This window comes from Vibrio ulleungensis, from assembly GCF_016900875.1.
GTDB classification, from domain to species: domain Bacteria; phylum Pseudomonadota; class Gammaproteobacteria; order Enterobacterales; family Vibrionaceae; genus Vibrio; species Vibrio ulleungensis.
On the sequence record NZ_JAFEUM010000010.1, the window covers coordinates 1 to 115,343 of the forward strand.

The 115,343-nt window shown below is 44.9% G+C and carries 95 protein-coding genes, 4 tRNA genes, 1 rRNA gene and 2 pseudogenes (1 of these 102 running past the window's edge); 83 read left to right on the forward strand and 19 right to left on the reverse strand.

Going from position 1 to position 115,343, the window contains the following annotated elements:
* Window positions 1-189 precede the first annotated feature (189 nt).
* The 5 genes from rrf (at window position 190) to JQC93_RS18175 (ending at window position 3,106) form a co-directional block, all read left to right on the forward strand.
* A 5S ribosomal RNA gene (rrf, locus tag JQC93_RS18155) occupies window positions 190-305 on the forward strand.
* Between the two features lie 40 nt (window positions 306-345).
* Window positions 346-422 (forward strand) — tRNA-Asp (locus JQC93_RS18160).
* Window positions 423-527: 105 nt separating this feature from the next.
* Window positions 528-604: transfer RNA gene (locus JQC93_RS18165), tRNA-Trp, on the forward strand.
* An 862-nt stretch (window positions 605-1,466) separates the two neighbouring features.
* On the forward strand, window positions 1,467-2,849 hold the full coding sequence (gene trhP / locus JQC93_RS18170) for a prephenate-dependent tRNA uridine(34) hydroxylase TrhP (protein WP_205159775.1): 1,383 nt from the start codon (window positions 1,467-1,469) through the stop codon (window positions 2,847-2,849).
* A 2-nt stretch (window positions 2,850-2,851) separates the two neighbouring features.
* Window positions 2,852-3,106: a YfhL family 4Fe-4S dicluster ferredoxin gene (locus JQC93_RS18175; protein ID WP_084886694.1), complete on the forward strand. Its 255-nt coding sequence runs from the start codon at window positions 2,852-2,854 to the stop codon at window positions 3,104-3,106.
* Between the two features lie 75 nt (window positions 3,107-3,181).
* Here JQC93_RS18175 and rdgC read toward each other — a convergent pair whose 3' ends face one another.
* Window positions 3,182-4,078 (reverse strand): recombination-associated protein RdgC, encoded by an 897-nt coding sequence (rdgC, locus tag JQC93_RS18180; protein ID WP_205159776.1) that lies wholly within the window; start codon window positions 4,076-4,078, stop codon window positions 3,182-3,184.
* 181 nt (window positions 4,079-4,259) lie between these two features.
* Between rdgC and phoB the strand changes: the two genes are divergently transcribed.
* The 7 genes and pseudogenes from phoB (at window position 4,260) to phoU (ending at window position 12,550) form a co-directional block, all read left to right on the forward strand.
* Window positions 4,260-4,949: a phosphate regulon transcriptional regulator PhoB gene (phoB, locus tag JQC93_RS18185; RefSeq protein WP_084886696.1), complete on the forward strand. Its 690-nt coding sequence runs from the start codon at window positions 4,260-4,262 to the stop codon at window positions 4,947-4,949.
* 18 nt (window positions 4,950-4,967) lie between these two features.
* The gene (gene phoR / locus JQC93_RS18190) at window positions 4,968-6,257 is read left to right on the forward strand and encodes a phosphate regulon sensor histidine kinase PhoR (protein ID WP_205159777.1); all 1,290 of its coding nucleotides are present in this window, start codon (window positions 4,968-4,970) and stop codon (window positions 6,255-6,257) included.
* 44 nt (window positions 6,258-6,301) lie between these two features.
* A complete protein-coding gene (locus tag JQC93_RS18195) occupies window positions 6,302-7,273 on the forward strand; it encodes a PstS family phosphate ABC transporter substrate-binding protein (protein ID WP_205159778.1) in 972 nt (323 codons plus the stop codon).
* A gap of 1,085 nt (window positions 7,274-8,358) precedes the next feature.
* Window positions 8,359-9,393 (forward strand): annotated as a pseudogene (locus tag JQC93_RS20530) (ABC transporter permease subunit); the annotation flags it as partial.
* 21 nt (window positions 9,394-9,414) lie between these two features.
* A complete protein-coding gene (pstA, locus tag JQC93_RS18205; protein ID WP_205159779.1) occupies window positions 9,415-11,001 on the forward strand; it encodes a phosphate ABC transporter permease PstA in 1,587 nt (528 codons plus the stop codon).
* Window position 11,002: 1 nt separating this feature from the next.
* The gene (gene pstB, locus JQC93_RS18210) at window positions 11,003-11,818 is read left to right on the forward strand and encodes a phosphate ABC transporter ATP-binding protein PstB (protein ID WP_205159780.1); all 816 of its coding nucleotides are present in this window, start codon (window positions 11,003-11,005) and stop codon (window positions 11,816-11,818) included.
* 30 nt (window positions 11,819-11,848) lie between these two features.
* Window positions 11,849-12,550 carry a phosphate signaling complex protein PhoU gene (phoU, locus tag JQC93_RS18215; protein WP_205159781.1) on the forward strand — a complete coding sequence of 234 codons (702 nt, stop codon included), beginning with the start codon at window positions 11,849-11,851 and terminating at the stop codon, window positions 12,548-12,550.
* A 25-nt stretch (window positions 12,551-12,575) separates the two neighbouring features.
* Here phoU and JQC93_RS18220 read toward each other — a convergent pair whose 3' ends face one another.
* Window positions 12,576-13,313: a copper homeostasis protein CutC gene (locus tag JQC93_RS18220; protein ID WP_205159782.1), complete on the reverse strand. Its 738-nt coding sequence runs from the start codon at window positions 13,311-13,313 to the stop codon at window positions 12,576-12,578.
* A 146-nt stretch (window positions 13,314-13,459) separates the two neighbouring features.
* Entirely contained in the window at window positions 13,460-14,068 is a 609-nt protein-coding gene (locus JQC93_RS18225) for a peroxiredoxin C (RefSeq protein ID WP_205159783.1), read from the reverse strand.
* 178 nt (window positions 14,069-14,246) lie between these two features.
* On the opposite strand from JQC93_RS18225, the gene JQC93_RS18230 reads away from it, so the two are divergent.
* The 4 genes from JQC93_RS18230 (at window position 14,247) to JQC93_RS18245 (ending at window position 18,935) form a co-directional block, all read left to right on the forward strand.
* Window positions 14,247-15,152, forward strand: coding sequence for a hydrogen peroxide-inducible genes activator (locus JQC93_RS18230; RefSeq protein ID WP_205159784.1), 906 nt, complete (start codon window positions 14,247-14,249; stop codon window positions 15,150-15,152).
* Window positions 15,153-16,209: 1,057 nt separating this feature from the next.
* Window positions 16,210-17,538, forward strand: coding sequence for a sigma-54-dependent transcriptional regulator (locus JQC93_RS18235; protein ID WP_205159785.1), 1,329 nt, complete (start codon window positions 16,210-16,212; stop codon window positions 17,536-17,538).
* Between the two features lie 494 nt (window positions 17,539-18,032).
* The gene (locus JQC93_RS18240; RefSeq protein ID WP_205159786.1) at window positions 18,033-18,284 is read left to right on the forward strand and encodes a DUF1127 domain-containing protein; all 252 of its coding nucleotides are present in this window, start codon (window positions 18,033-18,035) and stop codon (window positions 18,282-18,284) included.
* 339 nt (window positions 18,285-18,623) lie between these two features.
* Window positions 18,624-18,935: a DUF6482 family protein gene (locus JQC93_RS18245; RefSeq protein ID WP_084886721.1), complete on the forward strand. Its 312-nt coding sequence runs from the start codon at window positions 18,624-18,626 to the stop codon at window positions 18,933-18,935.
* Window positions 18,936-18,963: 28 nt separating this feature from the next.
* Here the strand turns inward: JQC93_RS18245 and mutH are convergent, their stop codons facing one another.
* Window positions 18,964-19,644: a DNA mismatch repair endonuclease MutH gene (gene mutH, locus JQC93_RS18250; protein ID WP_205159787.1), complete on the reverse strand. Its 681-nt coding sequence runs from the start codon at window positions 19,642-19,644 to the stop codon at window positions 18,964-18,966.
* 600 nt (window positions 19,645-20,244) lie between these two features.
* Here mutH and rppH point away from each other — a divergent pair.
* The 5 genes from rppH (at window position 20,245) to JQC93_RS18275 (ending at window position 25,866) form a co-directional block, all read left to right on the forward strand.
* Complete coding sequence (rppH, locus tag JQC93_RS18255) at window positions 20,245-20,763, forward strand: RNA pyrophosphohydrolase (protein ID WP_084886725.1); 519 nt, start codon at window positions 20,245-20,247, stop codon at window positions 20,761-20,763.
* Between the two features lie 2 nt (window positions 20,764-20,765).
* Window positions 20,766-23,015, forward strand: coding sequence for a phosphoenolpyruvate--protein phosphotransferase (ptsP, locus tag JQC93_RS18260; RefSeq protein WP_205159788.1), 2,250 nt, complete (start codon window positions 20,766-20,768; stop codon window positions 23,013-23,015).
* A 156-nt stretch (window positions 23,016-23,171) separates the two neighbouring features.
* Window positions 23,172-23,978, forward strand: a complete 807-nt coding sequence (lgt, locus tag JQC93_RS18265; protein WP_205159789.1) for a prolipoprotein diacylglyceryl transferase — start codon at window positions 23,172-23,174, stop codon at window positions 23,976-23,978.
* An 11-nt stretch (window positions 23,979-23,989) separates the two neighbouring features.
* On the forward strand, window positions 23,990-24,841 hold the full coding sequence (locus tag JQC93_RS18270; RefSeq protein ID WP_205159790.1) for a thymidylate synthase: 852 nt from the start codon (window positions 23,990-23,992) through the stop codon (window positions 24,839-24,841).
* 29 nt (window positions 24,842-24,870) lie between these two features.
* Window positions 24,871-25,866, forward strand: a complete 996-nt coding sequence (locus tag JQC93_RS18275) for a Solitary outer membrane autotransporter beta-barrel domain (protein WP_205159791.1) — start codon at window positions 24,871-24,873, stop codon at window positions 25,864-25,866.
* 53 nt (window positions 25,867-25,919) lie between these two features.
* Here the strand turns inward: JQC93_RS18275 and JQC93_RS18280 are convergent, their stop codons facing one another.
* Window positions 25,920-27,074 carry a Na/Pi symporter gene (locus tag JQC93_RS18280; RefSeq protein ID WP_205159792.1) on the reverse strand — a complete coding sequence of 385 codons (1,155 nt, stop codon included), beginning with the start codon at window positions 27,072-27,074 and terminating at the stop codon, window positions 25,920-25,922.
* Between the two features lie 314 nt (window positions 27,075-27,388).
* Between JQC93_RS18280 and nhaR the strand changes: the two genes are divergently transcribed.
* Both nhaR and JQC93_RS18290 read left to right on the forward strand, forming a co-directional pair.
* Window positions 27,389-28,282, forward strand: a complete 894-nt coding sequence (nhaR, locus tag JQC93_RS18285; protein ID WP_205159793.1) for a transcriptional activator NhaR — start codon at window positions 27,389-27,391, stop codon at window positions 28,280-28,282.
* A gap of 110 nt (window positions 28,283-28,392) precedes the next feature.
* The gene (locus JQC93_RS18290; RefSeq protein WP_205159794.1) at window positions 28,393-28,683 is read left to right on the forward strand and encodes an ArsR/SmtB family transcription factor; all 291 of its coding nucleotides are present in this window, start codon (window positions 28,393-28,395) and stop codon (window positions 28,681-28,683) included.
* Window positions 28,684-28,784: 101 nt separating this feature from the next.
* Here JQC93_RS18290 and rpsT read toward each other — a convergent pair whose 3' ends face one another.
* A complete protein-coding gene (gene rpsT / locus JQC93_RS18295; protein WP_084886740.1) occupies window positions 28,785-29,045 on the reverse strand; it encodes a 30S ribosomal protein S20 in 261 nt (86 codons plus the stop codon).
* Between the two features lie 255 nt (window positions 29,046-29,300).
* Here rpsT and murJ point away from each other — a divergent pair, with 255 nt between their 5' ends.
* From murJ to JQC93_RS18380, 17 genes and pseudogenes are all read left to right on the forward strand, one after another.
* Entirely contained in the window at window positions 29,301-30,860 is a 1,560-nt protein-coding gene (gene murJ, locus JQC93_RS18300; protein ID WP_205159795.1) for a murein biosynthesis integral membrane protein MurJ, read from the forward strand.
* Window positions 30,861-30,946: 86 nt separating this feature from the next.
* Window positions 30,947-31,885 carry a bifunctional riboflavin kinase/FAD synthetase gene (gene ribF / locus JQC93_RS18305; RefSeq protein WP_205159796.1) on the forward strand — a complete coding sequence of 313 codons (939 nt, stop codon included), beginning with the start codon at window positions 30,947-30,949 and terminating at the stop codon, window positions 31,883-31,885.
* A 68-nt stretch (window positions 31,886-31,953) separates the two neighbouring features.
* A complete protein-coding gene (gene ileS / locus JQC93_RS18310) occupies window positions 31,954-34,800 on the forward strand; it encodes an isoleucine--tRNA ligase (RefSeq protein WP_205159797.1) in 2,847 nt (948 codons plus the stop codon).
* An 86-nt stretch (window positions 34,801-34,886) separates the two neighbouring features.
* A complete protein-coding gene (gene lspA, locus JQC93_RS18315; protein WP_205159798.1) occupies window positions 34,887-35,414 on the forward strand; it encodes a signal peptidase II in 528 nt (175 codons plus the stop codon).
* Between the two features lie 217 nt (window positions 35,415-35,631).
* Window positions 35,632-35,967, forward strand: a complete 336-nt coding sequence (secG, locus tag JQC93_RS18320) for a preprotein translocase subunit SecG (protein ID WP_205159799.1) — start codon at window positions 35,632-35,634, stop codon at window positions 35,965-35,967.
* A 10-nt stretch (window positions 35,968-35,977) separates the two neighbouring features.
* Window positions 35,978-36,061 (forward strand) — tRNA-Leu (locus JQC93_RS18325).
* Window positions 36,062-36,112: 51 nt separating this feature from the next.
* A tRNA-Met gene (locus tag JQC93_RS18330) sits at window positions 36,113-36,189 on the forward strand.
* A gap of 257 nt (window positions 36,190-36,446) precedes the next feature.
* On the forward strand, window positions 36,447-36,902 hold the full coding sequence (gene rimP, locus JQC93_RS18335) for a ribosome maturation factor RimP (protein ID WP_084886752.1): 456 nt from the start codon (window positions 36,447-36,449) through the stop codon (window positions 36,900-36,902).
* A 32-nt stretch (window positions 36,903-36,934) separates the two neighbouring features.
* Window positions 36,935-38,422, forward strand: a complete 1,488-nt coding sequence (nusA, locus tag JQC93_RS18340) for a transcription termination factor NusA (protein WP_205159800.1) — start codon at window positions 36,935-36,937, stop codon at window positions 38,420-38,422.
* A 21-nt stretch (window positions 38,423-38,443) separates the two neighbouring features.
* Entirely contained in the window at window positions 38,444-41,101 is a 2,658-nt protein-coding gene (gene infB / locus JQC93_RS18345; protein WP_205159801.1) for a translation initiation factor IF-2, read from the forward strand.
* Between the two features lie 269 nt (window positions 41,102-41,370).
* Window positions 41,371-41,781 (forward strand): 30S ribosome-binding factor RbfA, encoded by a 411-nt coding sequence (rbfA, locus tag JQC93_RS18350; RefSeq protein ID WP_084886758.1) that lies wholly within the window; start codon window positions 41,371-41,373, stop codon window positions 41,779-41,781.
* Window positions 41,781-42,716 (forward strand): tRNA pseudouridine(55) synthase TruB, encoded by a 936-nt coding sequence (gene truB, locus JQC93_RS18355; RefSeq protein WP_205159802.1) that lies wholly within the window; start codon window positions 41,781-41,783, stop codon window positions 42,714-42,716. Before rbfA ends, truB begins: the two co-directional genes overlap by 1 nt.
* Window positions 42,717-43,010: 294 nt before the next feature.
* Window positions 43,011-43,280, forward strand: a complete 270-nt coding sequence (rpsO, locus tag JQC93_RS18360; RefSeq protein ID WP_084886761.1) for a 30S ribosomal protein S15 — start codon at window positions 43,011-43,013, stop codon at window positions 43,278-43,280.
* A gap of 299 nt (window positions 43,281-43,579) precedes the next feature.
* Window positions 43,580-45,705 (forward strand): annotated as a pseudogene (pnp, locus tag JQC93_RS18365) (polyribonucleotide nucleotidyltransferase).
* Between the two features lie 156 nt (window positions 45,706-45,861).
* Complete coding sequence (nlpI, locus tag JQC93_RS18370) at window positions 45,862-46,737, forward strand: lipoprotein NlpI (RefSeq protein ID WP_328838217.1); 876 nt, start codon at window positions 45,862-45,864, stop codon at window positions 46,735-46,737.
* A 377-nt stretch (window positions 46,738-47,114) separates the two neighbouring features.
* Window positions 47,115-47,528 (forward strand): MarR family winged helix-turn-helix transcriptional regulator, encoded by a 414-nt coding sequence (locus tag JQC93_RS18375; RefSeq protein WP_205159803.1) that lies wholly within the window; start codon window positions 47,115-47,117, stop codon window positions 47,526-47,528.
* 39 nt (window positions 47,529-47,567) lie between these two features.
* Entirely contained in the window at window positions 47,568-48,908 is a 1,341-nt protein-coding gene (locus JQC93_RS18380) for an MATE family efflux transporter (RefSeq protein WP_205159804.1), read from the forward strand.
* A gap of 42 nt (window positions 48,909-48,950) precedes the next feature.
* On the opposite strand, the gene JQC93_RS18385 is transcribed toward JQC93_RS18380, so the two are convergent.
* The 3 genes from JQC93_RS18385 to JQC93_RS18395 form a co-directional block, all read right to left on the reverse strand.
* Window positions 48,951-49,829, reverse strand: coding sequence for a U32 family peptidase (locus JQC93_RS18385; RefSeq protein WP_205159805.1), 879 nt, complete (start codon window positions 49,827-49,829; stop codon window positions 48,951-48,953).
* A 12-nt stretch (window positions 49,830-49,841) separates the two neighbouring features.
* The gene (gene ubiU, locus JQC93_RS18390; RefSeq protein WP_205159806.1) at window positions 49,842-50,855 is read right to left on the reverse strand and encodes a ubiquinone anaerobic biosynthesis protein UbiU; all 1,014 of its coding nucleotides are present in this window, start codon (window positions 50,853-50,855) and stop codon (window positions 49,842-49,844) included.
* A 103-nt stretch (window positions 50,856-50,958) separates the two neighbouring features.
* Window positions 50,959-52,998, reverse strand: a complete 2,040-nt coding sequence (locus JQC93_RS18395) for a sensor domain-containing protein (protein ID WP_205159807.1) — start codon at window positions 52,996-52,998, stop codon at window positions 50,959-50,961.
* A 203-nt stretch (window positions 52,999-53,201) separates the two neighbouring features.
* On the opposite strand from JQC93_RS18395, the gene ubiT reads away from it, so the two are divergent.
* The 5 genes from ubiT (at window position 53,202) to prfC (ending at window position 56,980) form a co-directional block, all read left to right on the forward strand.
* Window positions 53,202-53,726: a ubiquinone anaerobic biosynthesis accessory factor UbiT gene (ubiT, locus tag JQC93_RS18400; RefSeq protein WP_205159808.1), complete on the forward strand. Its 525-nt coding sequence runs from the start codon at window positions 53,202-53,204 to the stop codon at window positions 53,724-53,726.
* Window positions 53,710-54,213 carry a GNAT family N-acetyltransferase gene (locus tag JQC93_RS18405; protein WP_205159809.1) on the forward strand — a complete coding sequence of 168 codons (504 nt, stop codon included), beginning with the start codon at window positions 53,710-53,712 and terminating at the stop codon, window positions 54,211-54,213. The genes ubiT and JQC93_RS18405 overlap by 17 nt, the downstream gene beginning before the upstream one ends.
* Before the next feature lie 11 nt (window positions 54,214-54,224).
* Complete coding sequence (locus JQC93_RS18410) at window positions 54,225-54,644, forward strand: DNA polymerase III subunit psi (protein ID WP_205159810.1); 420 nt, start codon at window positions 54,225-54,227, stop codon at window positions 54,642-54,644.
* Window positions 54,641-55,132, forward strand: coding sequence for a ribosomal protein S18-alanine N-acetyltransferase (gene rimI / locus JQC93_RS18415; RefSeq protein ID WP_205159811.1), 492 nt, complete (start codon window positions 54,641-54,643; stop codon window positions 55,130-55,132). Before JQC93_RS18410 ends, rimI begins: the two co-directional genes overlap by 4 nt.
* Before the next feature lie 267 nt (window positions 55,133-55,399).
* Window positions 55,400-56,980, forward strand: coding sequence for a peptide chain release factor 3 (gene prfC / locus JQC93_RS18420; RefSeq protein WP_205159812.1), 1,581 nt, complete (start codon window positions 55,400-55,402; stop codon window positions 56,978-56,980).
* A gap of 229 nt (window positions 56,981-57,209) precedes the next feature.
* On the opposite strand, the gene JQC93_RS18425 is transcribed toward prfC, so the two are convergent.
* From JQC93_RS18425 to JQC93_RS18440, 4 genes are all read right to left on the reverse strand, one after another.
* A complete protein-coding gene (locus JQC93_RS18425) occupies window positions 57,210-58,175 on the reverse strand; it encodes an ABC transporter permease (protein WP_084886781.1) in 966 nt (321 codons plus the stop codon).
* Between the two features lie 2 nt (window positions 58,176-58,177).
* Window positions 58,178-59,317: an ABC transporter permease gene (locus JQC93_RS18430; RefSeq protein ID WP_205159813.1), complete on the reverse strand. Its 1,140-nt coding sequence runs from the start codon at window positions 59,315-59,317 to the stop codon at window positions 58,178-58,180.
* On the reverse strand, window positions 59,314-60,888 hold the full coding sequence (locus tag JQC93_RS18435; protein ID WP_205159814.1) for an ABC transporter ATP-binding protein: 1,575 nt from the start codon (window positions 60,886-60,888) through the stop codon (window positions 59,314-59,316). Before JQC93_RS18435 ends, JQC93_RS18430 begins: the two co-directional genes overlap by 4 nt.
* A 210-nt stretch (window positions 60,889-61,098) precedes the next feature.
* Window positions 61,099-62,097: a BMP family lipoprotein gene (locus tag JQC93_RS18440; RefSeq protein ID WP_205159815.1), complete on the reverse strand. Its 999-nt coding sequence runs from the start codon at window positions 62,095-62,097 to the stop codon at window positions 61,099-61,101.
* A 419-nt stretch (window positions 62,098-62,516) separates the two neighbouring features.
* On the opposite strand from JQC93_RS18440, the gene JQC93_RS18445 reads away from it, so the two are divergent.
* The 7 genes from JQC93_RS18445 to deoD all read left to right on the forward strand — a co-directional run bounded on the left by JQC93_RS18445 (window position 62,517) and on the right by deoD (window position 69,375).
* Complete coding sequence (locus tag JQC93_RS18445; RefSeq protein ID WP_205159816.1) at window positions 62,517-63,284, forward strand: TatD family hydrolase; 768 nt, start codon at window positions 62,517-62,519, stop codon at window positions 63,282-63,284.
* 249 nt (window positions 63,285-63,533) lie between these two features.
* On the forward strand, window positions 63,534-64,778 hold the full coding sequence (locus JQC93_RS18450; RefSeq protein WP_205159817.1) for a NupC/NupG family nucleoside CNT transporter: 1,245 nt from the start codon (window positions 63,534-63,536) through the stop codon (window positions 64,776-64,778).
* Window positions 64,779-64,954: 176 nt separating this feature from the next.
* The gene (locus JQC93_RS18455) at window positions 64,955-65,125 is read left to right on the forward strand and encodes a XapX domain-containing protein (protein ID WP_205159818.1); all 171 of its coding nucleotides are present in this window, start codon (window positions 64,955-64,957) and stop codon (window positions 65,123-65,125) included.
* 60 nt (window positions 65,126-65,185) lie between these two features.
* Window positions 65,186-65,962, forward strand: coding sequence for a deoxyribose-phosphate aldolase (gene deoC, locus JQC93_RS18460; protein ID WP_205159819.1), 777 nt, complete (start codon window positions 65,186-65,188; stop codon window positions 65,960-65,962).
* A gap of 59 nt (window positions 65,963-66,021) precedes the next feature.
* A complete protein-coding gene (gene deoA, locus JQC93_RS18465; protein WP_205159820.1) occupies window positions 66,022-67,350 on the forward strand; it encodes a thymidine phosphorylase in 1,329 nt (442 codons plus the stop codon).
* An 18-nt stretch (window positions 67,351-67,368) separates the two neighbouring features.
* The gene (gene deoB, locus JQC93_RS18470; RefSeq protein ID WP_205159821.1) at window positions 67,369-68,589 is read left to right on the forward strand and encodes a phosphopentomutase; all 1,221 of its coding nucleotides are present in this window, start codon (window positions 67,369-67,371) and stop codon (window positions 68,587-68,589) included.
* 72 nt (window positions 68,590-68,661) lie between these two features.
* Window positions 68,662-69,375, forward strand: a complete 714-nt coding sequence (gene deoD / locus JQC93_RS18475; RefSeq protein ID WP_084886799.1) for a purine-nucleoside phosphorylase — start codon at window positions 68,662-68,664, stop codon at window positions 69,373-69,375.
* 85 nt (window positions 69,376-69,460) lie between these two features.
* On the opposite strand, the gene JQC93_RS18480 is transcribed toward deoD, so the two are convergent.
* A complete protein-coding gene (locus tag JQC93_RS18480) occupies window positions 69,461-70,057 on the reverse strand; it encodes a YtjB family periplasmic protein (protein ID WP_205159822.1) in 597 nt (198 codons plus the stop codon).
* A 100-nt stretch (window positions 70,058-70,157) separates the two neighbouring features.
* Between JQC93_RS18480 and serB the strand changes: the two genes are divergently transcribed.
* The gene (serB, locus tag JQC93_RS18485) at window positions 70,158-71,123 is read left to right on the forward strand and encodes a phosphoserine phosphatase (protein ID WP_205159823.1); all 966 of its coding nucleotides are present in this window, start codon (window positions 70,158-70,160) and stop codon (window positions 71,121-71,123) included.
* A 34-nt stretch (window positions 71,124-71,157) separates the two neighbouring features.
* On the opposite strand, the gene JQC93_RS18490 is transcribed toward serB, so the two are convergent.
* The gene (locus JQC93_RS18490; RefSeq protein ID WP_205159824.1) at window positions 71,158-73,497 is read right to left on the reverse strand and encodes a PilZ domain-containing protein; all 2,340 of its coding nucleotides are present in this window, start codon (window positions 73,495-73,497) and stop codon (window positions 71,158-71,160) included.
* A gap of 179 nt (window positions 73,498-73,676) precedes the next feature.
* On the opposite strand from JQC93_RS18490, the gene radA reads away from it, so the two are divergent.
* The 5 genes from radA to JQC93_RS18515 all read left to right on the forward strand — a co-directional run bounded on the left by radA (window position 73,677) and on the right by JQC93_RS18515 (window position 82,143).
* A complete protein-coding gene (gene radA / locus JQC93_RS18495) occupies window positions 73,677-75,053 on the forward strand; it encodes a DNA repair protein RadA (RefSeq protein ID WP_205159825.1) in 1,377 nt (458 codons plus the stop codon).
* Between the two features lie 143 nt (window positions 75,054-75,196).
* Window positions 75,197-76,897 carry a GGDEF domain-containing protein gene (locus JQC93_RS18500; RefSeq protein ID WP_205159826.1) on the forward strand — a complete coding sequence of 567 codons (1,701 nt, stop codon included), beginning with the start codon at window positions 75,197-75,199 and terminating at the stop codon, window positions 76,895-76,897.
* Between the two features lie 275 nt (window positions 76,898-77,172).
* Complete coding sequence (gene fusA / locus JQC93_RS18505; protein WP_205159827.1) at window positions 77,173-79,254, forward strand: elongation factor G; 2,082 nt, start codon at window positions 77,173-77,175, stop codon at window positions 79,252-79,254.
* Between the two features lie 158 nt (window positions 79,255-79,412).
* Window positions 79,413-81,569 carry a vWA domain-containing protein gene (locus JQC93_RS18510; protein WP_205159828.1) on the forward strand — a complete coding sequence of 719 codons (2,157 nt, stop codon included), beginning with the start codon at window positions 79,413-79,415 and terminating at the stop codon, window positions 81,567-81,569.
* A gap of 31 nt (window positions 81,570-81,600) precedes the next feature.
* The gene (locus tag JQC93_RS18515; RefSeq protein WP_205159829.1) at window positions 81,601-82,143 is read left to right on the forward strand and encodes a porin family protein; all 543 of its coding nucleotides are present in this window, start codon (window positions 81,601-81,603) and stop codon (window positions 82,141-82,143) included.
* Window positions 82,144-82,233: 90 nt separating this feature from the next.
* On the opposite strand, the gene JQC93_RS18520 is transcribed toward JQC93_RS18515, so the two are convergent.
* On the reverse strand, window positions 82,234-83,931 hold the full coding sequence (locus JQC93_RS18520; protein ID WP_205159830.1) for an AMP-binding protein: 1,698 nt from the start codon (window positions 83,929-83,931) through the stop codon (window positions 82,234-82,236).
* A gap of 475 nt (window positions 83,932-84,406) precedes the next feature.
* On the opposite strand from JQC93_RS18520, the gene JQC93_RS18525 reads away from it, so the two are divergent.
* The 20 genes from JQC93_RS18525 (at window position 84,407) to JQC93_RS18620 (ending at window position 105,954) form a co-directional block, all read left to right on the forward strand.
* A complete protein-coding gene (locus JQC93_RS18525) occupies window positions 84,407-84,622 on the forward strand; it encodes a Flp family type IVb pilin (protein WP_205159831.1) in 216 nt (71 codons plus the stop codon).
* Window positions 84,623-84,633: 11 nt separating this feature from the next.
* A complete protein-coding gene (locus tag JQC93_RS18530) occupies window positions 84,634-85,065 on the forward strand; it encodes a prepilin peptidase (protein WP_205159832.1) in 432 nt (143 codons plus the stop codon).
* Between the two features lie 10 nt (window positions 85,066-85,075).
* Window positions 85,076-85,861: a Flp pilus assembly protein CpaB gene (cpaB, locus tag JQC93_RS18535; RefSeq protein ID WP_205159833.1), complete on the forward strand. Its 786-nt coding sequence runs from the start codon at window positions 85,076-85,078 to the stop codon at window positions 85,859-85,861.
* Between the two features lie 25 nt (window positions 85,862-85,886).
* Window positions 85,887-87,173, forward strand: a complete 1,287-nt coding sequence (locus JQC93_RS18540; RefSeq protein ID WP_408068618.1) for a type II and III secretion system protein family protein — start codon at window positions 85,887-85,889, stop codon at window positions 87,171-87,173.
* Window positions 87,170-87,649, forward strand: coding sequence for a hypothetical protein (locus JQC93_RS18545; RefSeq protein WP_205159835.1), 480 nt, complete (start codon window positions 87,170-87,172; stop codon window positions 87,647-87,649). The genes JQC93_RS18540 and JQC93_RS18545 overlap by 4 nt, the downstream gene beginning before the upstream one ends.
* Before the next feature lie 12 nt (window positions 87,650-87,661).
* On the forward strand, window positions 87,662-88,882 hold the full coding sequence (locus JQC93_RS18550; RefSeq protein ID WP_205159836.1) for an AAA family ATPase: 1,221 nt from the start codon (window positions 87,662-87,664) through the stop codon (window positions 88,880-88,882).
* A gap of 11 nt (window positions 88,883-88,893) precedes the next feature.
* Window positions 88,894-90,165, forward strand: a complete 1,272-nt coding sequence (locus tag JQC93_RS18555; protein ID WP_205159837.1) for a CpaF family protein — start codon at window positions 88,894-88,896, stop codon at window positions 90,163-90,165.
* Window positions 90,166-90,167: 2 nt separating this feature from the next.
* Window positions 90,168-91,094: a type II secretion system F family protein gene (locus tag JQC93_RS18560; RefSeq protein WP_205159838.1), complete on the forward strand. Its 927-nt coding sequence runs from the start codon at window positions 90,168-90,170 to the stop codon at window positions 91,092-91,094.
* Window positions 91,067-92,026 (forward strand): type II secretion system F family protein, encoded by a 960-nt coding sequence (locus JQC93_RS18565; RefSeq protein ID WP_236009665.1) that lies wholly within the window; start codon window positions 91,067-91,069, stop codon window positions 92,024-92,026. Before JQC93_RS18560 ends, JQC93_RS18565 begins: the two co-directional genes overlap by 28 nt.
* A complete protein-coding gene (locus JQC93_RS18570; RefSeq protein ID WP_205159839.1) occupies window positions 92,013-92,831 on the forward strand; it encodes a tetratricopeptide repeat protein in 819 nt (272 codons plus the stop codon). The genes JQC93_RS18565 and JQC93_RS18570 overlap by 14 nt, the downstream gene beginning before the upstream one ends.
* Window positions 92,831-93,343 (forward strand): TadE/TadG family type IV pilus assembly protein, encoded by a 513-nt coding sequence (locus JQC93_RS18575; protein ID WP_205159840.1) that lies wholly within the window; start codon window positions 92,831-92,833, stop codon window positions 93,341-93,343. The genes JQC93_RS18570 and JQC93_RS18575 overlap by 1 nt, the downstream gene beginning before the upstream one ends.
* Window positions 93,324-93,869 (forward strand): tight adherence pilus pseudopilin TadF, encoded by a 546-nt coding sequence (tadF, locus tag JQC93_RS18580; RefSeq protein ID WP_205159841.1) that lies wholly within the window; start codon window positions 93,324-93,326, stop codon window positions 93,867-93,869. Before JQC93_RS18575 ends, tadF begins: the two co-directional genes overlap by 20 nt.
* Window positions 93,870-93,899: 30 nt before the next feature.
* Window positions 93,900-95,351, forward strand: coding sequence for a TadE/TadG family type IV pilus assembly protein (locus JQC93_RS18585; protein WP_205159842.1), 1,452 nt, complete (start codon window positions 93,900-93,902; stop codon window positions 95,349-95,351).
* Between the two features lie 11 nt (window positions 95,352-95,362).
* Complete coding sequence (locus JQC93_RS18590) at window positions 95,363-95,998, forward strand: OmpA family protein (RefSeq protein ID WP_205159843.1); 636 nt, start codon at window positions 95,363-95,365, stop codon at window positions 95,996-95,998.
* Window positions 95,999-96,313: 315 nt separating this feature from the next.
* Window positions 96,314-97,573: an ABC transporter substrate-binding protein gene (locus tag JQC93_RS18595; protein WP_205159844.1), complete on the forward strand. Its 1,260-nt coding sequence runs from the start codon at window positions 96,314-96,316 to the stop codon at window positions 97,571-97,573.
* 107 nt (window positions 97,574-97,680) lie between these two features.
* Complete coding sequence (locus JQC93_RS18600; RefSeq protein WP_236009666.1) at window positions 97,681-98,577, forward strand: carbohydrate ABC transporter permease; 897 nt, start codon at window positions 97,681-97,683, stop codon at window positions 98,575-98,577.
* A 14-nt stretch (window positions 98,578-98,591) separates the two neighbouring features.
* On the forward strand, window positions 98,592-99,404 hold the full coding sequence (locus tag JQC93_RS18605) for a carbohydrate ABC transporter permease (RefSeq protein WP_205159846.1): 813 nt from the start codon (window positions 98,592-98,594) through the stop codon (window positions 99,402-99,404).
* An 8-nt stretch (window positions 99,405-99,412) separates the two neighbouring features.
* On the forward strand, window positions 99,413-102,511 hold the full coding sequence (locus JQC93_RS18610; RefSeq protein WP_205159847.1) for a beta-galactosidase: 3,099 nt from the start codon (window positions 99,413-99,415) through the stop codon (window positions 102,509-102,511).
* Window positions 102,512-102,610: 99 nt separating this feature from the next.
* Window positions 102,611-103,696 carry an ABC transporter ATP-binding protein gene (locus tag JQC93_RS18615; protein ID WP_205159848.1) on the forward strand — a complete coding sequence of 362 codons (1,086 nt, stop codon included), beginning with the start codon at window positions 102,611-102,613 and terminating at the stop codon, window positions 103,694-103,696.
* Between the two features lie 119 nt (window positions 103,697-103,815).
* Window positions 103,816-105,954 carry an alpha-galactosidase gene (locus JQC93_RS18620; protein ID WP_205159849.1) on the forward strand — a complete coding sequence of 713 codons (2,139 nt, stop codon included), beginning with the start codon at window positions 103,816-103,818 and terminating at the stop codon, window positions 105,952-105,954.
* Window positions 105,955-106,027: 73 nt separating this feature from the next.
* On the opposite strand, the gene JQC93_RS18625 is transcribed toward JQC93_RS18620, so the two are convergent.
* Window positions 106,028-107,083 carry a GGDEF domain-containing protein gene (locus tag JQC93_RS18625; RefSeq protein ID WP_205159850.1) on the reverse strand — a complete coding sequence of 352 codons (1,056 nt, stop codon included), beginning with the start codon at window positions 107,081-107,083 and terminating at the stop codon, window positions 106,028-106,030.
* Window positions 107,084-107,147: 64 nt separating this feature from the next.
* Entirely contained in the window at window positions 107,148-108,479 is a 1,332-nt protein-coding gene (locus JQC93_RS18630; protein WP_236009667.1) for an MATE family efflux transporter, read from the reverse strand.
* A 214-nt stretch (window positions 108,480-108,693) separates the two neighbouring features.
* Between JQC93_RS18630 and galE the strand changes: the two genes are divergently transcribed.
* Genes galE through galM form a run of 4 tightly spaced genes read left to right on the forward strand, consistent with a single transcriptional unit; the run spans window position 108,694 to window position 113,025 of the window.
* Entirely contained in the window at window positions 108,694-109,710 is a 1,017-nt protein-coding gene (gene galE / locus JQC93_RS18635) for a UDP-glucose 4-epimerase GalE (protein ID WP_205159851.1), read from the forward strand.
* A gap of 21 nt (window positions 109,711-109,731) precedes the next feature.
* Entirely contained in the window at window positions 109,732-110,787 is a 1,056-nt protein-coding gene (locus tag JQC93_RS18640; protein ID WP_205159852.1) for a UDP-glucose--hexose-1-phosphate uridylyltransferase, read from the forward strand.
* A gap of 16 nt (window positions 110,788-110,803) precedes the next feature.
* Window positions 110,804-111,964: a galactokinase gene (galK, locus tag JQC93_RS18645; protein WP_205159853.1), complete on the forward strand. Its 1,161-nt coding sequence runs from the start codon at window positions 110,804-110,806 to the stop codon at window positions 111,962-111,964.
* Window positions 111,965-111,966: 2 nt separating this feature from the next.
* On the forward strand, window positions 111,967-113,025 hold the full coding sequence (gene galM / locus JQC93_RS18650) for a galactose-1-epimerase (RefSeq protein ID WP_205159854.1): 1,059 nt from the start codon (window positions 111,967-111,969) through the stop codon (window positions 113,023-113,025).
* Between the two features lie 87 nt (window positions 113,026-113,112).
* Here the strand turns inward: galM and JQC93_RS18655 are convergent, their stop codons facing one another.
* Window positions 113,113-114,117, reverse strand: coding sequence for a substrate-binding domain-containing protein (locus JQC93_RS18655; protein WP_205159855.1), 1,005 nt, complete (start codon window positions 114,115-114,117; stop codon window positions 113,113-113,115).
* A gap of 286 nt (window positions 114,118-114,403) precedes the next feature.
* Between JQC93_RS18655 and JQC93_RS18660 the strand changes: the two genes are divergently transcribed.
* On the forward strand, window positions 114,404-115,343 hold the 5' portion of the coding sequence (locus tag JQC93_RS18660; RefSeq protein WP_205159856.1) for a dicarboxylate/amino acid:cation symporter. The gene runs 365 nt beyond the window's last position; only the first 940 of its 1,305 coding nucleotides appear in the window; its start codon is at window positions 114,404-114,406; its stop codon lies off the right edge, out of view.

Below are 115,343 nucleotides of genomic sequence, written 5' to 3' on the forward strand. Positions count from 1 at the left end.
TGATAGGCAGGGTGTGTAAGTGCTGTGAGGCATTGAGCTAACCTGTACTAATTGCCCGTGAGGCTTAACCATACAACACCCAAAGGGTTTTGATGGACTCAAATAAGAATATTGAATGTGTGATGTAACTTTTAAAACAGCTTTCTAGATTATTAAACTGGCCTTGATGGCGAGTTTAAACAAAATTTGCTTGGCGACCATAGCGCTTTGGAACCACCTGAACCCATGCCGAACTCAGAAGTGAAACGAAGTAGCGCCGATGGTAGTGTGGGGTTTCCCCATGTGAGAGTAGGACATTGCCAAGCTTCAAATTATGGACACTTGCGAAAGCGAGTACGCCACTGCGGAGTGGTAGTTCAGTTGGTTAGAATACCGGCCTGTCACGCCGGGGGTCGCGGGTTCGAGTCCCGTCCACTCCGCCACTTATTTGAAGGTTTCGACCTTCGGTCGAATGAGTCCCGCTGGAGCGCCAGCCCGGCCATTCCGCCACTTTTTCAAAGACAATGTTAAGTCTCTAAAATAACTGCAGGGGTGTAGCTCCAATTGGCAGAGCAGCGGATTCCAAATCCGCGTGTTGGGAGTTCGAATCTCTCCACCCCTGCCATTTTCGAAGGCTCTGACTTAGGTCAGAGCCTTTTTCGTTTTTGCTTCTTCCAAAGCGATATGTTGCGAGTAGTAGCGTCAGCCCGGTCGAATCTCCGGTTGGCTTTCCTGGTACTCCGAGCAATATTTAAGGCCTCACTCTTTATTAATAGAAAGTGAGGCCTTATTTTAGTGGTTAAGTTTATCGCCTTGTTTATTCTGGTTTTTTACACTTTGCTGGCATAAAAGTAAATTAAGTAAAAAGTCGCCTACAGCATTTAGTGTATATTTCCCCTCCCTAGATATTAAATGTCGATACTCAAGTCACTACTATGAGCTTGTACATGTTGTCATGGTGGCCCCAATTAGCATGGCCGTTACAATATATTTGCTTGTTAGGATTCCTAATCCTAGAGCGTTGATGGCTTTATTCATGATTCTCTCCTTAAACTATCGCGAAATACTTTTGTTCACTATAGCGGTTATGTTTAAGGTTTATGGGAGGCAAGCTGAGTTTTGAATAATTGTTAACATATTGTTTTTAAATATGTAATAGGGAGCTCAGGGTTACAATTGCATACAAAGTGTTTCTATTTGACGTATCTATGGACGATTGAGAGTTAAAGTGCTGTCAAGGGCAAAGTCGCCTCGAACATGATTGATTTAAGCGAGAGCGCAGTAAATGTGAGTGGAACAATTTTTGTAGAAATCCTTGCGATGTTTCACTTTAACCTCCCTGAACTTAGGCGTTGCTGAATTGCTGAGTGAGGCAATAAAACGCTAAAAGTACTGTGCAAATCACACAAAATCGCTTAAGATTTGCGCCCCTCAATGCCACTAGGTGGTGTTGTCCTGACTTGATATCAGATTAGAGTATTTAAAATATGTTTACACCAGAATTACTATCGCCAGCCGGTAGCCTTAAAAATATGCGTTACGCTTTTGCCTATGGAGCAGATGCGGTATATGCGGGTCAACCGCGCTACAGCCTTCGCGTTCGAAATAACGAGTTTAATCATGAGAACCTAAAAATAGGTATCGATGAAGCTCACGAGCTAGGTAAGCGTTTCTATGTAGTATGTAATATTCAACCGCATAACTCGAAACTAAAAACGTTTATTCGCGATCTAAAACCTGTGGTTGAAATGGGCCCAGACGCACTAATTATGTCGGATCCTGGATTGATCATGATGGTTCGTGAAGCTTTCCCTGATATGGCCATTCATCTCTCAGTTCAAGCGAATGCGGTTAACTGGGCTACAGTGAAATTCTGGAGTACACAAGGTGTAGAGCGTGTGATTGTGTCACGTGAACTCTCTCTTGAAGAGATTGCAGAGATCCGCGAACATTGCCCGGAGACTGAGTTAGAAGTCTTCGTACACGGTGCGTTGTGCATGGCTTATTCTGGTCGTTGTCTTCTTTCTGGCTACATGAATAAGCGCGATCCAAACCAAGGTACTTGTACTAATGCTTGTCGCTGGGAATACAATGTAGAGCAAGGCAAAGAAGACGAGTCGGGCCAAATTGTCGAAAAATTTGATCCTACGGCACAGGCTATTGAGGTTCAGGACGAAAGACCTGAAACAACGATTGGTGCAGGAAAACCGACTGACGAAGTTGTCCTACTGTCAGAAAGCCATAAGCCAGATGAGAAAATGGCTGCATTTGAAGATGAGCATGGTACATACATCATGAACTCTAAGGATCTTCGTGCGATTCAACACGTGGAACGCTTAACTAAAATGGGTGTGCATTCGTTGAAGATTGAAGGACGTACTAAGTCTTTCTACTACTGTGCACGTACCGCTCAGGTTTACCGCAAAGCCATTGACGACGCTGTAGCGGGTAAGCCGTTTGACGAATCCTTAATGACTACCCTCGAAAGCTTAGCTCACCGTGGATACACCGAAGGGTTCTTACGTCGCCATACACATGATGCGTATCAGAACTATGACTATGGCTACTCTATTTCTGATTCACAACAGTTTGTCGGTGAGTTTACCGGTAAACGAGATGGTGACTATGTTGAAGTCGAAGTTAAGAATAAATTCTTAGTGGGTGACAGCCTTGAACTGATGACGCCAAAGGGCAATGTTGTGTTTAACCTTGAAGCGATGAAAAACCGTAAAGGCGAAGTCATTGACGACGCTAAAGGTAACGGCCACTTCGTGTTTATACCTGTGCCAAAGGATTTGGACCTCAACTTTGCATTGCTTATGCGTAACTTGAGTGAGGGGCAGGATACCCGTAATCCAACAGGTAAATAGTTATGGCGCTCAAAATTAAGTCTAACTGCATTAATTGCGATATGTGTGAGCCAGAGTGCCCCAATAACGCAATTAGCATGGGAGACGAAATTTACGAAATAGATCCCGATCTTTGCACTGAGTGTAAAGGTCATTATGACGCACCAACCTGCCAGTCAGTATGTCCCATTACTAAGTGCATCATTACCGATCCACAGCGAGTGGAGACTGAAGAGCAGCTTCTTGATAAGTTTGTCATTATTCAGGGATTAGCTTAGCCTGTTTTGTCAATCACAGACAATAATGCCCAGTATCTACTGGGCATTTTATTTTGTGTACAGCTAGTACAATACTTATTCTGAATCAAACCCACCTAAGGCATCATATAAGTTTGGCAAGAAGACCTCGAACTCTCCGCAAATGAGTGCCATATCGGCATCAAAGCGGGCGTCTTTATCCTCACGTGGAATGTCATCATTCTCGTCTTTTAGCTCATCCGAAAACTTGAGGCGTTTAATACTGCCATCGTCGGCGAGGACAAACTCAATTTTATCTTCCCACTGTAACGCCAATTTGGTTACAAGTTTATCCAGCTCTAAGTGCTGCTTGATTTCGTCACTGAACAAGTTTTGATTTTTACAGCGAATGACGCTGTCGTCGGTAACTGATTTAAGCTCTGCTTCCATCAACACTTCGTAGTTTGCTGGGGCGCTATCTTGCTTAATCCATTGCGTTAGCGTCACTTCGATTGCGTCGTTTGGAATCGCTGGAACCACAGGTAGACTGCCGATTGATTTACGCAACAATGCGAGAGCTTCTTCTGCTTTAGTGTGACTGCTGCTATCGACAACGACCAGGCCTTGCTTCTTCAAAATGACAATGGGAATAAAAGTACTTTTGGTAAAAGCTTTAGGGAGCAGGTCAATCAACACTTCATCTTTAAGAGTGTCTTTTTCTTTTTTCGTCAATGCACGAGACTCGTCAGCTTGGGCGAGCGCAACTTTTGACTCTACCTGATCTTTAACGACTGAAGCCGGCAAGATTTTCTCTTCTTTGCGAGCTTTAAGAAGCAAGTTATTGCCGACCGCATGGATAAGTGTATCGCCCATCACTGAACTCCAGCCAAATTTTTGTTTGTCTTGGCTACCACATGGCGTAAAAGCAAATTCAGCCAACTGGCTTTCGAAGGTTTCTAGGTTCTCTTCCAGTTCTTTGTTTAGTCGGTAAACCAGCGCGTTCTTAAACCACATATTTTTGTCCATCATGTCTCAAAGTAGGTCAATCATAGGGATTTTTAGATAAATTTCTATGATTATTAGCGCGGTATGACTAAATGAACGTTGTGTGATATTTTGATTGCACAATTCACATTAATGTCATACAAAACATTGATAATCCGTCGCAACGTTATGGAATAAGGGTTTATTGACTATGGCTATTCGCGTTCTCATTGTTGAGGATGAAGCTCCAATTCGCGATATGTTGACTTTGGTGCTTGAACAACAAGGCTATCAAGTGACAGCTGCTGAAGATTATGATGCTGCGTTGCGTTTAATTTGTGAGCCTTATCCTGATCTAATCTTGTTGGATTGGATGCTACCTGGTGGTTCGGGCATTAATCTTATTAAGCACCTCAAACGACAAGAAATGACACGCAGTATTCCCGTTGTGATGCTTACGGCTCGTGGCGAAGAAGAAGATAAAGTGAAAGGGCTTGAAGTGGGTGCAGACGACTACATCACTAAGCCATTTTCTCCTAAAGAGATGCTAGCGCGCCTTAAAGCGGTTATTCGTCGTGTTTCTCCGGCTGCTCTAGAAGATGCTATTGAAGTGCGTGGACTAAAGCTAGATCCTGTATCGCATCGCGTATCAGCGGACGAGAGTCCAATCGATATGGGTCCTACAGAATTCAAAATGTTGCATTTCTTCATGACTCACCAAGAGCGAGTGTACAATCGCGAGCAGCTTCTTAACTACATTTGGGGGACCAATGTTTATGTGGAAGATCGTACGGTTGACGTGCACATAAGACGATTGCGCAAAGCACTAGAGCCAACAGAGCATGACAAGTTGGTGCAGACGGTACGTGGTGCCGGTTATCGTTTCTCAACCAAAGTATAAGGTTGATAATAAACTGAAATGATTGAGAAACTGACCTGGAAAACGCTGCTTTGGCAGCTCACCTTGTTTTATCTTCCGTGGTTCTTTATTGGATGGCTTACAGGCAGCTACGCCAATTTCCTGCTATTGGGGTCGGTGATCCTAATAGCGTGGCAGACAGTCAATCAGAAGCGCTTATCGGACTGGTTATTTAGCGATAGGCGCCTTAGTCCCCCTAAAAGTAGTGGCAGTTGGGAGCCTTTACTCAACGGTTTATATCGTTGGCAAGGACAGCATCGACGTAAGCGTCGTGATTTGTCTAATCTGATTCGTCGCTTTAAAAACGGTGCAGAATCCCTACCCGATGCCGTTGTCGTATTTCGCAGCGAAGGACAAATTGTCTGGTGCAATAGACTCGCGCAGCAGTTGCTTGGTTTTCGGTGGCCCGATGACAGTGAACAATCTATCTCTAACCTCATTCGTTCCCCTGATTTTATTAAATACTTACGTCGCAATGAGTTTGACGAACCTCTGCAAATGCGGTCGCCGCGTAATGTAGAGAATATTCTTGAATTTCGAATTGTTCCTTACACTGAAGGGGAACATTTGATGGTGGTCAGGGATATTACTCAATTACGACAACTTGAAGGAATGCGAAGAAACTTCTTTGCTAACGTTTCTCACGAGTTGAGAACGCCGATGACGGTACTCAAGGGCTATCTCGAAATGATGGAAGATCCCGCTATGGTGCCGGGACTTTGGCCCAAAGCACACGGTGTGATGACTGAGCAACTTAATCGAATGAATGGGCTCGTAGAACAGTTACTGACGCTGTCTAAGATCGAAGCCGCTCCTCATAATGCCCTCGATAATGTCGTAGAAGTGCCCAAGATGCTGTCAGTCTTAGAGGACGAAGCCGTTGCACTCAGCGGCGGTCGTCACAAGATTGTGTTTGATGTCGATACTGAGTTACGCGTGTTTGGCGATGAAGATCAACTTCGCAGTGCGATGTCCAACTTAGTGTATAATGCGGTTAAATATTGTGGTGAAAACGCGACCATTAACGTCACCTGGAAACGTAAGGGGACGGGTGTTCTATTTTCGGTGAAAGATAATGGTGTGGGCATTGAAGCGAAGCACTTACATCGATTGACCGAGCGATTCTACAGGGTAGACAAAGCGCGATCTCGAGAGAGCGGTGGTAGTGGACTAGGTCTCGCCATTGTTAAACACGCTCTGAATCACCATGAATCGATGCTGCAAGTTGAGAGTGAAGTAGGGAAAGGGAGTCATTTCTATTTTGAATTTCTACACAACTGGGTGGCTTAGCAGAAGACACGTAGATGAACGCAATAAGAGAGTAAAGGCCGTCAATGGGTAATCACTTTCACCCTGCGAAGGTACTATGTTTTATCGTTTTACTATTTAGCGTTCCGCTACAAGCGAAGTTAATCGATTATCAAAAACAGCCCTCACTTCGCGGCCAAATAAATTCAGTCGGCTCAGACACTTTATCCACGTTAATGGATGAATGGGTGTCTGAGTTCACGCGTCTATACCCAAGGGTAAATATCCAGGTGCAAGCCAGTGGTTCATCGACGGCAGTGCCTGCACTTACCGAAGGCACTGCACGCTTTGGACCAATGAGTCGTCCAATGCGCGACAGTGAAATTGATGCATTCAAACAAGCCCATGGTTACCCCCCAGTACAGCTTAAAGTGGCCATCGATGCTGTTGCTGTTTATGTCAATAGTCGTAACCCGATTGACGCGCTAACCATTGGTGAAATTGACGCTATTTTTTCTGCTACTAGACGCTGTGGACTGCCGCAATCCATTCGCAAATGGCAGCAGTTAGGTGTGTCTGAAGATTGGTCTCAACGTACAATTCAAAGTCTCGGACGAAACTCGGTATCTGGAACCTATGCGCAATTCAAAGATTTGGCATTGTGCCAAGGAGACTTCCATCGACAGGTCAATGAAATGCCAGGCTCAGCATCTGTGGTGGAATCGGTTGGTCGAGACATTAGCGCTATTGGCTATTCGGGGGCGGGTTATGAAACATCGAGTACCAAGATTATTGGCGTTATTGGATTTGATAACCAAGTGACCTACCCAATTTATCAAGATATCGTCGGCGATAGATACCCGCTTTCTCGCTACTTATATCTCTACATCAATAAAGCCCCTAATATTCCGATGCAAGCGGCCGAGCGCGAGTTTCTAAAGTATATTTTTTCCTCCGAAGGGCAAGCCATCGTAGAGAAGGTTGGTTATATTGCGGTTTCTCCTGAAGTAGCAGAAAGTGAATTGAGTAAGATCTCGTCAGCGAGTCTGGGAGAGTAGCGGTGGGATTTAACTTACAGGAAAACAATAGCAAACGATTAAGGCTAGATCGCATAGGTCGTTGGACTGTCAGCATTGGTGGTGTAAGCATATTGGCAATGCTTCTGCTCATCTTTGTTTTTTTAACGATGGAACTCATTCCCATCTTTAACCAAAACAACCGACTCGCTGAAGGTACAGACAGTTTAGTGCTGCCAGAGAACGCTCAAGCCATTTACGCCAGTCAAGTCAGTGACACTGTCTATGCTGTGGACGACAAAAATGATTGGTTCCAACTGTCGACTGCCACACCTGTTGCAAAACGAGAGATATATATTCACCCCGGCTTTACACCAATCAATCGCGGTCGCGAACTGTGGCGTATGGAGACGTCGGGCAGAAATCAAGTTGATGTCTATTCATTAGATGACACGGTTGCCACTTCACACAGCATAGAATTGCCTGTCGATCTCAATGAGGTGCAATCCTTATCGTATGTTGCTAAAAGCCAAAGTCTGACCTTAGTTGGCACGACAGATAGTGAATTGTTTACAGCTTATTTGAGTTCAAAAGGCAAGCGTCAGGTAACGGTGCTCAATAGGCAGCGTCTCGCCATTGAGGGTGTTGCATTATCCAGTGCCGGTGACGGACTTCTGTTGTGGGGGAAGGATAACATTTTGATCAGTCGTCTGAATGGCGCCGATATCCACACGCTAGCGACGATTGAAGGCATTGACGAAGACATCGTAGAGGCGCATTTGATACCAGGGAGTTTTGGCTTTGTCGCGCAAACGGCAAGTGGAGAGCTACAGTATTGGTCGATGTTATCACTTCAGCAAGGTTTTCAGATCCAAAAATTAGCGCACCTTGATATGGGTGATCCGCAAGCTGAATGGGACTTAATGCATCGACACCGAACCGTACTTATTTTTGAACCGAGCAAAGGGGTAACAGCTTGGCAACTGACCAACAATACAACTTCTGAACTCCTTTCTTTTGATACAGCAGTGTCAGCGGCGGTTAATTTTACTTATTTACCTAACATCGATAAAGCGGTGTGGTGGAGTGGGGATCAGCTACATCGTCTTCCAATGCGGGGCTATCGACCAGAATTGTCGCTTAAAAATGTGTTTGGAAAAGTGTGGTTTGATGGCTATGAAGAGCCTGAGTTTGTATGGCAAACAACAGCACTGGCTGACAATTATGAGGCGAAGGTCAGTTTAGTCCCACTAGTATTTGGCACCATCAAAGCTGCTTTCTATGCGATGTTGTTTGCAGTGCCAATCGCTATTGGTGGCGCGATTTATACTGCGTATTTCATGTCATCGGCCCTACGAGCGTGGGTGAAGCCAACCATTGAGTTAATGGAAGCGTTGCCTACCGTTATCATCGGTTTTCTAGCCGGTTTATGGCTTGCACCCATGATCGACGAAAATCTGGTAAGCAGTGTGCTATTTTTATTTCTGTTTCCACTGCTTATTGTACTGGTATCGTTTATTTGGTCATGGGTACCTAAAAAGGTCACCAGCAATATCCCAAGCGGGCTGCACCTAATCACCGTTGTACCGATGATCATTTTCTCTTTGTTGCTAGCGCAATGGGCTGCGCCAATCATTGAAAATGGCTATTTTTTTGGCGACGTTCAAACCTACTTAGCCGATCGTGGTATCGCTTATGATCAACGCAATAGTTTTATCGTAGGGATTGCGATGGGCTTTGCGGTCATTCCAACTATTTTTACGTTAGCCGAAGAGGCGATTTTCTCTGTCCCTAAACATCTTTCCCAAGCGGCGTTTGCATTAGGTGCATCCAAATGGCAGGCTCTGAGCAGCGTAGTGTTACAAACCGCAAGCTCTGGAATAGTGTCGGCGATTATGGTTGGGCTGGGCAAAGCCGTTGGTGAAACCATGATAGTTTTGATGGCGACGGGTAATACGCCAGTCCAGGAGTGGAATATTTTTGAAGGTATGCGTTCACTCGCCTCGACAATTGCGATAGAGATGCCGGAGTCGGAGGTTGCGAGCAGTCACTATCAAATTCTCATTCTGTCTGCATTTTTGTTATTTGTATTTACTTTTTTACTCAATTCATTGGCTGAGATGATTCGCCAACGTTTGAGAGAGAAGTATCGATCTTTGTAATCGGTCTGGAGTTTGATCAACATGAAATGGTTACGAGATGGAACAGGATGGGTTTGGTTAACAGCAGGAATGCTGGGTATTGCGCTGTTTTCTGTATTTAGCGTTTTGTTGATTGTTGGCTGGCAAGGGTTATTTTATTTTTGGCCTCAATCACTGATTGAGTGGAATTCCAATGACACTCAATCAAGGATCATTGGTCAGATCTATCAGAAAAACAGCAGCAATTGGCAACCCGTAGATGAAGAGCTTTGGACGATTAAAGTTGCGAATCGCGGCTACAATGATCTGGACTTTATCACCGTTGCTCGCAGTCAATTACAAGACCCATTAACACCTAAAGATGTAGCGGTTGTTGGGCGTTTAAAGGGCGGTGATTTTTTTGGGCGAGTTGTAGGCCTGAAAACAGAGCACGACGATATTATCGACCTCTCGGTAGAGCGCATTGAACAAGTTGTCGATGCGGCGCAAAGCAGTCGCGATACCATTGAATCTCTAACTGATGACGATATCAAAGCAAAAGCCTATCAAATTGAACAACTAAAGCAGAAACTGGCTCAACCGCTCAATAGCAGTGATTCACGTGTTCTTGCACTAGAGATAGCGCAGTTAGAGGAACAGGTAGAAGCTTCTGAATTTCGAGTGACAGAGCTTCGAGAAAATCTTATTGCTGAGCAATTGATTGTCGAAGAAATGGGTGGCGAAAAGGTTGCTATCCCTATGTTACTGGTTGAACAAGTCTATTTTCCCAATGCGATGAATACCTTTGAAAAAACCACTCATTGGTTGGTAGAGATCGGGCGATTTATTTCAGACAACCCACGCGAGGCTAACTCCGAAGGGGGTGTGTTCCCCGCGATATTTGGCACTGTGTTTTTGGTGATCCTTATGTCAATTGTTGTTATGCCTTTAGGCGTGATTGGTGCCATATATTTGCACGAGTATGCGGGCAACAACTGGTTCACTAAAATGATCCGAGTCGCGGTGATCAATCTCGCGGGTGTGCCTTCTATTGTGTATGGCGTATTTGGGCTCGGTTTCTTTGTCTATTCGTTTGGTGGCAGTATCGATGCTTTGTTTTATTCCGAGAAATTGCCGACACCGACGTTTGGCACTCCAGGGTTGCTCTGGGCTGCGTTGACACTTGCATTGTTAACGCTGCCTGTTGTGATCGTCGCAACAGAGGAAGGGCTATCCCGAATTCCACCGGGGTTAAAAGATGGCGCTTATGCATTGGGAGCCACCAAGTTTGAAACCATATGGACATTGGTATTGCCCATTGCGAGACCTGCATTGCTTACCGCCTTAGTGTTAGCGATTGCTCGGGCAGCAGGAGAGGTTGCGCCATTGATGTTGGTGGGTGTGGTTAAATTAGCCCCAAATTTACCTGTGGATGGCCAGTACCCCTTTATTCACCTAGAGCGTAAATTCATGCACTTAGGTTTTCATATCTATGATGTTGGCTTCCAAACCAGTAATTTGGAATCCGCGCGACCTTTAGTTTATGCTACGTCAATGCTGCTATTGACTGTGGTGGTGGGGCTTAACCTCACCGCAATTCGTATTCGTAATAACCTTCGTAAGAAGTATCAAGCAATGGGAATGGAGTAATATGTCGTCGAGTTCCGCTTTTACATTTAATGCGCCGACGCGTATTCAAGACCTACCCAGCGAAAAAATCGCCATTGATATTGACGATTTTAGCCTGAGCTACAACGACACGCCTACGCTACACAATATCAGTATGCGTATACCAAAACGCCAAGTTACAGCATTCATTGGGCCCTCAGGTTGTGGTAAGTCGACGTTGCTTAGAAGCATTAACCGACTTAATGATTTGATTGAAGGCTGTCAACTGAGCGGCGATATCAAAGTTCATGACAAAAACGTCTATGACGCCGATGTGGATGTCTCTAAACTTCGACGCCGCGTTGGCATGGTTTTCCAAAAGCCGAACCCTTTTCCCAACTCTATATACGACAATGTCTGTTATGGTCTTCGTTTACAGGGAATCAAAGAGCGCCGCACCTTAGACGATGCCGTTGAAAAGGCGTTGCGAGATGCCGCGCTGTGGAAGGAAGTGAAAGATAAACTCCATAGCAACGCATTTGAGCTTTCTAGTGGACAGCAGCAACGCTTAGTTATGGCTAGAGCGATTGCTATCGAGCCAGAAGTGCTGTTATTGGATGAACCAACCTCGTCCCTAGACCCAATATCTACATTGACCATTGAAGAGCTTATAAACGAGCTTAAAACGCGCTACACCGTTGTGATTGTCACACACAATATGCAGCAAGCTGCCAGAGTAAGTGACTACACGGCATTCATGCATATGGGGAAATTGGTCGAATATAGAGATACAGATTCACTCTTTACCTCACCAAGACAAAAGCAGACAGAAGACTACATCACGGGCCGTTACGGCTAATAGTACGCAGGGATTACACAGGGTAATACAATGCAATTTGGACGACACATATCCGAGCGCTTTAATGTCGAACTCGAAGCCATACGCAGTAATGTATTGGCTATGGGCGGCATGGTTGAGCAGCAGTTTGCTTTTGCCATGCAAGCGTTACACAAGCAAGATTTTGAGCTTGCTCGCCAAGTGGTAAAAGATGACCGCAAGGTGAATGCGATGGAAGTCAGCATTGATCAAGCTTGCACACGTATTATCGCTCGGCGCCAGCCTACCGCGAAAGACTTGCGTTTGGTGATGGCAATCATTAAGACCATTACCGATCTAGAGCGAATTGGGGATGTTGCCAGTCGTATCGCTAAAGCGGCCATTGAGACGCCTAACACCGAGCCTTATCAAAAGTATCGCTCTGCGTTAGAAGCGCTAAGCCAAAAAGCACTCAATATGCTGCATCAAGTGCTCGATGCGTTTGCTCGAATGGATGTTGAAGCCGCAGGAGAGATCCATAAGTTAGATGATGACTTGGATAAGGAGTACAAACAGGTAGTTAAACACCTAATGGAATTTATGCAAGATGATCCAGACACCATTCCCGATATTCTTCAAGTAATGTGGTCTGCGCGCGCCATAGAGCGAGTCGGAGACCGGTGTCAGAACATCTGCGAGTACATCATTTATTTTGTAAAAGGAAAAGATGTGCGACACCTCGATGAGGATGAAATCGCCGATCTTCTCCGTTGAGAAAGTAGAAAGTGTTGAGGTAAAACTATTTTAATAGCTGAGTGACTGCGTGGATTTTATCAAAATCGGTTACAGGGATAGAAAAATCATCAACATCCAAGCTTCCCATGGTCGCATCCACGTTTCGATATTGCATGTTACTGTCGCGTAGAGTTTTACCAGATAAATGAACTTCACGAACCCCAGTTTTAGCCACAATTTTAGCCACATTATCCTGATTAATACCGGCACCCGCCATAATAGATAAGCGGCCATTAGCCTGTTTAACCATGCTAGATAGAGTTTCAATTCCTAATTCAGCGTTCGCTTTACCACCAGAGGTGAGTACACGCTCTATACCTAGACTTATTAAGGATTCAAGAGCGTCGATATGATTGTTGCAGTGATCGATGGCACGGTGAAAAGTTACTCCTAATGGGCCCGCTAGTGCAATAGCTGCACGGCAAAACTCATGGTCGATATTGCCATCCGTATGCAACGCACCTATTACGATACCATCAAGATTAGCTTGTTTGGCTTGATGTATGTCGAACAACATTTGCTCTTTGTCATGATCGCTAAACAAGAAGTCTCCCTGCCGAGCCCTAATCATTGCGTATACCGGAATGTTGCAATGACGCCTAGCCAAACTCATCAGCCCAGCGCTTGGGGTTAAGCCACCTACTTCTAGTGAGGAGCATAACTCTATTCGCCCAGCGCCAGCCTTGACGGCAATCAGCAGTGACTCAATATGATCAACACACACTTCAGTAGAAACAGACATCAAAACACCTTAGTAAATTTAGCGGCTGTAACAATAACAAAAAAGCCAGCACACAGTGCTGGCTTTCATCAATATTTAGGCTTGTTAGCTAATTACTTAACCTATACCTTGGCTGCTAATTGCTTAGCGATAACCTTAATTGCTAATTACTTAGCAAGGTCACCTTCGTGCTCAGATAGGAATGCCGCAACACCTGTTGGAGATGCGTCCATACCCGCTTTACCTTCTTCCCACTGTGCAGGACAAACTTCGCCGTTTTGCTGGTGGAAGTTAAGTGCATCAACCATGCGAAGCATTTCGTCAATGTTACGACCTAGAGGAAGATCGTTAACCACTTGGTGGCGAACTAGACCATCTTCGTCGATTAGGAATGAACCACGGAAAGCGACGCCATCTACTGGGTGCTCAACGTCGTACGCTTTACAGATTTCGTGTTTAACGTCTGCGATAAGTGGGTATTTTACTGGACCGATACCGCCATCTGCGATGTCGGTGTTACGCCACGCGTTGTGAGAGAACTGTGAATCGATTGATACACCGATTACTTCAACGCCTTTGGCTTTAAAGTCTTCGAAACGTTTATCAAACGCGATCAGCTCTGAAGGGCAAACAAAAGTGAAATCTAGAGGGTAGAAAAAAACTACCGCTTTTTTGCCTTTAGTGAACTCTGCAAAGTTGAAAGAATCAACGATTTCGCCATTACCAAGAACAGCTGCAGCAGTAAAATCTGGTGCTTGACGGCCTACTAGTACCATGTGAACGCTCCTAAAATTTAATGTTTTGCCCGCATGGGCTCCTTTAATCTCGAGACATACTATAGTACATTTTTTATGATTGAAAAAAGCGAAATAAACGAATCGAAACAATCGAAAAAAACGATTGATCGTGGTATATAAAGGATAGCTTCAGATAACACAAACTAAAGAGCGTGATATGCAAAAATGGCCGAGTCTTAAACAGCTTAATTACTTAGTAACTTTGTATGAAACTAGGCACTTTGGAGAAGCTGCGCGGCGTTGTTTTGTTAGTCAGTCAACGTTAAGCAAAGGCATTCAAACTCTCGAAGAGACGGTGTGCTGCACACTGTACGAAAAGAAAGACAGCAAAAGTCCTTTGGTGTTTACCGCAATGGGCGAAAAAATTGTGGCCAGCAGTCGAGAGTTACTTGCTAAAGCTCAAGATCTTGTGGAATTAGGTGCATGCGGTGAAGGGCGAGAAATGGAGGGTGAGCTCCGTGTTGGGTGTATTCCAACGATAGCACCGTTCTTATTGAGTGATCTAGTGCAAGAGGTTAATCGTCGATTTCCCAACTTAACGATGCTGTTGCGGGAAGATACCACCAGTAACCTACTTGAGGCGTTGCAAAACGGCCAATTGGACGTGTTGATACTAGCGCTACCGGTTGATATTGGAAATATGGCCAGCAGAGTAGTAGGGCAAGATCCTTTTCGTATGGTGATCAGTCGCGATCAAGTAAACGCCATCAAAATTCCAATTCGATATAAAGATCTACCTGATGAGTCTGTTTTTTTGTTGGAGAACGAGCACTGTCTCACCGAACATGCTGTGTCGGCTTGTCGCCTTACCGAAAAAGAAAAAATAAATCCTTTTACTGCAACGAGCCTGCATACATTGGTTCAAATGGTGGCTAATGGTCTAGGGACCACCTTTATACCTCAAATGGCGATTGACCATGGATTGCTCGACAACCAGAGTTTGGTAGTGATTGAGCCTCCAGGTCAGTCAGCGTACCGAGATATAGGCTTAGTATGGCGTCCTAGTTCGTCACGTATCTCTACATTTGAGCAGTTGTCCGAGTTGGTGAGCGATTTGCTATAGAAGTAGTAGATAAATGCTCGATGATTGCACTAGTTTCTAATACAAAATATTGAATGCAGGCAAGTTAAAATAACGCAAATGCCGTTTAGAATGGTGTTTATTTTCTATCAATTGGTGTCTTTTAAGTGGTAAAACCACTGAATGGCGAAGCGTTAGTGTACCCAGATGAGTATTCAGCATTGCTAAGAACGGCGCGAGAATCTTGCAAATGGCATTAAACAAATCCCTAGTGGTGTAGTACGTCTACGAGTCTGCGCGGCTCGCAATAAACTTATACAGAACAGTGCTACCTGTATGTCGATATTTTGCCTAATACCGTGAGAAAGATTGATTCAATAGGTAAATAAAACGCCACGAATAAAGAGCTAACCTCTCATTCACTTTCATGTTTGAAATGAACTTTAATTACGTAATTTTTTGCAATAATTAAACAAACTAGTGGAAAAGTAGAATAGTTTGAAATGTACATTTTGTTGTTTCTAGGTCTTTTACTCTAGGCTCAGTTAGTGTAATTTTTGGTCTACATACTGGGGAGTATAGCTATATTAACCCTAATAGATACAATGATTTATATTCCTAGTTCTTTAGTTAATATTGGGAGAAGTTTTGAGATTGAAAGAAAAAAGTGTTTTCAACGTGATGTCTCAATATGCATCTTGGATAACAGATAAGCGCTTGCACATGACAATGCCGTCCCGATTATATTGACAGAGTTCATGGGAGACCCTCTTCAATTACTGCGTTAACAGGCTCAGTTGAAGATCTTCAGTTAACACTGGTGTTGTGAGCAAATACTTAAGTGACTAACTGTTCCCTAAACTTGTGGCTTTTCCACACCACCGCTAACCTTTGGTTAGCGGTTTTTTTATGCAACTAACGTGATCAAAAGCTCAATTTGACCATCCATCGTACGGTTTTGTTACAAATAGTAATGGATGTGTTGAAAAGTGTCGTATAATTGTGTTCTCAATCTTGAGACGGATATTTACTCTTAGGTTGTATAAATTTAAAGCGTACAAATTATAAAATAAACTAAAAAACTAGAAGGATAGTTGAGATGGGAACGCAATTCCGAACGGATTCGGTACCTGGTTCACTAGTCGTCGTCGGTGGTGCAAGGGAACCTTGGTTGCCAGTGTTAGAACAAGTGGGCTGGCAGTGTCATAACTGCGCAGATTTACGAAAAGCGGACACGCTTTTTGCTCAGCTTGGACCAAGCATTGGTATAGTCGATCTAAGTCGTGACGAGTTCAGTCTTCACGGGTTAGCTAATTTAGTCAGCAGTCACAAACAAGTTCGTTGGATCGCTTTCATCCGCGAAAACCAGCTTAAATCCGATACAATCTGCCAATTTATCGTTAACTTCTGTATCGATTTCTTTACCGCGCCAATTCCAGACGCTCAGTTACATAGTACGATTGGTCACCAATTGGGCATGCTGAAGCTCGAGAAAAAAGTGTGGCCAGAACTAGGCTCGAGTAACGATCTTGGGATCGTCGGGCAGTCCATACAGGTCAAACGCCTACGCGACCAAATCAAGCGAATCGGAGCGACAGACGTCAGCATACTGGTGTTTGGAGAGGCTGGCAGTAACAAAGACCATGTCGCAAGAGCCGTTCATACTAGTTCATCGCGCTCTAAAGGCCCGTTTGTGCCCGTCAACTGCGGTGCAATTTCAGAAGCGCGAATGGACAAAGAGCTATTTGGTAATTGTGAGCAAGGGGATAGTTGCATTCTCGAGCAAGCCAATGGCGGGACGTTGCTGCTGACTGAAATTATGGGAATGGCTTACAGTCAGCAAGTGAAGCTATTGCGCTTTATGCAAGAAGGGTCAATTGAAACACCTAACGGCGTAAAGGAGTTAGATGTTCGCATTCTCGCAACAACCAGTGCCGATATTGAGCGCAGTTTGACCGATGGAGACTTTAATGAAGAACTCTACCATCACCTTAATGTATTGAGAGTCAATGTTCCTAATTTAAGAGATAGGAATGGTGACATAGAGATCCTAGCTAAGCATTTCTTAGAACAGTATTCACGTGAATATAACTCACAGGTGCGCAGTTTCTCTGAGGATGCGATAGAGGCATTATCGCAGTATCACTGGCCGGGTAACGTACGTGAGCTAGATAACCATATTAAGCGTTTAGTGCTTATGGCCGATTCGGTGGTTCTCACAGAGCAAGATCTGGATCTACCAAAACGTTCTGATGGTAAACTGAGTCTTAAAACGATTCGTGAGCGCTCAGAGCGAGACGCTTTACAAATGGTGTTAGAGCTTCACGGGGGTCACGTATCGCCTGCGGCTAAAGAGCTTGGTATATCTCGAGCGACTATGTATAGGTTGTTGAATAAACATAACTTGATCTCAGAAGGTCGTTTATAACGATCGCTAAGAATCATGTGAATAAGAAGGAGCCAAATTGGCTCCTTTTTTTGTGCCTATAATATGTAGACTCGGTGTCGTCACTAACAACAGAGGAATTCTCCGAAATTTATGTGCAACACGCCTCATAGTTAGAGGATCCACAGGGTTGAGTGAAAATGTTTCGATTTTTGTTCTTTTTTTGTTCTGAGTGGTTGATTCATTCTATTTAGAATGTATCCTATAAATGTATATCAAATACAGCGATTAATTAATTTTCAAGGAGGTCATTATGTTTAATTTAAATCATTCAATAATGATCTCTGCTGTCAGTAAATCATTCATTGCACCTACTATGGCGCCTTGTTTTTCTGTTCAAACCCTGAACAGTACTGATACCAATTAATTAATCCGCCTCTCTATTTAGGGCTGCGGAAAATAGCAGCCTAACCAAAATGTTTCTATTTTCTGCACCTTGAATCAATAGCATTGACTCAATATATAAGGAAATAGTTATGCGTCATTCTCTCTACATTCAACTCGCTGGATTTCTTCTACTCGCTGACGTAAAAGCAGAGCAAAGAAAGTGGCAAAAAAACGCTCGTCGTGCGCAATTTATGCTTCCATACGAAAGTAAGCACTTGCTTAAAGACGTTGGTTTGGACCGCGATGGTTTCGCAAACAAACATTATGGAGTAACTGTCCAAGCGGTTGAGCGCCGTGTAAGACTTATGCGATATGTTTTGCGTTCTAGACTGGTTACGTAATGCTAGGGAGGGGCGGGAGACCCCCCTCCCTAATTTACCACGCCTATAGCATGACTCAACGAAATCTATTTATTTTCATGCTCCGTTAACGTCATAAATAGTGACGTTAATTATTATTTGATGATGCGGGTTGTCACATAACGCTCTACTTAAAATACGGTTATTTAGCTAATGCAAATTTACTAATTAGCTTAACTTCCTTTACCTCTAAGGGTTGATTTGTACTTATTCATCTTTGCGACGATGAAGTATGTTTGAGAAATGAATGTTTTTTGTTAATAGGATGTTGCTTTTTGGGGCGTTCAGCACGTAAACTGAATGAAACCGCAGGAGGCGTCTATGCGTAAGCAACAGTTAGAGCATTGGGTGCATGCCGATAAACAGGCAGATCACGCAATTCCGAAAATCTTTGTGATCAGTTGTGCTGATTCAACCAGTTATCAACTCGCGGTCGAGTTTAAGCATAAACTCGAGCCGATTGTTATTGAAGGGCAACCCATTAAGTATGCATCCATCGATCAGGTGAAAGATGAGCTTGCTCGGTTGGGAGTCGATTCGGCGTATTTGAGATTACATAATGCGTATGATGAATGTGGCCCTGATCCGGTTCAAATGTATCATGACATAGAGTTATCCATAATAAAGCACTGATCTAGCATCGTGGTGTGAGTCTGACTCTCTAGCGTTGGTTCGACGAATTTAGTCCGTCGATTAAGATCTGCTTAGTAAATCCTTTCCTTAGGTAAAACCCTCTAGGTCTTGTTTTAATGCGATTCCCAGACTCACCGTAAGCGTCTGTTAGAGCTTGTCCGTTTGCCGCTTTTGGTCGCAGTTGCATCGCTTCACCAATTCGCGCTGAGATACTTTGTACCTTTCCCAATACCACAAGATCCATGATTTCTTCCCAGTCTTGCTGGAGTTGCGCATCTTGATCTGGCGTTGGCGTCCACAATATAGGAAAGCCGACAACACGATCGCCGACGGGCACTTCACGCTCTCCAAGGACAGGCACCCATAGAACTTTCGACAATTTGTTCTTAACGTGGCTTTTTTCCCACGTTAATCCTTGCACGCCAATCAATGGTGCGACACACACGAAAGTTGTTTCTAGCGGGTTTCCAGAATAATCCACCGGTATGGTTTTCAATTCGATGCCTAAGGCTGGAAAGTCTTGTTCAGGTCTGCTACCAGCGGCTGCGCCTAAATGGTGCTCGATAAGTTGGCCTACCCAACCTTTTTCTCGCCGGAGATCAACAGGGACCGACATGTTCAGTTCCTGAGCGAGTTCAGTGAAGGTTTTTCCATAAAGTTGATTGGCTCGCAAGATCAATTCTTGCTCATTACAAGGTGTCGATAGCATTTATTAAGGCAGTATTCTTCGTAGTCAGGCGATCTTCCTCTATTTTAAGACGTTTTTCCACAGCTTATTTGTGTTTATCTACAAGTTGTTTCGAAAGCGGAGTAACTTCTTCAATATCTGGTTAAATTAACAGGGGTTTTTAACGAAATTGAACAGCGATTGAGTCTTGATTTTTTTGAAGTAGGTCTACTTTGTGTGGATAAGTTCAAAGGTGGTTTTTTTTTGCTCGATCGTTAAGGATCAAAATTTGCACAATAAAGTTTAGTCGGAATTTTGCGTGGATTGCTTGGTAAGTTTATGAATATAAAAAGTAAATGTTAATCTTGCTGATTGCGGGTAAAAAGAGCGCCGTACGGTTCTTAGTCGACTGTTGACAGATTCCTGACGCTTGCACACATGGTTATTCACAGAATAGGTGAATAATTGTGAATAGGCTTTGCATTGGGTGAATTTGCATTGAGAATCGCTCAAATCGCACAGTTAATCGGGATATTCACTGGGGTTGGGTCATAGTTCAACAAGTTGGACAGTGAGTTTGATTGCGCCCACTGGGGATATGTGGAAGAATCTCTACAAATACAAAAATATTGAGGTTAGCCAGTGATCGATGGCGATGGTTACCGCTTAAACGTGGGAATCGTAATTTGCAATAACCACGGTCAAGTATTCTGGGCTAAACGATATGGACAACATTCATGGCAATTTCCACAAGGTGGAATTGACGAGGGCGAATCGGCGGAACAAGCCATGTACCGCGAGCTCTATGAAGAGGTAGGTCTCACTAAACAAGACGTCACAATTGTTGGCACCAGTCGCCATTGGCTGCGATATCGGTTGCCCAAACGTCTTGTTCGTTGGGACTCTAAACCTGTCTGTATTGGTCAGAAACAAAGATGGTTTTTGCTAAAACTCACAAGTGATGAGTCAAAAATAGACATGAACAAAGGTAAATCACCTGAGTTCGATGGATGGCGTTGGGTAAGTTACTGGTACCCAGTAAGACAAGTGGTTTCGTTCAAGCGTGATGTATATCGTCGAGCAATGAAGGAGTTTGCTCCATTAGCGATGCCTTTCAAAGAGCGTAAACCACACAAAAAGAAAAAATTTAAACGAGGATAGTCATGCTGAATCAACTAAGGGACATAGTTGAACATGTATCTAGAGTTGAAGATGTCTATCAAGCGTTAGAAGTCTTTGTAAACGAGACACAAAAAGCAGTGCACACGGAGTGTTGCACTGTTTATCTTGCCAACGATTCGTTTCAACGGCTCGAACTTATGGCAACCAAAGGCCTTACCTACGACGGTGAGACCATCCATATCCCTTATAGTGAAGGTCTAGTAGGGCTTGTTAAACGCTCCGCTGAACCCATCAATATTGCAAAAGCTCAAAGTCATTCTGCGTTTAAGTACTTCCCCCAACTTGGAGAGGAAGTGTACGAGGCGTTTTTGGGCACCCCTATTATCTACCGCAAGCAAGTGCTTGGCGTTGTGGTGCTACAGCAGCGTGATTCTCGCCAATTTAGTGAAACCGAAGAAGCTTTCCTAGTTACTTTGGCCGCTCAGCTCGCGGTAATTATTGCGCATGCCCGTGAACAGGGGCATTGGCTGATTGACGATAAAGGGCTCAACTCGCTCAACGGTATTGCTGCCTCTCCAGGCGTCGCAATTGGTCCAATCTGGCGAGAAGAAGTCAGTATGCGCCTGCATGACGTTTTACCAGCTTCGACCATTAACGTGGAACGTGAGTTGGAGTGGATGGCTGTTACTATAGAAAATGCGCTGATCGACTTTAGACGAATGCGTAAGAAGCTTGATGGTGATATCAATAAAGATGCGTTAGCGATTTTTGACCTGTACACGCACTTGCTTAACGATCCTATGCTGCGTGGCGATCTTAAAAAACAGATCCAAAAAGGCGACAGTGCAGATTGGGCGCTGCGGCAAATTATTGAAGCGTACTCAAACCGATTTCTAAAAATGTCTGACGCTTACCTGAGAGAACGAGCGCAAGATATTCGTGAGTTAGGGGAGCGACTGCTCTTTTTCCTCCATAACTCGCAGCGACCGCAATTTGACATTGATAAACCCGTCATCGTGGTCGTAAGAGAACTGACGGCAACATTGCTCGCAGCAATTCCTAAAAAGTATCTATTGGCCGTCGTCTCTCAAGAAGGGGCTACTAACTCACATGCAGCCATATTGTCGCGTGCTCTTGGTGTACCTGCCGTCATGGGTGTCGGTATTTCAGATACTGTCGCCGCGGATACAACGGCCATTATAGACGGCTACTCGGGTGAGGTTTTCATTGATCCACCTAAAGCAATAATTGATGAGTATGATGCTCTTTATGATGAGGAAAAAGAGCTTTCTTCGTTGGTGGACCAGGACATTGCGCTTCCTTCACAAACAATAGATGGCCGTGCGATCACCTTATTATTGAATGCAGGGTTAAGTGCCGATTCAAGTATTGCAATTAACGCAGGGGTTACTGGGGTAGGGCTGTACCGTACCGAGATATCTTTCATACTTAAGCAGCGTTTTCCGTCGGAAGAAGAGCAGGTTAATCTTTATGGGAATGTCTTAGAGGCTTACTCAGGGCAAAGTGTTGTGATGAGAACCTTAGATGTAGGGGGAGACAAATCGTTACCCTATTTACCGATTCAAGAAGAAAACCCGTTTTTAGGGTGGCGCGGCATCCGGTTTACTCTCGACCACCCCGATATTTTTCTTATTCAAATTAGAGCGATGTTGGTAGCGAGTATTCAGCGCAATAACCTTTCCATATTGCTCCCTATGATCTCAAATATTCAAGAGCTTGACGATTCGTTAGAGCTTATAGAGCAAGCATTCACCGAAGTTAAAGAGCATTACCCCAATGTACGCCGGCCACGAATTGGCGTGATGATTGAGGTGCCATCCATGTTGTTTCTGGTCCCTCAACTGGCTCAAAGTGTCGACTTTGTATCGGTAGGTACCAATGACTTGACCCAATATCTGCTTGCGGTTGATCGAAACAACACCAAGGTGGCGAACGTTTACGAATCTGTGCATCCGTCTGTACTACGAGCGCTTAAATTATTGTTAGACAGTTGCCAGCAGCACAAATTACCTATCTCTATATGTGGTGAACTTGCGGGGGATCCTGTAGGGGCAATCTTGTTGGTGGGAATGGGCTATCAAAGCTTGAGTATGAACAGCGCCAATGTGGGACGGATAAAATATGTATTGCGTCACGTAGAACACAGCAAACTTGAGCGGTTAAATGAGCAAGTAATGAGTATGAATCATTCCAGCGAAATCCATCAGCATTGCAAACAGTTTTTAGAACAACAAGGCTTGGCCGGATTTGTTCGTGCTGGTAAGTCTTAGTACGATCCCGTCCGTACGGTGAACACCATTTGTCATAGATATTAACCACTTTTCGATAGCATGGTGTGGTAAAAATCCTTGTCCACATTTGAACGACATGCATAATGATTTTAAATGAGCGGCGTTATCCGCTGACTACCCTAGGAAAAAATTGTAATGAGCACCGAATTTGTGACCTTTCCTCAAATCGATCCAGTATTGATAGAGATAGGTCCTTTAGCCGTACGTTGGTATGGATTGATGTACCTGTTTGGCTTTATGTTTGCGATATGGTTAGCCAATCGTCGCGCCGATAAGGCAAATAGTGGTTGGACGCGTGAACAAGTTTCTGATCTTCTATTTAGCGGATTTCTTGGTGTGGTCATTGGTGGCCGCGTTGGCTATGTCCTCTTTTACAACTTTAGCGAGTTCCTCAGTAACCCACTTTATCTGTTCCAAGTTTGGACTGGTGGGATGTCATTCCACGGTGGCCTCTTAGGCGTTATCACCGCGATGTTTATTTACGCTAAGCGCAATCAGCGTACCTTTTTTAATGTCGCGGATATGGTTGCACCTTTGGTTCCATTTGGTTTAGGTTTAGGTCGAGTCGGGAACTTCATGAATGACGAGCTATGGGGACGCGTTACTGATGTACCATGGGCGGTAATGTTTCCAAGTGGCGGATACCTACCAAGACACCCTTCACAATTGTATGAGGCGTTTCTAGAAGGCATTGTACTGTTCGCTATCCTCAACCTATATATACGCCACCCTCGTCCGGCAGGGGCTGTATCTGGACTGTTTTTAGCTGGCTATGGCACATTCCGATTCATCGTCGAGTACTTTAGAGAACCAGATGCCCATTTAGGGTTGTTTGGTGACTGGATCTCGATGGGACAAATTCTATCTACACCTATGATTCTTATTGGCATTGCAATGATGGTGTGGGCATACAAAAATAATTCGACACATTCAACTAAATAGAGATTGCGTTCATGAAACAGTATTTAGACCTCTGTCATTCAATTATCGAACAAGGGAAATGGGTAGAGAATGAGCGCACCGGAAAACGTTGTTTGACGCTCATTAACGCGGATCTCGAGTACGATGTAGCAAATGGGGCATTCCCACTGGTAACGACCCGAAAAAGCTTCTGGAAAGCGGCCGTTGCTGAGCTGTTAGGGTACATTCGTGGCTACGATAACGCTGAAGACTTTCGAAAGTTAGGCACCAAAACTTGGGATGCAAACGCCAATGACAATCAGGTGTGGTTGAACAGTCCGTTTAGAAAAGGCCAAGACGATATGGGTCGAGTCTACGGGGTTCAAGGTCGCCATTGGGCAAAGCCCGACGGTGGTGAGATTGATCAATTGAGAAAGATTGTTGATGATTTAACTCGTGGTCATGATGATCGCGGTGAGATCCTTAACTTTTATAACCCTGGCGAGTTTCATATGGGCTGTTTGCGACCGTGTATGTACAGCCATCACTTCTCGTTATTGGATGGTGAGCTGTACTTAAATAGCACACAGCGTTCTTGTGATGTCCCGCTAGGCCTAAATTTTAATATGGTCCAAGTCTACGTCTTTTTGGCCATTATGGCGCAAATTACCGGTCATAAACCTGGAAAGGCCTATCATAAAATAGTGAACGCACATATCTATGAAGATCAGCTAGAGTTAATGAGAGACGTGCAATTAAAACGTGAGCCTTTGGCTGGCCCAAGGTTTCATATTAATCCAGAAATTAAGACCTTAGAGGACCTTGAAACTTGGGTGACCCTAGATGACTTTAGTGTCGAAGGTTACCAGTGCCATGATCCAATTAGGTACCCGTTTTCAGTGTAATTGCGGCAGCAATAGACCAAGGATGGTAAATGCAAAAACTCGTTGTTGCAGGGATTGGCACAGCGTTAATAACTCCAGTTGTAATGAGTGCGGAAACGATCGTCGATCCTACCGCGCATTATGAAGCTGTCATCTCCGCAGCCCTCGTCATTAGCGAAGGCGACTTGCTTTCTTTTGGCTTCAATGTTTTTGATCCAAATAAGATTCTAGGAACGGACAATCCTAATCTTGGAGGCGCTGACTCTATTGAAGCGGCGGACCGCATCAGTAGTATCTCATTACCGACGACATTTTATGTTGGTGATGAGGAAGGCCTGTGGCTACACAGAGTGAAATTAAGAGCAGCATGGATGGGACTGAATAGAGAGATTAATTATTCTATTCTCGATGTCCCAGCCGTAGAGGAGTGGCCTAATGACTACTCTGACGACTCTGTTTTAGCAGGCTATGCCGAGTACGCTTTAGGGTATAACTTTGCCCCCAGATGGCATGTATATGGCGGTACGGGTGTGCACCTTATGTACTACCAAAATGTGTTTGATGCCAATAGCCCACTGATTAGTGAAGTCGAAAAAGTTGGTTTGGATACGTACGCGAATACCGACACATTTGCCTGGGTAGTTGAACCCCAAATTGACTTCAATTATACCTACGAATATCCTCTCGCTGAATTCCAGTTTAACTCCCAGTATCACTACTTCTATGGTCAGAATTTTGGTGGATCTGGAGGACAATATAGAGCAACTCCAGAAAGCTGGACAATCAGTAATAGCGTCCAACTTAAACATCACTTACCCACATTTTTCGAGCACAAGCAAAATATCCTGTGGCGCTTTAGACGCATCGATTTAGGTGGGGATCTCAGGCAACCGCTTGGCGCGACACATTACAACGAATATAGTGTTGGGTGGATAATCGATACCTCGCGCTACTCATCTCTTATTTACAATGTGGGCTTGGGGATCAACATCAATTATGGAAGTTCTCTGAATGGTGGCTCGATTGTGTTTTTCTACAACGAATAAAAAAAACCTCGTTATAAAACGAGGTTTTATTGTTTTGAGCGTCTTTCTGTTGTTTACATGGTTGCCGCTAAAATAGCACCAGGAATGACGATGAACACACTCACAAGATAACCTGCGACCACAGACTTGTTCTTAATGGCCATATTTGAAATGTAATCGGCACCTTTAAGGGGTAGTTCTCGTAAGAATGGAATACCAAAGATGACAGCCGTTGCGGTGAGGTTGAATATTAGGTGAACAAGCGCAATCTGCAATGCAAAGGCTGCGTTTTCCCCACTGACCGCAGTAGCAGCAAGTAAAGCCGTAATACAGGTACCAATGTTTGCTCCTAGCGTGAATGGGTACACTTCACGTACCTTTAGCACACCAGAACCGACTAGTGGAACCATTAGGCTTGTTGTCGTTGACGATGATTGAACCAATACCGTAACAACAGAACCAGACGCGATACCATGCAAAGGTCCACGACCAATAGCATTTTTAAGGATTTCACGTGCTCGCCCTACCATCAGGGTCTTCATTAATTTACCCATAGCGGTAATGGCAACGAAGATGGTCGCAATGCCTAGGAAAATAAGAACCACACCCGCTGTAATATCACTAAAATTTGTGGTTAGCGGATCTTTCACCATCGCAATAACAGGCTTGGTAAGTGGTTTAATAAAGTTGAATCCGCCCATGCTCATATCGCCCGTTGCAAGCAGCGGTGATACTAACCAATGAGATACTTTTTCGAATATGCCAAACATCATTTCCAATGGTAGGAAGATAAAGACGGCAAGAAGGTTGAAAAAGTCGTGCACCGTAGCACTAGCAAACGCTCGTTTAAACTCGGTGTTACAACGAACGTGACCTAAACTGACAAGAGTATTGGTCACTGTCGTACCAATATTTGCACCCATAACCATAGGGATAGCGACTGAAACCGGCAAACCGCCAGCGACAAGCCCCACAATGATAGAGGTTACAGTACTTGAAGATTGAATTAATGCTGTGGCAACTAAACCAATCATTAACCCAGCAATAGGGTGAGAAGCAAACTCAAAAAGTGTCTTCGCGTGCTCACCGGTAGCGAGTTTAAAACCTCCGCCGACCATGCCTACTGAAAGAAGCAGTAGGTACAACATGACAACTAAACTAGCCCAGCGTGCCCAATTGCCCGTTTTTGTGACCGGCGTGGCCGTGGTTTCTGTGGCTTGATTTAACATTGTATTCTCCGCGACCGTATAAAAGTTTGGTCAAAATGAATCATCCAGCGGAATAGTAGAGTGCTTATATTTCAGTTATATGACAGTTTTGAAAGATAACCTTAAATAAAGTGTCATAAAGCAAACGTTTGGTATGGTGTTATCTTTATGATTTAAAAAGAAAAGTTATGAGAAATCACCACCTCAGTTTGATAGAAATATTTTGTCATATTTGTTAGTTATAGTTGATGCCATTCGAATGATATTTGGTTATTTATCGGAAAAAGTATATATTTCCACTCAAATAACTAGGATTCCCGAGGTATTAGCAACGGATGTCACATCTTAACTATAACCACCTTTACTACTTTTGGATGGTGTGCAAGCAGGGCAGTGTTTCTAAGGCTGCTGAAGCGCTGTATTTAACACCGCAAACGGTCACCGGACAGATAAAATTGTTGGAAGATCGCTTAAAAGGTAAGTTACTTAAAAAGAGTGGCCGCTCTGTCGAACCTACAGAGTTAGGACTGCTGGTGTTTAAATATGCGGACAAGATGTACAACTTGAGCTACGAAATGCTCGATATCATCAATTATTCCCAACGGGAGAATTGGCTGTTCGAGGTTGGCGTAGCCGATGCCCTCTCTAAACGTATCGTCAGTCAAATTCTTTCAATTGCGACAGAAAGCCAGAGCAATGTTCATATAAGATGCTTTGAATCGACACACGAGCATTTACTCGAGAAACTATCCCAACACAAATTGGATATGATTATTTCGGACTGTCCTGTCGATGTGAGCCAAAGTAGTGGGGTGTTTAGTAAGAAGTTAGGAGAAGTCGGTATGAGCTTCTTCAGTGCTAACGAGCAAAAAGGAAATGTGTTTCCGGAAAACATCGAAAGCTACAAACTTCTATTACCAAGCTCCAATACGACAATGGGTCGTAAAGTATGGCGTTGGTTTGACAGTTTAGGCATCACGCCTAATGTACTTGGAGAATTTGATGATGTTGCCTTAATGAAGGCTTTTGCCGAAGTGCACCGCGATGCTATTTTTATTGCGCCTACACATCACCTTAATGGTCAGGCAATCGCTCAGGCTCAATTTCATCCAATAGCGAAAATTGAGGAATTGAGGGAAGAGTATCACGTGATTTTTGCAGAGCGGATGATACAACACCCTGCGGTGAAAGCGATTTGTGAGATCCACTTCGAGCAAATGATTTCTTAGCGTTTGACGAATAAGCCGCCAAGGTGCTCGTTTTACAAAGGTTTATAAAGACGTTACTATTTTGCCTGAACAAAAAGACAGGCATAGAGTGAATCAGTTGGAATTGATAAATGAATATTAGAGATATGGAGAAAAACTCGGCCAAGGCAATTACCTTGCTTAAAGCGGTAGCCAATGAGCGACGTTTACAAATTTTATGCTTGCTTTACGAGCAAGAGAGCTCGGTGACGGATTTAAGTGAACGGCTAAATTTGAGTCAATCTGCTCTGTCTCAACATCTTGCATGGTTGCGCCGAGATGAGTTAGTCGCAACGCGTAAAGAAGCGCAAACGGTGTTTTACTCGCTAAACAGTGAAGAAGTGAAGCGTCTCGTTCATCTTTTGCACGACATGTACTGTTAATGACATAAGCATCGTTTAAGGCGGTGCTTTTTTCATTTCACTGAATTTCAGATACAAAAAAACCGGCCATGGCCGGTTTTTTTTAGCTTATATCAAAACAATTAAAGAGCTTTGATAGCCGCTGAGAAGCGAGACTTATGACGAGCAGCTTTATTCTTGTGAATAACGCCTTTAGTCGCCATGCGGTCTAGGATTGGTGCAACTGTTGCTAGTGCTGCAGTTGCTGCTTCTTTGTCGCCAGCTTCAATAGCTGCAACAGTTTTTTTCATGTAAGTGCGCATCATCGAACGACGGCTAGCGTTGTGCTGGCGACGTTTCTCAGCTTGGATAGCGCGCTTCTTAGCAGATTTACTATTTGCCAAGGGTCTAACTCCCAAAAACTTTATTCGGTACTAATTAAGGCGGTGGAGCATGCCTGTTTACACACCGAAAGTCAAATGAATTGTGTAAAACAGAGGCAAATTCAAACAAAATATGTATTTGCAGGTTCAACACGGTTAAGATGGCGTGGATTCTACCAGTATTCTTTTTTCATTGCTAATAAATCTGTATTGAATAGACGTCTAATTTAGGCTCTTTTTTCAGAAGCAATTTCGTGTGTATTCTAGAGGCAAATTTTGAGCCGTAAACTTCTCAAATCGGGGCTAATTGTCAGCAGCATGACGATGGTGTCGCGTGTACTAGGCTTGGTCCGCGATGTCGTGATCGCGAATCTAATGGGCGCAGGGGCCAGCGCCGATGTCTTTTTCTTTGCCAACAAAATCCCTAACTTCTTACGTAGACTCTTTGCCGAAGGGGCTTTTTCTCAAGCCTTTGTTCCGGTGTTAACCGAGTACCAAGCGAAAGGTGATGAACAAAAAACGCGAGAGTTGATTGCAAAGGTCTCGGGGACATTAGGCGTTATAGTGTCTATTGTGACGTTGCTAGGCGTGATTGGTTCAGGTGCGATTACCGCATTGTTCGGCGCAGGTTGGTTTTTAGACTGGCTCAACGATGGTCCGTCAGCACCCAAATACGAGTTAGCCAGTTTTCTTCTTAAAATTACGTTCCCGTATTTATGGTTTGTCACCTTTGTAGCCTTGTCTGGTGCAATATTGAACACCTTAGGGCGGTTTGCTGTCTCATCATTTACTCCAGTTTTTCTCAACGTGATGATTATAGGCTGCGCTTGGTTTTTGTCACCGAGGCTCGAGCAGCCAGAAGTGGGCTTAGCGATTGGTGTATTTCTGGGTGGACTGGTGCAGTTTCTTTTCCAGATCCCTTTTCTATATAAAGCGGGTGTACTGGTTCGTCCACAGTTTGGATGGTCTCACCCTGGTGTTACTAAAATCAGAAAACTGATGATCCCAGCGCTGTTTGGCGTTTCGGTGAGCCAAATTAATTTGCTGCTAGATACCTTTATAGCCAGTTTTTTAATGACTGGCTCCATCAGTTGGCTGTACTACTCGGATCGATTGCTTGAATTTCCGCTTGGTCTATTTGGTATAGCGATCGCAACGGTCATACTTCCAGCCCTATCTCGAAAGCATGTTGATGCTGCGCCCCAGGCGTTCGCCGCAACAATGGATTGGGGGGTGCGCATGGTCATTACTTTAGGGATGCCTGCGATGGCAGGGTTAGTGGTATTGGCTAAACCCATGCTTATGGTGCTATTTATGCGCGGCGAGTTTGGTATAAACGATGTTCAGCAAGCGTCTTATTCGCTTATTGCCTACGCCAGTGGGTTGCTTAACTTCATGCTGATTAAAGTATTGGCACCAGGGTACTATTCGCGTCAAGACACCAAAACCCCAGTAAAATACGGGATCATCGCTATGATCACCAACATGGGCTTTAATCTTATTTTTGCCTACTTCTACAGTTATGTAGGACTGGCTATTGCGACAGCACTATCCGCTCTCGTAAATATGTTGCTGCTATATAAAGGGTTACATCAGCAGGGAGTGTATAGAATAGAGCGCTCAACCTTGTTGTTCATTGGCAAAATTTCAGTGGCTGTAGTCACTATGGTGGCGATGTTGTTGCAAATCTCTGCCCCGTTCGACACTTGGCTTGAGATGAGTTTTGCGCAGCGAAGCACAACGCTTGCTGGGTTAATCGCTGCTGGCGGGTTAACCTTTGCCGTTACTTGCGTGATTTTGGGCCTAAGACCTCGCCATTTTAAAGCGGCGACCTAAATGGGCAACTTCTGCTCTGGCGTAGTAGTGAACGAATGTTATATAATTCGCCAGTTTTACTAATTGATAGATTTTAAGCCGACTAAATGGAACTTATCCGCGGTATTCACAATGTTAAACCACAGCATCATGGCTGTGTGTTAACCATAGGCAATTTTGATGGTGTGCATTTAGGGCACCAATCAGTTTTGGACAAACTCTCAAATAAAGCGAGTGAGCTAATGTTGCCTACCGTTGTGATGACGTTTGAGCCACAGCCTATGGAGCTATTTCTAAAAGAAAAGGCTCCCGCTCGGCTCACTCGATTACGGGATAAGTTTGTACAACTCGATAAGCTAAATATCGATAGATTGCTGTGTATCAACTTCACTCAAGACTTTGCTCAATGGGAAGCGAACCGCTTTATCCAGGAGCTATTGGTTGAAAAGCTAGGCGTGAAGTATTTAGTCGTTGGTGATGACTTCTGTTTTGGTCGCCATCGTAAGGGCAACTTTGAGATGCTTAAAAAAGCCGGCGATGAGTTTGGCTTTGAGGTCGTCAATACGCAGAGTTTTGTGCTAGAGCAGACGCGAGTGAGTAGTACCTATATTCGCCAAGCGCTGTCCAACGATCAATTGTCGACGGCTCAGCAATTGCTTGGGCGCCCATACAGCATCAGTGGGCGCGTGTCTCATGGCAGAAAGCTCGGGCGTACCATTGGCTTTCCTACGGCAAACTTACCTTTAAAGCGCAACGTAAGCCCAGTCAGTGGTGTATACGTGGTGCAAGCTATCGACTTAGATGGCAATAATGTAGGTGGCGTGGCGAATATTGGCAACCGCCCGACGGTAAATGGTGTCAGACAGCAGTTAGAAGTGCACCTATTCGATTACTCTGGTAATTTATACGGTAGACAGCTAGAAATTGCGTTGCTGCACAAGCTGCGTGATGAAATTAAGTTTGAGTCTTTTGATGCACTCAAGCAACAAATAGAATTAGATGCGTCTTCGGCACGAATGTGGCTGAAGGCACAACAGGATTTATAGTTAAGCGGTGGCTTTTCTATAAGGTAATAATGTCAAAATCCACCCATAATGAACGGAAAATAGAATCGATGAGTGAGTATAAAGATACCCTGAACCTTCCTGAAACAGGGTTTCCAATGCGCGGTAATCTGGCGAATCGTGAGCCAGAGATGCTTAAGCGTTGGTATAAGGAAGATCTTTACGGTGAAATCCGTAAAGCCAAGAAAGGAAAGAAATCCTTTGTTCTTCATGATGGCCCTCCGTATGCGAACGGCGACATTCATATTGGTCACGCACTCAACAAGATTCTAAAAGACATTATTATTAAGTCGAAGACCCTATCGGGCTTCGATGCTCCGTATATTCCAGGTTGGGATTGCCACGGTTTGCCGATTGAATTAATGGTAGAGAAAAAAGTGGGCAAGCCAGGGCAGAAAGTGACGGCGGCTGAGTTCCGTGAGAAGTGCCGTACCTATGCTCAAGGTCAAGTTGACGGTCAGCGTGAAAGCTTTAAGCGCCTAGGCATCTTAGGTGAATGGGATGCGCCTTACCGCACTATGGATTTTGGTACTGAAGCCAACATCATCCGTGCTCTGGGTAAAATTGCCGACAATGGACACCTGCTAAAAGGCTTTAAACCTGTGCACTGGTGTACAGATTGTGGTTCCGCTTTGGCAGAAGCTGAGGTTGAATACAAAGATAAAGTTTCTCCTTCTATCGATGTTCGCTTTAAAGCCGCAGATGAAGCGTCACTAATAGAAAAATTCACCTTGGCCGAAGGCCATGCAGGTGAAGGTGATGTGTCGGTTATTATCTGGACCACGACACCTTGGACGTTGCCAGCAAACCGTGCGGTTTGTATGCGTGATGATCTAGAATACGTAATGATCCAGATCGAAGGCGAGACTAAAGAGCGTATTATCGTTGCTTCTGAGCTTGCGAAAGATGTGATGGATCGTGCCGGTGTTGAGCACTACCATAACTTAGGTTTTGCTAAAGGTAGCGATCTAGAGCTGTCTCAATTTAAGCACCCATTCTATGACTTTACCGTTCCAGTTGTACTTGGCGATCACGTGACAACTGAATCTGGTACTGGTGTGGTACACACTGCGCCTGGCCATGGTCAAGAAGATTTCGCGGTAGGTCAAAAATATGACCTAGAAGTTGCAAATCCTGTGGGCTCAAATGGCGTGTATCTACCCGATACAGAGCTTTTTGCTGGGCAACACGTATTTAAAGCGAACGATGCAGTTGTTGAAACGCTGAAAGAGCATGGAGCACTATTGCACCATCACGCTTACGAGCACAGCTACCCGCATTGCTGGCGTCACAAAACACCGATCATCTTCCGTGCAACCCCACAATGGTTTGTCTCTATGGATCAAGCTGGGCTTCGTGCCAAAGCGCTTGAGGCAATCAAAGGTGTTCAGTGGATGCCTGATTGGGGTCAAAGCCGTATTGAAGGTATGATTGAAGGCCGCCCAGAGTGGTGTGTTTCTCGTCAGCGTACATGGGGCGTGCCTATTGCACTGTTCGTGCACAAAGAGACTTCAGAGCTTCACCCTAATAGCTTATCGCTGATTGAAGACGTGGCTAAGCTGGTAGAGCAAAAGGGAATTCAAGCGTGGTGGGATCTCGAGCCTGCTGAGCTGCTTGGTGATGACGCAGACAACTACGAAAAAGTGTTAGATACGTTGGACGTATGGTTTGACTCTGGCGTGACGCACTATTCAGTGGTAGACGCTCGTGAAGAATTTGGTGGACACAGTGCCGATCTTTATTTGGAAGGGTCGGATCAACACCGTGGCTGGTTCCAGTCGTCGTTGATCTCTTCAATTGCAATGAAAGGCGTAGCGCCTTACAACCAAGTCCTAACACACGGCTTTGTGGTGGACGGCCATGGTCGTAAAATGTCGAAGTCTATTGGTAACGTCGTTGCGCCAAAAGATGTGACCAACAAGTTGGGTGCTGACATCCTACGTTTGTGGGTAGCGTCTACGGATTATACTGGTGAAGTTGCGGTTTCTGATGAAATCTTGAAGCGAAGCGCCGATGCTTACCGTCGTATTCGTAACACCTCTCGCTTTTTCTTGGCAAACCTAAGTGGCTTTAACCCAGAAACTGATTTGGTTGCACCAGAAGACATGGTAGCACTGGATCGTTGGGCGGTAGGGCGTGCTCTAGCGACTCAAAACGAGATCGTGAAAGCGTACGAAGAGTACAATACCCACGCCGTTATGCAGCGTTTGATGCACTTCTGTTCTATCGAAATGGGCTCGTTCTACCTCGATATCATCAAAGATCGTCAATACACAGCAAAACGTGGTGGTCACGCTCAGCGCAGTTGTCAGACAGCGTTGTATTACATTGTTGAAGCCTTGGTTCGTTGGATGGCACCAATCATGTCATTCACTGCAGATGAAATCTGGAACCAAATGCCAAAAACGCTACCAACTGGCGAAAGCCGCGGTAAATTTGTGTTTGCTGATGAGTGGTTTGATGGTCTGTTTGGCCTTGCCGATGGTGAAGAGCTAAATGATGAGTTTTGGAACGACGTACAAAGTGTTCGAGGCGCAGTGAATAAGCTCCTTGAAGCAGCGCGTAATGAGAAAACCATTGGTGGTTCACTGCAAGCTGAAGTGACTTTGTATGCCGACGATGCACTGGCGGCGACATTGAACAAGCTGAGTGATGAGCTGCGTTTTGTTCTTCTAACGTCGAAAGCTGCAGTTAAGCCACTTAGCGAAAAATCTGAATCGGCTCAAGAGACCGAGCTAGAAGGATTGTTTGTTCAAGTTGATGGCTCCGAAGCACAGAAGTGTGACCGTTGCTGGCACCATACGGCGGACGTAGGCACTATCGAAGGTCACGAGACAATTTGTGGTCGCTGTGTGACGAATGTAGACGGTGAAGGCGAAGTTCGTCAGTTTGCCTAACTTCAATGGCATTGGTGTTGTCGCGAGTCTGCGGCAACACCAGCATTCATTGTCTGCTCGAAAGCGCGTTCGTTAAGGAAAAACTCATGAAAGAGTCGGCATTGCCGTTGAAAGAGTCTGGACTTCGTTGGTTGTGGCTTGCACTGCTGCTGTTTGTTTTAGACATTGGTGTAAAATACCTAGTCATGAATCAGATGGGTTATGGCTGGTCTAATCGCATAGAAATCTTACCCTTTTTTAATCTGTTATATGTCCATAATTATGGTGCAGCCTTCAGTTTCTTGGGTGACCAAAGTGGTTGGCAGCGTTATTTATTTACCGGTCTTGCGTTTGTTTTCTCGTTAGTTTTGATGACTTGGATGAGAAAACTGCCAAAGTCAGCAGTTTGGTTAAGTATTGCCTATGCCTCTATTATTGGTGGCGCTCTGGGGAATGCCTACGATCGCGTGCTGCACGGTTACGTAGTCGATTACTTAGATTTTTACTGGGGAAGCTATCATTGGCCTGCTTTTAATATTGCCGACATGGCGATTGTGATTGGCGCCGCAATGATTATTCTCGATGGATTCTTTAATAAAGAAAAAACGGATTCTGACCCTTCTTCAACTAAGTAACGGGTTAGTTCTCCAATAAAATGTGCGTTTTGCCCGTATTTTGAGCGATTGTGTCTCTAAAGGGTGAAATGATGAATTTTTTGCTTGTCAGCGCCTGAGCCTTTCGTTAGTATTTGCTCCGCTCTCAACGAGAGGCGCGTTAGCTATATTGTAGAACGAATGGTTTCAAACCATTTATAATAGCGCTGGCGGAACAATTTGGAACATAGGTGGAAATATGTTTGAAACTCTACTTGTGATTTACCTGTTGGCTGCGCTTGGTGTAATTGGCCTAGTTTTAATCCAACAAGGTAAAGGCGCCGACATGGGCGCGTCGTTTGGAGCTGGAGCGTCAAATACCGTATTTGGTGCATCTGGATCAGGTAACTTCCTGAGCCGAATGACTGCAATATTTGCAACAGTATTTTTTATCGTTAGCTTGGTGATCGGTAACATTACCGCACACAAGCCTGAGTCTCAGTGGGTTGACCCTACTCAAGGCCAGGTGATTGAGCAAACTAGCGATGAACTGGGATTACCGGCCGAAGAAAATTCGAACGATATTCCTCAGTAGAATAGTTGATGCCGAGATGGTGAAATTGGTAGACACGCTAGCATGAGGTGCTAGTGCCTTTGGTGTGAGGGTTCGAGTCCCTCTCTCGGCACCATTATTCGACTTGATAATCAAGTCGTTGAGCGTATAATGCTCGACAGTCGGACGCGGGGTGGAGCAGCTTGGTAGCTCGTCGGGCTCATAACCCGAAGGTCGTCGGTTCAAATCCGGCCCCCGCAACCAATTTTCAGGACGTGATTGTTAAGTCAGCCAAGTCGAGGTTTTTTACCTCAAAGCGGTCCGCTTAACTTGGCAGCTAAGTTAAATCTAAGCTATTTTTTTAGCGGGGTTTAGTTTAGTAATATCAGGGTCCAGCAACAAAAACCCCGACTTTTCGGGGTTTTTTGTTATTTGAGATTTATCTTTATGGATACTCTCAGATAGTGTGCTAGGTATTAAATTGGGCTTTAGGCCCTTTTTTTGTTTCTGGAGTGGTAAGAATGACTGGATTAGAAAGACAGTTAACCGAAATGCTGCAAGCGCCGGTTGAGGCACTTGGGTATGAATTAGTGGGTGTTGAATTTATCCGTGCAGGTGAGTATTCAACCTTACGCATCTTTATAGACAGCGAAAACGGTATCAACGTTGACGACTGTGCCGAAGTAAGCCACCAGGCGAGCGCGGTATTGGATGTAGAAGATCCAATTTCGGTAGCTTATAACCTAGAGGTTTCTTCTCCAGGTCTAGAGCGCCCTCTATTTACTGCTGCACACTATGAAAGATTTATCGAAAGCGAAGTAAGCATCGTTTTGAAAATGGCGGTGGGCAATCGTCGTAAGTGGAAAGGTGTAATCAAAGGTGTTGAAGGTGAAACCATCAGCGTCGAAACCGACGGACAAGTCGAAGAGTTTGCACTGAGTAACATTAACAAAGCGCACCTAATTCCGAAATTTTAAGCCAGTGTATAGGGCATTAAGAGGCTAGAAGGATGAACAACAAAGAAATTTTAGCAGTTGTAGAAGCTGTTTCAAACGAAAAAGCGGTACCTCGTGAGAGTATCTTTGAAGCATTAGAAATTGCTTTGGCAACCGCCACAAAAAAGAAATATGAGATGGAAGTAGAAGTCCGTGTTGCGATCGATCGCAAAACAGGTGACTTCGATACATTCCGTCGTTGGGAAGTCGTCGAAGAAGTAGAATTCCCAACCAAAGAAACATCTTTAGAAGCCGCTAAATTTGAAGATGAGTCACTAGAAATCGGTGATTACGTCGAAGACGACATCGACTCAGTGAAGTTTGACCGTATTGCAACACAAACTGCTAAACAAGTTATCGTACAGAAAGTACGTGAAGCAGAGCGTGCTCAAATCGTGGGTCAGTTCATCGATAACGAAGGTGAACTTCTTACTGGCGCGGTTAAAAAAGTCAATCGCGACACGGTTATTCTAGATTTGGGTAACAATGCAGAAGCGGTTATTTTACGTGATGACCAACTTCCACGTGAAAACTTCCGTTCGGGTGACCGAGTGCGTGGCCTGCTGTACAAAGTGGATCCAGAAGCACGCGGCTTCCAACTGTTCATGACTCGCTCTAAACCAGAGATGTTGACTGAACTGTTCCGTATTGAAGTGCCAGAAATTGGCGAAGACTTGATCGAACTAAAAGGTGCAGCCCGCGATCCTGGTTCACGTGCAAAAATTGCTGTGAAAACCAACGACAAGCGTATTGATCCAGTCGGTGCTTGTGTTGGTATGCGTGGCGCACGTGTACAAGCCGTTTCTGGTGAGCTTGGCGGTGAGCGTATTGATATCGTTCTTTGGGACGATAACCCAGCGCAGTTCGTTATTAACGCAATGGCTCCAGCGGATGTCGCATCAATCATTGTTGATGAAGACACTAACTCTATGGACATCGCGGTAGAAGCAGACAACCTAGCACAGGCTATCGGCCGTGCTGGTCAAAACGTACGTCTTGCGTCTCAACTGACTGGTTGGGAACTAAACGTAATGACCGTTGAAGACCTAGAGAAGAAGCACCAAGAAGAATCTCAAGAGTCGATTGAATCGTTCATGAAGCACCTAGACATCGAGCAAGATTTTGCTGAGTTGTTGGTGGAAGAAGGGTTCTCAACGCTTGAAGAAGTAGCATACGTACCAGTAGCTGAGCTACTGGAAGTAAACGGCTTGGATGAAGATCTTGTAGAAGAGTTACGTGGTCGTGCTAAAGACGCACTGACAACGCTTGCGCTTGCACAAGAAGAGTCGTTTGAAGGTTTAGAACCAGCAGAAGACCTATTAGGTCTTGAAGGTCTAGAACGCGAATTGGCGTTCAAACTTGCCGCTAAAGGCGTAGTGACATTAGAAGACCTAGCTGATCAAGGCGTCGATGAATTAGAAGACATTGAAGGCCTAACTGAAGAGCGTGCAGGCGAGCTGATCATGGCCGCGCGTAATATCTGTTGGTTCAACGAAGAATAATCAGCAAGGGGAGGTAGTGGAATGACACAACTTACAGTTAAAGCGTTAAGCGATGAGATTGGTACGCCAGTTGACCGTTTAGTTGAGCAACTTGCTGATGCAGGTATGAATAAGTCACAAAGCGATATTGTGACGGAAGATGAGAAACAAGTACTTTTGACACATCTTAAAAAAGAACATGGCGATACAGCTGCTGAAGCTGAGCCAACACGTCTAACATTGCAACGCAAAAAGAAGAGCACGCTAAGTGTTGCTCAAACTGGCGGTAAGAGCAAAAACGTACAAGTAGAAGTACGTAAAAAGCGCACTTACGTTAAGCGTAGCGTTGTTGACGATCAAAAAGCGGAAGAAGAAAAAGCACGCCTAGAAGCAGAAGCTGCTGAGCAAGCTGCTGCAGAAGCGAAGGCAAAAGCAGAAGCAGATGCGAAAGCGGCTGCAGAAGCGAAAGCCAAAGCAGAAGCCAAAGCGAAAGCTGACGCAGAAGCGAAAGCCAAAGCAGAAGCGGAAGCAAAAGCAAAAGCTGAGAGCCAAACTCCAGAAGAGCGCGCTGCTGCAGAACTTGCTAAGAAAGAAGCGGATGAGCTTCAACGTCGTCAAGAAGAAGAAGCGGCACGCCGCATCGCTGAAGAAGCTGCAAAAGCAGCAGAAGAAGCGAAACGTCTTGCTGTTGAATCTGAAGCTCGCTTGCAAGAAGAAGCTAAGAAAACCAAAACCGTTGACTTCCACACCACAACCTCTACTTACGCTCGTGAAGCGGAAGATGAACAAGAGCGTCGTGATGAAGGCGGTCGTCGTAAGAAGAAAAAGAAAAAAGCACCTGAAGCAAACAATCGCGGTGGACGTAACAACCAGCGTGGTCGTAAGGGTAAGTTAGCGAAACCTACCTCTATGCAGCAAGGCTTTGATAAAAACGCAACCGTCGCTAAATCTGACGTTGTCGTTGGCGAAACCATTGTCGTTTCTGAGCTAGCGAACAAGATGTCTGTGAAAGCAACAGAAGTGATTAAGGTCATGATGAAAATGGGCGCTATGGCGACCATTAACCAAGTGATCGACCAAGAAACTGCACAACTAGTAGCAGAAGAAATGGGTCACAAAGTGGTTCTGCGTAAAGAGAACGAGCTAGAAGAAGCGGTACTTGCAGATCGTGATAACGATGCATTGGCTGAAGGCCGTGCACCTGTTGTTACCATCATGGGTCACGTTGACCACGGTAAGACATCAACACTGGATTACATTCGTAAAGCACACGTTGCTTCTGGCGAAGCTGGTGGTATTACTCAGCATATCGGTGCTTACCACGTAGAGACTGAGAACGGTATGATTACCTTCTTAGATACTCCTGGACACGCCGCGTTTACCGCAATGCGTGCTCGTGGTGCTCAAGCGACAGATATCGTTGTACTTGTGGTTGCTGCCGATGATGGTGTAATGCCTCAAACAATCGAAGCGATTCAACACGCAAAAGCGGCCGGCGTGCCACTTATCGTTGCTGTGAACAAGATCGATAAAGAAGATGCTAACCCAGATAACGTTAAAAACGAACTGGCTCAGTACGATGTTATTCCTGAAGAGTGGGGCGGTGAGAACATGTTTGTTCACATCTCTGCTAAGCAAGGTACTAACATTGAAGGCCTACTAGAAACTATCCTTCTACAATCTGAAGTTCTTGAACTTACTGCAGTGAAAGAAGGTATGGCGTCTGGTGTGGTTGTAGAATCTCGCCTAGATAAAGGTCGTGGTCCTGTAGCTACTGTTCTAGTTCAGTCTGGTACCCTAAACAAAGGTGATATTCTTCTTTGTGGTCAAGAGTACGGACGTGTTCGTGCAATGCGCGACGAAAACGGTCAAGAGATCTTTGAAGCTGGTCCATCTATTCCTGTCGAAATCATCGGTCTATCTGGTGTTCCGTCTTCAGGTGATGAAGCTACTGTAGTACGTGATGAGCGTAAAGCTCGTGAAGTTGCGAACTACCGTCAAGGTAAATTCCGTGAAGTTAAGCTTGCACGTCAGCAGAAATCGAAACTTGAAAACATGTTCTCGAACATGGCTGCAGGTGAAGTTGCTGAACTTAACGTGGTACTTAAAGCGGATGTACAGGGTTCTGTGGAAGCAATCTCAGACTCACTACTGAAACTGTCTACCGACGAAGTGAAAGTAAACATTGTAGGTTCTGGTGTTGGTGGTATTACCGAGACTGACGCAGTACTTGCAGCAGCGTCTAACGCTATCGTTCTTGGTTTCAACGTTCGTGCTGATGCTTCTGCTCGCCGTACCGTTGAAGCAGAAAGCTTAGACCTTCGCTACTACTCAATCATTTACCAATTGATTGACGAAGTGAAACAAGCGATGGGCGGTATGCTTGCTCCAGAATTCAAGCAAGAGATCATTGGTCTTGCTGAAGTTCGTGACGTATTTAAGTCGCCAAAACTGGGTGCTATCGCAGGTTGTATGGTTACTGAAGGTACCATCAAGCGTAACAACCCAATTCGTGTACTACGTGAAAACGTTGTAATTTACGAAGGTGAGCTTGAGTCACTACGTCGCTTTAAAGATGACGTACAAGAAGTTAAGAATGGTTACGAGTGTGGTATCGGCGTGAAGAACTACAACGATGTTCGCGTAGGTGACCAAATCGAAGTATTCGAAATCGTTGAAATTAAGCGTACGCTTGATTAATACCAATCAGAGTAACTAGCTGGTCAGAAAATTGCGCCGAAAAAATCGCTGATAGCAAGGCAAAGATTGCAGTAGATAGCTTTCTACCTTCAAAATCTTTAACGCAGTTATCTGCGATTTTAGCAAGCAAGAATGACCTGATGGTTGCTATGATTGGTATCAACAACATATTGACTATAATCACCTTCGAATCTAATTTTGAAGGTGATGGTTGTTGAATACACCATGAGGGGCCTTTGCCCCTCATTCTTTTTATAGTGAGAAAAGAAATGTCAAAAGAATTTAGCCGTACCCAGCGTGTGGCTCAACAATTACAAAAAGAACTGGCGGTTATCGTGCAGCGTGAAGTGCGTGATTCACGCATTGGTATGGTGACGGTCTCTGATGTAGAAGTGTCTCGTGACCTTGCATACGCAACGGTTTTCGTTACTTTCTTGTGTGTGGGTGAACAAACGCCAGAGTCGTGCTTAGCCGCGCTTAAAGAGCATGAAGTAATGGTACGCATGGCACTTGGCAAACGTATTCGCCTACGTCTAACACCTGAAGTTAAGTTTGTATACGACGAGACTTTGGTTGAAGGCATGCGCATGTCTAACCTAGTGAGCGAAGTTGTGTCTAACGATGCACAGAAGAAAGGCGAAGCAGGTCGTCAAGACGAGGAACGTGAGGACGAAGAGTAATGGCACGTCGTCGTAAAGGTCGTCCAGTCCACGGTGTATTGCTGCTCGATAAGCCAACCGGTGAATCGTCTAACCACGCCTTACAAAAAGTAAAACGACTCTATTTTGCAGACAAAGCGGGACATACAGGAGCGTTAGATCCATTAGCGACTGGTATGCTACCAATATGCTTAGGTGAGGCGACAAAGTTCTCTCAGTACCTGCTTGAGTCTGATAAGCGTTACATTGTTAAAGCGAAACTCGGTGAGCGTACCAACACCTCAGATTCTGATGGGGAAGTGGTCGAAACGCGCCCAGTGAAAGTCGATCGTGGTCAACTTGAACGTTGTGTTGCTAAGTTCAAAGGGACCACCAAACAGATCCCTTCAATGTTCTCGGCATTAAAATATCAGGGACGTCCGCTGTATGAATACGCGCGCGAAGGCGTCGAAGTTCCTCGCGAAGCGCGTGACATCACTGTATATACCATTGAGCTGTTAGGCTTTAATGGCGATGAGATCGAGATGGATGTTCACTGCTCTAAAGGAACCTACATTCGTACCATCGTCGATGACTTAGGTGAAATGCTTGGGTGTGGCGCACACGTGACCTATTTACGTCGTACACAAGTGGCGAAGTATCCTTACGAGCGCATGGTAACCTTGGAGCAGTTAGAAGAGCTCTTAGAGCAAGCACATCGCGAAGAGATCGCACCTCGTGAACTGCTCGATCCACTTCTACTGCCGATGGACACTGCTGTTATCGATCTACCTGAAGTGAATATGCTTCCTGAGCTCGCCGATATGGTCCAACACGGTCAACCCGTGCAAATCTTTGGCGCCCCCGTTGAAGGCCAAGTTCGCATGACCTCTGGCGAAGAACGCTTGTTCATCGGTGTCGGTGAGATTGACGACGATGGAAAAGTCGCGCCTAAACGGTTGGTTGTTTTTAGATAGAAGCGAGAGGCGAGGGGCTTTGAGGGGCGCTGCGCTTCGAGAATCGAGATCGCTGCGCTGCGAGGGGCGGTCAGTGAAGTGGGCTTGTTCGCTTTTGCTCGAAGCTTTTCGCAAGAAAAGCGTCTCGCAGTCACGCAGTGACGTCCTCGCTCCTCGAAGCGAAGCGCCCTGCTTTTCAGCAAACAAAACCCGCTTGCATCCCAACTGCAATCCCGTATAATACGCCGCTCTCGTGTCGGCTGAATCAGAGATTGGCTGGCACACATTGATACACTAACTCTTTAGGAGAGAATTATGTCTCTGAATGCAGAAACTAAAGCAGCAATCGTTGCTGAATACGCTCAAAGCGAAGGCGATACTGGTTCACCAGAAGTACAAGTAGCACTACTAACTGCTTCTATCAACCACCTTCAAGGTCACTTTAAAGCGCACAAAGGCGATCACCACAGCCGTCGTGGTCTTCTACGTATGGTTTCTCGTCGTCGTAAGCTTCTAGACTACCTTAAAGGTAAAGATCTAGCTCGCTACCACGACCTAATCAAACGTCAAGGTCTACGTCGCTAATTGGCGTAAGCATTAGAACAGTTTGTTTGAAAAGGGGCTTAAAGCCCCTTTTTTTATGACCTAAATTCTGCACTTATCGGGCAATGTGGTTTATACTACGTCCCGACTTCCTCTGCGTGTCGCAGCGGAAACAAACGCTCACTACATTACAGTCACCGATGTCGACCAAAAGGTCGCGACTACTCAAAACTGCCTTATATCGAGCAGCACCTTTTAAGGATGTTTTGACTAGTCGCGATTCGTAATGTGTTGAGTTAATACTACAAGCTCTAAGCTAAGCTTAGAAACAAGGAATCGAAATGTTCGAAAAACCAGTTGTTAAAACGTTCCAGTACGGTAACCACACCGTTACCCTAGAAACTGGCATCATTGCTCGTCAAGCTACAGCAGGTGTTATGGTTACAATGGACGATACGTCTGTATTCGTATCAGTTGTAGCGAAAAAAGAAGCGGTAGAAGGTCAAGACTTCTTCCCTCTAACGGTTAACTACCAAGAGCGTACTTACGCTGCAGGTAAAATCCCAGGTGGATTCTTCAAGCGTGAAGGCCGTCCTTCTGAAGGCGAAACGCTTACAGCTCGCCTAATTGACCGTCCAATCCGTCCACTTTTCCCAGACGCGTTTAAAAACGAAGTTCAAGTTATCGCAACAGTAATGTCTGTTAACCCAGACGTTCAGCCTGACATGGTTACCATGATCGGTACTTCTGCAGCGCTTGCTATCTCTGGTGCTCCGTTTAACGGTCCTATCGGTGCTGCACGTGTTGGTCACATTGACGGTCAACTTGTGCTTAACCCAAGCATCACTGAACTAGAAAACTCTAAGCTTGACCTAGTGGTTTCTGGTACTGAAGGCGCGGTTCTTATGGTTGAGTCAGAAGCTGACAACCTAACTGAAGAAGAAATGCTTTCAGCGGTTGTTTACGGTCACGACCAACAACAAGTTGTTATTAAGGCGATCAACGAGTTTGCTGCTGAAGTTGCAACCCCTTCTTGGGATTGGACTGCTCCTGCTGAGAACACTGAGCTGAAAAACAAGATTGCTGAACTTGCTGAAGCAAAAGTAACTGAAGCTTACCAAATCACTGAAAAAATGGCTCGCTATGACCGCATCCATGAAATCGGTGACGAAGTGAAAGCGACTCTTCTTGCTGAAGACGCAGAGCTTAACCCTAAAGAAATTCACGCGATCTTCCACGATCTAGAGAAAACAGTAGTACGTGGCCGCATCATTGCTGGCAACCCACGTATCGATGGTCGTGAAAAAGACATGGTTCGTGCTCTAGACGTACGTACTGGTGTTCTTCCACGTACTCACGGTTCTGCACTGTTCACTCGTGGCGAAACTCAAGCTATCGTAACAGCGACTCTAGGTACTCAACGCGATGCACAAATCATCGATGAGCTAACTGGCGAGCGTAAAGATAACTTCCTTCTACACTACAACTTCCCTCCATACTGTGTGGGTGAGACTGGCTTTGTTGGCTCTCCTAAGCGTCGTGAAATTGGCCACGGTAAATTGGCGAAGCGCGGTATTGCTGCAGTAATGCCTTCTGTTGAAGAGTTCCCATACACTGTACGTGTTGTATCAGAAATCACTGAATCTAACGGTTCGTCTTCAATGGCTTCTGTATGTGGTACTTCTCTTGCACTTATGGATGCAGGTGTGCCAATCAAAGCGTCTGTTGCGGGTATCGCAATGGGTCTTGTGAAAGAAGGCGACGACTTTGTTGTTCTTTCTGACATCCTTGGCGACGAAGATCACCTTGGCGACATGGACTTTAAAGTAGCCGGTACTAACGAAGGTATCACTGCTCTACAGATGGATATCAAGATCGAAGGTATCACTAAAGAGATCATGCAAATTGCACTTAACCAAGCGCAAGGTGCACGTAAGCACATCCTATCTGTAATGGATGAAGCTATCTCTGGTGCTCGTGAAGATATCTCTGAGTTTGCTCCGCGCATTCATACTATGAAGATCAGCGCTGAGAAGATAAAAGACGTTATCGGTAAAGGTGGCGCTGTGATCCGTGCTCTTACAGAAGAGACTGGCACAACCATCGAAATCGAAGATGACGGTACTATTAAAATCGCTTCATCTGAAGGCGCTGCTGCGAAAGAAGCAATCCGTCGTATCGAAGAGATCACTGCAGAAGTTGAAGTGGGCCGCATTTACGTAGGTAAAGTTGCTCGCCTTGCTGACTTCGGTGCATTCGTTACCATCCTTCCTGGTAAAGATGGTCTAGTACACATCTCTCAAATCGCTGATAAGCGTGTAGAGAAGTGTCTGACTACCTACAAGAAGGTCAAGAAGTAAACGTTAAGGTTCTTGAAATCGACCGTCAAGGCCGTGTTCGCTTGAGCATGAAAGAAGCGGTAGAACAAGCACCAGCAGCTGACGCACCAGCAGCCGACGCGGAATAAAAGTTAAATTTTTGATATTTAACTGATAAAGCGTGGTATAAAGAGGAGCATTGATGCTCCTCTTTTTTATATTAGGCATCTATCTAAGACCCGCTAGACTTAATACAGTCAGTGTTGCTGGTTGCCCCTGGAGCGATTAATTAAAAGGATAATGATGTGAAGCTAAGAATTGTCGCCTTATTAGGGCTTGTTATGGTGTTGGGCGGATGCTCGAGCCCCGGTTCTCAAACTGGGTGGGCTTATCCTCCTATGGCGGTACCGCTACAGCCAACGGTTCAACAAGAAATTCATATTGCTCGAATCTCTCAATTATTGCTGCGCAAAGATCTAGACGATGCAGTTCGTGCAAAAATGCACTACGAGCGCGGCATGCTGTACGACACACTTGGCATGCGTGATTTAGCCCGTTTGGATTTCAACCAAACACTTTCGCTTAATCCTGCACAGCCGGATGTATTTAACATTTTAGGTGTTTACTTCACTCAGATTGGCGAGTTTGATGCTGCTTACGATGCCTTCGATTCAACACTAGAACTTGACCCAAACAATTACTACGCAGAGCGAAATCGCGCAATCGCACTCTATTACGGGGATCGTATTGAACTTGCTCAAGAAGCGATGGTTAAACATTACGAGCAAGACCCAAGTGATCCTTTTCGAGCGATCTGGCTGTACGTGATCGAGCATGAGCAAGACGCAGAACTCGCTCGTCAGCACCTTTTAGAGCGCTACGAAGACCGAACCAGTGAATGGAGTTGGATGCTAGTGGCGATCATGCTGGATGAAGTTCCAGAGAAAGAAGCATTTAAGACCATTGTTGAAGGTGCACAAAGCAACGAAGAGCTAGCACAACGTCTCACTGAGGCCTATTTTTATCTTGGAAAACGTTACCATTTGGATAACGAGCTAGGCAACGCTATTTCCCTGTATAAGCTCGCATTGTCGTTTAATGTTTACGAGTATGTTGAACACCGCTATTCGTTTTTGGAACTAGGTCGAATCTTTAATCAAGTCACCGAACAGCGAAAGTAGCTACTGCGCTAACTCTGCAGCACTCAGTAACTTACCACAAGAAATAAACAATATAAGCGCCGCTCAATAGAGTGGCGCTTTTTGTTTCTGTGAATTGGTAGCGGCAAGTTCATACAGAATGTGTTTTAAAAATAGCTCCGATAATACCAACCGAAGCAATTACCTGATCATTCTTGCTTGTTAAAATCACTGATAACAGCGTTAAAGATTTTGCAGGTAGAACAACTACCTACGACAATCTTTGCCTTGTTCTCAGCGATTTTTCCGTCGCAATTTTCTGACCAGTTAATTACTTCGATTGGTATAACTCAAAAACACGTTGTGTTGTATTCAAAAAGGAGTATATTGTTAGCCTTGCTAACTAAGTGGGCATGGGCATGAGTTTTGAAACCGCACTGATTCAACTCGAGCGTTATTTATCTAAGTCTTGGCGACAATACGCGCAACAAGATCCTTTGTCGTCATTGAGCTTTAATGAATATGACTACCTTTTGGTTCTTATAGAAAGCGACACGCCAATGCGATTAACTGATTTGGCGCAAGAGATGAAAGTGAGTAAGCCTTCGGCGTCCAATATGGTCTCTCGACTGCAGAAAAAAGGGTTGGTCGAAAGGCAGTTCAGTCCAGAAGACTCTCGAGTGAAACGCGTCGCTTTGACCCAACAGGCTAAAGAGCAACTATCTGAACAAGCACCTGTTTATAAGCAAATCTCGAATTCGCTGAGCAAAAATTTGAGTGCCGATGAGGCGCAAACCCTGACTCGCTTATTATTGAAAGCAACTCAATCTTAATTTAACCAATTAGTTAGCCTTGCTAACTTTATAGTCACTATGAACAATCAATCATCTATTTATCGTCAATTTTGGACATACACCATTCCAACCGTTGCGGCTATGCTGGTCAACGGCCTGTATCAAGTGGTGGATGGTATTTTCATTGGCCGTTATATCGGCTCAGATGGGTTAGCAGCCATTAACCTGGCATGGCCCATTATTGGTGCCGTCTTAGGCCTAGGAATGCTTGTCGGCGTGGGGACAGGTGCACTGGTATCAATCAAACAGGGTGGAAATGCGGCTGTTGCGGCACGACAGGGGCTGACTACGGGACTGCTATTACTTGTATTACTCGCCCCAATCGTGTCGTTAGCGCTGTATTGTTTTAGTGATTCGCTGTTGTTATGGCAGGGTGCAGATCCTGTAGTCTTTGATTTAGCCAAGCAGTACTTGATGGTGTTGATGTGGAGTGCGATCTTTACTCTAGGATCGATTGCTCTGCCGTTTCTTATCCGCAATGATTCTAGCCCAAATATCGCTACTGGGTTAATGGTCGTAGGCGCCGTGATTAATATTGTCCTCGACTATATATTGATCGCCGTTATGGGCTGGGAACTGTTTGGCGCAGCTTTGGCGACAGCTGTTGCCCAAATGCTCGTTACTCTTATTGCAGTGGGGTATTTCTTTACGCGCACAGCGACAATCAGGCTATCACTTAAGAGCTTCTACTTTGATTATCGCTCCGTTCCAACTATTTTCGGTATTGGTACATCTAGCTTCTTTATGTACTTTTATGGGGCGGCAATGGTGGCACTTCACAATACCCTGTTTACTCAGTATGGCGATGTCACCATGGTGGGTGCTTATGCCATCCTAGGGTACATCGTCACAGTGTACTATTTAGTGAGTGAGGGGATAGCTAATGGGATGCAGCCTCTTGTCAGTTTTAATCACGGTGCATCATTGCAGCACAACGTCAGAAAGTTGCTTCATATTGCAATGGGCACTGCTACCGCATTAGGTGTAGTGTTTATAGTCGGACTCAACTTTTACTCAATCGAGTTTGTCAGCATTTTTGTCGACAATGATCAAGCGCTGATTGATTACACCGTAGAAGGAATAAGGTTGCACCTATTTGCGCTGTTCTTAGATGGCTTTCTCGTGGTGGTTGCCGCATTTTATCAAGCTATCAATCGAGGCGGACGAGCCATGGTCGTTATGGTTGGGAACATGCTCATACAGTTGCCATTTTTGTATGTGCTGCCTAAACACCTTGGTGTTCAAGGTATTTGGTTGGCGTACCCGCTGTCTAATATTGCCATCACTGTTGTGGTCGTTGGCATGCTAGTGAGTGATATTAAGCGTTTTTATCCAAAACAAGCGGTTCAGGTAGTCTAGTTAACGCAAAAAAAAGGCAACTCATTGAGTTGCCTTATTGTTTTAGATGTTTTTAATGTCTAAACCGGCCAATTGATGCCAGTAGCCATTACATTGACGATCGTCGAGTGTTTGCGGCTGCTCACCTTGTTCATTGTTGATGAAGGCTTTGAGTTGCTGGAAGGTCGATACGCCTAAAGGACTTAAGCGAACCACATCAACCACGTCTTTCATTGCAGGGACATCGTTTACCAGGTTATAGCAGTAGCCTGATTGAGTCTGGATACCATTGAGGTTGAACACGCTCTGGCCCTCTTGACTGTCAACTTGGATCCCTGTTGGGTATTTGATGCAGCAGGTTTCGCAATCATCCTTTGCTTTGTTTTCGGCACGTGCTGTAAAGCATCTTGCTGAATAGGCCAGTGGAAGGTAGCCATGTCCAAAGATCTCAATATCGAATTGGTCGCGTATACCAAGCTGCTCACACTGTTCCAAAGTATGTGATAGCCACTCTTTTGACAATTCAACAGGCATACACCAACGCGTCATCCCTTGCGATAAGAACAGCTTTAGCGTGTTTGCATTGTAGGTATTGACTGCAGGGCCAACCACAAAAGGTACTCGTTTTTGATGCGCCAGTTGGATCGCAGATACGTCATTGGCCTCGATAATGAACTCGCCATTATCAATGTACTTTTGCATCACTTTCAGCTCGCTAGGAGCTTCAAGTAGCGCCATAGTGGAAAGAACCACTTGTTTGCCTTCAGCGGCAAGATTTTTGGCCACTTCCATCCAGTCATTGGGGCGCATTTCTCGGCGTTTTGAACAGACGGTTTCGCCCAGATAAATGATGTCAGCTTCACTGCTGGCAGCTTGATCATAAAAATCAAAAATATTCTGTTTTGGCCAAAAGTAGAGCAGTGGACCGAGTGCGTATTTCATGAGTATTCTCCTCTACTGCCATTTACGATGGTAAGCACCTAAGGTCGTCTGAGAGCCCTCGGAGACGTTTGCCAGTGTGCTATTCCATACTTCTTCTACATGGTAGTTTACCGGGTCGGCGAGATAGCGATCGATGGCCGCTCGCCATGTGCGTGTTACCTGCTCAACATAAGCGGGGCTTCGTTGGCGACCTTCGATTTTGACCGAGGCAACATTAGCAGCAAAGAGCTCAGGAAGCATACCTAGAGTGTTCAGACTCGTGGGCTCTTCTAAGGCGTGATAGGTTTTAATCTCACCATCGAGTTCAGCGTTAAAGCGACCTTTACACAGTGTAGGGTAGCCAGCGTTTTCACCTTGAGCATAACGATCTATCAAGATGTCATTGAGTCTAGACTCCAAGCCTTGATCTGTTTCTTGCCAACGAACATATTTAGCTGGTGAGCATGCGCCAACCGTGTTGGGTGACTCTCCTGTCATGTAGGAAGATAAGTAGCAGCGCCCCTCAGACATGATGCAGAGGCTTCCAAAAGCAAAAACTTCAAGCTCGACAGACTTTGGAATAGAGCGGGACAGTTGTTTAACCTGATGAATCGATAATACTCGAGGAAGAACAACGCGCTTTACGTTGAAGTTGTTGGCGTAATACTCAACGGCGGCCGCATTGGTTGCAGACGCTTGAACCGATAAGTGAAGCTCTAGATCTGGGTAGCGAGTTGCTGCGTACTCTAAAACCGCGATGTCAGCGATAATGAGTGCATCAACACCGACAGCGGCAGCTTTATCAACGGCGTCTGTCCAGCGGGAAAATCCATCAGGGTGAGCGAAAGTATTGAGTGCTACGTGGATCTTTTTGTTGTGTTGGTGAACGTAATCAACCGCTTTATCGAGTTTCTTACCAGTAAAGTTTAGTCCAGCAAAGTGACGAGCATTGGTGTCATCTTTAAAGCCAATATAGACCGCATCCGCGCCACAATCGATGGCTGTTTTTAGTGCTGGTAAGTTGCCTGCAGGGCAAAGTAATTCCATATCAACCTATCCATAATTAAACATGCTGTTCGAAATAGTAGAGCCATTTTTTGCTCTGGCTTTGATGTTCAACAGGTTTATAGTGAGTTTGTGTAAAAAAGACTCACTTTTTATGGCGTAGGTTTTGTAACAGGAGTTGTTCTACTTCGTGTTTCGGTTGAGGGCGATAGAAATGAAACCCTTGTATAGAGTGACAGTTTAGATTGGACAATAAGGTCGCTTGCTCTCGCGTCTCAACCCCTTCTGCAACCACAGTAAGTCCTAAAGAGCGCCCAAGGTTGATGATATTCTCAATGACGGTGACTTGCTTCGGTAGCGTGTCAATTTCGCTAATGAATGCACGGTCGATTTTAAGCTCATCAATTGGGAATCGGGCCAAGTAAGATAGCGATGAATACCCTGTACCAAAATCATCAATGGATAGTGCAAACCCTAACTTCTTGATGCCTTCAAGCATTTGAATCGTATGGTCACTATCGCTCATTACTGCACTTTCGGTAAGCTCGAAAGTAATGCAACTGGCGGGTAGGTTGGTGGTTCTAAGCAACTTTTCCATATACTCGATGAGCTTAGGATTACCAAACTGCTCTGGCGATAAGTTTATCGCAACGCGTCCAGGTAAAATTTGCTGTGATTTCCAACGCTTGACAGTGTTGAACACTTCGCGCATCACCACGCGGCCGAGTTTTTCAATCAAACCCGCCTTTTCGGCCACTGGGATAAATGCACCCGGGCTGATGTACCCTTCGACAGGGTGTTTCCAACGGATCAGGGCTTCGGCGCCGTTAATGCTAAAGTCTCTAGCGTTAACTTTAGGCTGGTACCACACTTCTAATCCATTGTTTTGTAGTGCTTTTTGTAGCTCAATCTCGAGCCAGAGTCGCATACGTGCTTCTTTGTTCATTTGATCATGGAACTTGATCAATCGATTTCGACCGCGACTTTTTGCTTCGTACATTGCTGTGTCGGCATTTTGTAGAAGAATTCGTGCATCTACTCCGTCACCTGGGTAGACAACACTGCCAATGGAGCAAGCAAGGCGTTTACTAAAGTGATGAAGATCGAATGGTCGGTTTATCTCGACCAGTATTTTTTCCGCATACTCATCGGCGACTTTTTCGCTTAATGGACGAGGAAATAGAATACCAAATTCATCCCCACCCAAATGACCGAGTATGGCGTCACTTGGAAGAAGTTTCTGTAGGCGATTAGCCACCTCAACGATGACTTTGTCCCCAACGTGATGTCCTAGCGAGTCGTTCACATTTTTAAAGTTATCAATGTCTAAATAGAGCACCAATAACGGGGTGTCGCTTTCGATCATTTTGGTTAATGACCCAGTAAACCCAGCCCGATTGTAAAGCTTGGTTAAGGCGTCAATATGGCTTTCTTGGTTCTCACACTGTTGTGCATCGCTGTCGTGTGTTGCTTGCTCTGAAAGTAAAAATAAGCACGTATCTTGGCCGTAAAACAGACTGCTATCAGCTTTTAACCTGAGATGTCTATCGACAGGGCAGTGGCTACTGGTAAAACAGTCCAGAGGCTCTTCTTTTACCAAGGTTTCTATTGGGACGTTGAACGCACGTTTACTGAGTGAGTCGACAAAGAGGCGATTAAACGGTTGTCCAAGCAACTCATTGTTATTGGTAAACCCAAGCAATCTTTTGCACGAGTCATTGATGAACACAACAACGTCATTTTCGACGATGACAACACCATCATTTATCAGTGCCGACAGTTTGGTGAATTTGGATTCAGAATGATGCAATGACTTAGCGAGTATTTGTTTTTCTGAGGTATCAACGGCGTGAAAGGAAATGCTTTCAATGTCGTCTCCACTTTGCAGTGGAGTAATACAGAAGTGCAAGCTCGACTCAAGATTCAAGTCATCGATGACAATTTCAGCTTGTAGAGATTCGCCTTCAAAGCCTCTTTTGTAGTAGGGGGCAATTGAGTTATAAAACTTTTCACCCAATACGTCCTGATCATTGAGTCCAATTAGTTGTGCGAGATCCAAACCAGCAATTTCACCATAGCGCTGATTGACAAAGCTATAGTTGTGATCGCGATCGAGCACCGCAAAGAAAAACGGACTCTCTTGCGAAAATGACGAAAACCAATTGTGAAGCTGTTTTGACGGCATCCATATCACCAGAAAAATTTGAACAGGTCCCAAGCTTAGAGAGCTAAGCAAGAAAGAAGCAAAAAGTTACTTGTATTGCTATCGACTGACTCTAGAGAATCTTTAGCGTAAATTGGAGTCAGGTCGATTTGACTTTAAACAGTGTAACGAGTGAAATCTTTAAGTACACTACCCTAAAATCACCCCTATAGTAGAGGATTTTCGTGCTTAATAAAGTTCGTAGTCATGTCGTGCAAAACGCAGCAACAATTTTTAGACCGCCGGCAAAATTATGCCCAGCCATCATACAAAAAAATGTACTATTAGAGACACTTAAAAAAGTCTTTCATGAGGCATTGGACGATGGAGATTTTGAGTTTTTAGATCAACAATGGCTAAAAGTGTCAGTACGCGATCTTGATGTCCACTGGTTTATCAGTTATCAAGACGACCAATTAGTGGTGTCCGATCAGGCTGAGCACCAAGTGCACTTTTCTGGCGATTTAAATGATTTGGTGCTGATAATGGGTCGCAAAGAAGATCCAGATACACTGTTTTTCCAACGCCGCTTACAAATTGAAGGTGACACTGAGTTGGGATTAGAGGTGAAAAACTTGATGGACAGTGTAGACTGGGATGCATTACCCGCCTTTTTGGTCACTGCTATCAAGCAATTAGCAAACTTTGTTGAGCAAGGAGTGGCGGATTCGAAACCAACCACGGACACCACACATGCTTATTCGAACTGAAGCACCGGCTGATATCCTATCTATTGATTCGCTACTAAAGGCGGCTTATCCCACCCACGCTGAAGCCGAGCTGGTTATGTCACTTCGCGAGAACGGACGCTTCACCCTGTCGTTGGTCGCATGCAGTGATGAAGGGCAAGTGATTGGTTATGCACTGTTTACCGCCGTGACTATTGGTGGCGAAGAACTAAACTGGCAAGCTCTAGAGCCCATCGCAGTACTTCCCGAAGCTCGAGGCGAGCACATTGGCCAGCAGCTGATTGCTGAAGGTCTTGAAACACTCGCAGAGCTAGGGTACCCAGTATGTGTGGTGGTTGGTGATGATGCTTATTACAAGCAAAGTGGATTTGTACCTGCGGACAAATTTAGTTTAAGTTGTAATCGACACACTGCAACGAGCGAGTTTCAGATTAACGAACTCTTGCCAAACAGCATCTCTTTGCAGCAGGGTGAAGTGTCGTACTCCCCTGAGTTTGATACTGAATAATTGCAGTCGTTATGAACAATCACACGCCAATATCAGAATCTGCCATGCTCCAAGAAATGGGGATTGACCTCTATTCGGTGCGCGACCCAGATTTTTTTGAAGCTACTGAAAAACATGTAATTGTACCTTCTGACGGCTGCAAGCTACTGCTGGTTGCGGATATTCCACCCAACATGGACGAACTGTCTTATCTACAAAAAATATTGGCCACCTTGCCGCTTGATTTAGAACAGGCGGAGCGAGTAATGGCCGATGATCTTCAGCAAGTTTCGCTGGATGGCATAGAGTGGGTGTGGTTCTGTGGAAGCCCTTCAACACCGGTTGAAAATGTCAACGTGTTGAATTCTCAGCCGCTTTCATTGCTGATGAACGATGTCGAGATGCGCCGTGAATTATGGAATCAAATTAAATCCTATAAGGCTGCTCAATGAGCTCCCAAGCCTCCCAAATCATCGCTGAAGATACCCAGTTAGTTCGTCTTGATACGTCTCATAGTACAGCAATAATTGCCATCGAAAATGAGGTCCACACGCACCCGTGGAAAGCCTCAATGTTGACCAACTTTGACGGACGTGGCGCATGTAATTTTGGATTGCTCGATAAACAAAGTAGATTACTTGGCTACTTCTATGCGCAGAATATTGTCGGTGAAGTGTCGCTGCTTAACATTGCCGTTGCAAAGCCGTGGCAAGGGCGTGGAGTCGGTCGATTACTGCTTGAGTCGTTAGTTGAGAAAAGCGAAGCCGCCAACGCTGAAACAGTATGGCTGGAAGTGCGGCAAAGTAACGTTGCCGCACTCAAGCTGTACGAGTCTGAAGGCTTTCATGAAGTTGATCGCCGCAGAGACTATTATCCTACCCAACAAGGTAAGGAAGATGCGATTGTTATGTGCTTAACTTTAGCCTTTTCTGGCTTCTAGCCTCCAATCCAAAACAACCGCTCTAATTCGCTAACTTCGTAGAGACGTTTTTGTGTAGGTGATGCTAATAAATCAGCCGGTTTTCCTATACACACGATAATAATTGACGCTTTAGGTTAGTGTGCAACTTGGGTATAATCCGCGCACACAAAATAGGTAACTTAGCTTTGGACAGTTGCATGTAACCCAACCGCATCCCCATTTGTACCGTATTTACATATTGTTTGAGGCCAACATACATTGGCCAATCAACGACAGGACTTATTTATGTCATTTCAACAAGAAGTGAGCAAGCGTCGTACGTTTGCCATTATCTCTCACCCGGATGCGGGTAAAACCACCATTACAGAAAAAGTGCTGTTGTTTGGACGCGCGATCCAAACAGCGGGTACCGTAAAAGGCCGTGGTTCAAATCAACATGCAAAATCCGACTGGATGGAAATGGAAAAAGAGCGTGGTATCTCGGTAACGACCTCGGTCATGCAGTTTCCTTACAACGATGCGCTAGTTAACTTATTAGATACTCCAGGACACGAAGATTTCTCGGAAGATACCTATCGTACTCTTACCGCCGTTGACTCGTGTCTAATGGTTATTGATGCCGCAAAAGGTGTCGAAGACCGTACGCGTAAGCTGATGGAAGTTACTCGTCTGCGTGATACGCCGATCGTTACTTTCATGAACAAACTCGACCGTGATATCCGCGATCCTATGGAGCTGCTGGATGAAGTTGAAGCAGAGCTGAAAATTTCTTGTGCTCCAATCTCGTGGCCAATTGGCTGCGGCAAAGAGTTTAAAGGTGTTTATCATATTCACCGTGACGAAACGATTTTGTATGAGACTGGCCAAGGCCACACCATTCAAGATAAACGCGTTATTAAGGGATTGGATAATTCTGAGCTTGATGACGCTGTGGGCGAAGATCTGGCTGAGCAGTTACGTGAAGAGTTGGAGCTTGTTATCGGTGCTTGTCCTGAATTTGATCAGGAGTTGTTCCTTGCCGGTGAACTAACACCAGTATTCTTTGGTACTGCTTTGGGTAACTTTGGCGTGGACCATATGCTGGATGGACTGACACAGTGGTGTCCAGAGCCTCAAGCTCGTCAAGCGAATGAGCGCGCGGTTGACGCGAACGAAGAAAAATTCTCGGGCTTTGTGTTTAAAATCCAAGCAAACATGGATCCTAAGCACCGTGACCGCATTGCATTTATGCGCATTGTATCGGGTACCTATAAGCAAGGTATGAAGATGAACCATGTACGCATGGGTAAAAACATCAACGTATCGGACGCCGTGACCTTTATGGCTGGTGATCGTTCTCGCGCAGAATTTGCTTATGCTGGCGATATAATTGGCTTGCACAACCATGGAACCATCCAAATTGGTGATACCTTTACCCAAGGTGAGTCACTCAAATTTGCCGGTATTCCTAACTTTGCTCCTGAACTGTTCCGCCGCATTCGCTTGCGTGATCCTTTAAAGCAAAAGCAGCTACTTAAAGGGTTGGTTCAGCTTTCAGAAGAGGGCGCAGTTCAAGTCTTCCGTCCTATGCAAAACAACGATCTGATCGTTGGTGCTGTGGGTGTACTTCAGTTCGATGTAGTTGTCGCTAGACTTAAATCTGAGTACAACGTTGAAGCGATTTATGAAAGCGTCAATGTCGCCACCGCTCGTTGGATTGAGTGCAGTGATGAGAAGAAGTTGGATGAGTTTAAACGTAAGAACCAAACTAACTTAGCCTTAGACGGTGGAGATAACTTGTCTTACATCGCACCGACCATGGTGAATTTGAACTTGGCTCAAGAGCGTTCTCCTGATATTCAATTTAGAGCAACGCGCGAGCACTAATGACGCTATAGATTCAGTGTTGATAGCAAAACAGTAGGGCAGAGTCATCTGCCCTTTTTTGTGCCTCGTAGTCAGAGCAGTACGTGGGATAACCCAGCCTATAAAAACCAACAGTTCATGAGTGACAGTAAATCGAACTAGCTTGATTGCATTTTGTCCCAACCAATTATCGACGGCCAAAAAAAACGGCCACCATCAGGTCGCCGTTTTAAATGTCTAAGTATTAACGCTATTCGCGTTCTTTACTGTACGGAACGCCAATCGCTTTAGGAGCGACGGATTTACCCATGAAGCCTGCTAGAAGCACTACGGTAAGGATATAAGGAACCGCTTCAATAGCTTGAACAGGGATCTCGTAACCACCTAATGTCTTACCTTGCAACTGTATTGCCATGACGTCTAAGAAGCCAAACAGTAGACATGCGCCAAGTGCTGTAAACGGTCGCCATTTACCAAAGATAAGTGCAGCTAGAGCCATATAGCCCTTACCCGCAGACATATTTGGAATGAATTGAGCCGTTTGTGCAACCGATAGGTAAACGCCACCGATACCCACCAAAATACCACAGATGATTTGAGCGCTGTAACGCATTTTAACCACGGAAATACCCGCAGTATCAACCGCAGATGGTGATTCACCCACCGCACGCAAACGCAGTCCGAAGCGCGTTTTAAACATCACAAACCAACATAGAGGTACAGCAATAATCAGCATGTACTCAATTAGGGTACGTCCGCTCAGAAGTTCTGAGTAGATCAAACCGATTACTGGCACATCCGCAATCGCATCGGCACCAGGGAAGTAAATTGGTGCAAAACGAGCATCACCTGATAGCGCTGGAGTTTGACCGCCTTGGCTAAACCAGTGACGGCCAAGCGTTACTGTTAAACCGGCCGCCAAAATGTTGATCGCCATACCACTGACAACTTGGTCACCGCGGTGAGTGATGGAGGCAAAGCCGTGGATAAGCGACAGTAGAACTGACACTAATACGCCAGCGAACAGGCCAAGCATTGCAGAGCCTGTCATGTAGGCAACTGCAGCACCGGTAAAGGCCGAACCCAGTAACTTACCTTCAAGACCAATGTTTACAACACCAGAGCGTTCAGAAAACATACCTGCCAGCGAGGCAAAGATAAGAGGTGTTGCAACACGAATGGTTGCATCCAACATTAAAATAATAGTCTCAAACATAATTAAGCCGCTCCCTCTTTAGACTTGTCCATGTTGTTAGAGCTTTTTTTAGAGCCAAACAGCTTGAGGTAAGTGCGCTCTAGGCTAGGTTTAAACATGTACTCTAAGGCACCAGAGAACAAGATAACTAAACCTTGTAGAACGACAACGATGTTACGGTCAATACCGTATTCAAAACTAAGTTCTGCACCACCTTGGTACAAGAAACCAAATAGAAGACTCGCAAGTAAAATACCGATTGGGTGGTTACGCCCCATCAATGCTACAGCAATACCGGTGAAGCCGAAGCCTTCAACAAAGCCCAGTTTTACTTGGTGAAGCTCACCTTGCAATACGTTGAGACCGAAGAAGCCTGCCAACATGCCAGAGATAAGCATGGTCACAACGATCACTTTGACATAGCTAATGCCCGCATAGCTTGCCGCAGTGGCGTTAGAGCCAATTGAGCGAATCGCATAACCCCAGCGCGTATGCCAAATGAATAACCACACGAAGACACAACATAGTAGAGCAAAGATAAAGCTAATATTGAGTGGGCTTGGTGAGACTTGCATACCAAAGACCGCCAATACTTCATGCATTTTTGGCAACCAACTGCTTACCGCAAATACACGGCTTTCTGCAGCCATCGTATTGTCTGGCTTAAGAATATTAACCAAAAGGTAAGCCATCAATGCAGAACCAATAAAGTTAAACATGATGGTCGTGATCACGATGTGTGAGCCACGTTTGGCCTGTAAGTAAGCAGGGATAAATGCCCAAGCGGCACCAAATAAACCACCCGCCAATAACGCGACAGGAATAGTAATAAACCAAGGAGCGTATTCACCTAGGGTTAGACAGACTAGGCCGATACCTAAACCACCAACGTATGCTTGACCTTCACCACCAATGTTAAACAGGTTAGCGTGAAACGCGACTGCAACCGCAAGACCAGTAAAGATAAATCCGGTTGCGTAATAGAGGGTATAACCAAACCCTTCAGCGTAACCAAATGCACCAATCCACATTGTTTTAGCGGCTTCTACAGGGCTTACGCCGATGTACATGAACAGGAACGCCGAAACCAAGAAGGCTACGAATACGTTAATGGCAGGCAGCAAGCCTACCGTGACCCATGCTGGGACTTTTGCTTGACTCATGATACCTCTCCTTGAGTCTTATTCTGGTCTTTAAGATGTTCAGGCATTATGTTTGCCATCATCAGACCGAGAGTCTTCTCATCCGCTTGTTCTGCTGAAACTTCACCAACGATAGTGCCATCAAATACCACAATAATGCGATCCGATAAGTTGAGGATTTCATCCAACTCAGTCGATACCAATAAGACGGCCTTTCCATTGTCACGGGCATTGATGACTTGTTTATGAATGTACTCAATTGCACCAATATCAACACCACGGGTCGGTTGGCCGACCAACAGTACATCAGGGTTTTGTTCCATTTCACGTGCAATGACGAGCTTCTGCTGGTTACCACCTGAGAAGTTTGCCGTTTTCAGATGCGGATCTTGTGGGCGAACGTCCCACTTGTCCATGCTCTCTTGACACGCTTTAAGGATGGCAGCTTTATCTTGCAGCATGCCTTTGTTGTATTCCGGCAGATTGTGGTAGCCAAGGATGTACGCTTCTTTTGCGTCAAACTTATTAATCAGACCTTGTTTATGTCGGTCTTCTGGAATGTGACCCACACCGATTGCGCGAATTTCTTGTGGGTCTTTAAGATTGTCGGCACTAATGGTGTTGCCGTTTAACTTAATTTCACCAGACGCAGGCTGCAAAATACCTGATAGCAGACCCAAAATCTCAGATTGGCCGTTACCTGATACACCCGCGATACCAACGACTTCGCCTTCACGAACCGAGAAGTTCACTTTCTGAACTCGCTCAACACCGGCGTCATCAATAAAGGTAAGATCTTTAACAGTGATCAATTCCTTTTTGGGTTCAGCTGGACTGCGCTCTACTTTAAGACGTACCTTACGTCCAACCATCAGTTCCGCTAGCTGTTCTTGATCGGTATCTTTAGTCACCACGTGCGAAACCATGGTGCCTTGGCGCATCACCGAGATGTTGTCGGTGATGGCAAGCACTTCGCGCAGCTTATGCGTGATTATCATCACCGTAGTGCCACGTTCACGCAGTTTATCTAGAATTCTAAATAGGTGGTCGGCTTCTTGTGGCGTAAGAACACCCGTTGGCTCATCTAAAATTAGAATGCGAGCATCGCGGTACAACGCTTTTAGGATCTCAACGCGTTGTTGTAGACCCACTGGTAGCTCTCCAACGATGGCGTCTAGAGGGACTTCTAGTCCATACTCTTTAGAAATCGCTTTTAGCTTTTTACGCGCAGCACCTAAGCTTTCAGACAGTTTCCAACCGTCTTCCGCACCCAGAATGATGTTTTCAAGAACCGTAAAGGTATCCACCAACATAAAGTGTTGGTGAACCATCCCGATCCCAGATGAGATTGCTTCTTGCGAGTTTGATGGCAAAAAGGGCTGACCATTAACTTTCATAGTGCCGCTGTCTGCGTGATAGAACCCGTAAATGATGCTCATAAGGGTTGATTTACCAGCACCATTTTCTCCAATGATGCCGTGTATAGTGCCTAATGGAACTTGGAGATCAATATCACGGTTGGCATGGACTGCGCCAAATCGCTTATTAATTCCATTCAGTTCTATGGCAAAGTCAGTATTCGCTGTGCTCATGCTTTTATCCAATACTTTTATGTGCTTATCTCAGGCCGAAAATTTTCTATCTGGTTAACTCTTTTTACAGCATTTTGTGCGGTAATTTTGCCATTATCTGGCGTGTTAATGGGTCATTATTTCAAAAGAGTTAGCGAGATAGTTATCGAGAAAATTATCGAGAAGCAACGCCGCTACCGAAGTAGCGGCGTTAATAATCAACTAGTGTGATTAGATGTTACAAGTGTTGTCAGCCATGTAGTCGTGTACAACGATCTCGCCAGCAATGATTTTTTGCTGTAGTTCTGCTGCGTACGCTTCCATTTCAGCTGTAATAAGTGGTTTGTTGTGCTCGTCGTAAGCCCACTCAACAGCGCCTTCTTTAAGGCCTAGAACCTTAATACCAGGCTCCCAAGTGCCTTCCATCGCTTCTTCCCAAGAGCCGTAAGCAGAAACACCTACTTTCTTAACCATAGAAGTTAGCATGCTACCTGATTGAAGGTGGTTTTGGTTTGAGTCAACACCGATTGCGTATTTGCCTGCGTCAGCGGCTGCTTGGTAAACACCAAGACCAGTACCGCCAGCTGCTGCGAAGATAACATCAGCATCTTTAGACATTTGAGACTTAGCAAGCTCAGAACCTTTTGCAGGATCCGCAAACGCTGCAGGTGTAGAACCTGTCATGTTTTCTAGTACAGTGATGTCGCTAGATGCGTAAACAGCACCTTGCTTGTAGCCACATGCAAACTTACGAATTAGAGGGATGTCCATGCCGCCAACGAAACCAACAGTGTTAGTTTTAGACGCTTTTGCAGCTAGTGCACCGACTAGGAATGAACCTTCGTGCTCTTTATAAACGATAGATTGAACGTTTGGCTTGTCCACAACCATATCGATGATTGTGAATTTGATATCTGGGTATTCTGTCGCTACTTTTTCAACGGCTGATGCCATGTTGAAACCAACTGCAACGATTGGGCTAAAGCCACGGCTTGCTAGACGACGAAGGCCTTGCTCACGCTGTGCTTCGTTCTGAGGTTCGAATTCACGAACATCAATACCTTTGTCTTTTTTGAATACTTCAACGCCGTTACGGAAAACCGCTTCGTTGAAAGATTTGTCGAACTTACCAGCTGTATCATAAACAACGGCTGGTTTAGCATCTGCTAGTGCAGTGAAAGACGCAATAGAAAGCGCAACTGCAGAAAGAGTAGTAGTGAGTTTTTTCACGAGACAATTCCTAGTTTTAAGAAGTTATTTCCTTGTTGACTCACAGACTTGTACATGGAGTCAAAAACTTCTTCGTATGCGGTCAAACAATTAAAATTGAATGTAAAAGAGCAATCCGCACCGAATTGACAGGGATTTTACACTTTTATGGCGTGAATTAAAGTGAGATTGAACTCACTTTACTAGACCTAACCTGTAAGCTAATTACGTGAATTCCTTATAGAAAAACGATTAGCTTCAAATTTTCATGTATACACTAGTTACTTTAATACAATTTTATGTGATCTAGCTCAATATTGCTGACCAGAGAGAGAGGAAAAAAAGCACAGCAAATTGTTTAATAAATATTCATTTTAGCGTTTGCGTTCAAAATATCCCCCGCTTATCCTTAGATTTTCTCCGTCAAAGAGTTGTCACAGATGTACTTCGACACGCATTGCCATCTAGATTTCCCGGTTTTTGACGCTCAAATCGACCAGTGGCTAAAAAAGCTTCAGTTAGAGCAGGTTTCTCATATTTGCGTTCCCTCAGTTGGCCCCTCAAATTGGCAGCGCGTTATGCAACTAGGAAAGCGATACCCAGATCAAGTTTATTGCGCTTTAGGTATCCATCCGTGTTTTCTTCCGGTTCAAAGTGATTCCATTGCACAATTAACCAACCTTGTGCAAACCCATCGGCATGTTCTTAGTGCCATTGGCGAGATTGGCTTAGATGGTCGCTTTAATAATGATAACCAACAAGAACATATTTTCGCCGAGCAGTTAACGCTAGCAAAAACAGTTGAATTACCGGTTTTGGTTCATTGCGTTAAACGGCACCACCGTCTTATGCCCATGCTAAAACAAGCTGCGTTAAATAAAGCAGGAGTCATTCACGCTTTTACGGGGGACTATAAAACAGCCTCTAGCTATATAGATATGGGATTTAAGCTTGGAGTTGGCGCGAGTTTCATGTGGCCGTCAGCCAGACCGCTCAGAGATGTGCTCAGTAAGCTCCCACTGCAAGCACTTGTTTTTGAAACCGACGCTCCCGATATGCCACTGCCGGGTCATAAAAAAGGCGATGCTACGCCACTCGATGTTATCAATGTCGCTAAAAACTTTGCCTCACTAAGAAAAGAATCAACAAAAATGGTAATAGATTCGATTTATGAAAGCTCTTGTATGATTTTTAGACGAGATGCCTAGTGCTTTTCGTCTTTTTTATATTTGTTTAGCTCTACAAAGAATAATTCTGGTTAATTTCTCAGCTCAGTAGCACTAAAACAACATTTTTAGTGATTGCCACTTTTTATTTAAACGTTTGCCTCGTATAATGCCGCGCGAAATGTGGCTCTCATCACATTTAGTCTAAATCTGGGTTCTTATAATCCCGCTGAAAATTTTTTAAACCATACTTATCTCTGGCCATTAACCATCTAAAATAGGCAACTTAATATGAGCATCTTAATGAGTCTTGTCGGTATAGTGGTGCTACTAGGCATCGCATTCCTGCTGTCAGACAACCGAAAAGCAATTAACCTACGTACTGTTGGTGGCGCGTTTGCCATCCAATTTATCCTAGGTGCATTTATCCTTTATGTTCCTTGGGGTAAAGACATCCTAAAAAGCATTTCTGATGGTGTCTCTAATGTCATCAATTACGGCGCGGATGGTACAGCATTCTTGTTCGGTAGCTTGGTCAACTTTTCAGTCGATGGTATCGGCTTCATTTTTGCGTTCCAAGTACTACCAACTCTAATATTCTTCTCTGCGTTGATTTCTGTTCTTTATTACCTAGGCATTATGCAATGGGTCATCAAAATCATTGGTGGCGGATTGCACAAAGCGTTAGGGACATCTAAAGCTGAGTCTATGTCTGCTGCTGCAAACATTTTCGTAGGCCAAACAGAAGCCCCGCTTGTGGTACGTCCTTTCGTCCCTAAAATGACCAAGTCTGAGCTATTTGCCATTATGTGTGGTGGCTTGGCGTCAATTGCGGGTGGTGTACTTGCAGGTTATGCGGCGATGGGAGTTAAAATTGAATACTTGGTTGCAGCGTCATTTATGGCAGCACCAGGTGGTCTATTGTTTGCGAAAATCATGATCCCAGAAACCGACAAGCCGGTTGATCAAATGGCGGACATTTCAGATAACAGCGCAAATAAGCCAGTTAACGTTATTGATGCCGCGGCCGAAGGTGCGACTTCAGGTCTTGGCCTCGCTCTTAATGTTGGTGCAATGCTGATAGCCTTTATTGGTCTTATTGCATTGATCAACGGCATGCTAGGTGGCATCGGTGGATGGTTTGGTATGCCTGAACTGACTCTTGAGTTTATTCTAGGTTGGATTTTCTCGCCGCTCGCATTCCTTATTGGCGTCCCTTGGGAAGAAGCGGTTATTGCGGGTGAGTTCATCGGCCTTAAGACCGTAGCCAACGAATTTGTTGCCTACTCACAGTTTGCCCCTTACTTGGGTGATGGCGCTGAAGTCATTCTATCTGAGAAAACCAAGGCAATCATTTCGTTCTCATTGTGTGGCTTTGCCAACTTGTCTTCGATAGCGATTTTGCTTGGCGGCTTGGGCAGCATTGCACCAACACGCCGACACGACATCGCGAAAATGGGTGTTAAGGCTGTAATCGCGGGTACGCTATCAAACCTGATGGCGGCAACCATTGCAGGTCTGTTCATCTCGTTCTAACTATAAATGCCCCGGTATTACGGGGCTTTTTCAGCAAAATAAGTAACTTAAGTGCAGCCAAGCAAGTAGAGTCGAAGGTTTTTTGAGATACAAACCGTTTGCTTTAATGTGAAGGGTCCAACCCGAGCTTGGTTTAGCACTATACTTTTAGACAATAAAAAAATGAGAATTTAACTATGAGTGAAGTATTAATGGCCATGGCCGCAGGTTTGGTATGTGGGCTGATTTTTTCGGCATTAAAACTGCCTATTCCTGCTCCACCAGTATTATCCGGTGTAATGGGTATTGTAGGTGTTTACATCGGTGGCATCAGCTACCAATGGATCGTGGAACGTTTCTTTAGCTAATTGAATCAGGTTGCCCAAGACGAGCAACCTTAAACAGAAAGAATTTAAGTGGAGAGTGGAATGAGCGAATTAAAAGCAGCAGCATTGCGAGCGCTGAAATTGATGGATTTGACGACCCTAAATGACGACGACACTGACCAGAAGGTTATCGAGTTGTGTCATGCAGCTAAGTCTCCAGTAGGTAACACCGCTGCAATCTGTATTTACCCGCGCTTTATCCCAATAGCCAAAAAAACATTGCGCGAGCAAGGTACACCTGATGTACGCATTGCGACCGTGACGAATTTCCCTCATGGTAATGATGATATCGATATCGCTGTGACTGAAACCAAAGCGGCTATTGCTTACGGTGCCGATGAAGTGGATGTGGTTTTCCCATATCGTGCACTTATTAGCGGCGATGAATCATTAGGTTTTGAGCTGGTTAAACAGTGTAAAGAAGCCTGTGGCGACACCCTACTTAAAGTTATTATTGAAGTCGGTGAGTTGAAAGAAGAAGCTCTTATCAAAAAAGCGTCTGAAATTTCAATTAAAGCTGGAGCGGATTTCATTAAGACATCGACCGGTAAAGTACCTGTGAATGCAACTCCAGAATATGCACGCATGATGCTTGAAGTTATTCGCGATATGGGTGTAGCTCAATCTGTTGGCTTTAAACCTGCTGGTGGCGTTCGCACCGCTGATGACGCGGCTGCCTACCTAGCGATGGCCGATGAAATTCTTGGTGATGATTGGGTAGATGCAAGACATTACCGTTTTGGTGCTTCTAGTCTGTTAACGAACCTATTAAACACGCTCGACGTTTCTGACGAAAAAGCGGACCCAACAGCTTACTAACCGTTTGGGCAACAGTGGCTTATGCTCGCTGTTGCCAATTTCCTGTTTTGGATAAATCTATGTACTTACCTCAAGAAATCATTCGCAAAAAGCGCGATGGAGAAGTGCTGACTCGTGAAGAGATCCAGTTTTTCATTCAAGGTGTGGCTAAGAATACGGTCTCCGAAGGCCAAATTGCTGCATTTGCCATGGCGATTTTTTTCCAAGAAATGACCATGGATGAACGTATCGCATTAACTTGTGCTATGCGTGATTCGGGCATGGTGATCAATTGGGATCATATGGGTTTTGACGGCCCAATCGTTGATAAACACTCAACGGGAGGCGTTGGAGACGTAACCTCGCTAATGCTTGGCCCTATGGTGGCAGCATGTGGCGGTTTTGTTCCGATGATTTCGGGTCGCGGCTTGGGTCATACGGGCGGTACATTAGATAAGCTAGAGTCCATTCCAGGATACAATATCACCCCAGATAACCAAGTGTTTGGTGACGTTACTAAAAAAGCGGGTGTTGCAATCATTGGTCAAACGGGCGATCTTGCTCCTGCAGATAAACGTGTTTATGCGACCCGTGACATTACTGCAACCGTCGACAATATCTCTTTAATTACGGCATCGATTTTATCTAAAAAACTGGCTGCTGGGTTAGACTCCTTAGTCATGGATGTTAAAGTGGGCTCTGGCGCATTCATGCCAACCTACGAAGCATCAGAAGAGTTAGCGAAATCTATTGTGGCGGTTGCTAACGGTGCAGGGACAAATACCACGGCAATTCTTACCGATATGAACCAAGTATTGGCGTCATCTGCCGGTAATGCCGTTGAAGTCCGTGAAGCGGTTCGCTTTTTAACTGGGGAATATAAAAACCCCCGTCTCTATGAAATTACCATGGCTTCCTGCGCTGAAATGCTGCTACTGGGTAAATTAGCTAAGTCTGAAGAGGAAGCCCGTCAGAAACTCGACCGTGCTCTAGACAGTGGCGAAGCTGCACAGAGATTTGGTCAAATGGTGCATGGCCTTGGTGGCCCTGCTGATTTCATCGAAAGCTACGATGATTATTTAGACACTGCTGAGGTGGTTAAGCCTGTCTTTGCAGATACTGCCGGCACAGTTTCCGCTATGGATACTCGTGCTATTGGAATGGCGGTGGTAGGCATGGGCGGCGGACGACGCGTTGCCACTGATACCATTGACTACGCTGTGGGTTTTGATGGCTTTGTTCGATTAGGCGAACAAGTGACAAGTCAAACACCACTGGCCACCATTCATGCGCGAAATGAACAACAATGGCAACAAGCGGCGAATGAGCTCAAACAAGCCATTGAAATAGGTACGAGTTACGCATCAACGCCTGATGTTTACCGAAAAATTCGTGCAAGCGACGTATAAACACAGGAAGGATTTCTTATGAAACGTGCAATTATTTTAGTTTTAGATTCGTTTGGCATTGGCGCTTCAAAAGACGCTGTCGATTTTGGCGATGTAGGTTCAGATACCATGGGCCATATTGCGAAGGCCTGTGCTGAAGGAAAAGCAGACAGTGACACTCGAAAAGGTCCACTGCGTTTACCTAACTTGAGCAAGCTAGGTCTTACACTTGCTCACCAAGAATCAACGGGCAGCTATGCACTTGGTATGGATCCGGCGAGCGACATTATAGGCGCTTACGGGCATGCGGCTGAGCTGTCTTCAGGAAAAGACACGCCGTCAGGTCACTGGGAAATTGCAGGTGTACCGGTGCTATTTGACTGGGGTTACTTTAGCGACAAGCAAGATAGTTTTCCTCAAGAGTTGCTCGATAAAATCGTTAAGCGTGCCAATCTACCTGGGTATCTAGGTAACTGCCATGCATCCGGTACTCAAGTGTTGGATGACTTAGGCGAAGAACACATGCAAACCGGCAAGCCTATTTTTTACACCTCGGCTGACTCGGTATTCCAAATTGCTTGCCATGAAGAGACTTATGGTCTGCAGAACCTATTGGACCTTTGCCACATCGTTCGTGAAGAACTGGAAGACTACAATATTGGCCGCGTTATCGCGCGTCCATTTATTGGTGACAAAGCAGGTGCGTTTGAACGTACCGGAAACCGTCGAGATCTATCTGTTGAGCCACCTTCGGCCACCGTGCTACAGAAGTTGGTGGATGAAAAGCAGGGTAAAGTCATTTCAATAGGTAAAATTGCCGACATCTACGCTAATTGTGGGATCACCGATAAAGTAAAAGCTACAGGGCTAGAAGCACTATTTGATGCAACGCTAGAGCAAGTTAAACAAGCCGGCGATGACTCGATTGTGTTTACTAACTTTGTTGATTTTGACTCAGCTTACGGCCATCGCCGTGATGTTGCAGGGTACGCGGCAGCGCTCGAGTACTTCGATTCTCGCTTGCCAGAGATTTACGGTCTTCTAAAAGCCGATGACGTGCTTATCTTAACCGCTGACCATGGCTGCGATCCTACATGGCCTGGTACTGACCATACCCGTGAGCATATCCCGGTATTGGTGTACGGCGAAAAGGTGAAAGCAGGCTCTTTAGGTCTACGTGATACTTTTGCAGACATTGGTCAATCACTGGCTAGCCATTTTGGTACTAGTGACATGGACTACGGTAAAAACTTTCTATAAAACGCTCTCAACTTGAGTAATAGCAACGGCGCTTAGGCGCCGACAAACAACAATTTAACAAGGAATATTTGAATGGCTACTCCACATATTAATGCAGAAATGGGTGATTTCGCTGACGTTGTTTTGATGCCTGGCGACCCAATTCGTGCAAAATACATCGCAGACACTTTTCTAGACGACGTCGTTCAAGTCTGTGACGTACGTAATATGTACGGTTTTACTGGTACGTACAAAGGTCGTAAGATTTCGGTTATGGGCCACGGTATGGGTATCCCATCGTGCTCTATCTACGTAACTGAGCTAATTAAAGACTTTGGCGTGAAGAAGATCATCCGCGTAGGTAGCTGTGGCGCAGTAAGCAAAGACGTAAAATTGCGTGATGTGGTTATTGGTATGGGTGCTTGTACTGACTCAAAAGTGAACCGTATCCGTTTTAAAGATCACGACTTTGCTGCGATTGCAGATTACGACATGGTGCACAATGCCGTTGAAGCCGCAAAAGCGAAAGGCATCGATGTTAAAGTAGGTAACTTGTTCTCGGCTGAGCTGTTCTACACGCCAGATCCAGACATGTTTGATGTACTTGATAAGTACGGCATCGTTGGTGTTGAAATGGAAGCCGCAGGCATCTATGGCGTTGCTGCTGAGTATGGCGCAAAAGCACTGGCAATTTGTACTGTATCGGATCACATTAAAACAGGCGAGCAAACCACTTCAGATGAGCGTGCGACAACGTTTAATGAAATGATGGAAATTGCATTAGATTCTGTTCTATTAGGCGACTAATCGCGTCCTAACGTAGATTAAAAAAAGCCGAACTGAATGTTTTCAGTTCGGCTTTTTTATTGTCTCGATATATTGGCTATAAAACCTAATGACTGAACCAGCTGCGGATCTTTTTACGGCGGCTGCTGTGCATAAGTAGCGTTAGCGCGATCCCGCTGGCAAAGCTCAGCACGATCATCAAAGACATGTAGCGGTCGCTGTTACGGTAATGATGGTCCGAGAATGCCGTCACTCGTCCTTTTTCAAAGGTTATGCGCACGAAACCCACCACGCTTTCGTTATTGTAAATGGGTTCGATCAGCTGCTGACGTCCAATCGCTATTGTGCCTAATGGGCTTGTTAGCCCGGTTGCATCCATTGCATTTAGCGCATTATCACTTGCGGCCAGTTTAACGCCTTCGGCGTCGTAGATGGTGGCATCCAAAACCAAAGAGTTACTGGCTAGTTGGTGAGTGAGCGTAAGTAGGCGCTCTTGCTCATTATTGGTAATGAAATCACCGGCCGACAAAGAAGCCTGCGAGACCAGTAAGTTAGAAAGAGTACTCAACTGTTTAGATTGGATGGCCTGATTTCCGCGACTGATGACAACACTGTTGTTGACGATCACCGCAAAAGAGGCGATGACGCCAATTATTGCGATAATACGGATGACATTTCTAATGGAGAAAAGAGATTGATTCACTGGTTGCTCGCGGTCTAATCTGAAATTGCCTCTTGCCATTTTATAGTCAAGCAGGTTAACTAGCCAGAAGAGTTAAGATAAATGGGAATAATTACGCAATATGGATGGTTCATCACAACTGGCTTGTAAAAAGTCGATGCCGTTAATTCGACGCTTTCCAGAAGTCATTCGGGCAAGCCGTCATGATGTAAAGCAGTCAAACTGGGTTATCTTTGGCGAGCACCTGTCGCCGACCAACTTTGAAGATATCGAACAGCATATACGTCAAGATGTGTTTATTACGCGCGTCTGGAAAGTAGGAAAGTACGAAGTTGCTCTAATGTATGGAGAGCTTCCCGCAGCAGCTCCATCAATTGTCGATGCGCTGAAGCTGGATTGTGCCTCGCTCGGCGATCTGCCCCAATTGGATAATACCGGATTGGTTGTCTTTGATATGGATTCAACGGTTATTCAAATTGAGTGTATAGATGAAATTGCCGCACTAGCGGGTGTTGGCGAGGAGGTTTCAGCGGTTACCGAACTCGCTATGCAAGGTGAATTAGACTTTGAACAAAGTTTACGCCAACGTGTGGCTAAGTTGGAAGGTGCGGATGAGTTTATCCTATCTCAAGTTCGCAAAACCTTACCTTTGATGCCTGACCTTACCGAAACCATCAATGCGTTACAGGACTTTGGCTGGAAAACCGCTATCGCCTCAGGTGGCTTCACCTATTTCTCGGATCACTTAAAAGAGCTCCTGGAACTCGATTATGCGCGTTCTAACCAGTTGGAAATCAAAGACGGTAAGTTAACGGGTAAGGTGCTGGGTGACATTGTATCTGCGCAAACTAAGGCGGACATTCTAGACGAGTTAGCGGTCAAATATGATATTGACCAGCACAACACGATTGCCGTCGGTGACGGTGCGAATGATTTGGTCATGATGAATAAAGCGGGTCTGGGTGTCGCGTTTAAGGCAAAGCCCAAAGTGCGTCAGCAATCTCAAGTTGCGATCAATCAAGCGGGACTGGGCGGATTGATCTGTTTACTTAGTGCTGGCCTCATTAAACAGCAGCGTAGCTACTAATGTAGTGCGCATACAGTGGGTGTTACCGACAAGGCTAGGTCAGTTCAAGTCTAACCAGCACCTCTTCGGTAATATCCACGATCTCTCCATAGCCTATCAGCCCCGAAAACTCATTCTCAAGCGATCGTGCATGGTGAATGGCGTCTACCGCAATCTCTTCCAACTCTCGACGTAATAGCTCCGTCATAACTTTGTTCACAGGTGACGCAGAGATACGGATCGCATAAAACAGACCGACCATTTTGGCTTTTTTCACAAAGTGGATACGGCTTTGTGCGTTTTCGAAGTCTTCAAATATTTTGCTTTCGATATTAACGATATGATCGCCATTTTTTTCAACCAGTAAGTACACCTCATGATAGACCGGCGTGGTGTTATCTCGCGCTTTCATTGGCGAGGCCATGAGTCGGTTGGAGCGCCCTTTCAACAGAGTGTCCAATGAAAACTTATCTCGAGTACCAAGGGCATGTAACAATTGACCTACGCGACCAAGTGGAAAGTTAACCCCGACAGAGCGTGGACGAAGTGAATGCTCTTTTCGTTCCACAAAGTAAGGGATACAGGCAATTCTAGACAGCAGTGATTGGTGTATTGATTGCAATAAATTGGGGTTTGGTAATTGCTCTTCTTTTTCGACCAATTTGTTTTTGTTGTGTGCGATCAGTGAGCGCAAGAATTTTAGACTGTTGTTCGTGTCTTCGGTTTCTTGAATCGAAAAGTGCATCACTTGATAATTTGGTTCAATTCTTACCGCGCTGTAGGGCAGGCTGCTAAGGTTGATTTTTGCATTGTACTTTTGAAGCTCTAGAAAGTGCACTTCAGCAATATCGCCACATCGCTGCTCGAGAGGCTTCGCAAGCTTAACGCTCATACCCCTGTTAGAAAAGTTCAGGGTTGTACCGCGCACTGAGCCATTTTTGAAATTGAGGGTAACCGGTGTATTAAATTCGAATCTTGGCTCTTTGCGTCGTGAGCGCGCATCAAAATAGATAGCGTTTGGTGAGCCAGTAATGTTCCGACTGTGTCTAAACCGATTCAGCGCTGATGTTGGTAAGTTTGGTTTTTCGGTCAGAAGGTAATCTGAAGCCGTATCTTTGTTGCTCAATTCAACCAATAACACCATATGCGTAATACTCAGCATTTCTTGAGTATGATTTGGATCCGCTTTCGCCATGCGGCTGATTTCTTCGTCCAACAATTCATAGACGTGGATGCGAAAGACTTTCCAGCTGTCTTTTCGTGCACCCATGTGCCAAAACAGTTTTCGCTCTTGTATGTTGGATTCGGGCAGCATTAAAGAGTAGAAGAGGTCCTTCTGCTTGTAATCATGTTTGAATGCGTAAATCACATTGCTTGATGACCTAACTCCGTCATGGATTAAGGATTTTATACGGCTTGGGTTAAACAGGCTGCCAAAATTTTGCTGATTACGTTCATCGTGCCAATAACGCCAAATGGGCAAGTTGTTGTCGGTTAACATGGTGAACTTGAGTTCGGTGCCACTAAAAAACAGCGGTAAATTCGCACTGTTGCGTAAGTGCACATGCTCATAGCCGCCAGCTTTGACCCGAATGATCCTATCCTGCTTATCGTGCAGTGCTTTTTTCGCGGTGCCCTTGAGCAATTTACGAATGGCATGATCCATGTAGTCATTTTCAGATAGCTTTAGCAGTCTCAACCAACGAATACTCGGATTTTCTGGACAAAGATCTACGCCTAGCACGCGGTAGTTATTCGCATCCGCCAATTGATGAATAGCACAACGTTCTGCCAGTTTGATAAAACGAGCTTGTACGACTTCACCTAGGTGATATGAAAACGCGCTAGGGACTTTTAGCTTAATGCCTGAATTAGAAATATCGATCGACAGAGCGTTAATTTGCTGGCCTGTAGGTAAAGTCAGTTCGACTTCAGTGGCTAAGCGCATGCGCTTTTCTTGTCGCTGTAGATCAACCCCAAAATTGACAATATCAGACATGAAGTTTTCGTCTTGTTCGATATCGCCTGTGCGCTTCATTTTGCCGTTTTGATGAAGGATACGAAAATTATTGTGTGTATTGATTAATGCTTCGTACACACCTTCGGTATAGCCACCGAATCGTACTATTTTTTTGTGGTAGGTATTGATGGCTACATCGTCTAACCAGTGGGTTAACCCATCAAGTAGATACTCTCTGCACTCTCCATTAACTCGTCCACGCAAATCGATTGATTTCGTGCACGTCGACATCACTCGCTTAAGCTCCATTTTTGTGAGCAATTTTAGCGAGGGCGGCTCTCCTTCGGTTAGGCTGTCTATGAGCTGTTCAAAATCGGCAGCGTGATAGGCGGGAATAAGCTGCTCGACCAGTGATAAAACTTCCGGTTGATTCATTTAATGGCTAAAGAGTGTTTTTCTTATTACAAGGTATCGGTATAGTTTAATGAATCTTTAACTTTATAGAACGATTGCCCTTAAAAAGTGTGACGATAAGGGTAATTCAGTCTGGTAAATTAACGTTTCTCAATGTAATGAGTGAATGGTTACCCAGATTAACTGACTTAGGTATAACAATGGCGAAAGCAAAGCGCGCGTATGTGTGCAACGATTGTGGCGCGGATTTTCCCCGTTGGCAAGGGCAATGTAATGCGTGTGGTAGTTGGAACACCATCTCCGAAGTGCGACTAGCGGCCTCACCAGCAGCGGCGCGAAATGAACGGATCATGGGGTATGCAGGCAGCGGCGAATCTGAGGTCCAACTGTTGGCCGATATTGATCTGCAGGAAGTTCCGCGGTTTGGTTCGAGCTTTAAAGAGTTTGATCGGGTATTGGGCGGTGGGGTTGTTCCAGGAGCCGCAATTCTTATCGGTGGTAATCCAGGAGCGGGTAAATCGACGCTGCTGCTTCAAACCATGTGCCGACTATCGGCACAGATGCCCACCTTGTACGTGACCGGAGAAGAGTCGCTGCAGCAAGTTGCGATGCGTGCTTCTCGTCTGGGGTTACCCAAAGATAACTTGAAAATGCTGTCTGAAACCAACGTGGACCGAATTTGTCAGGTTGCAGAGAAAGAGCAACCTAAAATCATGGTCATCGACTCTATTCAGGTCATGCATGTGGGGGATGTGCAGTCCTCACCGGGTACGGTTGCGCAAGTGAGAGAGTCGGCGACGGCGTTAACTCGGTATGCCAAACAAAATAACGTGGCCGTTTTTATTGTTGGACATGTAACCAAAGATGGCTCACTTGCTGGTCCAAAAGTACTAGAACATATTATTGACTGTTCCGTTCTTCTAGATGGCGGAGCCGACACACGATTTAGAACCATGCGAAGCCACAAGAATCGATTCGGCGCGGTCAATGAACTGGGTGTTTTTGCGATGACCGGTGAAGGGCTAAAAGAGGTCAGCAACCCTTCGGCCATCTTTTTATCTCGTGGTGAAGAGGATACCTCTGGCAGTTCGGTTATGGTGGTTTGGGAAGGAACTCGTCCTCTGCTGGTCGAAATTCAAGCCCTTGTGGATTATTCACAGCTGGCCAACCCTCGAAGAGTGTCTGTGGGTTTGGATCAGAACCGATTGTCACTACTTTTAGCGGTATTGCACAAGCATGGTGGACTTCAAATGGCGGATCAGGATGTATTTGTCAATGTAGTTGGTGGCGTTAAAGTGACGGAAACCAGCGCAGACTTGGCATTAATCTTGGCCCTTCTTTCAAGTTTTAAAGATCGTATCTTGCCGAAGGATGTCGTGGTCTTTGGTGAAGTTGGACTTGCGGGTGAAATTCGACCAGTGCCAAGTGGTCAGGAGCGACTAATGGAAGCCAAAAAACATGGCTTTACCCGTGCAATCGTCCCGTCAAAAAACTTGCCAAAGGGGGGAATCGACGGTATGCAACTCTTTGGGGTGAACAAACTGTCCGAAGCCATTTCTGCTTTTGATGATTTGTAATAGAGCGACCGATAGAGCTGCTTTAGTTAAAATTGTAACGAAATTGTGAGCGGCACTGCATATTACGGGAACGCTTAATGCTTTGTGTTTCATTCGCCCTGTAGAATCTAACTAGCTGCCTAGGCTCGAAAAAGTGAAGGCGAATGAGAGATAGAAAACAAAAGCGATGGTTCGATTCAACCTTGTGGGTGCTAGGCATAGTCTTGGCACTTCTTGTCGTGCCGCGCTTTTGCCTTGCAACTGGCCAAGTTATTGAACAAGACCTGACGTGGTTTCAATTCGATTATGATATCGAGGACAGCAAAGGCTATGTTAGCCAAAATGTCGACTCGCGCAAACCAATCCTTATCGCTCAGCCAAAGCTTACCGGTGGACACTACTTATCGGTGGTCTCCTTTACCGTGCCAGCCTTAGACTGGTATGTTATTGATTTTTCTGGGTCTACTTTGATAGGGCAGTTTCACCATCAGATATTAGACTCGGAAGGTAAGGATGTTGCTGTTTTTTCAGGTGGCATATTAGACTCTACACCCAACCCGATAATGCTGCGACACGGACGTAAACTCATTCTACAGCCGGGTGATTATCAGCTTCTTACTCAACAACAGTCTCAATTTAACATTGCCACACCCACTCCTTTTGTCATGCTCGAAGTGGATTATTTAGCGGATATTAAAAGAGGCAATGCAATCACACTGATTGGTTTGGGTATTCTTGCTGGTCTCGGAATGCTGTATTTGACTCTGGGGCTGTATCGACTGCGCAAAACCGACTTAGCGTATGCGGTGTTCATCTTAGGGAATCTACTCTTTAATGCCACCAGCCTTTTGGTGTTCTCTGACTTGTTTGGGGTGCATTGGTTTACAGGGGCGAGCCTGCCCATTTGTATTTCAAATATGGCCTATGTGTTCTTTGTTATGCGATTACTGGGCATTCAATCTCACAACAAGCCACTCTTGTATAAAAGCGGCCACGCGATTATTGGTCTCTATGCGATTGTGTTGTTAGTGGGGCTGCTCGAGCCTAACTGGCAAATGGAGATGAATCGAGTGGGCGTAGGTGTGTTCTTAGGCTTTGGTGTTATTTGTGGGATCTCGCAGCTTCGCAGCGGCGTCGGCATCGCGAAATTTTATTTGCTCGCCAACCTGGGCTTTGTGCTGCTCGGCAGCATTGCCATATCCAATAACGGTCTGGAAGGTCAGCCAACTCTATATATGAGTCATGTTGGTCTACTCGGCGTCACTATTGAAGTGGTGCTACTCTCATTTGTTCTCGCTTACCAGATGCATTTGACTGGTCGTGAGAAAGCTTCTGCGGTTAAGGCAGCCCAACAATCACTCGCGCTGGCGCAAACAGACGAGCTTACCCAGCTAGAAAACCGTAGAGCCATGGACACTGCACTGTGTGAAGCTGACGAGTCTGTCGGGTTTGCGTATTTAGACTTAGACGGTCTTAAGCAGTGTAACGATTTAAAAGGGCACTCATTTGGCGATCAGTTGTTGACCAAGTTCTCGCGCGTGTTGACTCAAGAGCTTAAAGGAGAAGGGCGTTTGTTTCGTATTGGTGGGGATGAATTTGGTTTGCTGTTTGATGCTCAATCTACGGGAGTGGTTAAGGCGGCTATTTACTCGACAGAGCAGAGACTTAAAAAGGAGCTCTATCAACCGTTTGGGATTAGCTTTGGCATCGCTCTAAGAGAAGACTATTCATCGGTTTATCGTATGGTCGAAGTGGCTGACCAAAGAATGTATAAGCATAAAACCACTCGACGCGTCGCTCGCACTCGCACCGCACACCTTCCTTCGGAAGAAAACACTTCTTCTGGCACCAACGCTGCTTCGTAGCGCCAACCGCTGTAAAACTTCTTGCCGAGCTCACCAGCGATGGTTAGAGTGGCACTGGGCTAATTTTCATCTACTATTAACTTCTGACCTTTCCATAGACAACTATGGTCAAACAAGGTGGGAGTTTAAGCTAGTTCGAGTTTGCAAAGCGCTGTTAGCTCAGTCTTTATGCGGGTTTCGAATTATTTTTTTTCCTAGCGCGTTAAGGGGTATCAGTCTTGACGGATTGTGGTATACTCTGCGCGCATTTTATATCCTATTAACAGAGTAAAACGATGACTGATTTATCAAAATACAGAAACATTGGTATTTTCGCGCACGTTGATGCGGGTAAAACCACGACGACTGAGCGTATCCTAAAGCTTACCGGCCAAATCCACAAAACTGGTGAAGTACATGATGGTGAATCAACTACTGACTTCATGGAACAGGAAGCTGAGCGCGGTATTACAATCCAATCAGCAGCTGTAAGCTGTTTTTGGAATGACCATCGTCTAAACGTTATCGATACTCCTGGACACGTTGACTTCACAGTTGAAGTATACCGTTCTCTAAAAGTTCTTGATGGCGGCATCGGCGTATTCTGTGGTTCTGGTGGTGTTGAACCTCAATCAGAAACTAACTGGCGTTACGCTAACGAATCAGAAGTATCTCGTCTGATCTTCGTAAACAAACTAGACCGTATGGGCGCTGACTTCTACAACGTAGTTGATCAAGTGAAAAACGTACTAGGTGCTACGCCACTAGTAATGGTTCTACCAATCGGCCGCGAAGATGACTTCGTGGGTGTTGTAGACCTACTTTCTCGTAAAGCATACGTTTGGGATGACTCTGGTCTTCCTGAAAACTACGAAATTCAAGATGTTCCTGCGGACATGGTTGACGACGTTGAGCAATACCGTGAAGAGCTAATCGAAACTGCCGTTGAGCAAGACGACGAGCTAATGATGGCATACATGGAAGGCGAAGAACCTTCTATCGAAGACATCAAGCGTTGTATCCGTACTGGTACTCGTGACCTAGCATTCTTCCCAACTTTCTGTGGTTCTGCGTTTAAAAACAAAGGCGTACAGCTAGTTCTAGATGCAGTAGTTGATTACCTACCAGCTCCAACAGAAGTTGATCCTCAACCTCTAATGGACGAAGAAGGTAACGAAACTGGCGAACACGCTATCGTTTCTGCTGACGAAACCTTTAAAGCGCTTGCATTCAAAATTATGGATGACCGCTTCGGTGCACTAACTTTCGTTCGTATTTACTCTGGTAAATTGAACAAAGGTGACACCATCCTGAACTCATTCACAGGTAAAACTGAGCGTGTTGGCCGTATGGTTGAGATGCAAGCAGATGACCGTAAAGAACTCACTAGCGCACAAGCTGGTGACATCATTGCGATCGTTGGTATGAAGAACGTTCAGACTGGTCACACTCTATGTGATCCTAAAGACCAAGTAACTCTAGAGCCAATGGTATTCCCAACTCCAGTAATCTCGATTGCTGTAGCGCCAAAAGATAAAGGCGGTTCTGAGAAAATGGGTGTTGCGATTGGTAAAATGGTTGCTGAAGATCCATCTTTCCAAGTTGAGTCTGACGACGAAACTGGCGAAACCATCCTTAAAGGTATGGGTGAGCTTCACCTAGACATTAAAGTTGACATCCTTAAGCGTACTTACGGTGTTGACCTAACTGTTGGTGCTCCTCAAGTTGCTTACCGTGAAACTATCACGCAAGCAGTTGAAGATAGCTACACGCACAAGAAGCAGTCTGGTGGTTCTGGTCAGTTTGGTAAGATCGACTACCGCATCAAGCCAGGTGAAGCAGGTTCAGGTTTCGTATTCTCTTCAACCGTTGTTGGTGGTAACGTACCTAAAGAATTCTGGCCTGCAGTAGAAAAAGGCTTCAAATCAATGATGGAAGAGGGTGTTCTTGCAGGATTCCCAGTTCTTGACGTTGAAATTGAACTGTTCGACGGTGGCTTCCACGCAGTCGATTCATCTGCAATCGCATTTGAAATCGCAGCGAAAGGCGCATTCCGTCAGTCTATCCCTAAAGCGGGTGCACAGCTTCTTGAACCTATCATGAAAGTTGACGTGTTCACTCCAGACGATCACGTTGGTGACGTTATCGGTGACCTTAACCGTCGTCGTGGCATGATCAAAGATCAGCAAGCGGGTGTTACTGGTGTTCGTATTAAAGCTGACGTACCTCTTTCTGAGATGTTCGGCTACATCGGTCACCTACGTACAATCACTTCTGGTCGTGGTCAGTTCTCTATGGAGTTCAGCCACTACGCAGCATGTCCACAAAACGTTGCTGAAGAAGTTATTGCTAAAGTTAAAGAAGAGAAAGCTAAGTAATTTAGCGGTCACTTACTGACTTAGAAAGCCCAGCCATTTGGCTGGGCTTTTTTTTGGCTAAATTTTTTCTAAACTTTCTCATTAGTTAGAAAGTATGGGGTACGGTTATTAGGTAAGCTAAGGCGTTTCTAAATTATGGATGATGTAAGGATTTAGGTATGCATAGCCGGAGCTTGGCGTTCAAAGGGGTTGTAGCCACCGGGTTAGTAATTTTGCTCGCAAGTTGTGGTGGCGATGACACTGCAGCTTCTGGCGGCTTGCTACCAGAAAAGGGCGAGTCCACAGTCAACAGTACCAGTATCGATCTAGTCATTTCAGATGATAGGCTTGAGCCAATTATCAAGCTTGAGCCCATAGTGGCTATTAGTGAACTACCTTCGCACGTTAACGCACTTTTTAAAGTGGTCGATGACGATTTGAATCCAGTCACCGGCTTGGCTGAAAAGCACACTGACCTTTGGAAAGAGCACTTCAGCATCTCTTACGAAGATGACTCTCCAATGGATGTTGAGTCTTACACTACGATTCAACCTGCTACCAATTTACAATTACCGACTACTATCGCTATCGATATTTCATCCAGTGTCAGCAATGATGACTTTATTGCATCGGTCACAGGGATAAGAGATGCGCTTATAGACACCTCTGGTGCTGAGCCTACAAGTCGCCTTTTAGATAAGCAGGCAGTATCCATAATTGTATTTGACTCGACCGTGACTCATTACCCCGCAACAGGCATTACGCGCGATCCAGTGCAGATAAAGGCAATATTTGATGAGCTATTAGAAAGTGACTATCGGAACCTTAGAGACTCTAATAACAGTACTGCACTCTACAAAGCGGCAAAAGAAGGACTTTTGGTCACGCTAAATGCGTTTTCACCGACAGAAACGCCTTTAGGAACGTTAATCGTTATATCTGACGGTAACGCAAACTCAAATCTAGTTACTCTCGATGAGGTGATTACTGATAGAGATTCTACAAAACAGCGCGTGTTTACACTGTCTAGTCAAACCGAACGTTTAGAGTGGTTTGATATTGCGAGCGCCCCAGAAAATGAAATAGAAGTAGCAAACCTCTCTGAAGTCAGCGATGTAGTAAGTGATATTATATCTGGTCTAGAAACCTCATTAGATGGCTATTACGTACTAAAACACTCCACTGCATCACAATCCGGAAGCCAAAAGCTAATTTTAGAATATGAAGATAGCATTGGTAACCTGTATCAAATGGATTACGAATACGATACGGGATCGTTCACAGGTTCGGTAATCTTGCTATCAATGGATGTGGAAAAACAGACTTTGAAAGAAGCAGGTTTTGTCCCATTCGAGTTAACCGCGACAGCCTATCCATACTTTAATGTTTTAGATCCTGATCTGCAGCTAGATTGGTATTTAGATGGTATTGAAATTGATAATGCAGTCAGTGAGGTTGATATTGATATCAATACTCACGGCGTTTACAAGTTGCAAGTAGTTAGTGATCGAGAAACGGACACTATGCTCGATGATGTTCAAGCTACTTCTTGGTTTTCGGTAGCTCCTTATGAAATTAGTACTATCAATTATTTTGGTCTTTGGGATTTGAAGTTAGAGACTGCCGATCAATCTATTAGTCACGTTTGGAGTGCAAAACCTTACCTTGCTGATGGTCAACAAATGCTTGATGACGATGACCAACCAATCACTTGTGACTTTGATCCATCAACTCAAGCATTTACGTTATGTGAGTGCTCCTTTACTGGAAGTGAACATAATGTCTTGATGTTTATGAGTGATGATATTCAGTCTTGTGTTGTTGAAGCAGTAGACAGTACGAATGGTGACTTACTTGGCGCAACTTACGCTGAGGTGAAACCTTTTGTCATGGAATATACATTGACGGCTTACTATATTCGCTCATCACTAGACCAAGTTATTAGTTTTGAAGTGGGTTCTAGTGATCCCCACCAACTCTCTGAACAGTGGCAAGTAGTATCCGCAGAAGGGTCATGGCACGAAAAAATGGGCAGTTATGTCCTAAAGTCTCAGTCAATTGGTCATGGCCAGCAGAGCACAATTGAGTTTATGGCGAGTTTTTCCACGATAGGATTTGATTTTTTGACTCGCTCAGAAGAAGGTTATGACTTCTTAGAGCTTTACATTGATGGTGAGCGAGTATTTTGGTACTCGGGGATTATGAGTGAATGGCGCTCAACCGACCAAATTGTGGTGCCATTTGGCTTGCATAGTGTTGAAATTAAATACAAAAAAGACGCAACCAAATCACATTCATCTGATGCTGTCTACATTGATAACATCGTCTATCTGTAGAGAATGGATATGTACATTAAAGGATTGATAAATGAACAAATCGTATAAATTGCTCGCCCTTAGTCTTGTTGCACTGTTTACTCATTGTGCTCAAGCAAGCGTCGATGACACTCAAGGCTGGAATTTAGGTGTTGGTGCTGCTATGTCGTATCATCAATACGGATCTGACATTGATGATACTCTTTATAACGCCCATGTGAGTGCTGGGTATAGATTCAACTCTTACTTAGGCATTGAGGCACGTATTGGCAAAGGTTTCACCGACATTGAGCTGCCTGCTTACGAGAGGATAGTAGAGCAGGGGCTGTTTTATTCTGGGTATTTGAAAGCGATGTACCCATTATCTTCGGGTTTCACTCCTTACCTCCTAGTTGGTGCGCAAAATAGCGAAATAGAGATTGATCCTGTTTCTACTTCTGATACTAGCTTGAGCTATGGAGTGGGTCTGAGTTATCGATTACAAGCAAAAACCGTTGCAGTAGACCTAGGGTTGGAAGCTTTGAATGCATTTCAACATGGTGACTTGGACTACGATGTGTGGGATTTTGGTGTGAAGATTGGTTATCAATTCTAATATGGGATTTGAGTAGCAGCAGTTTTCGCTGCTAACAATAAAGGGAGGCTAGCCTCCCTTTGTTTTATCTACCAAATGGAAAAAATCGGTTTACTCTTCCCAAACCACTACTTTATCTTTTGGCCAATTGACGCCAACATCGTGATATTTCTTCTCTAGTATATGGCGTTTAATTTTCAGTGTTGGAGTCAAGATACCGTTCTCTATGCTCCAAGGCTCTTTAATCATTAACACGCCTTTAATTTTTTCATGTGACTCAAGCTGTTCGTTCATTTTCTTCAATACTCTTTCTGCTGAGCGTTGATAACGTGCCTTATCAAAGTCAGGGAACTCGTGCGGTACAACTAATAGTATTGGAGCTGGCATCCCAAGCCCAACTAAGCAAAGCATTTCAACCCTTGCGTACTCGACCAGCTTCTTCTCAATAGGAACAGGTGCTACGAATTTGCCTTTGGCGGTTTTAAATGTGTCTTTTTTGCGTCCTTGAATGGTGAGATACCCGTCAGAGTCGATTGAACCAATATCACCAGTATGCAACCAACCCTCAGAATTAAAGCTTTCTTGAGTAGCTTCATCATTCTTGTAGTACCCTGCAAACAACCCTTGACTGCGAACCAAAATTTCTTGGTCTTCACTCGCTATTTTTAGTTCAATACCAGGACCAGCATTGCCGACGGAACCAATCTTGTCCGCGCGGAACGGGTAGTTGAGCGTGCTATAAGCAAATGTCTCCGTCATACCCCATGCTTCGGTAATATTGAGCCCAATGGAGTGGTACCATTCTAATAGCGCAGGAGACACTGGTGCAGACCCACAACCTAGCACTCGGCCTTGGTCTAGTCCCAGTCCATCAATGATTTTTTTACGCACAATATTATTGAGTAGAGGGATCTTCAATAAAATATTGAGACGAGATTGAGGCATTTTGTCTTGAATACGCTGTTGAAACAGTGTCCAAAGACGCGGCACTGAAATAAACAGCGTAGGGCGCTGCATTTTCACGTCTTCAATGAAGGTGTCTAGCGACTCAGGGAACGCCGTTTCAAGTCCGGCGGATATTGATGAACCGAATATGTAGACACGCTCAGTGATATGAGCAAGTGGCAGATAAGAGAACAAACGGTCATCTTGTCTAAGTCCAATATGGCTTGCTAGATTTGCACATGACCAATTGAACCCACCATAGGTAAGCATTGCGCCCTTGGGTACCCCTGATGTGCCGGAAGTATAAACGAGTGACATCAGCTTTTCATCGTAGTGCTGCACGCGATCAGTTAGAGGTTCAGTTGACTGAATGAGAGCTGTAAATTCGTGGTCGCACTGCGGTGCGGAGTCATATGGGAACGATATGGTGATCAGTCCATCAACTTTAGCCGCTGCTTCAGCCGTCGGGGCGCTGTCGTCCAGTTTACCCGCTATGAGTACCTTACTTTCACTGTGTTCAATACAGTAAGCGATAGTATCCGAGCCCGCGGTTGGAAAAATAGGCACACTAACAAAATCACCTAGCATTAATGCTAAGTCGGTAATAAACCATTCAGCACAGTTCTTAGAAACAAAGGCCACCTTATCGCCGGGGTTAACACCTAATTCACGCAAAGCATTAGCAAAACGAAGTGCCATGTCTGCTACTTGAGCAAAGGTATAAGTCGTAAACTTCCGATTGATGATCTGTTTTAGGTAAATGTCGTTCGGGCGCTCTTCAGCCCACTTAAGGATCAGTTCATTAGGTGGTGTATGAGTACATGGTCCGTTTATTTCTATGTTGGGCTTCACGTTATTGTCCATATTCCGGTCATCCTTCCAGCTTATAAGTCGCCGATTGTTATTGTTAATTTGTTGTTAAATTGTTGATCGCCTAGAGCAAATAGTCAATCTAAACACCTGTTAGAATGTCTGATATTTGAGCTTAGCTCTCGTAGTCCCAAAGAGGTAGCTAAATTTTTAGTGCTCATAATGGGTGATATAACCACTATGACTAAATATACCACCTAGAATGACAATGCTGCATAAAAACGCATTTCCTGTGTTAGATGTCATTAGTTTGTTAGAACTAATGGTTGTTTGTGTCAAATTTTTAACGCGTCATGGAAATGTTTACATAGTACCTATATTAAATTCATCTCATAATTGAGACGCTTTACATCAAGTTTACAGTATCTTGCATGTTGCAATACTTTGTAATTAAATTTACGCTTGCTATTGGTTTCTAATCTTAAAGTTTAAAACGAGACCAATTTTTTAACATCAAGGAGTGAATATAATGTTTTTGAAAACTATTACTAAAGCACAAGCTGTACTGCAACAGTTTAAGAATGACGAGCGCGGAGTAACTGCTATTGAATACGCGATTATAGCTGTGGCAATTGCTGCAATTGTTGCGACTGTATTTGGCAGTAATGATGGTTTAACTGGTGCATTAGACGCCGCCATGGATAATATCGTTGATCAAGTAACTCCAACGGTTTCTGGCGGTTAATAGAAAGTGTAATGAATTGGGCAGCAATAGCATTAGTCGCAGTTATATTGATGTCCATCGGTATTGGGGATTGGCGATGTAGAAAAATCCCCAATAAATCTATTCTCTATTTGGCTATCACACTTTGCAGCCTATTGTTCTTTTTCGACTTATCAGTGCAAGTTTTTTCGGCCGGGATGTGCTTCTTGATCGGCTTTGCCCTTTGGATGATGAAGTTTGTGGGTGCAGGTGATATTAAGCTTGTAACTGCGCTAAGCATAATAATTGAACCGAAGCTTTTGTCTTCGCTTTTAGTTGTATTCGCGGCAGCGATTGTATTCACTTTACTCATGATGTGGTTAAGTGACCGTTTTAGAAAGACGAATCAACTATCTAGTGGGGTTCCGATGGCAGTGCCTATCAGCATTGCCGGATTCTTTGGAATAGTTGGTACAATGTACTAGGAGTTTATGGATGAATTCCAGAATTATAATCCCAGTAGGATTGATCGCGGTTGGTGCGGGGCTTTATGGGTTTTCTCAAGACTACCTTAAAAGCCAAAAAGTAGCGGTAGCTTCTGAACCGACGGTTCAAGTAGAGCAACCTATAACCATGACCATGGTCTGGCAAGCAAAGTCAACCATAGAGGCTAGGCAAGGGCTTACTTCTACTATGTTCGAGTTGGTATCTGTCCCAGAACAGCAAGCCATTGACAAAGGTATTGATCCATCTGAGCCTATAAATATCGAAGATACTTGGATTGCCACAAAACAAATCAACGCTGAGCAGTGGTTGTCTACAAATTACTATGTCACCCCAGAAGCAGACAGTTATATAGACTACGCTATTTCTCAGAACCATGTACCGTTTCCAATGGTTGTGAAAGGCAGCGCGGTGATAGGTGGCTCTGTGAAAGCCGGAGCCGAAGTAGACATCATAGCCATCACAGAGCAAAACGAAAGTGAAGGGGCTTATCGTGTTAGCTCAGTGGATATTCAACCTATTATGGCCGCTATCAAAGTACTAAAAGTCGAGTCAAACGACGGAGTATTTAGCACTAACGACGATGTGACCGTGGTGCTTGAGCTATCTCGTAAAGAACTAGCCACACTCACTATAGCTAAGCAAATAGCTAAGCTGGAACTACACAAGTCAGCTGGTATCGAGCAAGCGGTTCTGCTGCAAGCCAACTCAGGTGATGTATTGCCCCAATTTAAAGCCATTGCCGAGTATCGCGGTAATTCGCTAGTTGTTCGATAACAGGGATTAGAGCCTAAGCATGTACATGGAATGGTATAAAAAGTTTTTGTATGCACTGATCGCGATGGTGTGCAGTTTTAGCGCTTACGCGTCTAGCATTGTCAATATTGGGGTCGGAGACGCACACCACCTCACCACTCAACGAAATATAGGTTCTGTGTTTGTTTCGAACCCTTCGATTGCCGACTATCACATCATCCAAAACGATAAGATTATTTTTTATGGGAAATCGGTAGGTACGACAACATTGCTGGTATTCGATGAAAATGGCGATACTTTATTGAGCAACAAATTGGTGGTGAATAAAAGTCTTGTTCACATTCAACAACAGCTGAAAATTCAATATCCAGACAGCGAAATCAATGTAAGCAACCTAGGTGATCAAGTAGTGTTGGCAGGTAATGTCGCAACAGAACAGATCAAAGAAGAAATCCACTTGATGGTTGGTGAGCTACTTGGTAAAGAGGCTGAGCTGGTCAGTGCGGGAATGTTGCGTTCATACCGTTTTCCAGGGGTGGTGAATAACATCAAAGTCATTACCACAAAGCAGGTTAATGTAAAGCTGACTGTCGCAGAAGTGTCGCACACCTTTATGGAAGATTTTGGTGTTCAAGTAGGCGGGGTAGATCCTGGTGTATTTGTTAATCAGTTGTTTGAGTTCAGTGCTGACGATATATCTACCATAATCACTGCCATTAATAATGAAAATGTAGCTCAAATTCTAGCTGAGCCAAATATGAGCGTGATCTCTGGTCAATCTGCAAGCTTTCTTGCGGGTGGTGAGATTCCTGTTGTTACTGTAGTTGATGGTGGCTCAAACGTTATTTATAAAGAGTATGGTGTCAGGTTACAAATGTCGGCACAAGTGCTCCGAGACGACAAAATTCTCCTATCGTTAGAGCCAGAAGTTAGTTCTATCGATAATCAGTTTGAAAGTGGCGCGTACAGTCTACCTTCATTAGCTTCACGAAAAGCAAGCACGACGGTAGAGCTTGGTGATGGCCAAAGCTTTGTACTAGGTGGCCTGCTTAACTCACAAGACAAAGAAAGTCTCCAGAAAATCCCTTACATTGGTGATATTCCCATCTTAGGTGCGATGTTTAGAAATACTTCTACAGAGCGCGTAAAAACGGAACTCGTGATTGTTGCCACTGTCAACTTAGTCGGGCCAGTTGAGGCGAATACCATACAATTACCTTCAATAAAGAAAACCAGCAATTTGGCGAGATTTTTTGCTATTGAGAGTGATTACCCACTAGCGATTCGTCGTTGGAGTGACCAAGTACTGGATAACGGAGGCTTCAAGCGATGAGACAAAATTTATTAGTGACACTCTGGAGTTTGCTACTGATATCTGGGTGTGCAGAAACTTTGGTAGAAAGGCAGTCAGTTGCGATTGATATCGTACCTTTGACGCATACGTTTTCGGTTGAGCTTAAAGACCAAAGACAAGCATTAAACGAAGTGGAAGAATACATAGAAAGCAACTGGGAGGTGCTGGCTGATGCTGAAGTCGAACTGGTCGTTTTCTCGGAAAAAGGACAAGTTGTTTCTAAACATGTACGACAACTGTTAAAGCAGCGCGGTAAAGATCCAGAGCAACTATCTGAAACATCTAAATCTGAATCTGATCAATTTGATTTTCAGATGGTGAGCGTTTACTACAAAACTTTCACCCCCGTCTGCCGATACTATCAATTAGGCTACTTTGGTGAGACAGACACCGGATGTTATTCAGAGAATGCCCGTTGGAAAGCCATGACCAACCCACAAAAGATGGTGAAGTAGAAGGAGTTCGATATGCTTGATCTAGCAACCATATTAAAGCAAGACAGTGGGAAGTCGAGTGGGGTTAAAGCTCAGCAAGAAGTAGTCTGTTTTTATCAAACTGCAGAGTGTAAATCTTTAGTTACCGAAGCCAGTAACTTTGAGGGCATTGTCCCGCCACAATTTCTAGAGCTAAAAAAAGACACACTAAAACAACTGACAAATAATGAGCAAGTAGAAATCGTAATACTCGAACTCAATGAGTCAGAAGATGTGTCGAAAGAAGCAGAAAAATTTAGCCACTATTTACCTAACCAAGCCTCGGTAGTGGTTATTGGTAAAGAAGACTCAATTTCAACTATACGCAACTTGAAAAGCTTGGGTTTTTACTATCTTTTTTGGCCAGTAAATAAACAAGAGTACATCGACTTTTTTGCCTCGGTAAAAGAAAACCGTGAGCGTTCTGCGGGCATCAGTAAGTCACGTAAAGCGAAGCAGATTTCATTTATTGGTTGTAAAGGTGGTGTCGGTACTACGCTACTGTGTGCAGAGACTGCTAGTTACTTTGCGAACAAGAAAAACATGTCTAGTGTGGTGGTCGATAATGCCTATCAAGGTGGCAACCTAGACATTATGTTGGGTTATGAAAAGTTTGAGAAGCGAGATGTAAGACCCGGTTCCATGGCAGTAAACTTGGATGAAACATCCGCTCAAGCTTTGCTAAAAAAGCAAACGCCAATGTTGTCAGTACTGTCCCTCACCTCCAGTGACTTGGAAAACACTGATCTTAAGGATTACACCAAAACCGTTGCAGGCTATGTGTCTCAAAGCTATAACTTCGTATTTGAGGATGTCTCAGCTAACGCGTCAATGATCTATTCTAAGAGAGATTTAATCGATATCTCTGACTGTATTGTGTTGGTATTTACGCCTACGGTTTCTGCGCTTCGCGATGCCGCTAAAATCAAGAAAAGCCTTTCAAGCACTATTGGAGAAGAGTCGCCACTTCGAATTATCACGGTTCTAAATTATACCCAGCCTGAAGCTAACGCTTCGATCAACCACGAAGACGTTGAAAAATACCTCGATTGCCAGGTGGATGTTGTGATCCCATTTGTAAAGAAGCTCGATCAACAGGTTCTAACCGGAAAAGGGATTGTGGCACAACGAAACAAAGCCAGTAAAGCTATTGAGCAACTCAGCGCACTCATACTGGGTGAGCAGAAAAAACGCAAATTATTTTCGTTTGGATAAGGTAGATAGCCATGGATGGAGCGAAGGAAATCTACCGCAGTGTTCGAGAAAAAATCTTCGCTGCGATTGAACCAGAAGCCATAAACCGCTTGAGTGCTGATGAGCTGTCGACTCAACTAAATGACGCCATCCAAGTGATTGCCGAGCAAGAGCAGCTTGCGCTTCCCAATGTGATTAAGCTTGATTTCGTTAAGAATTTGGTGGACGAACTGCACGGTTTAGGACCATTACAAGCACTAATGGATGATGAGTCGATCTCTGACATCATGATTAATGGTAGCGAGCAAGTCTACATTGAACGAAACGGAAAGGTCGAAATAGCTGAAGTAAACTTCGTAGATGAGAAACAGTTGGTTGATATCGCAAAACGTATGGCCTCTAGGGTGGGGCGCCGCGTCGATGAGTCGTCTCCATTGTGTGATGCTCGTCTTGCCGATGGAAGCCGTGTAAACATAGTTATACCGCCTATAGCAATTGACGGCACATCCATATCTATTCGTAAGTTTAAAAAGCAAAGTATTGGTTTAGAGCAGTTACTGAGCTTTGGCGCAATGAGCCAAGAGATGGCTCATTTGCTGGCTATTGCTTCTCGTTGTCGCCTCAACATTTTAATTTCTGGTGGTACTGGTTCGGGTAAAACTACCATGCTAAACGCGTTATCCCAACATATCTCAAATGGCGAACGTATCGTTACCATTGAAGATGCGGCTGAGCTGAAAATGCAGCAGCCACATGTTGTTCGACTTGAAACACGTAAGGCCGGCATCGAAAACACTGGTGAGATTCATCAGCGAGATTTGGTTATTAACGCTCTTCGTATGCGTCCAGATCGCATCATCATCGGCGAGTGTCGTGGTAGCGAAGCCTTTGAGATGCTACAGGCAATGAATACTGGTCACGATGGTTCAATGTCTACACTCCACGCCAACACCCCCCGTGATGCGTTAGCCCGTGTTGAGTCAATGGTGATGATGGCCACGAGTAACCTTCCGCTTGAAGCTATTCGCCGTACCATTGTGAGCGCCGTGGACATCATTGTACAGATCAGCCGTCTGCATGATGGAAGTCGTAAGGTTATGAGCATTACAGAGGTAGTGGGCCTGGAAGGGAGCAATGTGGTAATGGAGGAGATATTCCGTTTTGAACCGCGCACTTCAGATGATCCGCAAAAAGTGAATGGAGAGTTCCTAACTGCCGGATTGATGCAACGGTCTGCGCTCGTAGAGAAAGCAAAGTTTTTTGGATTAGAGAAGCAGCTTGAGTCGCTGTTCTATAGGGGGTAGCGATGGAATATTTACTCCTTATGGTTGTCGGTGTTGTGGTGCTCATTTATCATTGGATACAACAGCGTCGTGGGGCGAAACATAAATATCTTGGGGACGTGGTTAAAGCGCGGCGCGTTAGTTCTATGACCGCTACCGCCGATCAAGCCGTAGATATTAGAGCGTTAACTGAAAAGTCACGCTGGCAGAAGCTTCGTGATCGCATTGACAATGTTGGTAAGCAACTTGGCAGCATGGCATTAATAAAGGTCATCGTTGCCATTGTGTTATTGGCTATTGCGGGGAATTTTATTAATCAGAGCTTCCTGCGCCTGTCTCCACTTCTCGCTATTTTAGTTACAGAAATTCTTGGGCTAGGCTACGGTCTGTTGTGGCTGCAAAAACGCGAAGAGAAACACTTTGAAGAGACCTTTCCCGACGCATTAAACATGCTTGCCAGTGCAGTATCTGCAGGTGAAAGTATTATGCATGCCATCGGCTATGTGGGCACTCACTTAGAAGGCGATGTGGGAAAAGAGTTTAATGTAATGTACGAACGTTTGCGCATCGGTGAAACCCCGGATGAGGTTTTTCGAAAAGCCTGTGATCGATTTCCCTATCCCTCATTCCAATTTTTTGTCATTACACTACGTGCAAACATCAGTCGTGGTGGTCAACTCAAAGACGTTATTAATCGTATTAACCGGGTTATGTTCGATGCTAGAGCTATGGAGAAGAAAAAAATTGCTCTTACCTCGGAAGCGCGTATGTCAGCTAAAATCGTTGGATCGATTCCATTTATCTTCCTTATTTTTATGCAGTATATGAGCCCAGAGAATTATGAATATGTCATGTTTAATGAAGCTGGCAGACCGATTCTCTACTATATGCTGATAAGTGAGTTCATCGGTATGGCAATCATATGGAAATTAATGCGAGGCGCGACATGATTGAGCGCTTAATTAGCTATGTTGCATCTATAAACCCGTTCAATCTAGCGATTTTGATAGGGGCGTGGCTTGTTATTGTGGGTGTCATTTCGTTTGTATACAGCTCCTACGTAGAACTTTCTCGAAAAAGAACCATGGCGAGATATGGTTTGCAGTCAAAAGAAAAAGCGAGTAAAGCCGAAAAAGGTTTTGGTTTAATTGAAAGTTTAAATGACTTTTTGAGTCGCTTTTTGTCTACATCAGATAGTGAAATTCAAGAAAAATTTGCCGCTGCAGGAATATATAATGAGCGCCTAAGTAAGTTATTCATCCCCTTAAAATATACTGTTCTTGCGGTAATTGTAGCAGGAGTCGTATTTTCGGTGAAAAGACTCGGATTGGATGCTCAGCAAGGCCTCATTATAGGGCTTCTATTAGGTATTACTGTATTACTTGGGCCAGACATGTACGTCGATGTGAAAGCGAAAGCAATGCGTAAAAAACTGTCCGATAAGCTGCCTTATCTAATCGATATGATGGCCATCTGTGTTCAAACCGGCATGACAATCGAAGCATCTATTGCATATCTTGCTCAAGAAATGCAGGGCTTTGATCCAGACATCGCACGTGTACTTCAAAAGACCTCCGATAAAGCTCGAGTCGTAGGGTTGGAAAAGGCGCTGGATGATCTCTACGCTCGAATACCAACACCAGAGTTTCGTAGTTTTGTGATGACCTTGAATCAAAGTTTGCAATATGGTTCATCCATATCCAATGTACTGACTAATTTATCAATGGATATCCGTGAAGTGCAAATGCTCACTATTGAAGAGCGGATAGGTGCACTATCAGCGAAAATGTCCATTCCTTTGATTCTATTCATTATGATCCCAATTGTTATATTGATTACCGCACCAGGTATTATGAGGTTGATGGAAGATGCTCCGCTCTAAATTTCTATTATCAATTACCGCCGTATTGTCACTAATGGGCTGTACCAGTTCACTAGAGCAGCCTGATACAACTAAGCAATTGACTTATGATAGACAAGAACAGGTATACGTAAATACAAATGATTACGCTAAGTTGGTTACCCTTTATAAAGAGCGCTTAGCAGAAAGTGACGAGTTAGAAACGCGCCTTAAATTGGTTAAAGTTTATATCGATATGAACGATATCGAATCAGCGGAATTTAATTTAAACCTAATAGGTACGTCCAATAGTCTACAGTCACAGATCGATTATTTATTCGCTCTAGTGAACTATGAAAAGCAATACATGGGTGCAGCTGCAATATATGCAAAGAAATCGGTAGAAGGCAGTAATGGTTTTGAGGCGGCTGAGAATTTGTTGGGTTTAATATATGCCACTCTTGGTGATTATGAACAAGCCCGACATTATTTCTATTTAGCACGTCAGCATTTAGCTGATGATGTGAAAATAAAGAACAATCTCGCTATGGTAGATATGTTGGAAGGTAATTACCATCAGGCGGCTTATCGCTTGGAGCCCTTGATAACCAATGGTGTTCAAGATGAGCAGGTGATTGCTAATTTAGCGTTAGCTTACGCAAAAATTGGTAATTTCAATTCATTTTCAGCTCTTTACTTTGATTCTGGTGCGACAATGAGTGAGCTCCGTAGTGCTTTTGGCGCGCTAAGTGAGGTTACAACGGCTAATCAATTGCAATCTAGATCTGAGGTATTAGACACTTCTCTGGAGTCTGAACAACCACCGATTCAATTGGAGACTTTGTAATGTTTAAGCGTCTTCAGCAACGCGGAGTGGTTACCATTGAGTTTATTCTAGGTTTCATTGTATTTTGGATGGTTATTGTTGCTTGGTTAGAAATTGCGTTTATTTCTTATGTAACGGCGGTAAACGATCTCGCTATTAATGAGGCAGCGAGAGTTGCTAAAAAAGACAGCAGTGCATACATGGTTTCCTATAAATCGGTATTGGATCAAACAGACAGTTTGTGGAGCAAATTTATTGATCCTGAAAACGTCATCTATACCGTGAACTATGTTAAGGACATTACAGAGCTCTCTAAAGCTGAGCAGTGTTTACCTGAAGAAGATGATGTAGATTCAGATGGCAATCTATTGAAGTTCAAATCCTGTGGTTCTGAAACAGGAAGTGCGATAGCAATATATTATATGAGTTATCAGTTTGAAGGCTTATTTACTCACTTTTTTGACAACAGAATGGCACCAGCTCGTGAAATAATTGTGGTGCAGGAGTATCAGCGTGACAAATTCAATCTCTAGGCAAAAGGGTGTATTCATAGTCGAGTTTACGTTGATGCTGTTTAGTTTGGTGATCTTCATCCTGTTTACTATGGATGTCATGTTTAAGGTTTCAACAAAAGGTAAGTTAGATAGAATCGCATTTTCGGCGGTGTCGATCGCAAAAGAGCGCACCCAATTGTACGACTCCAGAAATACCTTCAGTGATGATGACGCAAAAATGATCTATCAGATTACTAGCGGGTCATTGGCTCGTACGATGGGTGATTTTGATGCAACTAAGTATGGTATTCAAATTGAGGCTCAAAATTACACTGATGAAGGTGTTCCCCTAACTGTAGATGTTTTTTCGGAGGGATCACTGGATTGTAGTAATGGTGAAACTCTCTCAGATTTGGAGCCACAACTTAGAGTCACAACAAGTTGGGGACGAAACGCCAATTTGTATCGTGTTGTGACTTGTTACGATACAGAGAATTATGTGGCTGGGGTTTTGGGAAATGGATTTACCCAGGTGGGCTCATCGGCTGTCATGGTAGGTCGATAAACTTAGCCCTCATGAAAAAGGAGTTTCACTATGCGGCAGTTTAGAGTTTTAAGCAAAGGATTGGCTAAGCGGCAACGCGGTGTAGCTGCCCTGTTTTACGTATTGCTCGTACCTCCATTGTTTGGACTTTATAGCCTTGGTACTGATGGCGCAATTATGATTCAAGAAAAAGCGCGCATGAATGACGCTCTTGAAGCAGCGAGCCTGGCAGTAACAGCCCAAAATGATTCAAATCAGAAGCCCGATGGTTGGGACGAAAATGTAGAGTTCATGGGCAGTGACTCTAGCCTTGCACTTGCACGTACTTACATTGAGCAGTATATGCATACAGCGACAGATGTTGATTATCTGAAGGTAGAAAAACTGGAGTGCGAAGATATTGCTGCTTGTCGCGCTGGATTGGTAGAGGGTGAGCAGCGTTATTATCAATATCATGTTACTGCTACAACAACTCACAACTCTCTTTATCCTCATATAACTTCAGAGCTCAGCGCAGAATATAACGTAGGCTCTACAGGAGTTGGTGAGAAGTATCAAGGGCTTCCAATTGACGTAGTGATAGTGGCTGATTATTCAGGTTCTATGGATGAGTATTGGAACGGTGAAAAAAAGTATGAAAGTGTTGTTGGGGTTATTGAAGATGTAACAGATCAGCTCGAAAAGGCAAACGACAACAGTGATGCGCAGGAAAGCAAGATAGCAATTACCTCTTTTAATAGCTTTGTAAACACGGCCTCAAGTAGTGACAGCGATTGCTTTATGGAAATGTTGTACCTCGATTATGTGGTTAATGAAGATGGGGAAGTGACTGATCGCAGTGTGAACTATTCTGAAACCGTGAAAAAGTCTAACTTACTTAGAGGGGACAGAACCAACAATCGGTCCCATATTCCTTCTTACGATAAAGTCGACGGTACAGAATGTTTGAATGTGGAACTTCTTAGTGGAGATGACTCATATTATGCTGGATTTGAAGACGCTACTTTTTACGACATCAAGTTGACTAAAAATTTCTCCTCTTTCAACACTAAAGTCAAAACGTTTAGGCCACACTGGGCGACAGCGTCTCATCAAGGCTTGATTCGCGCGGGTCAAATCGCTCAACGTGGTAATAATCCGCGTAAGTTTATAATTGTACTTTCTGATGGCCAAGACAATTATTGGCATCCATATCTGGGAAGCAGCGAGGGAGACTTTACAAGCATTTCGAATACCCTTTATGGTCCTCTTTACAATATGTGTGACAACATTGAAGCCTATCTCAATGAGAAGTCTGTTGATGTGGACCTAGGTGGAGTAGAAAATATAACCATGCAGGTCGAATCAGAAATCTATGTTATTGGTTTTGATTACGATTTAGAAAACAACGATGGCCTAAACGCCTGTGCAGGCAAAGATAATGTCTACTTAGCCTCAAACAAAGACGAAATTCTATCCAAGATTTTGCAGCTAATCAGCGAAGAAATTGGACACCTTAGATAAAGGATTTAACAATGAAAAAAACGGTTTGTCTATTCGCTTCGGTGCTAGCTTTAAACTCTGTTTCCGCACTAGCAGCAGAAGATAAAATCACCTATTTTTGTTCTCAAAGTGGTGCAAACTTGCAGCATGTTGTTGAGGTTGGCGAAGTAATCTCAGTGCAAGTTCATGATGGTCCTTTCATGCTCATGCAGCGACCGAGTGATTTACAGCTCTCGCAAAACTATCTGCGCTCGCAATTGGACAAAGTGGACCTACCAACTGAGTGTAAAGAGTACTTATTGTCACAAGCCGGTTTTACCACCTATGCTGACGGTGACCTGATTGCACGTGTGTATTTTAACTTTAACAAATCAGACTTAACTAAAGCCTCTATTCATATACTAGATCAGTTAGAGCAAGACCTTAAAATGTCGCAAACCGACTTATTAGTGGAAGGGCATACAGACAGCATTGGTAGTGAAGCATACAACATGCAATTGGGCTTAAAGCGAGCTAACGCCGTAGAGCAGTACTTAGAAGAACTTGGTGCAGATCAAAGCCAATTGGTGTTGAGCTCCCAAGGAGAGTTGTTACCCATTGCAACCAATGAAACTGACGAGGGAAGAGCGCAAAACCGACGCGTAGACCTAAGTAAGATTGCAAACTAACAAAACGATCAGTGTAAAAGCCGCAGTGTGAAATTCTGCGGCTTTGTTGTTTTGAAGATTTAGATAGAATCTACGACGCTTTTTGAATAATGCAACTTTCCGACTAGATTGCTGGTGTAACCGTTTCAACTTCTCCCCCAATCCCCCCTTTCGCTACCCAGATCACGTTATCTGACGATTTCCCACAAAATCCCCAGTATCAGTACAAAAATGTGTTCTAGATCGACTCTTTTTCTCTTCCAAACTGCTAAATTTTGCCGTGTAAACGTTTCCACGAGAGACGAACTTACCCCAACAAAAAAAGAGATAATAAATATGAAGAAACAAATGGTAAAAGGATTAGTTGCTTCTGCGGTTACACTAGCTTGCCTAGGAAATACTGCGTTCGCTGGTGATGTTAAGGTATGGGCATGGGATCCAAACTTTAACGTAGCTATCATGGAAAAAGCGGCTGAACAGTTTGAAGCAAACCATTCTGGTACTGACATCCAAGTGATTGAGTCTGCAAAAGCAGACATCGAGCAGAAACTGCATATTATGCTGGCGTCAGGCCAAACCTCTGAATTACCGGACATTGTACTTATTGAAGATTACAATGCCCAGAAATATCTTCTTTCTTACCCAGGAGCGTTCGAGCCATTGACTGGCAAAGTTGATCACTCTCAATTCGCACCGTACAAAGTTGATACTGCTACGGTTGGCGGAGAAGTGTACAGCGTACCATTCGACACTGGTGCTACTGGTTTTTACTACCGTACAGACATCCTAGCAGAAGCAGGCTTCTCTGCGGCTGACCTAGAAAACATCACTTGGGACCGTTTCATCGAAATCGGTAAAGTTGTTAAAGAGAAAACAGGCGTTTCATTCGCAGTTTACGATCCATCAGACATGGGTCTTGTTCGTGTAATGCTTCAATCTGCTGGTTCTTGGTACTTTAACGAAGACGGTTCTTTGAACATCCAAGGCAACAAAGCACTTGCAGAGTCTCTAGAGACTTACGCAGAGCTATTTACGTCAGGTATTACTCGTCCAAACTCTGGTTGGGGTGAGTGGGTAGGCGCTATCAACAGTGGCCGCGCTGCAACTATCACGACCGGTGTTTGGATCACAGGTTCTGTTAAAGCTGCTCCAGATCAAGCTGGCAAGTGGGCAGTTGCTCCTACACCTCGTCTAAACATCGAAGGTTCTCGCAACGCGTCTAACCTTGGTGGTTCTAGCTGGTACGTTCTGAGCTCGTCGAAAAATAAAGATGAAGCTATCTCGTTCCTAAAAGAGACATACACTGATAACGCTGGTTTCTACGACGAAATTCTTCAAGAGCGCGGTGCGGTAGGTTCTTACGTTGAGTCTGCTAAATCACCTGGCTATGCAGCTGAGCAAGAGTTTTTCGGTGGTCAAAAAGTGTTTGCTGACTTCTCTAAGTGGGCTGCAGATATCCCATCTGTAAACTACGGTCTATACACTTATGAAGTGGATGCAGCGCTTGCAGCACAACTTCCAGCAATCATGAACGGTGCAGAAGTAGAGCCTCTACTTAACGTTGTTCACCAAGAGCTGAAATACAGCCTTGAATAATAATTAATAGTCTTTCCTGTTATTTTACTCGGCCCGCTCCGGGCCGAGGTTTTTCTCCTTTTTTTGGTATGCTTATGAACGGTCGTGTTGATACTGTGGGTAATTCTATGCAAAAGAAAACTCCACCTAAATCGAGAAGCTTCCATCGTTTTTATGATATAAACGGTTGGAGTTTCGTTCTCCCTGCTGTCATTTTGATAGCGCTATTTCTGCTTTACCCCATTGCTGAATCCCTATGGATGTCGCTTCACTCAGGTAGAGGTGTAGTGACGAAGTTTGTAGGACTTCGCAACGTCGAGCGTCTGTTTAACGATCCAGTTTTCCTAAAAGCACTGAGTAACACCTTCATCTTCTTGATCGTGCAAGTGCCTATTATGATTCTTTTGTCACTGATCTTGTCATCGTGCCTTAACCAGCCGAACCTCAAGTTCCGTGGCTTCTTCCGTCTCGCGATCTTTTTGCCCTGTGTCACCTCTCTGGTTGCCTACTCGATTCTGTTTAAGAGTATGTTTGCCCTCGACGGTGTTATTAACTCGACACTCTTATGGCTAGGCATTATTGAGTCTGCGATCCCTTGGATGACAGACCCATTTTGGGCCAAAGTGATGATCATCATTGCGATCACCTGGCGCTGGACTGGCTACAACATGATTTTCTATCTCTCAGCGATGCAAAACATTGATAAGTCGATCTATGAAGCCGCAAAAATTGAAGGTGTGAGCCCAGTACGTCAGTTCTTCTTTATTACGGTGCCTCTGTTAAAGCCAACGATTCTGTTTACGTCAATCATGTCCACTATCGGTACCTTACAGGTATTCGATGAAGTGATGAACATGACCCAAGGTGGGCCGGCAAACGAAACGCTGACGCTATCGCTATACATCTACAACTTGTCGTTCAAGTTTGTTCCAAACTTCGGATACGCTGCGACCGTGTCGTACGTCATCGTATTCTTCGCCGCTATTCTTGCAATCTTGCAGTTCAAAATTGCTAAAGATAAGTAGAGAAGGGAAATAAAATGAATAAATACAAATTCTCCAAGTACGGCATGTACTTTTTCTTAAGCGTGGCAGCCTTTGTCTCCCTGTTTCCTTTCTATTGGATGGTGGTGTCTGCCACAAACCTAAGTGCGGACGTAACCATAGGTAAATGGACATTTGGCAGTGCCTTTTTCGAAAACTTCGCTAAATTGAATGAGCAAGTGGATCTGGCGCGCATCTTCTATAACACCGCCAAAATCGCCATTATCAGTAGCATCTGTACTTTGCTTATTTCTTCTATGGCGGGCTATGGCTTTGAAATATACAAGAGTAAGCGTCGTGATACTGTTTACAACGGTCTTCTACTAACGATGATGATCCCGTTCGCAGCACTGATGATCCCACTGTTTACTATGATGGCGAAAGCGGGTCTTCTAGATACTCACGCATCTGTAATCTTGCCTACTGTGGCAACAGCATTCATCGTGTTCTACTTCCGCCAGTCAACCAAAGCGTTCCCAAGGGAGCTTGTGGATGCTGCTCGTGTTGATGGCGTAAGCGAGTGGAGAATTTTCTTCTTCATCTATATGCCAGTCATGAAATCGACTTATGCTGCGGCCTTTATCATCGTATTTATGACCGCTTGGAATAACTTCTTATGGCCATTGATTGCCCTGCAATCGCCAGAGCAAAAAACCATTAACTTGGTGCTTTCATCACTGTCGAGTTCTTACTTCCCAGATTACGGTGTGATCATGGTGGCCACAGTAATGGCGACAGTGCCAACATTGGCCGTGTTCTTTGCCATGCAGAAGCAATTTGTTGCTGGCCTAACTGGTTCCGTGAAGTAGGGGGCGTTATGAAATCATTTCAACAAATCATTGACGCGCGAGATTGGGAAAACGAGCAAGTTATTGCCGCCAATCAATACCCTGCGCATGCTCCGCTTCGCAGCTATAAAGATGCACAGCAAGCTGTTTTAAAACAACAGTCAGACAATTACGTATCGCTGAATGGCGATTGGAAATTTAAGCTGTTCGATAAGCCAGAGTTGGTCCCTGAAGACGTAATAACGCCAGAGTTATCAGACACTGATTGGGATAACATTGTTGTACCAAGCAATTGGCAGATGGAAGGTTACGATAAAGCCATCTACACCAATGTGAAGTACCCATTTGCTGATACGCCTCCGGTTGTCCCATCTGAGAATCCTACAGGTGTGTATCGTACGGAGTTCACTTTGGCCGAAAGTTGGAGTGAGCAGCAAACACGCATCATTTTCGATGGCGTAAACTCTGCGATGCACCTTTGGTGTAATGGCGTATGGGTCGGGTATGCACAAGACAGCCGTCTGCCGAGCGAATTTGACTTAAGTGAGTATGTTCGTGAAGGCAATAACCAACTGACGGTGATGGTGATCCGGTGGTCGGATGGCTCCTATTTAGAAGACCAAGATATGTGGTGGCTAAGCGGTATTTTCCGTGATGTTAGCCTATTGAGTAAACCTCTAGTTCATATTGCCGATGTGTTTAATACTACTGAGCTAGACGCGTGTTACCGCGACGCAACACTGAAAACGGAAGTAGTGCTCAACGCACTGTCTGAAACGCATCAAGTGCAGGTTACCTTGTACGACGGTGATACGGTTGTCGCCGAATCCCAGAAGCAAAACACCGCCACTCGCCTGGTTGATGAGCGTGGGTACTGGCAAGATAAAGTACATGTGAGCATCCCAGTAGTTGAACCAAAGAAATGGAACGCCGAAACGCCTAATTTGTATCGTGTCGTGGTTTCTTTGCTTGATGACGCTGGCCAGGTGATTGAATGTGAATCATACAACGTGGGCTTTCGCCAAGTTGAAATCAAAGATGGGCAGCTAAAACTAAACGGTCAGCCTTTGCTAATTCGTGGCGCTAACCGTCACGAGCATCACCAAACCAAGGGTCATGCTGTCAATCGCGATGACATGCTAGAAGACATTAAACTGCTGAAACAGTACAATTTTAATGCTGTTCGTTGTGCGCACTATCCTAACCATCCAGAATGGTATGAGTTATGCGACGAATACGGATTGTATGTTGTTGATGAGGCAAACCTAGAGACACACGGCCAAATTCCCATGTGTCGTCTATCAAACACCATATCGTGGCTACCTGCCTACATGGCTCGTATGACGCACATGGTGGAGCGCGATAAAAACCACCCATCCATCATAATTTGGTCGTTGGGTAACGAGTCGGGCATCGGTAACAACCACCATGCCATGTACCAATGGACCAAACTACGCGATCCATCTCGCCCTGTGCAGTACGAAGGTGGCGGCGCAGAAACCGCAGCAACCGACATTATCTGCCCAATGTACCCTCGCGTTGATAAAGAGAGTACGTTCCCAGCAGAAGGCCAGCCTGAGCATGTGCTATTTGGCATTAAAGGCTGGATTGCGAAACCGAACGAGACTCGTCCACTTATTATGTGTGAATACGCTCACGCGATGGGGAACAGTCTAGGCAGTTTTGAAGAGTATTGGGATGCGTTTCGACGTTACCCACGTCTTCAAGGTGGCTTTATTTGGGATTGGGTTGATCAAGGTATTTCAAAATACGACGAGCAGGGCAATCATTACTGGGGCTATGGCGGCGACTTTGGCGACGTAATTAACGACCGTCAATTCTGCATCAATGGCCTGATGGGGCCTGACCGCTCGCCACACCCAAGTGTGTTCGAAGCGAAAAAGGCGCAGCAGTTCTTCCAATTTAAACTGTTAGAAGCGACGCCGCTACGTCTGCAAATACATAGTGAGTACTTATTTACACAAGCAAGCAATTATCAGCTTAACTGGGCGATTGTAGAGCAAGGTGTCGCGGTTGAGTCAGGCTCATTAGACATAAACGTTGAAGCGCAGGGCTATCAAATCGAAACATTGTTGGCTGAATTGCCGCAAACCAAAGCGGGTAAAGAGTATTTCTTGAATCTCCACGTGGTACTTAAGTCGGCAACGCCATGGGCTGACGCTGGTTTTGAAGTGGCGCAGCAGCAGTTTGCACTACCTGCATCGACCGAAATGGTTGTACAGCCCTTGAGTGCCAATGCGGGTGAGCTCAGCATTGCTGACAACAGCACGCAAACCACATTCAGTGGCGAGTCGTTTGAATTGGCGTTTGATAAGTCAACGGGTCTTATTTCAACATGGATTCGCAATGAAAAGCCTGTGTTGATTGATGCGCCGGTCGATAACTTCTACCGCGCACCATTAGATAACGATATTGGTACCAGTGAAGCGGACAATATGGATCCGAACACATGGTTAGCGATATGGGGCTCAGCGGGTTACGACAAGCTTGAGCGCTCTCTTGTCGACATGCAAGTTGTACCTGCGGGTAGCTCTGCAAATATCATTGTTCGATTTGCGTACTCGGCGTTTAAGCAAGTTCGCATTGTGAGCACGTGGAGCTATATAGTTGATGTCAGTGGTGAGGTGTTGGTTGACGTATCGGTTGAGCTAGCACAAGGGCTACCTGAACTGCCACGTGTTGGGATGGAACTGGCGTTGCCAGCAGAGTCGGACTCTGTGACTTTCTATGGACGTGGGCCACACGAAAACTATCCAGACCGCATTTTGTCAACCTATGTCGGCTTGCATACTCAAACGATTGAGCAGATGCACACTAATTACGTTTTCCCAACAGAAAATGGTCTACGCTGCGATGTGAAACAAGCCACCATTGGCAGTTTGCAGCTTAGCGGTCACTTCCATTTGGGCGTGAGTCAGTACACTCAGAAAAACCTGATTGAAGCGCAGCACATTAACGAGTTGGTTAAGCAACCTAAATTGATTGTGCGTGTAGATGGGTTTCATATGGGGATTGGCGGCGACGACTCTTGGAGTCGAAGTGTGCACGAAGAATTCTTGCTACGAGATAAAAAATATCGCTACCAGGTCAAATTAAGTGGCGTGTAAAACGTTTACACTGGCCTATAATCAAGCTATTAAGTAGTAAGCAAAAACAATAACGATTAAACGTGAGCCACCTTACGAGGCGGCCAAAAGGAAAGTAACATGGCAGATATCAAACTAACCAATCTGGTCAAGTCTTACGGTAAAACAGAGATCATTCACGGTGTGGATTTGGACATCAAAAGCGGCGAGTTCGTTGTGTTTGTTGGTCCTTCAGGCTGTGGTAAGTCGACACTGCTCCGTCTCATCGCGGGTCTAGAAGAGATCACCGATGGTACTCTGGAAATTGACGGTGAAGTTGTTAACCACGTTAACCCTGCCGAGCGTGGCATTGCCATGGTTTTCCAAACCTACGCACTGTACCCACACATGACTGTGGAAGAAAATATGGGCTTTAGCTTGCGCATGAATGGCGTAGATAAAGCTGAAGTGTTTAAGAAAGTGGAAGCCGCAGCAACCGCGCTTCAACTTGGCGAGTTAATGAAACGTAAGCCAAAAGAGCTTTCTGGTGGTCAGCGTCAACGTGTGGCGATTGGCCGTGCCATTGTCCGCGACCCGAAAGTATTCTTGTTCGATGAGCCTCTGTCTAACCTCGATGCTGAGCTGCGTGTTGATATGCGTCTGCAAATCGCATCACTGCACAATGAACTTAAAAATACCATGGTGTACGTAACGCACGATCAGGTGGAAGCTATGACGCTCGCCGATAAGATTGTGGTACTACGTCTAGGTAATATCGAGCAAGTTGGTTCACCGCTAGAGCTCTACAACCGTCCAGCAAATGAGTTTGTGGCTGGGTTTATTGGTTCACCGAAAATGAACTTCCTCCCTTCAGATGTGATGGAAGTTACTGAGCGCGGCGTCACTATCCAAACGCCAGATAAGCAATCATTCACTCTGGATGCGAATGTTGATCAAGTCAAAGTAGGGGACAAGATCACGTTAGGTATTCGTCCAGAGCACTTGTGGGTCGACAAACAAGGCGAGCACACACTGCACTTTACCACTCATGCGGTAGAGCGCTTAGGAAACAGCACCTATCTATTTGGTCAAGTTGGCGGATACGATAACTTTAAGGTGCATGTGTCTGGTGACATGGAAATTAAACGTGGGGACGAAGTGGAGCTGAACTTCGATATTTCCGACTGTCATCTATTCCTAAACGAACAGTGTATTACAAACCTTTAAGGTCTTTCCCAAACCCCCGCCTTGTGTGGGGGTTTCTTTCTCTATAAAAGCACGCCCATGCATGCGGTTGTGCTTCATTTCCAACATTATCACTTTCTTCTGTTTATCGAGTAATGACTATGTACTTTTCTTCTTCTAATCATATTCAGCTCAACAGTGAGCAAAACACACTCTTAATCAAGCTGTCTCCAGCACCAGAAATCGTCTATTGGGGGCGAAGCCTGCCTCAGCTAGGTGAAGAGCAGCTAACCCGGTTTGATATTGGCATCGATCGCGGTGTTCCTCAGGCTCGTATCGACCATGATGTGCCTGTTTCCTTATGTCCAGAATTTGGTCGTGGTACCTTTGGCTCTCCCGGCCTAGAAGGGCATCATCTGGGGCAAAATAGCACCCCGATTTTTACCTATCAATCGCACCAATTTATTGAGCAAGTGCTGTCGATTAACTGCTTCGATGAGAACGCCAAACTTGAGCTTCATATCGAGCTGCAATTGCATCAATCTGGTGTGCTTGAGAAGCGAATTAAACTGACCAACTGTAATACTGAACCTTACCAGTTAAACCGTCTTTCTTTGACGTTTCCATTACCTTACCAGGCCAAAGAGGTCGAATCATACAGTGGACGCTGGGCTAAAGAAATGCAGCCACAGCGCCAATCGGTCGAGCACGGCATCTTTACCCAAGAAAACAGACGCGGTCGCACTTCTCATGAGTATTTTCCTGGCTGTCTTGTTGGTACTGCGCACTTTACGGAGCAAACCGGAGAGGTGTGGAGTTTTCATTTAGGCTGGAGTGGTAATCATAGTTGGCGCTGTGAAGCGAAAAGCGATGGTCGCCGCTTCGTTCAAGCGGGTGAACTGTTGACGGCTGGTGAAATCGAACTATCGACCAACGATTCGTACCAAACACCGTCATTGTTTACGGCGTACTCATCAACTGGTATTAACGGTTTGAGAGAGATTAACCATCAATTTTATCGTGAAGTGATCTCTCCAATTGATGCAGACAAAATTCGTCCTGTTCACTTAAATACTTGGGAAGGTATTTATTTTGAACACGATCCTAAATACATCTGTGAAATGGCCACTCAAGCAGCCGAAATTGGTGTTGAACGATTCATTATTGACGATGGCTGGTTTAAAGGCCGTGACCACGATAGAGCCGCATTGGGGGACTGGGTATTAGATACCACCAAATACCCTGATGGTTTGGAGCCAGTGATCAAACATGTCAATGATCTTGGAATGGAATTTGGTATTTGGGTAGAGCCTGAAATGGTCAACCCAGACTCAGATCTTTACCGTGCCCACCCTGATTGGGTGTTAAAAGCGCCAAACTATGAGCAACCGACAGGTCGATTCCAGTATGTACTCAATTTGCAAATTGCTGACTGCTTTGACTACTTATTTGATCACTTAGACGCCATCCTTAAGAGCTATAACATTGGCTACTTCAAATGGGATATGAACCGAGAGCTGGTGCAGGCAACACACAACGATCGCTCTGCCGTTCATGGTCAAACAAAGGCAGTATATGCGCTGCTGGATAAGTTACGCGAGGCAAACCCAGAGGTCGAAATCGAAAGCTGCTCATCGGGCGGTGGACGCATTGACTACGAGATCTTAAAACGGACTCATCGATTCTGGACATCAGATTGTAACGACGCGTTAGAGCGTCAAACGATCCAAAAATCGATCGGTATCTTCTTCCCACCCGAAGTGATGGGAGCACATGTTGGACCTCAGCACAGTCATACTACTCGACGTACACACGACATGAATTTCCGTGGTCTCACTGCGTTAACCGGTCATATGGGTGTGGAGCTTGATCCTGTGAAAGAGAGTGCCGAAGAGAAGCAAGCATTTGCCAAATACATTGCGATGCACAAGCGCTTTAGACCATTACTTCATAGCGGTAAAGGGTTCTATTTAGACAGTGATGATACGGCGAGACACGCCTATGGTGTGAAGTCAGAGCAAGAGTGTTTAGTCGTTGTCGCGCAACTTGAAGCGCCAAACTATATGTTGCCACAGCCTATTTTGTTAGATTGGCTAGATAACAACAAAATCTATCGTGTCGAGTTGGTGGATTTCCCTATGCAAAGCGCTGGCCTAATGAAACGTCATCCAGATTGGAGCATGCAGTCGCATGAAAACGGCAGTGTTGAACTTTCTGGTGCGCTGCTCAAGCAAGTTGGATTGAGCTTGCCTCTGCAAGACCCAGAAACCGCATTGCTGCTTTATATTCGCGAAGCCTAGTAACCGAACGGCTCAAAAAAAAGCTCCGCAGTTTCGCTGCGGAGCTTTTGTCTTTCTTATAGGTCAGTGACGCTTAGGCTTGTGCGTTGAACTTCACTCTATTTCCGCCCGTTTGTTTTGCAATGTAGAGCGCTTTGTCCGCCATCGACATGGTCTCTGACATAGAGAGCTCATGGTTACCCATCGCGACACCAATGCTCATGGTGCATTGTATTTTTTGTTTTTTTGAGTATACGTAGAGTTGTTCAATTGAGTGTCTTACAAGCTCTGCATACCTTTGTGTTTCTTGGCGATCACTGTTTTTCAATATTACACAAAACTCTTCACCACCGATGCGACAGATACGCTTGTCAGTCGGGAAGCATTGCACGATACTGTCTGCAACTTTTTTGAGTACAGCATCACCGGCAGAATGCCCGTAGGTGTCATTGATCTGTTTAAAATGATCTATATCCATAACATACACAGCGTATTGTGCATTTTGATTGCTCAAGTCGATGAGCTTGAAGTGTTCGAACAAATGACGTCGATTACCTAGCTCCGTTAATTCGTCCGTGACTGAGTAGTGGTGCAGGGTTGCGTGACTTTGTCTTAGCACTAAGGTGACATGGTGGCTTATTAACACGACACCGAGGCACGAGGACGTGAGTGTAGAAAAATACAGAAATTTATTCTGACTTTCTTCTAACTGATAAAGCGGTGTGACGTCATATAAACCAAATTCCAAGATATAGAAAAGAAACAGTGCCAGAGCTGCAGTGAGGTATTTGTTGATGGAGCGATCCAAAGGGGTAAGGAGTAATACCGCCATCGAGAGGCTCAACCAGTAGAACTGCAGTCCAGTTTCCCTGCCTAAAAACGCAAAACAGATGCCGGCCATATGCACAATAAAGAACTGCAAAGCACCGTAGCGCAGAACATTGCCAATGACTTTTCTAGTGTGTGAAAGATAGAAAAAATAGAGATAGGCAAATAGACAGACAAAATCAAATGCAGCCACCCACTTTAGTTTCCATACAAACAGAAATAGATAGGTGTATGAGAGTGTCCCAACAAAGCCAATAAGCGCAATTTGCTTAAGCAAGTTGCGCTGCTGAGTTTCGGCGAGTGAGGCTGCAGATGTTGGCATAACGTTTCTTTAATGGAATGGCGTTCTGTATTCTGAAGGGACAAACCTTTGCCCACAAGAAAAATTACACGAGTTTAAATCGAGTCCACACTTTTGAGCGCCAACGTAACGCCATAATAAGACCGCGAGCCCATTCATCGGCTGCAATGGCGTACCAAGCGCCAATCACTCCGAATCCAAAATGGATACCAAATAAGTAAGTGAGGCCTACACCTAATCCCCACATGCTCACAATACCGATTTGCACAGGAAACTTCACATCACCAGCGCCTTTGAGAGAAGAGATAAAGATCAGATTAAAGACTCGACCGCCTTCTAATAAAATCGAAGCAAGCATCAGACTGGCCGCAATGGCGATGACTTCAGGGTCTTGGGTAAATATCGACAATATGGGGTTGTGCAGTAGATAGAATGTGCCCGAAATCGCTACTGACACAAAGAAACCCACCACAAAGTAGCGTTTCACACGATTGGTGATCTCTTCTATCCAACCTTTACCGACAAAATAGCTGGTTTGAATTTGGCTAGCTTGCCCCAGCGCGACCGAAAAAGTGAAGCCAATTCGAGCAATATTCTGTGCATAGGTATAAGCGGTGAGTGAGGCGGTTCCCATCTGCACGACAAAGTAAACAATCACCATTTGAGCTAAGTTGTAAAACAGCACTTCGCCTGCGTTCATCACACCAATGCGTAAGATTGATTTAAATGTTGTTTTTGGTGCAGAAAGTACTTCAGACAACGTCGGTGCTAGATTTCGTTTTTTCAGTAGCACCCAAAGACATATTGCGCCGAGTAACTGAGTGGTAACGGTCACCCAAGCAACACCGGTCACACCATAGACAGGGATTCCGAAAGGTTCGAATAAAACCATGTAGTTACCGATAACATTAATGGCCCCGAAAATTAAGTTGACCACCATCGGAGAGCGAGTATTGCCATAACTACGCAGTACCGTCGAGAACACGACGCTCATAGTGACAAAGCCGCTTAGCGAACCACTGATGATCAGGTATTGATACGCATAAGTGTGAACCTGCGGATCCAAGCCGAAAAAAGAGACAATGTTGTCGGTTTGGGTAAAGAAGAGTAGTCCCATCAATAGGGAGACCAGTACACCTAAACCAATACTTGCTGCTGCAACTTGTTTGGATTTTTCTGGCTGATTTGCACCATTGTTTTGAGCAATCAGAATACCTGTACCCGTACTGACCATCATCGAAATAATAATGATGAAAAATGTGATAGGTGTGATCACGCCTACAGCCGATACTGCAAGGTCAGAGTAACCACTGAGCATGAATACATCGGTCATATTGAGTGTATTGCGCAGCAGCATTTCGATGAAAATCGGCCAAGTGAGCGCGACGATATTCATCTTTTTATCTAGGCTAGACATTAGGTTAGGTGCCAAAAAGTAAGGAGAGAATAGAGCACACAATTATAGGGGTTATTCTTTAACCATCCCAATCCTTTTTTCATTTTTGGGCAAAAAACAGTTTTTAGTGTAAACGTTTACACTTCTTGCGGTGGATCACAGACAGGATCAAAAAGCTTGCTACACTATATCGTAATAGAACGACTATTATTTTTAAGGTAAGTAGGATATTCACATGAAAGTGTTAGTGACAGGCGGGGTTGGCTACATTGGCAGTCATACTTGCATACAGCTTTTAGAAGCCGGTATGGAGCCGGTGATTATTGATAACTTGTGCAACAGCAAAGAGCAGGTTATCGACCGTATTGAAGCGTTGACGGGTAAACGTTTACCCTTTTACCAAGGCGATATCCGTGACGAAGCATTTTTAGACTCTGTATTTGCTGAGCACGACATCTCATCTGTGATTCATTTTGCTGGATTAAAGGCAGTAGGTGAATCCGTTGCGAAGCCACTGGAATATTACGATAACAACGTAAACGGCTCGTTGGTGCTTGCTCGCAGCATGCGCAAAGCCGGTGTGAAGAGCATCGTATTCAGCTCTTCAGCTACTGTGTATGGCGATCCAGAAGAGGTGCCGATCACCGAGACATCTCCAACAGGGGCAACCACTAATCCGTATGGTCGAAGCAAGTACATGGTGGAGCAGTGCTTATCCGACTTCTATCAAGCGGCACCAGATTGGAGTATTACGTTATTGCGTTACTTCAACCCAGTAGGCGCGCACCCGTCAGGGACTATGGGAGAAGATCCCCAAGGTATCCCTAACAATCTGATGCCATTTATCGCGCAAGTTGCGGTAGGTCGTCGTGAGTGCTTGTCGGTATTTGGTGACGACTACCCAACGCCTGATGGTACTGGTGTACGAGACTATATCCATGTGATGGATCTGGCCGACGGTCACGTGGCTGCGTTAAAAGCCGTAGGTGCAAAATCGGGGCTGCATATATACAACCTTGGCACAGGCAAAGGGTCGAGTGTTCTTGAGATGGTTAACGCATTCGCAAAAGCGTGTGGCAATCCAATACCGTATCAAATCAGCCCACGCCGCCCAGGCGATATCGCGCAGTGTTATGCCAGTACAGACAAAGCAGAAGCCGACCTTAACTGGAAAGCAACGCGCACCGTCGAAGCTATGGCTGCAGATACTTGGAAGTGGCAATCAAACAACCCTCAGGGTTACACCGACTAATTAACTTTTATGAGCAACAACATGTCTAATATTGAATTTAACCCTGTCGACCATCCACATCGTCGTTTTAACCCGCTAACGGGTCAGTGGATATTGGTATCTCCGCATCGCGCAAAGCGTCCATGGAGCGGCCAAGACGAGAAGCCATCTACAGCAGAGCTGCCGCAATACGAAGAGTCATGCTTTTTGTGTCCAACCAATACGCGCATCTCAGGCGATAAAAACCCTGATTATGAAGGCACTTACGTATTTGGTAATGACTTTGCGGCGCTGATGCCAGACTCACCTGATGCCCCTCAATTGGACAACCCGCTATTTAAGACTCAAGGTGTGCGTGGATTGAGCCGCGTGATCTGTTTTTCACCAGACCACAGCAAAACGCTACCCGAGCTCCCGGTTCAAAAAATTCGTGGCGTTATCGATACGTGGAACGAGCAGATTGAAGAACTAGGAAAAGAGTACCTATGGGTTCAGGCTTTTGAGAACAAAGGCGAGACGATGGGGTGTTCTCAACCGCACCCACACGGTCAAATTTGGGCAAACAGCTTTTTGCCTAACGAAATTGAACGCAAAGAAAAGCTGCTTAAAGAATACCATCAGCAGCAGGGCAGTAACTTGCTGGTCGACTATGTAGATGCTGAGCGTAAAGATGGCTCTCGCACAGTAGTCGAAACCGAACACTGGATTGCGGTTGTCCCTTATTGGGCAGCTTGGCCATTTGAAACCATGCTACTGCCAAAAACGCACATTCGCCGTATGAGCGAGCTAAGCGATGAGCAACGTGACGATCTAGCATTGGCTATTAAAAAACTAACCAGTCGCTATGACAACTTGTTCCAATGCTCGTTCCCGTACTCGATGGGGTGGCACTATGCGCCATTCTTTGAGGAAGGAACCGATATCGATCATTGGCAACTGCATGCACTTTTCTACCCACCACTACTTCGTAGTGCAAGTGTGAGAAAATTCATGGTGGGCTACGAAATGCTGGCTGAATCGCAACGCGATTTAACGGCAGAGCAAGCGGCTGAACGTCTGCGCGCGTTAAGCGATGTACATTACAAAGAACAAAAATAATTGAAGGTCATTACAGATGAAAGAATTAATAGACGCAGTGACTGGCTCCTTTGAGCAGGTACTTAACTACGCGCCAACGCATATTATCCAAGCACCAGGCCGTGTGAATCTTATTGGTGAACACACCGATTATAACGACGGATTTGTTTTACCTTGTGCAATCAACTACAACACGGTTGTGGCTGCGGCAAAACGTGATGACAGCATCATCCGCTTGATTTCAGTGGATTACGATAACGCCACTGATGAGTTTGATATTGAGCAAGAGATCGAATTCATCGAAGACAAAATGTGGGCAAACTACATTCGTGGCGTCGTGAAGTATCTGATGAAACGCGGCTACACCTTGGGTGGTGCCGATATCAGTGTGAGCGGTAACGTTCCTCAGGGCGCAGGACTGAGCTCAAGCGCGGCGTTGGAAGTGGTTATTGGTCAAACGTTTAAAGAGCTATTTAACCTCGACATTTCACAGTCTGAAATCGCGTTAAATGGTCAGCAGGCTGAAAATGAATTTGTAGGCTGTAACTGTGGGATCATGGATCAAATGATTTCAGCAGTGGGCAAAGAAAATCACGCAATGTTGCTCGACTGTCGTTCATTAGAGACCCAATTGGTGTCTATGCCTGAAGATCTAGCCGTAGTGATCATCAACTCCAACAAAAAGCGTGGTCTGGTCGACAGTGAATACAACACTCGTCGTGAACAGTGTGAAGAAGCAGCTAGCATCATGGGTGTAAAAGCACTGCGCGATGCCGACATGGCTTTGTTCGACAGTAAGCTTTCTCTTATGTCAGAGGCAACGGCTAAACGTGCGCGTCACGTGATCACAGAAAACGAGCGTACCGTTGAAGCGGCTAAGGCGCTAGCCGAACGAGATATGTCTCGTATGGGCGAGCTCATGGAGCAATCTCATGTTTCCATGCGTGACGATTTTGAGATCACTGTGCCGGCAATCGATACTTTGGTAGAAATTGTCAAAGCTGTGATCGGCGATCAAGGTGGTGTGCGCATGACCGGTGGCGGTTTTGGTGGCTGCATCGTATCCTTAATGCCACCCGCTTTGGTAGACGATGTAAAAGCAGCGGTAGAAGCGCAATACCAAGCTGCAACAGGTCTTAAAGAGTCTATTTACGTTTGCCAAGCAAAAGACGGCGCAGGACTGGTTAAGGAATTCTAAAGATGACACAAGGCTCTCTGAAAGAGCGAATCGAAGCTGGGTTGGCCAAGGATGGTCACCCAGTGAAGGTCGTTGAGCTCAAAAACTCTCATGGTATGACCGCCACGTTTATGGATGTGGGCGCGACATGGTTAAGTACGACTATGCCAGTGAAAGGGCAATCAAGAGAGTTGTTACTGGGCGTAGGCAGTATCGATGAGTATTATGATCACGGTGGCTGCCTTGGATCAACGGTTGGGCGTTATGCCAACCGCATTAAGCATGGCAAACTGGTTATCGATGGTGAGACCTACTCGTTGCCAACAAACGCAGCTGGTAATACCTTGCACGGCGGTAGCGATGGTTTTCATCGTCGCCGTTGGACAATCGAGAAACAGACCGATGATAAAGTGCAGTTTAGCCTTGTGTCTAAAGATGGTGACCAAGGCTTCCCAGGTGAAGTCGCGGTATTGCTCACTTATGAGTTAACAGAGTTGAATCAAGTCCAGATCCACTTTCGAGCGGTAACGACGCAGCCAACGGTTGTGAACTTGACCAACCACGCTTACTTTGATTTATCTGGTGGACAGGCCGATGATTGCTTGACGCATCAAATGATGGTGAACGCACCGCAATTTTTACCGTCCGATGATACCGGTATTCCTTTTGGCGAATTGTTGGATGTTGAGGGCACCAGTTTTGACTTCCGTGCTCTCAAGCCAATTGGCCATTCGTTTAAATCGGATGAGCATCAAGTGCGCGCCAACGGCTACGATCACTCATTTTTGCTCGACAGAGAGTGCATGTCTGGTGAGGTTGCCGCTGAACTGATTTCGCCACAAGGTGATTTGAGCATGAAAGTGTTTACCACTAAACCGGCGATCCAAGTCTACACCGGTAACTTCTTAGCAGGTAACCCTAAGCGAGAAGGCGGCGAGTACAGCAGTTACGCTGGCGTCGCATTAGAAACTCAATATATGCCGGACAGTCCAAACCACCCTGAATGGCCGCAGCCAGATGTAGTGCTGCGTGACGAAGAAGAGTACATGCAAAGCACGATTTATCAGTTTGACGAAATCTGATAAACATTAATGCAAGAGACAAAAAAGCCTCGTGGTGAGATCACAACGAGGCTTTTTTCAATTTGGACTTTTTCTATTAAAGTCAGGCTAGTCGGCTTGTTTTTGCACGGAATCTCTTTTGACGAGAGTTGGTGAGAACATTAGGACTTCGCTCGGATCTTTTTCGCCTCGTGCTAAGGCAATAGATAGGCGAGCGGCTTTTTCGGCCATCAATGCGATTGGGTAGCGCACTGTCGTTAGTCGTGGCTGTAAGTAACGGGCTATGAGTCCATCATCGAACCCAATTATTGAGATCTCATCGGGCAGTTGTCGGCTGTTTTCTTGCAGTACTGATATCGCACCTGCAGCCATATAATCGTTATACGAGACGATAGCGGTCATCTTTAAAGACTTTGCCAATAAGTTGGTCATCGACGTTTCACCGCCGTCATTATTAGGCTCACCGTATTCAATAAAACTCGCAGGCAAATTAATGTTGTGCGCGTCTAAAGCGGCCTGGTAGCCTTCTACACGTTGGGTGGAGTCTTCAATTTCATGAGACGACGCGAGACAAGCGATATTTTTGTGACCCAGTTTAATTAAGTGTTCGGTGGCCATATATGCACCGCGGTAGTTATCTAGAGCAATGCAGCGCGTTTCGAGCCCTGGAATGCTTCTATTGATGATCACCAACGCGGGGACTTCTTCAGCGTAAGCGATAAGCTCTTCATCGCTAATGCTTTTAGCGTGAATCACTAACGATTCACAGCGACTGTTAATTAACAGCTCTATGGCTTTTCGTTCTTGTTCTTCGTCGTGGTAACCATTACAAACAAGGATGTGCTTGCCATGTTCATGAGCCACATTATCGACCGCTTTCACCATCGCTCCAAAGAATGGGTCGGCGACATCGCTCACCAATACACCCACGGTGTTTGTAGACTGATTGACCAAAGCCCTAGCATTAGCATTAGGACGATATCCTAGCTTTTTCATGGCCACAGTAACCGCCGCAACAGACTGCTTACTGGCTTTGGGAGAGTTATTAATCACCCGTGAAACGGTGGCGACAGATACACCAGCATCACGGGCCACATCTTTAATCGTTGCCATTGCAATTAGGCCTATTAACAAATACTTACGCTATTACAGCCTACATGTGTAATTTTTGCAATTTCTATTACACAGTTCTGTGATTCAAAGTATAAAGCCTTTTGCGTTAAGGGCTGAGAGAGTGAAATCGTTTACAAAATTGCGTGCGGTGATGCATTCTGTTTCATGGCAAATTAAACAACAACTTAGACATTTATTGACTAATATTAACCTTTACAGGATGGCTATCTGATATAGTCCGGCGCTATTTTGAAGCACGAAATAAATGTTAGGAGGTATTCATTTTATGGGTACACAACGTAAATATTCACTAACCGCTCGCGTCATTATCGGTATGGTCAGTGGCATTTTAGTCGGGCTATTGCTCCGTACTCTGTTTCCAGAGAACACGTTCGTCCAAGAGTATTTGGTGGACGGTTTGTTCAATGTTGGTGGAGCAATCTTCATCGCCAGCCTTAAAATGCTGGTAGTGCCTTTAGTCTTCGTTTCATTAGTTTGCGGAACCAGTTCACTTAAAGATATATCTACACTGGGACGCTTGGGCGGGAAAACCGTTCTCTTTTATTTGGTCACTACGTGTATTGCGATCACATTGGCCATTTTCATGGGTAACCTGTTTCAACCGGGTGCGGGCGCGGATTTAACTGCCGCGACGACATTTGCCTCCTCCGATGCGCCAGCATTAGGGACGGTGATCATTGATATGTTCCCAACCAACCCAATTCAATCAATGGCTGAGGGTAATACCTTACAGATCATTGTATTTGCGATTCTGTTTGGTGTCGCGATCAGTGCAGCGGGTAAGCCGGGCGAACGTATTGCTGCGGTATTCCAAGACCTCAACGAAGTGATCATGAAGTTGGTGACCATTTTGATGAATGTTGCACCTTATGGTGTGTTCTTCTTGATGTCCAAGCTGTTTGTTGGCTTAGGTGTCGACGCAATTTGGAATCTTGCCGGTTACTTCTTAGTGTTAAGCGGTACGCTGCTTATTCATGGATTGGTTGTGTACAGCCTGTTTTTGAGAGTTTTTACCGGTTTAAGTCCGCTTAAATTCCTGAAAAAAATGGAAGATGCTGTGATGTTCGCTTTCTCGACGGCTTCATCCAACGCAACCATTCCTGTCACGATGGAAACCGCTACACACCGTATGGGTGTGAAGAACCGCGTTGCCTCGTTTACTGTTCCTTTAGGCGCAACCATTAACATGGATGGCACTGCCATCA

Bases quoted from the DNA above. Each gene is read 5' to 3' on its own strand.
- JQC93_RS18455 (WP_205159818.1), top strand. From the start codon at position 64,955: ATGAGTGAAGTATTAATGGCCATGGCCGCAGGTTTGGTATGTGGGCTG.
- truB (WP_205159802.1), top strand. From the start codon at position 41,781: ATGGCACGTCGTCGTAAAGGTCGTCCAGTCCACGGTGTATTGCTGCTC.
- deoA (WP_205159820.1), top strand. From the start codon at position 66,022: ATGTACTTACCTCAAGAAATCATTCGCAAAAAGCGCGATGGAGAAGTG.
- pstA (WP_205159779.1), top strand. From the start codon at position 9,415: ATGAAATGGTTACGAGATGGAACAGGATGGGTTTGGTTAACAGCAGGA.
- nusA (WP_205159800.1), top strand. From the start codon at position 36,935: ATGAACAACAAAGAAATTTTAGCAGTTGTAGAAGCTGTTTCAAACGAA.
- JQC93_RS18290 (WP_205159794.1), top strand. From the start codon at position 28,393: ATGAATATTAGAGATATGGAGAAAAACTCGGCCAAGGCAATTACCTTG.
- serB (WP_205159823.1), top strand. From the start codon at position 70,158: ATGGATGGTTCATCACAACTGGCTTGTAAAAAGTCGATGCCGTTAATT.
- ptsP (WP_205159788.1), top strand. From the start codon at position 20,766: ATGCTGAATCAACTAAGGGACATAGTTGAACATGTATCTAGAGTTGAA.
- rbfA (WP_084886758.1), top strand. From the start codon at position 41,371: ATGTCAAAAGAATTTAGCCGTACCCAGCGTGTGGCTCAACAATTACAA.
- JQC93_RS18225 (WP_205159783.1), bottom strand. From the start codon at position 14,068: ATGGTACTAGTAGGCCGTCAAGCACCAGATTTTACTGCTGCAGCTGTT.
- JQC93_RS18555 (WP_205159837.1), top strand. From the start codon at position 88,894: ATGGATGGAGCGAAGGAAATCTACCGCAGTGTTCGAGAAAAAATCTTC.
- deoC (WP_205159819.1), top strand. From the start codon at position 65,186: ATGAGCGAATTAAAAGCAGCAGCATTGCGAGCGCTGAAATTGATGGAT.
- JQC93_RS18425 (WP_084886781.1), bottom strand. From the start codon at position 58,175: ATGTTTGAGACTATTATTTTAATGTTGGATGCAACCATTCGTGTTGCA.
- JQC93_RS18230 (WP_205159784.1), top strand. From the start codon at position 14,247: ATGCAAAAATGGCCGAGTCTTAAACAGCTTAATTACTTAGTAACTTTG.
- lgt (WP_205159789.1), top strand. From the start codon at position 23,172: ATGAGCACCGAATTTGTGACCTTTCCTCAAATCGATCCAGTATTGATA.
- galE (WP_205159851.1), top strand. From the start codon at position 108,694: ATGAAAGTGTTAGTGACAGGCGGGGTTGGCTACATTGGCAGTCATACT.
- JQC93_RS18655 (WP_205159855.1), bottom strand. From the start codon at position 114,117: ATGGCAACGATTAAAGATGTGGCCCGTGATGCTGGTGTATCTGTCGCC.
- JQC93_RS18545 (WP_205159835.1), top strand. From the start codon at position 87,170: ATGAGACAAAATTTATTAGTGACACTCTGGAGTTTGCTACTGATATCT.
- JQC93_RS18640 (WP_205159852.1), top strand. From the start codon at position 109,732: ATGTCTAATATTGAATTTAACCCTGTCGACCATCCACATCGTCGTTTT.
- JQC93_RS18410 (WP_205159810.1), top strand. From the start codon at position 54,225: ATGAACAATCACACGCCAATATCAGAATCTGCCATGCTCCAAGAAATG.
- prfC (WP_205159812.1), top strand. From the start codon at position 55,400: ATGTCATTTCAACAAGAAGTGAGCAAGCGTCGTACGTTTGCCATTATC.
- rpsO (WP_084886761.1), top strand. From the start codon at position 43,011: ATGTCTCTGAATGCAGAAACTAAAGCAGCAATCGTTGCTGAATACGCT.
- ubiU (WP_205159806.1), bottom strand. From the start codon at position 50,855: ATGGAATTACTTTGCCCTGCAGGCAACTTACCAGCACTAAAAACAGCC.
- secG (WP_205159799.1), top strand. From the start codon at position 35,632: ATGTTTGAAACTCTACTTGTGATTTACCTGTTGGCTGCGCTTGGTGTA.
- ileS (WP_205159797.1), top strand. From the start codon at position 31,954: ATGAGTGAGTATAAAGATACCCTGAACCTTCCTGAAACAGGGTTTCCA.
- rdgC (WP_205159776.1), bottom strand. From the start codon at position 4,078: ATGTGGTTTAAGAACGCGCTGGTTTACCGACTAAACAAAGAACTGGAA.
- JQC93_RS18175 (WP_084886694.1), top strand. From the start codon at position 2,852: ATGGCGCTCAAAATTAAGTCTAACTGCATTAATTGCGATATGTGTGAG.
- lspA (WP_205159798.1), top strand. From the start codon at position 34,887: ATGAAAGAGTCGGCATTGCCGTTGAAAGAGTCTGGACTTCGTTGGTTG.
- JQC93_RS18630 (WP_236009667.1), bottom strand. From the start codon at position 108,479: ATGTCTAGCCTAGATAAAAAGATGAATATCGTCGCGCTCACTTGGCCG.
- JQC93_RS18575 (WP_205159840.1), top strand. From the start codon at position 92,831: ATGTTTAAGCGTCTTCAGCAACGCGGAGTGGTTACCATTGAGTTTATT.
- JQC93_RS18540 (WP_408068618.1), top strand. From the start codon at position 85,887: ATGGAATGGTATAAAAAGTTTTTGTATGCACTGATCGCGATGGTGTGC.
- ribF (WP_205159796.1), top strand. From the start codon at position 30,947: ATGGAACTTATCCGCGGTATTCACAATGTTAAACCACAGCATCATGGC.
- JQC93_RS18590 (WP_205159843.1), top strand. From the start codon at position 95,363: ATGAAAAAAACGGTTTGTCTATTCGCTTCGGTGCTAGCTTTAAACTCT.
- phoB (WP_084886696.1), top strand. From the start codon at position 4,260: ATGGCTATTCGCGTTCTCATTGTTGAGGATGAAGCTCCAATTCGCGAT.
- JQC93_RS18600 (WP_236009666.1), top strand. From the start codon at position 97,681: ATGCAAAAGAAAACTCCACCTAAATCGAGAAGCTTCCATCGTTTTTAT.
- JQC93_RS18395 (WP_205159807.1), bottom strand. From the start codon at position 52,998: ATGCCGTCAAAACAGCTTCACAATTGGTTTTCGTCATTTTCGCAAGAG.
- rimI (WP_205159811.1), top strand. From the start codon at position 54,641: ATGAGCTCCCAAGCCTCCCAAATCATCGCTGAAGATACCCAGTTAGTT.
- JQC93_RS18275 (WP_205159791.1), top strand. From the start codon at position 24,871: ATGCAAAAACTCGTTGTTGCAGGGATTGGCACAGCGTTAATAACTCCA.
- JQC93_RS18560 (WP_205159838.1), top strand. From the start codon at position 90,168: ATGGAATATTTACTCCTTATGGTTGTCGGTGTTGTGGTGCTCATTTAT.
- pstB (WP_205159780.1), top strand. From the start codon at position 11,003: ATGTCGTCGAGTTCCGCTTTTACATTTAATGCGCCGACGCGTATTCAA.
- cpaB (WP_205159833.1), top strand. From the start codon at position 85,076: ATGAATTCCAGAATTATAATCCCAGTAGGATTGATCGCGGTTGGTGCG.
- radA (WP_205159825.1), top strand. From the start codon at position 73,677: ATGGCGAAAGCAAAGCGCGCGTATGTGTGCAACGATTGTGGCGCGGAT.
- JQC93_RS18430 (WP_205159813.1), bottom strand. From the start codon at position 59,317: ATGAGTCAAGCAAAAGTCCCAGCATGGGTCACGGTAGGCTTGCTGCCT.
- phoU (WP_205159781.1), top strand. From the start codon at position 11,849: ATGCAATTTGGACGACACATATCCGAGCGCTTTAATGTCGAACTCGAA.
- JQC93_RS18610 (WP_205159847.1), top strand. From the start codon at position 99,413: ATGAAATCATTTCAACAAATCATTGACGCGCGAGATTGGGAAAACGAG.
- JQC93_RS18605 (WP_205159846.1), top strand. From the start codon at position 98,592: ATGAATAAATACAAATTCTCCAAGTACGGCATGTACTTTTTCTTAAGC.
- JQC93_RS18270 (WP_205159790.1), top strand. From the start codon at position 23,990: ATGAAACAGTATTTAGACCTCTGTCATTCAATTATCGAACAAGGGAAA.
- JQC93_RS18515 (WP_205159829.1), top strand. From the start codon at position 81,601: ATGAACAAATCGTATAAATTGCTCGCCCTTAGTCTTGTTGCACTGTTT.
- JQC93_RS18385 (WP_205159805.1), bottom strand. From the start codon at position 49,829: ATGAAATACGCACTCGGTCCACTGCTCTACTTTTGGCCAAAACAGAAT.
- JQC93_RS18615 (WP_205159848.1), top strand. From the start codon at position 102,611: ATGGCAGATATCAAACTAACCAATCTGGTCAAGTCTTACGGTAAAACA.
- infB (WP_205159801.1), top strand. From the start codon at position 38,444: ATGACACAACTTACAGTTAAAGCGTTAAGCGATGAGATTGGTACGCCA.
- JQC93_RS18525 (WP_205159831.1), top strand. From the start codon at position 84,407: ATGTTTTTGAAAACTATTACTAAAGCACAAGCTGTACTGCAACAGTTT.
- JQC93_RS18510 (WP_205159828.1), top strand. From the start codon at position 79,413: ATGCATAGCCGGAGCTTGGCGTTCAAAGGGGTTGTAGCCACCGGGTTA.
- JQC93_RS18195 (WP_205159778.1), top strand. From the start codon at position 6,302: ATGGGTAATCACTTTCACCCTGCGAAGGTACTATGTTTTATCGTTTTA.
- JQC93_RS18450 (WP_205159817.1), top strand. From the start codon at position 63,534: ATGAGCATCTTAATGAGTCTTGTCGGTATAGTGGTGCTACTAGGCATC.
- JQC93_RS18240 (WP_205159786.1), top strand. From the start codon at position 18,033: ATGCGTCATTCTCTCTACATTCAACTCGCTGGATTTCTTCTACTCGCT.
- JQC93_RS18585 (WP_205159842.1), top strand. From the start codon at position 93,900: ATGCGGCAGTTTAGAGTTTTAAGCAAAGGATTGGCTAAGCGGCAACGC.
- JQC93_RS18445 (WP_205159816.1), top strand. From the start codon at position 62,517: ATGTACTTCGACACGCATTGCCATCTAGATTTCCCGGTTTTTGACGCT.
- galM (WP_205159854.1), top strand. From the start codon at position 111,967: ATGACACAAGGCTCTCTGAAAGAGCGAATCGAAGCTGGGTTGGCCAAG.
- JQC93_RS18625 (WP_205159850.1), bottom strand. From the start codon at position 107,083: ATGCCAACATCTGCAGCCTCACTCGCCGAAACTCAGCAGCGCAACTTG.
- JQC93_RS18620 (WP_205159849.1), top strand. From the start codon at position 103,816: ATGTACTTTTCTTCTTCTAATCATATTCAGCTCAACAGTGAGCAAAAC.
- JQC93_RS18235 (WP_205159785.1), top strand. From the start codon at position 16,210: ATGGGAACGCAATTCCGAACGGATTCGGTACCTGGTTCACTAGTCGTC.
- nhaR (WP_205159793.1), top strand. From the start codon at position 27,389: ATGTCACATCTTAACTATAACCACCTTTACTACTTTTGGATGGTGTGC.
- JQC93_RS18490 (WP_205159824.1), bottom strand. From the start codon at position 73,497: ATGAATCAACCGGAAGTTTTATCACTGGTCGAGCAGCTTATTCCCGCC.
- JQC93_RS18220 (WP_205159782.1), bottom strand. From the start codon at position 13,313: ATGTCTGTTTCTACTGAAGTGTGTGTTGATCATATTGAGTCACTGCTG.
- JQC93_RS18280 (WP_205159792.1), bottom strand. From the start codon at position 27,074: ATGTTAAATCAAGCCACAGAAACCACGGCCACGCCGGTCACAAAAACG.
- JQC93_RS18375 (WP_205159803.1), top strand. From the start codon at position 47,115: ATGAGTTTTGAAACCGCACTGATTCAACTCGAGCGTTATTTATCTAAG.
- rimP (WP_084886752.1), top strand. From the start codon at position 36,447: ATGACTGGATTAGAAAGACAGTTAACCGAAATGCTGCAAGCGCCGGTT.
- JQC93_RS18520 (WP_205159830.1), bottom strand. From the start codon at position 83,931: ATGGACAATAACGTGAAGCCCAACATAGAAATAAACGGACCATGTACT.
- JQC93_RS18500 (WP_205159826.1), top strand. From the start codon at position 75,197: ATGAGAGATAGAAAACAAAAGCGATGGTTCGATTCAACCTTGTGGGTG.
- JQC93_RS18405 (WP_205159809.1), top strand. From the start codon at position 53,710: ATGCTTATTCGAACTGAAGCACCGGCTGATATCCTATCTATTGATTCG.
- JQC93_RS18435 (WP_205159814.1), bottom strand. From the start codon at position 60,888: ATGAGCACAGCGAATACTGACTTTGCCATAGAACTGAATGGAATTAAT.
- JQC93_RS18570 (WP_205159839.1), top strand. From the start codon at position 92,013: ATGCTCCGCTCTAAATTTCTATTATCAATTACCGCCGTATTGTCACTA.
- fusA (WP_205159827.1), top strand. From the start codon at position 77,173: ATGACTGATTTATCAAAATACAGAAACATTGGTATTTTCGCGCACGTT.
- trhP (WP_205159775.1), top strand. From the start codon at position 1,467: ATGTTTACACCAGAATTACTATCGCCAGCCGGTAGCCTTAAAAATATG.
- JQC93_RS18595 (WP_205159844.1), top strand. From the start codon at position 96,314: ATGAAGAAACAAATGGTAAAAGGATTAGTTGCTTCTGCGGTTACACTA.
- phoR (WP_205159777.1), top strand. From the start codon at position 4,968: ATGATTGAGAAACTGACCTGGAAAACGCTGCTTTGGCAGCTCACCTTG.
- deoB (WP_205159821.1), top strand. From the start codon at position 67,369: ATGAAACGTGCAATTATTTTAGTTTTAGATTCGTTTGGCATTGGCGCT.
- JQC93_RS18380 (WP_205159804.1), top strand. From the start codon at position 47,568: ATGAACAATCAATCATCTATTTATCGTCAATTTTGGACATACACCATT.
- deoD (WP_084886799.1), top strand. From the start codon at position 68,662: ATGGCTACTCCACATATTAATGCAGAAATGGGTGATTTCGCTGACGTT.
- JQC93_RS18565 (WP_236009665.1), top strand. From the start codon at position 91,067: ATGGAAATTAATGCGAGGCGCGACATGATTGAGCGCTTAATTAGCTAT.
- mutH (WP_205159787.1), bottom strand. From the start codon at position 19,644: ATGCTATCGACACCTTGTAATGAGCAAGAATTGATCTTGCGAGCCAAT.
- JQC93_RS18530 (WP_205159832.1), top strand. From the start codon at position 84,634: ATGAATTGGGCAGCAATAGCATTAGTCGCAGTTATATTGATGTCCATC.
- galK (WP_205159853.1), top strand. From the start codon at position 110,804: ATGAAAGAATTAATAGACGCAGTGACTGGCTCCTTTGAGCAGGTACTT.
- JQC93_RS18245 (WP_084886721.1), top strand. From the start codon at position 18,624: ATGCGTAAGCAACAGTTAGAGCATTGGGTGCATGCCGATAAACAGGCA.
- JQC93_RS18550 (WP_205159836.1), top strand. From the start codon at position 87,662: ATGCTTGATCTAGCAACCATATTAAAGCAAGACAGTGGGAAGTCGAGT.